Origin of the sequence: Absiella sp. AM29-15 (assembly GCF_003434225.1) — a bacterium.
Taxonomy (GTDB): domain Bacteria; phylum Bacillota_I; class Bacilli_A; order Erysipelotrichales; family Erysipelotrichaceae; genus Hoskinsella; species Hoskinsella hominis.
In genome coordinates, this window is record NZ_QVFL01000006.1 from 115343 (window position 1) to 203219 (window position 87877).

Below are 87877 nucleotides of genomic sequence, written 5' to 3' on the forward strand. Positions count from 1 at the left end.
TCTAATTCTTGAATAACAGTATTTTTTATTGGATTGTTATCATCAAGAATATTCACTATTAACTTAGATTTCGTATTTTGTTTAATTTGATCTTTTGTATTTTCTAAAGAATGAATCATTGCATTTGTTGAAAGCAGCATAACATTAACAACAAGAAATACTAACAAAAGCAAAACGCTTTTACTTTTTTTTCGAGTAATATATTTAATAGTTCGCGATAATATGTTCATGTCACTACCCCACATATCTTATAAGATAAACTTCATTGGCGACAAATATCTTTCCGTTTAATGTTCCATGAATTGCAACTTGAGTATCTTTTAAAATATCCTCTTTGTTTCCATCATCCGATACTGTATAGGTTGAAGAACTCATATTTATTACTATCGTTTTAACAATAACATCAGAAGCATATTGAACATCTAAATTACCCGTACCACTGTTTTCCCCATTACCACTACCTACAATAGCTAAGTCTCCACCATCCTCTGTTTTTTCTGTTCGAACAAGATTCAAAGAAAACCCTTCGTTTGAAAACTTTGTAACATATCCAGTATAATCTGCATCATTCAAAACATCTCTTGTTCCATTATTTTGATTACTAGAACTATTCTCATTATGATAACCAGTATTATTTTGAGATGATTGATTATCTGGTTCTACATCTTTAGAGCAACCTCCTAACATTACAGTTCCAATTACTAAACTTGTTAAAAACAATCTATTCTTTTTCATTTGAAATTCCTCCTAGTTTTTGAATACATATTGAGTTTAACAAACCAAAATATAATCAATGTATGCTTTATGTGTTTTTTATGTGTAGAAATAGATGCACAAAAAAACTCATCAAAATAATGAGTTATTGAAATACATATTTTTTAATTTATTAACCGAAATTTAAAAATATAATTGATAGTCTTTACTTTTATATTGCTATACTTTAATTATCTGTCGGCTTTTTTAGTACATATTTATCTATTAGAATATAAACTACTCCGCATACCAAACATCCAATTCCTCTAGCCACCCAAATATTCAAAGGCATTTTTCCAAAAAAATGCATAAACACATTTCCTACTAAAATGGAAATGATAAGTACAAAAAGAACTTTAAAATCATCTAACAGTTTCGCTTTATTCATAATTACCTCCAATATAACTAATTTGACGAAATGAAGACAAATAGTAAAAGTAAAATAACAAATACTAAAATATAGATTGAAATTTTTAACAGGTTATTTGCTTTTACAACCTCTGTTTCTACATTATTCACTTTTTCTATAAGTAAAGAATCGACAGAGTTTCCGACAAGAGTATCTAAACTTACCTGTAAAGCCTTTGCCAATGCAATCAGTTGATATGCATCAGGCACAGTTGAATTACATTCCCAATTAGATACAGTTTGCCTTGTAACTCCAACTGCTTCACCAAGTTTTTCTTGAGAAAGTCTTAACTTCTTTCTGAATATCTGTATGTTATTTCCTAAATCCATCATTTCACTTCTTTCATCAAATAAATTATATAAATTGAGAGTTAATTTATCTACCAAAAATCTTTTGAACATTGTCAAAGTTATTTAACAATTGAAAATTTTAATAATTAATCCTATTTCATGCAATCTCTTTCCATGCAAATAGAAAATAAAATTCCCCGTTTAGTATTTTTCATTGTAAATGGCATCTTATGCAAATCCAAAATCATTTTCACTAAATATAGTCCTAAACCACTCCCACCTGTATTTCTGTTTCTTGACTTTTCGTGTCTAGTAAAAGGAAGAAACAACTCTGAAATCTCGTGCTCATCAATATGAGCGCCTGTATTTTCTATATCTAATATAATTTTATCTTGAATTTTATGTAATTTAATTTGAACCACATTTTCATCTGGTGAATAGACAATAGCGTTATGAATAATATTATTCAATGCTTTTTTCATAAGTGAACTGTCCACATTCACAAAAATAGAATTATCTATTTGTTCAATAATTTCAATATTGTGCTGAATTGCTAGCTCGTTATTTTCATTGATGCAACTATACAGTAATTGTGCCATATCGGTTTTATTCAAACTTAAATCAAAAGTAGAGTTTTTCATCTTTGAAATTGAAAGTATTTCTTGAACAAGATTTTCCATACGTTCAGTTACTTGATAACTTTTTTGAAGATATTTATCCCTATCTTTATAACCTCCTACATTGTAAATCATACCTTGAAGTTGCCCTTTTAAAATTGTAATCGGGGTTTTTAATTCATGAGATACTGCTGAGAAAAAAGAAAGTTGTTGCTGTTCTAATTGTTTTTCCTTTTCCACATCTTCTTTTAGTTTTTTATTTGCTATTTTTAAATCCTCAAGCGCAGATGATAATTGATTAGATAAATCATCTAGATTATCACTCAACACACCAATTTCATCATTTCTATTATTAGAAAAATTAACCGAAAAATCTAATGAAGCTAGTTTTTTTGACAAATCACTAATTCGCAATATAGGAGTGGTAATAAATTTGGAATAGAAATAAGAAATCAAAATAGATATTAAGAAAACAAGTAATGTTATAAAAGGAAGATTTTTCTTTAATGTATTTGCAAATAAATTCACTCTTTCTTGTGTACCTAAAACTTTTAATGTGAACTCCTCTTGAGAATCTTCCAAACGAAATTTATATTGTTTAATTGTATGTGTTTTTTTTGCTAGCTCTTGAGCCTCTTGATTTGGTGCTGGTTGAATAGAAGTGGCTGAGAAATTTAATAGATTTCCTTTTTTATCGTAAACTTCATACGAAATATTATGCTCTTCTGCAAAGTTTTCTAACAATGTAATGCATTCATCTTTGTCAGCATTAGATAAATATGAAACCAAGTTTTGTGCTGCACGATCAACACTTGTATTTATTTCAGTTAAATAACTTTTAGGAGCTGTAAAGAATATGAATAAATATGTTATTAAACTAATAGACATTAGTAAAGTTGTGGTAATAATAAATACTTTTGCATTTAAATGCTGTCTAATCTTTTTCAACTTTATACCCAATTCCTTTTACTGTTTTTATATAATCCTTACCCAATTTTTTTCTAATATTTTTTATATGATTGTCTACCACACGATCGCTATCATAATATTCATACTGCCAAACTTTATCTAAAAGCATCTCTCTTGTTTGAACATATCCCGGATGTGCTAATAATTCCTTCAAGATTTCAAACTCTTTACGAGTAAAATCGATGAATTCTTTGTTAATTGATACAGTGTATTCATTCATATTTAAAACAATATCCTTGTATTGAATCAGCTCTTGTTTTGTATTCAAATCATTATCTATTCTTCTAAATATTGCTTGTATCTTTCTAAGTAAGATAGGCATAGAAAAAGGCTTAGTAACATAATCATCAATCAAAAGATCAAATCCTTTTAATTGATTAGTCTCATCAGATAGTGCAGTAATCATAATGATAGGAATTTTTGATTCCTTACGAATTAACTCACATACTGCATATCCATCAATCTTGGGAATCATAATATCTAACAAAATCATATCCGGTTGAAAACGATGAAACGTATCAATAGCTTCTATACCATCACTTGCAATCATGGTTTGATAATCATTATCTTCTAGAAAAAATTTTAATAACTCTTGAATATCCTCTTCATCTTCAACAATCAGAATTTTTTTCATTAAGGTCCCTCCTTTTAATTTATATTATATATCACAGAAATTGAAAATGATATAATATTTTAGTCAACACAAAAAGAAAACAGGAATTCTATTAAGAACTCCCATTACTCGATAAATTTTATAACATACTTATTTAATTTTGGATTAGTGTTTTCTATTCATAACCTTATTTGTTAAATATTTAAATTTTTTCTATACATAGCTTTCGATAAGAAATAACAAATGATAAAGAATCCATAAATAATAAGAATACTAACTATATTGACTTGCAACAATGATTTACTTTGCATCAAATTAGCAATTGCTTGAATAGAAAAATAAGATGATATTGTCATAACTATCAGAGGAAGAAGATATGCAACCTTTAATTCATTAGCAATTGCTTTATTTAATACTTTTCTATCAATTCCTATCTTTGATAATACTTGATAGCGTTCTTTTTCCTCAAATGCATCATTATAAATCTTCATAAATAAGATACTACCGCTTGCTAATACAAAGACCATGAACACAAAGAATGATACACTAAACATGATATTTATCCATGCATTCTCATTTCTTTCTGGATCTATTTTCACTAAACCTAAATAATGTGGACTTGTTTGAATATCATCAACAGATAATTCAAAATGTTTTGGTTGTGCTAATTTATAGTTGTATAGATACATAGATTGTCCTAATTCGTGCAATTCATCAAAGACTGTATCATTTACAATCATATATTCCATGTCCTCTTGAAGATAGCCAAGGTACGGAACACTTGATTCTTCTATTTCTGTGTATACTTTATTGTTTATCTCACTCGTATTAACTATACTATCATTCGTTAACGACATAAGATATAAATGTCCTAATTTGATATACTCGTCATCTTTTGGTTCAGACAATTCAAACTCTAGACCTGTATCTTTTGCGATTTGTTTTATTTGTGAATAAGATAATATAGCATAAGGTGTATTTTCATACTCATTATCGGTTACTTCATTTGGAAGAACAGCAACTTCAACTTCTGATGAATATTTAATTTCATTTTCTTTTTTAATCAAAGAAGTAAATTCATCCCGAATTCCTTTTTGACTACCCAGAACCTGATAAGTATAAGTATTTTCAAAATGACTGATATTATCATTTCTATTTTTCATTGCAAATCCAAATCCTAATGCTGTTACTGAACAAAGCATAAGTACACATACAATAGCATACGTTCTATAATTTTTCTTCATACGAAAAATCATATTGTTAATCCATAAGTTTCTTTCTTTTTTGTATAAAAATTTCTTATTCTTTGCTAGTGTTTGAAAAACAAATGGAACAAGTCCACCAAACAGCATATAGATTCCAACAATAACCATAACTGTTGCAATTAGAATATTCCCTACTACTTCTAATCCTGCATCTTTTGTCGCAAGATAAAAACCAACGCCTAATAGTACAATTCCTAATATAGATTTCAATATAAAAACTACATTATTTTGTTTTACATATTCATTTTGTCTATTAGCCGAAACCATTTCTAATACACTGCTTCTTACAATATTAACATATCCTTTAATCACAAAAATCAGATAAATCACAGTGAATATCAAACATGTTATTAAAATAGAACTTAATGTTCTAATAAACTCTATCTGAATGGCAATATCAGATAATCTCATGATAATCATTGTAAATAATTGTGAAGTTAAAACTCCAAATCCAATTCCAATTACCAAAGAAACCAAACCAATCAATGAAGTTTCAATCATGTAAAGTTTTCCAATCTTTTGATTCGATAACCCCATGAATACATAAGTTCCAATTTCTTTTTTACGTTTTGTTAAAAATACATTCGTAGAATACCATACAAAAAACACCATAAAACAAGAAACTACAAAGGATAAAATTTGAATAAATACTTCAATATTAGATGCTTGTGATTCTCCTAATTGATTTAAAATACCTGAAGAAACAAGATTCATAAAATTAGATAAGATTAAAATAGTAAAAGAAAGAGAAATAATCAAAGATAAATAACTTTTAAAACTAGATTTAAAGTTTTGAAAAGCTAATTTTAACATACTCATGAGAAATCACTTCCCATAGATGCCTGCATTTCAATGATGCGATCATAAAACTCTTTTTGGTTTTGCCCTTTTGTAAGTTTACATTTAATTGCACCATCGCTTAAAATATAAACTTCTTTCGCATAGGAAGCACTGAAAGCATCATGCGTAACCATTAAAATAGTTGCTTGATCATTATCATTTACTAACTTTAAACATTCAAGTAAATCATGGCTTGACTTAGAATCCAAAGCTCCCGTTGGTTCATCAGCAAAGATTATTTCTGGATCCGTAATTAAGGCACGACAAGTTGCACCTCTTTGCTTTTGTCCACCGGATAATTGATAAGGATATTTTTTAAATGTTCTCTTAATCCAAACATTTCTGCCAATTCATTTGTCTTTTGAATGCATTCTTTACTTGATACACCATTTAATGAAAGTGGTAAAGCAATGTTATCTTGTAACGTCATCGTATCTAGCAAATTATAATCTTGAAAAACAAAACCAATCTTATCCTTACGAAGATTTGATAATTCTTTGTTTTTTAATTTTGTAATATCCTTGCCATCAATAATGACAGATCCCTGTGTAGGTTTATCAATTGTAGATAGAATATTTAATAACGTTGTTTTTCCAGAACCACTTGGTCCCATGATCGCAATAAAATCATTCTTATTTACTTTTAAATCCAATCCTTTTAAAACACTTGTTTTGAATCCTTTTGTACCATAATTTTTAACAAGGTTCTTAATTTCTAAAACTGTATTTTCGCTCATATATAAATTCCTCCTTACATCTTTCATTATAGAGAATGCACAAAAATAAATCCTTGCATTTATGTTACAAAAACAATCTCTAGTATTACATTGCTGCAACATTAGAGATTGAAGTGCTTTTCTATGTTTTGAAAAGTAATACAGAAACAAGTATATTGTTGATATTGACTATCAACACTTATTTGATGTCCGAGTTTTTTAATCATAAGATTGACCATGTATAATCCCATACCTGTTGATTTATATTTTCCATTATGATGATTGCTCCCCACATAACCTCGATCAAATATTCTTGGCAAATCATAATCTTTTATACCTTCTCCCTCATCTTTAATATATAGCTGAACGCTTCGTTCGTTCTGTTCACTATAAATATGAATTTTGGCATTTTCTCTAGCATATTTTATTGCATTTCCTAGAAGTTGATCAATGATATACACAAGCCATGTTTTATCCGAATAAACGTATTCATTATGTAAATCAATCTTTAGATTCACATTTTCGTTCATTAAGAAAAAACGATTATTTCTTATAGAAGCATTAACCCATTCTTTTAATTTCAGTTTTTGTATCTGCAAATCATCAAATGCTCCTTGTACTTTACAACTTACTAAAGCCAAATTTAGATATAGATTCATTTTTTCTAATTGTTCTTTTAATTGTAGTTTTAATAGTGAATTCTCTATTTTTTCATTCATTAACATTGCTGCAGAAAGTGGTATTTTGACTTCATGACACCATTTCGCAAAAAAATCTTGTAAATCTTGATTAATCGCAACTTGTTCATTCAATTTTACTTGAAAAACTTGAAAATCATGCTCCATAATATCTTTATGTTCTAAATCATCTAGTTCTGTATAAATAAAATCATCCAATTTTAAATACTCTTCAATTTCCTTTTCTCTTCGATAGAATTTCATTCCATCTACAAACGAGAAAATCCCTAGACAAACACTAAGTAATAAATCTAAATAAAGTAAATACTGATTATCTACTTCTGGAAGAAGAAAAATAAAATAAAGGTTAAAGGAAACAAAAATTAATACTAAACAGAATAAATATTTAAAATTTTTTCTTATATATTTCATTCAATGTAGTATCCTTGTCCTTTTTTTGTGCATATTAATTCGTCTCCAATAACATCTTTCAATTTCAATCTCAACCTTGATATTAATACTGTAAGAGTATTATCTGAAATAAATTCATCCGTATTCCACAATTCATCCATAAGTGCATTTCTTGATACCACTTTATCCTTTTCTTCCAACAATACTTTAATGATAATATTTTCTGATTTTGTTAAATCAACTTTTTCATTTTTAAAATAAATGCAGTTATTTGAATAGTCATAAAAGATATTATCTTTAATATATATTTTTTGATTTACTTTATATTGATATGTTCTTCTTGTAATAGCTTCTATTTTTGCCCTCAAAACTGGTAAATTAAATGGCTTTTCAACATAATCATCTCCGCCTTGAGCAATGGCCATAATTTTATCATTATCGGAGTTTCTACTACTGATAAAGATCATCGGCACTTGGGAATATTCTCTAATTTTAGAGCACCAGTAAAAGCCATCATAAAATGGCAAGTTTATATCCATTAAAATTAAATCAGGACAAATATTCATACATTCATTCAATACTTTTGAGAAATTTTCAATAAGATTCACTTGATATCCATATTTATTTAAATATTCTTTAAATTCATTTGCTAATATCTTATCATCCTCAACAATAAGAATAGTAATATCATACATAATATCACTCCTTTTCTATCTATTATAAACTTTATGGACGAGAGTTCAATAAATATGAGATACCTTGCAAAAATGTAATATAAAATAAAATTTATGATTTAATATCCATTTAATTTTATTATAACTTTAGTCTATACATATAAAGCAGTCAATCCCTTGACTGCTTTGTGTCCAGTATAAATTATAATTTACAACTTAAATACCAAAATTGCCTTATTAGTTCCCACCATTGACATCGAAATCAATTTATATCCACCTCTTATCATACTTATATATATTGATTAAGTTTATTTATGCTTCAAATCCATTTTTCTTATAAAGAAAAAGAAAAGCGATTATAGATAATACACATTCTATTAGAAGTACTGTCGATTGCATAGGAGTAACTATAATGGAATTATAAGTAAGACTATTTATGCTTTCAATAACTACTCCTGTAAATAGATAATTAGAAAGAATAGCCATAATAGGCATTAAATCAGCAAACATTGGAATTAACATTAAGATAAGTACAGCAGGAGTGACTACTGAATTAGCATTCATTTGATTCTTTGCATAAATTCCAAAAATCATTCCTATCATAGCACATGAAAGTGTAGCTAGAGTCGTCATTAATATATAAATAATCCATGCTGTTAAACTCATTTGTACCCCTAAAACAATGACTAGAATTAAATTAACAATCTCTAACTCAATCAATATTGGAATCACTGTTCCTAAAAAATATTCAATCCCAGTTACTGATGAAGTCATAAGAACTCGTAGTGTGTTCTTTTCTTTTTCTTCAGCTAGTATAAGTGTGGTAATATATAAAGCCATTCCAACATTACATACGACCGCTAATGCTAGAGCATAAGTAGTTACTTCACCTATAACTGAATTCATTAATATTCCATAACCAATAGAAAATAACATCATTAGAAAGAAATTCTTACTCATTAGTGTTTTAGTTTTTGCATCCATAATCGCAAATACTTTTCTAAAGCTAATCATCTAATTCAACTCCCTTCCAGTAACTTTAATAAATACATGTTCTAAAGTCGGTTCACAAGAGTGTATTGTTTCAATCTTTCCTTCATTGATTAAGTTTATTAAAGTTTTAATATCATTTATAGAACTTGTTAATACATATTCTTCATCATTTACTAAAGTAACTTTATATTTCTTATCTGTATTGTATTTGATACATAAGTCTTTAGGTGTTCCATATTCTACAATTTTTCCATCATTCAACAAAGCTACATGGTCACATAATTTAGTAGCTTCTTCCATGTTATGAGTTGTAAGAAAAATCGACATTCCACTTTCTTTAAGTTCAAGTAATAATTTATGAATTTCTAAAGCTGTTGAAGGATCCAATCCACTCGTTGGTTCATCTAAGAATAAAACTTTTGGATTATGTAAGATAGACCTTGCTAAAACTAATCTTTGTTTTTGCCCCTTTGATAACTGACTTGCAAGTTTGTTTTTATGTTCATATAAACCAACTCTATTTAATAAATAGTCAATTCTTTCTTTTGGTACATTTAATATCCTTGAAAAATATCTTAAATTATCATATACGCTCATTCTTTCATAGACACCACTATTATCCGTAACAATTCCAATTTGTTCATAAATTGTTTCATCTATATTATTAGAATGAATATCTAATACATAGGCATCCCCGCTTGTGGCTTTTAGTTGTCCTGTAAGAATTTTAATCGTTGTTGTCTTACCAGCACCACTTGGGCCTAAAAAACCTAGTATTTCTCCTTTATATAATTTTCCACATATATCTTTCAGTACTTGCGTACTTCCAAAACTCTTAGATATATGCTCTAATCGAATATACACTTTTTGCATAATCACCATTCCTTTCATGATGATTATAAAAGAACTATATTTTTCTATGTCAAAAATTTCTTAAATGGTCATTTTATTTCCTAAACAGCAAAAAACAAGATACATTAGCGTATCCTGTTCATTTCTTCTAATAATTTTGATTTCATCTTTCTAGATACTAAGCAAACATTTCCTTCGATAAAAACTTGGTTATTCTTTAAATCAAGTTGATCTATCTTATCTAATGCAACTAAGTAAGAACGATGAATTTTTAAAAATCTAGGAAACAATTGTTTTTCAATATCCGATAGATTACCTATAAACTCTTTTCTATCATGCTTAGCATGTAGAACCACATAATGAGATCTTGGTGATGTTTCAAAATAATCAATTTCATCAAGTGGTATATGACATAACCTTTCACCTGTTTTAAATGTATAAAATTCACTTGGATCTATTGTTTCTTGTACCATGCTTTCAATTATAGACTTTAAACAATCACAAATTGATTCTCTTAATTTTTTATCTGTATCTTTAATAATGTAATCGAAGGCTTCCAAATGATATTGAAAAGTTTTGTATGCTAGGTCTTTATAACTTGTGATATAAACAATTGTTCCATTCGGATCTATTTTACGAATCTCTTTTCCTAAAGCAAATCCATCATATTGACTATTTTTAAACTCTACATCAAGAAAATATAAATTTCTTTTTGATTGACTCTTTTTTAGGTTATCTATAAGATTTTTTGGATTGATTGTACTTGATATAATTTTCATATCATAATTTTGGATTATGATTTGATTTTCTATTTCTTTACTTATAAAATCTAAAATTTCTTTTTCATCATCACATATAAATACATTTAACACTTCTTTACCTCCTAACCATTAAAATAATTATTTCTTGAACAAATCGATTATTTTTACAAGATATATTATGAGAGATATTTGAATATTTGTTTATTATATTTTCTAAACTATGAAGTCCTATACCCAAATGATTTTCTTTTGTGCTGAACCCATTTCCGTCAATTTCATTTATATTTACATCTCGATTTACATAATTATCTACAACAATTGTAAGCGCGTCTTCATCTTGAATCATAAGTAGTGTTATGTCTCCATGATTCTCTTCTACTTCCTCAATTGCATTATCTAGCAAAATTCCTAACATTCTTACTAAATCAACTGTTTGAATGTTATTCTTTTGAACAGGTTTTACAACTTCTAAATGAAAATCTATATTTCGCTTATGAATCTCAGTAATCTTTTTAAAAAGTAAGCTCTTAACTTCATTAATTTGTATATTTGAAAGTTGAGTTGTCAAGGACATCTTAGAATCAATATTTTCATCAAATTCATCAATCATATCTGAAATTAAATTTTCAATTTCTTTTAAATTCCCTTCTTTTGAATTCAGATAAATACTAGACATCATATTTTTATAATCATGTTTAAATATACGCATATTTTGTTGGATATCTTCTAAATCTTTAATGTATAAATTTTGTTGATTTAAAATCATTTGATTATACTCGTATTCTGTTTTAATACGGATAAGATTATATGAATATCGTACAAGTAGTACTAATAATGAAAGAATAACAACCAGTGTAAATAATTCTTCTATCCTAAACTCTGAATCATATCTAGGTATTACTGCTGGAACCCATACAACAATCATTAAGACAAGTATAGAAACTGAAATTACAAACCAATATGGATAATTTCTATTGTTAAATTCTTCAAACAATTTTTTAAATCGCAAAAATTTTACAGAAGAATATTGGATAATAAATATAACAATAGCCATAATTATTCCAAGCATTGGATATAACAACATTTCAGGAGATGTAAATAAATATAGAAAGTTGTTAAAACAGAAAAATAATAATCCATACATAGACCAAAATATAGATGTTATAAATAAATTCAATTTTAAATTTTTATCCAGAAATAGATGAATTGATAAAACAATCATTGAATAGTTTGAAAGATTTGCATATAACCAAGAAATTAATATATCAGTATAACTATCTGGATTTAGATTTTCTACCAAAGGTTTTAATAAGATGTCAAAAATAAACGTATAGCTTATCATCACAAAAATAAGTGCTATAAAATATATTTTAAGTTTCGGCTTTATATTTCTCGTTTTTAAATAAGTCGACATAATACCTGCAACAGTGATTGTATTAGCCAATAACACTAATAACTCATATATAAAATCAGATGTTAATAGATATTGCATAATAAATACACCTCTTTTCCATCTAGCAAAACAAGTATTTCATACAAAACAAATGATTTAAAATTCCTATACAAAAGCAATTAACAAGATAAACTCAAATATATCCATTAATAATAGGAATGATATATCAATTTCATATTATAAGCAACATTACTTGAACATAGAATTTTATTCGATTAAATTTTTTCTAATATAACCTTCTATAAAACTCTAATCATTTCCGGATAATGCATTATAATATTTCAATTTCTACGCAAAAATGTAATGTAAACTAAATTTTACGATTTGATTTTTATTATTTATGTTAATGATTACCAAAAAAATCTTTGATAATATCTGCTAATATATTTGAATTATCAATATTAACTTCATGACTTGCATTGGAAATAAGTTTAAGTGTCGCATTTGATAACATCTTTTGTAACTGGATACAAGCCTCTTTATTTGCTTTATCCTTTTCACCACATAAAATCAAAGCAGGACAACTTATTCTCTTTAAATCATTTGTAAAATCTAGTTCAATCATAGACTTACAAAGGTGAATGAAATCAGCTTTTTGAAATCCCATTTTAGAAAACATTGAATGAGGCATAAAACGAAATATAACATTTTGTATTTTTAATAATAGTTTTGGAATTTTGTATTGTGTACCGATTAGCACAACTGCATGAACTTTATTAGAATGTTCAATAGCATACTGCATTGCTAATATTCCACCTAATGACAGTCCACAAAGGCATATAGGTTCTCTAATTTCACTACAGTAGTTTTCAAGTTCCGTATATAATGTATGGTAACAAGTTTCTTTATTTTTAGTCCATTTTGATAAATTAGGACATAAAATATCATCTTTAAAATCTAAATTATCTATTACTTTATCCCAACTTGAAGATGTTTGACCTAATCCATGTAGAAAAATGTATTTCACAATTATCACTTCCTTAATTTATTTTCATTATCTCATAATAAATTTATAAAGTACATTATTTTTAACGAATGTCAATTACATATTCACTATGTTATTCGGTTCTAATTGGAAATCCCTATCCAGAAATACCGAAGTATTTATGGCATTCATTTGATTATCTGTTTCTAATCCATAATTTAGTTCATTAATATTTAAAAACTCATAATCATAATATAATGGAAAGATTTGTCCAGCATGAGTATATCCCGACAAATGCAAATCAGCATTGTTATTAGAACATTTTTCAAGTTCTCTTGGTTGATGGTCAAGCACTATATTATATGTACTATTGTTTAACTCATAAGAACCATAAGAACTCATTTCTTTTCTATCATGCAAACTATAATCACTTCTACCAATGAGTGTAATTTCATCATTTGACATATAAATTCCATTCGATTCAATTAATGATGTTATTTCTTCAACTGTACCTTTATTATGAATCGAGTATTTTCCTAAATCATGATTTCCATATAGCATTTTAACTCATTTAGAAAAAGACACTAAGAATAATCTTAATGCCTTGTTATTTATTCAAGTTCTATTATTGATGTCTTGCAACATAATACTGATTATTTATCATTACTGCTATTGCTTCATTTTTATCAATGTTTTTAATCTCATAAATATCCTTATATATCCATTGTTCACGTTGATGATTACTTTCATTTCCAGACCAGTCAATTTCTCCTAATTCTTTATCAGACAATGGAATCTTTGTTATGGCATCGAATACGATATTTTCTGCTAAAACATCAATGTAATTACCTAATTCATTTTTTGAAATAATTTCTGTGGTAATTTGATAAATTCTTTTCCCATAAATAAGTTGTGTTGTATTTTCAGGATTGACTTCAAATTTATCACTTATTGATTGATTTAAAGTTTTAAAATCAAAGATTTTATCCATATCTTTTACATTTTTATTAAATATTGCTTTATGATATTCTCCATTTACCTCTACTATTAAGGAATTATCATCTTTTGTATTCGTATAAATATTTAGAAAAGGAATAACATAAGATTCACTAGCAATGTTGTCCGGCATATCCTTTAATGAATCAATAATATTTGTTTTTGTTTCTTCCTGATAAAGAATTTTTCCAGTTTCATCAACAACAACCAACTGTCTAAAATATCCAACCCAATCACCTAGTTCTCTATCTGAAACAGTATCTTCTAAAATTGTATAATTCTTCTTTTTATATATGAACTGTGTTACATCCTCAGAATTCAAATAACATTGTTCTTTATCACTTGCATATTCATCTATTTTATCTTGTAACGAACATCCTGTTAGAAAGCAGCTAATAATAGTTACAATTAATAATGATGAAATAAATTTAATTCTCTTGCCCATAAATCATACCTTCCTTTTATATTGACCTGTTAATATCTACTAATTTCTTTTTACAATAGAATAATATGACTTCGCTGTAATTGAATAAATGAATATATAAACTAATGTAAATACTCCAATACAACCTAATGTACAATATATAAACAATTCAATATCTGATAACATCAACATAGAAAGTAGTTTGCTTACAATTGGAAATGCAAATGCTAAATGAATAACCGCTGTAACTAATGGTAAAAAGAATACAGTTAATACTTGTGAATTGATAGATTTCTTTACAAGTTTATGGTCCATTCCTACTTTTTGCATAATTTCAAATCTTTCTTTATCTTCATAACCTTCCGTAATTTGTTTGTAGTAAATAATCAAAATTGTAGCCATGATAAATAGAATACTTAAGAAAATACCGATGAATAAGAATCCTCCATACAATGCAATAAATCCTGCATAGCTTATTGTTTTACATTCAACATCATAACCCTCAAGTCCAACATCTCCTAGATTTCTTACCAATGAATGATAGTATTCCTTGATTACAGTATCCGATGCATCTATATCAAATCCATAATAATTATATAAATTAGAGGCATAATCACCATATACTTCTTTTTGTAATCGATAAATATCATTTACAATTGTTTCATCTTTTACAACGATGAAATATCCTGATGCAACATTCGCTGCCGAATTACCATTTCCCATAAATTCATCAACTTGTTCTTTTACTTTAAATTTATAGTCAAATACTTCAAATTGATCGTATTCAAATTCTTTTCTATTGCCATACAGTAATATTTCATTCTCATTGAGTGTATAATTTGTATTCATACTTTGGTTATAATCATCTAAATCTGTAACCATTACTGTACAAATTGCATCTGTCATATTCGCATAAATATTTTTTCTATCTGTAAGTATGGATTGCTCTTTTTGATAACCTGTAAATTCCACATATCTATAATCTAGTATATTCTCTTTTTCAAGATTCTTATCTTTAAGAAGTTGATCTGACACATCACGAATCGTTTGTATATCATCTTCATTCGCATTTGTATAAGCAACAATTTCTCTTGGATATCTTTGTCTAGTTAAATCATCAATACCAATCCATAAACTAAAGGTTGTAGAAATCATTACCAATACCATTGTTGATAGTATACAAATATTGGCAAGTCCTGCTGCATTTTGTTTCATACGATAAATCATACCTGATACACTAATAAAATGATTTGGTTTGTAGAAATATCCTTTATTCTTTTTTAATGCTTTTAATAACGTTACACTTCCTGCAGTAAATAATAGATAAGTACCAATAATAACTAAGATGACCGCAGCAAAAAACAACATCATCGCAGTTATCGGATTTTTCGTTGTTAAGGAAATATAATATCCTATCGATAAACACACGATTCCTAAAATTGTCATGATCCATTTCGACTTTGGTTCTTTTTCTCCATACTCTGTACTATGAAGAAGTTCAATTGGATTTGCGAGCTTAATTTGTCGAATAGAATTCAAGTACATGAATAAGAAAATAAGGCCAAATAAAATCAATGAAGTTTTTATTGCACTTGATGAAATATAGAAGCCTAAAGTTATATTAGAATCAAACATTTTTCCAATTGCCATAAATAAAAGTTTATCTAAAGAAATACCAATCAGAAAGCCTAATGACAAACTAATAACTGCTGTTAATAATGTTTCATAAGCAATAATCAAAGACACATGTCTTTTTTCCATTCCTAATATGTTAAATAAACCAAATTCTTTTTTTCTACGTTTCATTAAGAAACTATTTGTATAAAACAAGAAAATAATTGCAAAGAACCCAACTACATAAGTTCCAAGTATTAACATCATTCTCATTTCACCCGCACCTGGCATAGAATCTAATCCGCTATTACCAGCTAATGAGCATATATCATAAAACAAAGCAATCGTTATGATACACGTTAACAAAAATGGTATGTAAGTTTTACTGTTCTTCTTAATATTTGTAAGTGCTAGTTTAGGATAAAAAAGTTTATTCATTTCTAACACCACCTGTAGCCAATAATGTTAATGTATCAGAGATACTTTGATACATTTCTTCATTTGTTTTAGTTCCTTTATAAATTTGATGGAAAACTTCTCCATCTTTGATAAACAACACACGACTAGCATGACTGGCTGCCAACGTTGAATGGGTCACCATAATAATTGTTTGTCCATTTTCATTTATCTTATTAAACAGTGTCAATAAATCATTTGTAGATTTTGAATCAAGTGCTCCTGTTGGCTCATCTGCTAATATTAGTTCTGGCTTTGTGATTAACGCTCTTGCTATTGCACATCTTTGTTTTTGTCCTCCAGATACTTCATAAGGATATTTTTCTAATAAATCACTAATTCCTAAATCTTTTGCAATAGGAACGATACAATTTTCCATTTCTTTGTAATTTGTTTTCGATAAAACTAATGGTAAGAAGATATTATCTTTCAAAGAAAAGGTATCTAATAAATTGAAATCTTGAAATACAAAACCTAAGTGTTCTCTTCTAAAAGCAGAAATATCTTTATCACTAATATCGACAATGTTTCTTCCATTTAAAATAATTTGGCCATTAGTTGGTTTATCTAAAGCAGCTAACATATTCAACAAGGTCGTCTTCCCACTCCCTGATTCACCCATGATTGCAACATATTCGCCATTTTCTACTTCTAAATTAACATTCTTTAATGCTTCTATCTTTTGTCCTCCAAATCGAGTAGCATATATCTTTTTTAAATTTTTAACTTTTAATAACATCATATTTCAATTCCTCCTTTTTACATCTCCAAGTATAAAAAATACAACGATTGTTAGCCATCGATTTATCTTACACTTTGATATCATTTTGGACATTTTTGTAAGAAAAGGCTATTCTACTCTTAAATCCTTACGCTCAAGATGTAAAATAACCTTTGTTCCTTTATCAACTTGTGATTCTAATTCTAATCTATGAGATAACTTATCAATAATATTCTTACATAAATATAAACCTAATCCAGATGCTTTTTTATCACTACGACCGTTATATCCTGTAAATCCTTTATCAAATACTCTAGGTAAATCTGAAGCATCAATACCTATTCCGGTATCTTCAATATATAAGGTGTTATCATTTCCATAGATATGAACGTACCCTTGATTTGTATATTTAATTGCATTAGATAGTAATTGTTCTAAGACAAAGACAAGCCATTTTTCATCAGTTAATACTTTTATATGTGTTTCATCAAATTGAATTTGAAGCTTTTTTCGAATAAATTCAGTTGAGAATTTACGAATAGCTTGACGAATTAAATCATCTAATTCATAAATTTCAAAGACATAATCGGTATCGATACTTCGCATTCTTAAATAAGCCAATACCATATCTGTATATTGATTAATACGTAAAAGTTCAGATTTTAAAAGTTTTTTATCCGGCACTTTTTCCGTTTCTAACAATAATTTAATAGCGGAGATAGGTAATTTAATTTGATGAACCCACAAAGTAAAATAATCTTCTAAATCTTTAAACTGTTGATTAGTGATTCCATCATTTTCATAATATAATCTTTTTATTTCCTCAACAACATCTAGATACTCTTTATCGAATAATCCTAACTTATAGCTAGGATTATTAAATACCAATACATTTTGCTTCATTAATTTTAATTCTTGATACTTTCGATAATAAGTATAAAAATCTATACAAGCAACAATAACTAATATAAATAAAACTAAATATGTAGCATAAAATACAGCTTGTAATTCAATATCATAAACAAAATAAACACCACAATAAATAACAATAAAAATAGACAATGTGATAATATAAAAACTTCGTTCCCTTAAATAAGGTTTAATCAGTGACCACCACTTCATAGGATATATCCAATCCCTTTCTTTGTTTTAATCAAATCATGAATACCGATCTTTTCTAAGGTTTTTCTTAAACGATTGACATTGACCGATAACGTATTATCATCCACATAACAGTCCGTTTGCCATAGATACTCCATCAAAGTATCTCTTTCCACGATTTCATCTTTGTATTCTAATAATATTTTTAAAATCTTACTTTCATTTTTTGTCAGTTCAACACTTTTACCCTCATAACTTACAACACTATTTCCTAAGTTCAATCGAACCCCTTTATATTCTAAATAATTCATTTGAGAAGTAAAATCATAACTTCTCCTTAATAAAGCTTGTATTTTTGCAAGTAACACATTAAGATCAAACGGTTTAGAAATAAAATCATCAGCCCCAGCATTCATAGCCATGACAATATTCATATTATCAGTAGCCGATGATATAAACATAATCGGTATTTTAGAAATCTTTCGTATTTTATTACACCAATAAAATCCATTTTTGTATGGCAATGTTAAATCTAATAAAATCAAATCTGGATTCATCTGTGAAAAATCATCCATAATATGATTAAAACAACAAGCACACTCTACATCATAATCCCATGTTTGTAAGTATTTTTTAATTTGTTGAGCAATGACTGCATCATCTTCAATAATCATAATCTTGTACACTTCATACCATCTCCATATATTTTTGTAATCTAATTTATTTTATATTATGATAAAATATTATATTCTATATGTTAAAAAATTGGTATAAAAATCATTTAATTTCTATAATAATAAAAAAATGTATAACCTAATAGATTACACATATATTTACTTTTCTATTGAAATAGACACCCTATCCATAGTGCCACTAGATATAATCCTAATAAATGACCGGGATAAAATATATAAAAGAAATACTTTAAATTAACTCCTCTTTTACCATTATACAAACTTATCAGTAATATCGAAAAAACAGCAGTTAAAAAATACCCATCAAACAATCCACAAATTAAAAAATCTAGTCCACAAACAAACATAAAAATAATAGAAATAATATATTTACAATACATTCTATTATAAAACAAGTAAAAAACACTAATTAAGCCAATACCATAATACGAACCATCCATCATACAAATATATGATATAAAAGCTCCACCTAAAATTATTGGAATAGCTACAATCCAATTATTACTGCTATTTTTAATAATTGCAATAACAAGAAGTCCTATTAAAAGTGTAAACAATACATTTTGCTGCCTTACATCAAATATATTTCCTGTTAACGATAGATCGTATATTAGCTCTGAGATACCAGCAAATATTAATAAATTTGCTAAATCTTCTTTAAATTGTGTGTATGCATAAATCCTTCAACAAGTAAAAAACAAAAAATTGGAAATGCTAATCTACCGATCATATGTAAGACATCAATTATATTCAATAAGTTTGAAAATTGAAAGTCCGTAAACATAGAGTAAGGTACTTTTAATGTTATACCATTTTTTAACACAACTTGTCCAAAGTGATCTAACAGCATTGCACTCACTGCTATAACTTTTAATGTACTTCCTGAAAATAATTTTCTCATAATTTAATTAAGCTGATGATAGTTATTTAATTATGAATATTAATATCGTAATTCAACGAAACTACATCCTCCTTATATCCATCAACAACGACTTGAACCATATAAGAGCCTTTTTCTAAAAATAATTTTTGTAAATCTGCAATATCCTGACCATCTAGTTGATAACAAAGCTTATCATTTTCATTTAAAATATAGATATGCATTTTACCATCATCGATACTAGCGTCTATATCTACATTTAATTTTTCAGATTTAGCAAGTGAAAAATAACCAGTTGCTACTTTTAATTCTGATTTACTAGTTTCACTAGCATTATAAGTTTCATCTCTATTCATTGAAAAGGCAACCGCATTACTTTCTTTATAGTAAGAATATATGCCCATAACAATTAAAATACTTATAACTAAAACCATGATCAACATAACAAAATAAACTCTTGATTTCTTTTTTGAAAATCTATTTTTGATACAATTTGATGGTCTTGTTTCAATAAGTTATCGACAGAAATATTAAAATGATTACTAATCTTGATAATCATCTCCAAATCAGGATAACTTTTTCCATTCTTCCAATTTGATACTTGGTACTTTTTCTTGACATAGTACCAATATTCTTTAAATGTTCAAAAGAAAGATCTATAAAATTAATAAAGATAATCTTGAAATTACTCCCAAATAGTTAATCTATTCTTTCATCAAAACAGATTTACCACTTCTTTTAAGAATGTTTTATATCATATATTTTCAAACAAGCAAAATATCCTAAGATATTTAATATAACTGCTAAAATACTACCATATAACAACCAATTATTTAAAGGAATAAGCAATAACTGTTCTATTCCTACTACAAAGTTTAAAGCAATAAATCCAATTACAAAAGCAACAAGTAAAATTACATACATAATCGCTCCTTTTTTATTTCCAAGCGCCATAAATCCAGCATTATTAATTGGTAACATAATTAAAGAAAAAATAATCCCTACTGACAATATAAGTAATCCTTCTTGCAAATCTAAAATATGATACCCATAAACAGACATCAATATAATCGGTAAAGAAAGCACTAATTGACATATAGCAGTAAAAATATATGTCTCTAAAATTTTAGTAATTACAATTTGTTTTTTAGATATTGGATATGTCAGCAAAATTTGATCAAATTTTGAAATTTCATCTCTTTCAATAGAATACTGTAATGGCGAGACACTCATCATTGGAACTGATAATGCTACTAAAAGTATAATAATATATTCACTTGGCATCAAAAAGAAAATAAAACAATACAATAAAATACTAAATACAAATCCTAATAGATTCTTCTTTATACAAAATGTTTCATAAAAATCTTTTAACATAATCCCTAGCATACTTAGCATCCCCCTTTTGCATAAAACAACATAATTTCTTCAACCGTTGGCCTCATAATTTCAAGATCTTTAAAAACGCTTTGTATTGCCAAACGATTTTTAACTAATATAGTATAACTATAGGCTCCTTTAGTATATCCAATGATATCTTCTCGATTTAATGAATCTAATAATTCTTTACCCACATGAAGAACGCCATACTCTTCTCTTAGCTCATCATATGGCTTCATAAATAAAAGCTCGCCTTCATGAATATAAGCAATATAATCCGAAATCTTATCTAAATCACTTGTTATATGTGAAGACATCAATACTGTATGATTTTCATCTTCTGTATACTCACGAATAATTGATAAAATCTCATCACGAATTATTGGATCTAACCCACTAGTTGCTTCATCTAATATCAATAGTTTTGCATCATGGCTAAATGCAATCGCAAATTCTAATTTCATTTTCATACCACGAGAAAACTTTTTGATTTTCTTTTTCATTGGTAAATTAAATTGATGAATATATTTAAGATAAGTTGCTTGATCCCAATTTGAATAAACCTTACTCAATATTTGTCCTATAAACTTTGGAGTAAACTCATCATCATAGTGTGTGGTATCAAATATCACCGCAATATCTTTTTTTATTTGAATTTCATCTGTTTTAAAATCCATTCCAAATATTTTTAATTCCTCATAAGAAGATTTTATAATCCCTAATAGCGAACTAATTAATGTTGATTTACCAGCCCCATTTTCTCCAATCAAACCGACAATGCTTCCTTTGGGAATATTTAATATTATATTATTTAAACAAAAATCCTCATAACTTTTACTTAGATTTTTAATTTCAATTGCATTTTCCATAATTAACTCTCCTCATACATCAAATGAAGTATTTTTTCCAATTCATCCATAGTTACTCCACTTTGTTTTGCCAACAAACATATGTCATCCATTTGCTTTTCAATTCTGCGTAGATTTTCTTCTCGAATTAAATCTTTATTTTGTTTAGATACAAATGCTCCTTTTGCGGGAATAACATGGATAAATCCATCTTTTGATAATTCATCATAAGCTCTTTGCGTTGTAATAATACTAACATGTAAATCCTTGGCCAACTTGCGCATCGAAGGTAAAGGATCATTCGCTTTGAGTTCACCATTCATGATCATTTCTTTAATTTGTATGACGATTTGTTCATAAATTGGTTTAGAACTCGAGCTACTAAGTATAATTTCCATTTTTTCACCTCGTAATTTTATATACTGTATATATCTTACATAGACAGTATATACCTAACTATCAATACTGTCAATATATATTATATACAGTAAAAATAAAAAGTTCAGTTAATAAAACTGAACCCACAGTATCCTAGTTATTAGATTGATTTTAATACGTACTTATGAAGCAGGTAATTGCTCAACCCACATACAAAACATCTAATGCTTCTAGCAATCAGATATTTATCGAAGCATTTTTTAAAAAAATAAAAATATTACCAATTGAAATCATTAAAACAAATTCAATAAGCAATTTGCGTTTTTAATTTCTTCTACAGTATTTACTTTTTCAATATCTAGAGATTCTAATAAATTACCTACAAGCGTATCCAAACTTACCTGTAGTGCCTTAGCCAACGCTAGCAATTAATATGCATCTAGTATTAGCAAACTACACCCCCAATTAGAAATAGTTTGACGAGTTACTCTAATTACATTGCCTAACTTTTCTTAAGAAAGTCTTAACTTTTTTCTAAATGTTAAAATATTCTTCTCTAAATTCACTTTTCGCTTTTTTCATCGTAATCAATTATATAAATCTTAATACGCAACCTCAAAGACCTTTAAAATATTGTCAAAGCTCTTTAACAAATAGAATTTTAATCCACTTCACCAAAATACTTATCTTCTTTTACGCTTTTAGGTGTAGATATCATAAAACTTGATGGCAAATCAATATAGAGATAAGCATGATTATAAATGTAGTTATACCAACCAGTAATACAAATGCAATCGTTTGATATGACCTCTTACCCTTTTCTTGTTCTATCTCATCATGACTTAGTGTATTTCCTTCAATATAAGCAATAATTTCTTTATATGTTTGTAAATCATTTTCTTTTTTTTAATTCTCGGCTTTACTAGATGTATAAAGTGTTACCAAAAATAAAATAAACCATGTAGAGAAACCTAGAACACCCTCCATAAACAATGGATATGCCGTAACCGCCAATAGAACTAATTCGCTAAAAAACAAGATGCTGAGCTTATTAAATCTTTTAACAAATCCTTTATCAACCATTTTCTTCATTTCCTCCAAATCTTCTTTTAATAAGTTATCTAAAGATACATTAAAGATATAGGATATATTAATTAGACTTTTAATATCTGGTAACGTTTTATTCGTCTCCCAATTAGAGATTGTTTGCCTCGATAAAAATAATTTAAGTGCTAGGTCATCCTGTGACAGACCATAATTCTTCCTTGCTTTTTTCAACTTTGTTCTAACATCCATCTTCTTCTCTCTCCTTTCATCTCATATCTTAATGTATCTTAATTCATCAATATACATGTCAACATGAAATTTGTTTGTCAAACACCTTTTACAAACCTCTAATTAAAAAAATATTTAATTCATAATCTTTAAAAAGTATGGAAATGCATCATAGAGAGTAACTATTCCACCTACTAAAAATAGAATTCCAAAAAATGCTACGACAATAGAACTCATTTTGATCTTTTTTTGAAGAATAAATACAGCTGGATGTTTTGAATCAACATAAATTTGATAAGTTTCTCCTTCTCTCATCTTTTTTGTTAATTGTTTGTAGGAAATATTTTGAGTTGTTTGTTCTTTATATACATGACCTTGATATGTATATTCAAACACTGGTGCTTGAGTAGAAACTCCATTACCACCATAGTAAGTATTGTATCCACAATACACACCATTAATTTTTTCATTGCATCTAACAAGTGAATACACATCATTAATGAGCATCAAAATTATGATTAGCCCAAAGATAATGCAACCCAAAGGAAAAACTAATAATTTTCCTGAAGGGACAAAAATAGTGATAACCGAAATCATACCAAATCCCACAAAAGAGAAAATCATGATAGAACTAACAAGTGGAACATCTTTGTATCTTTTATTTTTTATAATAACAAACGTCACGAAACCAAATAGAATTGTTAATATATGAACCAAAATCGCCATAACATAAACACCTCGAACTTAATAATTTTACTCATGAACACTATAGTACTCTAAGCCTAACAAACTTTTACGGATACATACTCTACGACTGTCACCAATATTAGTTTTTAAATATTGACTTTTCGATACATTAAATTCCTTTTCTTCACCACGCCAAGAAGCAATTAATTGATAATCTGTCAAACTATTGCCCGTATCGACATCTTTATCTGTAATAACAATTGTTTCATGTTCTGGCTTTCCAAACGTTAATAAGAAATTGACAGGAAATGTAATTGTAAACGAGAACACCAAAACTGCAAAAATAACCGATAATTTACGACCAAATCTTTGTGGAACTTTTGTACGCAATGTTTTAATGATAAAAAGAATGGAGAAAATAACTGTTAAAAGCAATGTTATTTTTAAATAATCAATAAAATCATACCCAAAAATTTTTGCTGTCGCTAAATTTAAAAGCAAAGCAATTGCAGCACCTAGAAATGGCATTTGTAACATGACTTCTTCACCTTTTTTAGTCTTTGTTTCAATATAAATATATGGATAATACCATAGGTATACTGCATATGATCCAAGTATTACAAAAACATACATAATCATCATAAGTTTTCCACCAATTAAAAACCCAATTACATCGAGTACGATAAAGACTATTCCAAGAATACGTAAAATTTTCCTAGATTTATTTAAATAAAATCCACAGTGATTTGAAGAAATTCTTTCTATTGTTTTAGACTCTTCAACAATTGATTTATAATAATTACGCTCAATCGCATTAAATGTACCAACATATTTGGATACATCTTTTTTCTTTTCTAACAATTCCTCAAAGTCAACAATTTCTACACCATGTTCAGCTAAAGCTTCGTAAAGCAATTCTAAATTAGCAAATGCATAATCTAATGTCACTAAACGATTATAACCTCTATCAATCAGTGCCATTTGTGTTCTATTTCCTAGTGGTATCAATAATAAACATCTAATTTCTGTATAACGTACTTCAATTGATTTTTTTAATACATAATTAAAAGTAAGTGTGTTTTTATCTATGACTATCGTTTGCTTTTTACATGCTAGTAAAAGTGCACCACCTAAAAACACAAAAGGCAGAAAACAAAATGCAGCAATATAATAACCTGATATAAGTGTTACTAAACATATTAGTCCAAATACCACAGTTGTTATCATCCCTAATATTTTTACAAACTTTGAACATCCTATTACCTGTTTTTCCATAATCATCCCAACTTTCTTAATATTTAATTCTATTTTAGTACACTGATTAATGCATAAATTACACTTGCAACCAAAAGAGTACCAATTATTATTGTCATAACCATTTTTATTCTATTTTGGCTATCAGTTTTCACACTCTTGATAATCCATATAGGTCCAATCAAAAACACTAAAACTGCATAAATAACTAAAATTATATCCATAGCTATTACTCCTTAATTTAAATCAATTTATTCTATAATGTCCGACGATATCATTTCGATACTCCAATATATCTTCTTCATAATATCTTTGGTATGGACTAGCATGATGAATAACAAAACTTACACCATTTTTATTCCGATGATCCGATACGATACCAATATGATTTTCAAATATGACAATATCTCCGCCTTGCCATTCTTCAATTCGGTGAATATCGGTTGTTAATGATTGTGCGTTATATTTGAAATAAATCTTCAAGTTTTGCACCCTTCTAAAATCAATATTTTTGTCAATAATATCTATATCATAATCTTCTTTATGATTTTGGACATGTTGATTAACCAACTCCATTAAATCATAGCCAGCATCTTTTAGTCCAAAAGCTACTACATCACTACACACTCCAAAATGATCATTGGGATAACCTGTACCGTAATATTTACTTTTATATTTAGGCTTGCTACTAACATACGCTTTTACATTATTCAAAATATCTGTTTGATCATCGATGCCATCATCATCTTCATCATGTGAACTCTTATAGGTTGTGATATTAAAATCGCTATTTGAATATTTTTGATGTGGGATGTAATTGAAAAAATATAACACATAAACAACAAACAACAGAACAATAGCTGATATAAAAATTAAACCTACTTTATACTTATTTTTCATTGATAATAACACCACCTTTAAATCAATGATTAGTTATATAATAATGTAAAAAACTCATCAAAAGTATTAGCGATAAAATAAACATTGTTCTCATCATCTGATGAACTTAGACTATAAGAATCATCATAATAATAAACTCCGTCATTTGACCCATCACAAACTAAAACAAAGAAACCATGTTGGATACTATCCCCAATAATAACAGTGCTTCCAAATAAATCATCAATATAAGCATTCGTCCAATATTCTATATTTGAAGCATCATTCCCTGTATCTATTCCATAAATAACATCGACATTAACATTTTCATTTATATCCTTTAAGTAGATTTCATTAAATGCGTCATTACTAACTACACCATTGTATTTTAATAGAAATGTAACATAGTCACTAGGCAGACTAATATTAAATAATTTTTCAATATGAGTAATATCTACCTTATTTATTTTTTTTAAAGATTTTAATTCATGATTCTTCTTTTTTAGCTTTTCAAATATTCCCATATTTATCTCCTTTATTAGTTCAGTTCCTATCTTTTTAACCATTTATATTATGCTGTTGAGATTTATCTTTGAAAAAGCCAATTAAAATTAAGGTAATACCAAGAATTGCCAATGGAATATAAATAATATTAGGTATATGGTAGATAAACCTATCAACTGCCGACATAACAATGTAAATAACAATTCCTACACTAATTAAGTAACTTCTCTCTTTCATAATTATCCCCATTTAAAATGTTTTCACTTCAATAATGATTTGATGACATAAAATGATTATTAACTAATATTTTCTTGTTCACTAACGTGACAACCTTTTTAACCTTACAGCCTTATACTATTGATGATCTAGTGTAACTCGTAACATCTGTGTTTAATTTCTCAAGTAATTCTATTACACTATATTCCTTGTTTTGAATGGCTCTTAATTCTTTATCTGTCACTCCAATAAATTCAACAAATATTACCTTTCCATTAGGTGTATTTATTTCAACAAATTTATCATCTGGTATCGTTATAAATCCTGTAATATTGGATGTCCCTTTACTATCTATACCTGTTGTTTGACCTGTGTATAGATATTCGTAAGCATTAAATAATTCACCTTGGGTAAAAGTAATTCTGGCAATAGATTGTAATATACCACATATACAACGTATTTCATCTTCTTCATTTTCGTAGTGATCCTTTTTGAGTTTCAAAGTCAACTCCATACCATAACCACTCCACTCTTTATCTTCGCTTTCTTTTTCATAAAGTTCAGATAGTCCATAAGTTATAAAATGCCAATAATCACCACCATCATATACACTAATACCATCAAGGGGATCATTACCGCCCAATCTCCATTTTATCATCGCTCCATAATGCTTAGGATTCTTTTGGTTAGGATAAACTTTATCACATAACTTATCTATTGCATCCCATCCTAGTGCTTCAATTTCTTCATTTTGCTCATTATCTAATAATTCATTTTTCTTCTTAAATTTATCAAACAATCCCATATAGAGTGCCTCCTTATCCTTACCCATTTAATCTAAATTTCGACACTATATTGTTCAATCAAAGCATCAATTTCATCATCATTTAATAAGGCAATAACATGATTTGCATCATAATATTCTTTTGAAGAGATATGATTGATAAAATCGTCGTATGTAACTGTCATTCCTTTTCTAATCATGACATACCAATAATTAATTCCTTTGATTTGATCAAGAATGATATAAGGTTTATTAGGAACAACACAAGGAATATCAGCAACAATCGAATAAATCCCAAATAATTCATTCGTATCTTTCTTCCTATATACGCTTGGTGTTGCATAATAAACATCTAGAGATTGGATTTCATTTAGATATTCTTCAAGATTATTTAAGTTGCAATCAATTCTTTGTAATTCTCTTTGTCCAATAGCGATTGGATTATAAATACCAAATATTTCAAAACAGCGATACTCATCCTCCGTTTTACTTGTCATCTCTTCTAGTGCAACAATACTTGCTTCTTCATCCCATTTAATAAATTCTTCGTCTTCATATAAATAAGCTTCTTCATCTTCTCTTAAATATTTTTTAGTATTGAACTCGTTGCAAAGTTTCTCTACTAAGCTATAGAATAGTCTAATTTCTGATGGTGCAGTTGGTAAACTTAAAGAAAGTAAAACATCACTCCCTTCAAGCCACAACTCAAATCCTCTAGCTAATTTTGCTTCATCATAAATTAGAGTATGTTCGCCTATCTCATCTCTATCAAGGCGATAGTTTTCATCACAAACACCATAAGATAATCCTGTAAATTTAATAATATCTTCTAGATTCATTTTTTTCTTAAATAATGATTTTTGTTTAATTCTTGCAGTTACTGACATAATTACGCCTCCTTAACTTAAAATTTCATTTCTTTTGAAAACCAATTATTTTCTAACTTCATTTTTTGTCTTCATTAATCGAATAGATTGATAAAAGAGATAAATCCCGACTAAAACATATCTTATTCTATTCAATACATCTTTTAAAAACGGGAAATAGGATGATTGGATAATACTACAGAAGATTAAAACTCAAATTTATAACTTATTTGGAGAATGAAGATTTTATTAATCCATTTTCATAAAAAACATTGAATATTTCTTTATGCCCTACTGCTGAAGGATCAATATAAATCTTTACACCATTGCCTAAAATTAAGATTGCTTTTGATCCTTTGATTTTAATGCTTTTAATTTCTTTGAAACTAACGTATTTTCTTTTTCCTAATAATGGAATCTCTGTAATGCCTTCACTATTAACAATAACCTTATAGCGTTTAAAACCAATGCTAATGATAATCAAAATTGATGTAATAACTAATAATAAGGTTGTCAAAAGTGTTTTTTGTTCAGGTGGTGCTGCAACTATACAAACAATCATGCAGATAAATTCAAATATTGTGCCACCAATTGCTGTACCCACAAATACAGCTGGGTATGTTGCAACAATTTCTCCATTATTTACTACTTCTTCCATATAAAATCCTCCATCGTATTCTTACATATTTTTAAAATCACCAATGCCCGGCAAAGCTAATATAAAAGAAATGACTAGTATTGATAGATCACTTGCAAAAATAGTAGACATACAATAGTCCACAATCATTAATCCAAAACATGTCGCAATAGTATCTAAAATTAGATATAAACCGATTGTACTTTTTTTACTGATTCGCTTCAATTTATAAAGAGCCTTCGGAAATCCACCCGCAATTAGATTAATCGGATATGAAACAATTGTTGCGATAACAAAGAATAAAATAATACTTCCTACAGAATGATATTGAAAACCAAACAATCGCATTATTGCTCCACTAAATAAAGCAATAACGGATAAAACAGCAATAAAAATAGTTCCACAGATTATAAAAGTTATTAATTTTTCTTTATTCTTCTTAAAAAATCCCACTACAAACAACAACTCCTTTTTCAACTCTTTTAAACTTACTTATTTAGCTAAGGCATCTTCTATCAATTCAATTCCTTTATTAAAAAAATTAATCTTTATTGCCTCTTCATTTCCTTTAACCTTTACCATTGCGACACATAATTGATTTTCTTTTGTCGCTTCAGTACTGCCCATAAGCGTTGTCCATTCAACAGTAATATCGTCTTTTGAAAAAGACTTATTGATATAAAATTCATAATCCAAAGGTTCAAAAAACTTACTGTTTGACTTTGCTATAATAGAAATTGTTTCATCATTTTCTTGGTAGACTTCAACGATATAGCGAACGACATCTTCTTTATTATCAACATATTTTTCATTAGGAGATATTGATTCTTGATAGATTAAATTATTATTTTTATCTACTATATCTTTTGATGCACAGCCACTAACACTCATAGATATTAAAAGCAAAAACACTGCTACTAATCGTTTTAATTTCATAATCATCACCCTCTTATTTTTTCATCAAAAGCACTACGTTATAAATAAAATATGGTATAACACCCAAAATTCCAAGAATTGAATAGAATGGGAATGCCAAAATACCAATAATCATTCTCGTTGCTAAAGTAAATTTACAAGTAAAATGATTATAGATTATCAAGCCCGTAGCTACACCAGAAAAAATACAAATACCTAGCAGCATACTGTTTATAACTCCAATAGGTTCATGAATCATCATATTATGGCTCATAAGCTGTTGGATAAAATCCGGATCTTGTAGTTGCTGAATCTGAATTTTTCCTAAGATATAACCGACTATGCTACCCACTACTGACGCAACAATAATCATTATTATGTGTCTTAATTCTTTTTTCATATATCATCCCCCTAAGTTTTAGAAAGCATTAGCTTTTACTTATCATTCACAACAAATTAAATATTTTCTTTGAAATATACTGGTCTGCATTATCAGTATAATATTTAAATAGTTTATATACTTCCTCATACACATACAAGTCACCGCTTATAACATGACTACTTGTCGTAAATAAATCCTTTTTCCCTTTTGATGTAACGAGATCATCATCGCCACATACAATAAAATCTTTTCCAATAACAGATATAAATGAATTATCATTATCAATTGTTACATTATATCCTTGTTCAAGAAATCATTCATATATATCCTTCATAGAAGTTATTTTTAAGTTTGAATCTTTCATATTCTCACCTTCTTATTTTATATAATTTATACTTTTAGAATTGGAACTTCTTTATAGTATCTATAGACTATATCTGATTAAAAATATACTAAAAATCACTAAAATTAAACTTACAATCTCAATTCGATAATCGTGCATTTTAAAAACTTCATTACCATACTGTTCCTTTTTATAAACAGTGATTTCTTTTCCAATTTTTTGCTTTCCAAATTTTTCGAATATACAACCATGTGCTGTATAATATTTACGATTGTTAATTTTAACGATAAATGCTTTTTTTCTAACTTGTACACCACCAACGACATAACCACCATTACGACTAGCAACGTCAACAATTGTGGCTTTACATTTATCTCCGCCAAGCACTACACGATACTTTAAATAAAGTAACAATACAGCACTAGCCAACACAACAATTCCAAAAACAATAAGCATCTCCATCACCTCACTATTACAAAGTTATTCTTATGATTGAAATAATTTAAATAAGAAATACTACTTTACAATAATATTCTTCATCTTTACTATTCCTATACGAATTAAAAGTCCATCAGCTTGCCGAAGCCATATCATCGAAATCAAAAGAATAAGAGCATATAATATAATCAAATTCTTTAATAGCGTTCGTAGTAAATAAATAAGCAAAAACAAAGGAAGCATCAATAAAAATAAGCATAGCAAATAACGAAAAGTAGTTCTTCCACTATCTTTTTGCCATTCGTCAAGATTTACACCACAAACACAGCTATTAGGAACCATCCATAACTTTGTATTAACTTTCTTTCCGCATTTTTTACAATATAGTTCTCTCATAAAACACCAATCCTTTTTAAAAATTTCAATCATTGATTAAATTCTTCTAATTTCAAACCTGTGTCCTTTTCAAAATCATTAGCCCATTCTTTATCGCAATAAAATACAATTCCTTCTTGATATCCATCACTTGTAAAATACAATTGTTTGCCTGTATCTTGACTTATAATAATTCTATTTAAATCATCTGCAACACTTGAATCAAACCAATCTCCTTCAACTTTTGCATCAATGTTAAAATGTTGTCCATTCCAATCAAATGAAACACTTCTAGATCCAGTGCCATCTTCCCAATCAACAAGACTTGTATCTTCTACTATATTTGTAAAATTTAGTTCTTCTCTATCTAAATATGAAACACCAATTAAGAAGTTTTTATACATATTTTCAACATCAAATATTTCTACGTCAAAAGCATAAACTCCATTTTCAGATGGTTTCCATGTCATATTTTCATAATCGATATCCCCTTCTCCAAGTGATGTTAATAAATCCGCTGCTTTATTAAATTCTATTTCAGAAGGTAGTTCCTTATATCTTTGTTCTAGATTATAAACTAACTCATCATTAAGGCCATTAAGCCCATATTGTCTAAAAATAGTTGATAATTCTTTATATGATTTATCCATTTCAACCCCTCCTCTATAAGATTCTTGATAGCTACAACCACAAAGTAATAAAGATATAGTCATAGCGTATGCCAATATTTTCTTCACAATATAAATCGCTCCTATTCAAATAAAAAAACGCATAATAACTAAATTAATTTTATCCGTTATTATGCGTTAAAAATCATCTTAAATTTGAACATGTTAAAAGGTAATATGGGTTTTGCAGTACAATTGAATTGCATTCTAAATAATATTTCATGTGCATAACAATCTCTCCCTTAATTAAATATTACCATTAACTTTTACTCCATTTTATCAAAATAGTTAATTTCTTACAATAATTTCTTACAATAACATACACTTATTTTACAAAAAAAGTTAAACAACTCTTACTCGTACTTTTTTCCTATGTAATATACTGCACCTATTGATATAAGGATAACAATCCATAAAGCATACAATTTGATATTATCAAACAATTGATAGCCGACCATTAATATAGAGATATGATAAAACAAAGGAGTACCTACCGCCATACATAAAGAATCAAAGCGTAATAACTTTAGTATTTCTGGCCAGTTTGAATTATTAAAAGTTAAGCCTGGCATATGAATTCTAAATATACCTTGTGATACATAATTGATTCTATTTTCGTCATAAAAAGATGGTAATTCTCTGGCATAAACACACGCCCATAGTGCAAAAATCATCATTACTCCTGAAACACAAGCAATTCCTCTTATATGTTCTAACGGGTATGTAGATACCAATAAATATAAACATTCTAAAATGACAATAAAACAAGATATCCCCCAAATCATTTTCCATTTTCTTTTATTATAGGAAACCATTGCTTTAACAGACGATTCTAATGAATACGAAACCATATTGTCTACATCATCGTGTTGAATCATATCATGTCTATCTAGATGTTCTCCCATCAATAGTTCTGTCACACTAACTTCTAAACATTCAGCAATTGGAATCAATAATACTACATTTGGGAAACTTGCACCTCTTTCCCACTTACTCACAGTTTTATCAGATACAAATAATTGATCTGCTAATTTCTTTTGTGTTAAATTCTTTTCTTTTCTTAATTCAGTAATAAACTTACCAAATTTTTCATTGTCTATTTGTTTCATAATCTATCCCTCCTCAAGCACATTATTAGTTATTTCCATTCGCAAGTAAACCTACTATTAGTAGAATACTCCATTTTAAACGAATATGAGCAAAAAAACAGAGACATCAACGATATCTCTGCCTTATACAAACTATTTTTTATTCATAAAGTTCTACATACATGTTATTTAATTTAGTGACACAAGGCTTAATTTTAACTATATGTTGTTTATTACTATGTTTATCTGCTTGCACTAAAGACGAAATGATTGAACAGTATAACAACATATTACAAACAATAGGTGATATTAGTCTGAGTAAAGATAAAGAACTTCAAGGTAATCGTAATTTTGGACAAGATAATTATGTAGGAACTTATGATGCCGAATATAGCCATTTTTCTGGACAAGAAATACTATTTGGGGGAACTGCATTAGAAAGAAAAAACAGTAACAACTTACAAATTAAATACAATTCCATTATTAAAGATGGTTCATGTAAATTAATTTTAAAAACTGGTGCAGCTAAACCAAAAACACTATTTGATAGTAATGGTTCATATTTTGAAATGATATCATTACCTTCTGCAAGTAATTATATTATTCTTGAAATGAATAACTTTTCTGGTTCTATCAGCTTAATCATCAAATAAATTGGTAAAAGAACAATAGTAGCGAAAAGTATTTATTCAAAATTTTATATCTAATTTGCGATTATCCGCATAAACACTATACTTTTAAGCATTTTGAAATATAAGAAAACACTCATTTTACCACGATTTTACCACGATTGAATGAGCCTTGATATGACCTATAAAGTAACACCCAAAAGACATCATACATCTAAATGGTGTCTTTTTTAAAAGCAGCTAATCCTAAGACTAACTGCTTTGTAAATATTGATATTTCTTTTTAGTTTACAAACGATTTAAAATGGTCGCTAAGTTCTCTTTATGCCATGAAGCACCAACCATTGTCTTATTTACCTTAAATGCTAATGTACCCTTTGATGTAGTAATTTCTAATTCGTAAGACATCAACTTTTTATTGAATTTAGTGCTTGCTATTTCTTCCTTAGAAACGAAAAGAAATGCTTCATCTTCTAATTTGCCCGTTACATTATTTAAACCGATAATAGCAATACCACTATCACTAAAGTTTATTGCGTAATACTGCATTGAAAGAGCAGTAGCAATCGGTCCAAGAGCATATGTGAATTTACTCGGAAATATAACTCCAATAATAGATGAATTTTCATTAAATGTAATATCCTTCTTCTTTAGATATTCTCTAATATCTTGTTCTTTTAGCATTTTAATATCCTCCTGTAAAATTTAATTTGTCATAAATGGTTATTCTCATTTTATCATTTGAAAAAAACGATTACAATAAAATATCATCCCATTATAAAAATATCATCCCATTATAAAAATATTATACCATTATAAAAATATGTTTAAACGAATAACGCAGATAAACCGACAAAAATACACATTACTCCAAAAATCATACACATTACATTTTTGATACCGACTTTTTTGTTAAGTACGAAAGATGATGGATTTTTAGGGTTTATATATATACGATATTTATTTCCCTTAACCATATCCTTATCTAATTTCTTAAAGCTATATGTGTTAGAACACTGACGGACATATGTTTTTCCGTTGTACTTGTATTTAAAAATAGGAGCATAGCTTGATACTGTTTTACTTGGATACGAATTATAGCCTTGATAGACCCCCATAATTTCTTCATTACAAATAGCAACAGATTTAATATTATGATAAAAAATCATCGTAATCATTCCTCCTATTGTAACGCCTATTAATATAAATGTATATTTAGCTCCGCCTGGGATAAGAAAACATATAAAAGCTAATAAAAGCCCACCGAATATCAACGCAAGAAACTTAAATGATTCAGGATCCATCTTATGCATTTTTTGTTTAAAAGCCATATAAACAATCCAACCAAAAGCTGCTACACAAAATAATAATTTTAATCCTTCAAAGTTCATTGTTTATCTATTCCTTTCCTTCAATCTTACTTACTACTATGTTTCCTATGCGTTAATGTCAAAGCAAGATATTTTTAATTCTTAATCTTTTTCATTATTTTGATTTTGTTTTTTCCATTCCTTATAATCTTTTTTTGCTTCTTGTTGTCTTTTAACATCTTCCATTTTTTCTAAAATCGCTTCTACATCTGGTTGACTGTGCTGTTCTGGTAGAGAATAGAAAATAATGTTATCATCATTTGTATATACTGAAATATTAAAAACCAAAGCACTTTCTACAATTTCTTGCATGATATAGGAAATTTCTTCTGCATATTCTTCGTCTGTTTTTCCCTCGTTAAGATATATACTTGTTTCTATTTCGTATTCTCTTTTTTTCAGATATTCTTCTACACTTTCCTTACCATTCCATTCTGTTGTGGTTGTATGCCCTTGAACTTCAATTTGATAATCTCTTATAAAAGGCTTATCTTGAAATAAAGGAGTTGCAAGTTCTTTTATTTCATCAGAAAAGTAATAAACATGGTAACTATCCTCAAAAAGTCCAGTATTTCGTGTATATACAGTAGCAGTTTGAGAAGAATTTTCTTTACTGGAAACTTCTGCCATAATCCAGTTCAATCCTATTTTTTCTTCTTTATACTTCTTCACTTCTGTAATGATAAATTCTTCATTGTATTTGTCCTTTAATTTGGATAAGATATATTTTTGTGCTTCTTCACTAGAGTTAAAATCATGCGAATAACCACTACAACCATTTAATATTCCCAAACAAAGCACGCCTGCAATAACACCTAATAAAATTTTTTTATATCGCATAATCGCCACCTCTATGTGATTTGATGATTTAATACAGTTCTACAAACTGGAAGTTACAAGTCAGTTAAAAAAATTTTTGAAATACCTTTTTTCTGAAGTTTGTATTTTTGAACTTGAGATAATGGAATTTCAAATGCTGTGCTTGTCTTTGGGAATTTATTGTTCAATATATCATCATAGAGAACGGTAATAAATTTCCCCCATTCTTTTAAGTCAGTTATCTTTGTTGAATCGTCTAAGAAAGCATAACCATCACTTAAATAAAATATCTCTAATGCTAGTGCTAAATCACAACTGGGGGCAGCAAGTATTTGTTTTGGAATTTCAAATCCGTCATCCCAGTTGTATTCATTTAGTTTACTTCTTAAATCATTATATACCATTTTTATATCTCCCAAATTCTAATTTACTGCACTACAAACTGGAAGTTGTCTATTTAAAAGAAAATTACTAAATATCTTTTTAGCGGTCATTTTAATTCTCCCATAGCTACCTTAATCTATTAAAAGCTCTTAATCTATCAATAAAATCATCTAAGGCTTCTTCCTCATCTAAATAAATATCTTGTGAATTTGTAACCTTACTAGCCCTTTCATCTGTTGCATAAACAATCCACTTATCATTCTCACGCATTAACACAACTTCATTTTCTCTATCATCTTTCCTTTCATTCATATTATAACCTTGTAATTTCTCGTCCTGTATCATTTTTATTGCTTCTTTTATGTTCATGTTTCATGTTCCTATTTTTGCATTGCAACTTCAAAGTTGTCTATTCATTTTTCGTAACAGTATCAACGATTTCTTGATATTCTTCATCTGTTAATACTTTCGCCCATAATCCATAGTGAACTTCATCAAATTCTTCATAAAATGTAGGATCATTCGACTGGGTAACAGGAAATAATGCATGTCTATCTTCGCCCATCACACGATAAGGGGCAAGATTGCATAAAAAGCCTTTGTAATATATTTTCACTTCGCATTCCTCCACATACAATTTGGATTGGTCGCTTTCTTCATATCCATATTATAACAGTTACGTATATCCGCTACAATGAAAATCTATTTAGGAATACTATTTTTTCGGCTGTCCCTGCGGTGTAGGGTTCTGTGGATTGACTGCGTTCTGGTTGCCTTTATTCTTCAACACAATATTTTCTGCCTTTACATATAAATTTATGTACAGTATTGGTATTTCAAAAACAAAATAGGTTATCCCTTTCTTCCTCTTGGCTACCAAACACAGAAAAGAAAAAGTGTGATGTCATACTCAATTTTTTTATCTTGCACGCATAAAAAGATTGAAAGAGGTGTTTGTTTCCAGTATAATGTTTTTGTATAGAAGCAAGGATTGAATTTTTTGAAAGAAAGGGTTGACAGTCATGTTCACAAATTGTTACGCTTGCGACAGACAGACAGACAGACAGACAGACAGACAGACAAGTAAATTCTGCCCTTTTTCAATTTTATCAATAAGAAACAGAACGCACAGGTTACCCAGCTATAAGGGGTGCTTTGTGCGTTTTTCTATGCAGAAAATTTATGAAGAACAAGGAGCGAACAAACTATGAAGAAAAAACAAGTCCTTGCAGTAAGTTCCGCATTGATGATCGGGACAACAACTGCACTTACAGGGCTTCCTACTCCTGTCATGGCACAGGAAAACACAGAAGTTGTGCAGGAAGCCATTGTAGAAGAAAACAAGACAGAGCAAGTTCCTGTGGAACAGGAAACAGAAAACGCAGAAGTGCAGGAATATGCAACAAACAAAGAGCAGGAAAAAACAGCTGAAAATGCAGAAACTTTAAAAGAAGATTTAACAGAAGAAAGTACAAAACAGGAAACACCTGCAACACCAAAAAAAGAAGTGGTTACTGAAGATAAGACAGTCGAAGAAAACAAGAATACAGAGGTAAAGGCTGGAAGTATTGCTATTGATGAAGCACATTTTCCTAATCAGGCATTTAGATTATTTGTAGAAACTAATTTTGACAAAGATAAGGACAAAAGTTTATCAAAAGAAGAAATCAATAACGTTACTAGCATGAAAATACAAGAAAGGTATAATCAGGAATTTACATCTATAAAAGGTATAGAATACTTTACAAATTTACAGGATTTATCTCTTGCTGCACCTCTTAAAGAATTAGACTTAAGCAAAAATACAAGTTTGAAAAATCTTGAAATAATAGGTTTAAATATGTGGGGATTTGATGTAAGTAAAAATACAAATTTAAAGTCTTTAACTGCTGATACGCACTATACATGGTATAACATTGGCAACAATCCAAATCTTGAAACTGTAAATGTTGGAAATACTAACCTTTGGACTACAACAGAAAAAAATCACTTCTATTTCAAAGATATATGTAAAGGAATAGATATTTCAAAAATTACTATTTTGCAGAATGGGAAATTAGATAAAGATACAGGAATTGCTTATATTGATGATGTAAACAAAGAATTCATTTATCAATATGATTGTGGCACATATAAAGGGGGTAAAAAAACATTAGAGATTACAATACATATACTTGGAACATCATCTCTACCCGATATTTTTGCAGAAGATGTCACATTAAAAGTGGGGGATACATTTGACCCATTGAAAAATGTAACTGCCAGTGATTTTGAAGATGGTCCAATTACTTTAACACGAGAAAATATAATTGAAAATGATGTAGACACTTCTAGTGCTGGTGTTTATCATGTAACTTATGAAGTAACAGATAGTGAAGGAAAATCTAGTAGAAAAGTTATTACTGTTACTGTAGAAGGTTCAACTGATATTCCGAATACTGCTCCAACTATTTCTGCAAATGATGTTACATTGAATGTAGGCGATACTTTCAACCCATTGGCAAATGTTACAGCAACGGATAAAGAGGACGGAACTATCACTTTGACAAAAGATAATATCATTGCAAATGATGTTGATACTTCTAAGGCTGGTACTTACCATGTAACCTATAAGGTAACAGATAAAAACGGAGCTTCTTCCGAAAAGACGATTACTGTAATTGTGAAACAAAATACAGGCGACCTTAACTCTGTTCCAACCATTTCCGCAAATGATGTTACATTGAATGTAGGCGATATGTTCGACCCATTGGCAAATGTTACAGCAACGGATAAAGAGGACGGAACGATTACTTTAACAAAAGATAATATCATTGCAAATGATGTTGATACTTCTAAGGCTGGTACTTACCATGTAACCTATAAGGTAACAGATAAAAACGGAGCTTCTTCCGAAAAAACAATTACAGTTACAGTAAAAGAAAAAACAACAAATAAACCTGTAAGTCCACAACAGCCACAGAAACCGAACAAACCAACTACTCCAACAAAGCCTAGCGGACAAAAGAACCCTGTAAAAACAGGCGATGTAACAAACGTAGGATTGTTCGCTTCTATGTTTGCTGGTTCAACTGGTGCATTAGCTGTTTTATTCCGTAAAAAACGTAAAAGAAATAGGAACGATTAACAAAATGTATAATAACAATCAATAGCGACTAATGATTGTTCATGTAAAAGGACACCAAACTATAAGGTGTCCTTTTCAAATTCCTATCGTCATATCAAGGCTCGTTCAATCGTGGTAAATTCGTGGTAAAATGAGTGTTTTCTTATATTTCAAAATGTTTAAAAGTATAGTGTTTATGCGGATGAGACTGTAAAATAATTTGTGTAAACAATCCTTCATTGGTAGAATGATATCATCTACCAAAGGAGGATTTTTATTATGAGTAAAAAAGATATTGTTAAATATATTATTGATGAATATGGTGTTACTTCACCAAATGATATTACTAATGCTTTAAAAGATTTATTAGGTGAAACTCTTCAGGAAATGCTTGATACTGAATTTGATGAACATATGGGATATGATAAATATGACCAAACTGCTAAAAAAGATAATTATCGTAATGGCAGTTCTAAAAAGACTGTAAAAACTTCACAAGGCCATATTGATATTAATATCCCACGAGATAGAAATGCATCTTTTGATCCTGTGATTATTGAAAAATATAATAGAGATATATCAGATATTGATAATAAAATAATTAATCTGTATGCCAGAGGGATGTCTACAAGAGATATTAGTGAATCTATTAAAGATATCTATGGTGTAGATGTTAGTGCACCAATGATTAGTAAAATAACTGATAAAATCATCCCTGCAGCTTTAGAGTGGCAAAACAGGCCATTACACACTATATATCCTATAGTTTTTATTGACTGCGTTCACTTTAATGTAAAAACAGAAAACATGGTTGTAAAAAAAGCAGCCTATATTGTTTTGGGAGTAACTGAAGACGGCTATAAAGAAGTACTGGGTATATGGGTTGGAGAAAATGAGACAGCTAAATTCTGGTTGTCAGTACTTACAGATTTAAAGAATCGAGGTGTAAAAGATATTTTAATTATATGTTCCGATGGATTAACGGGTATTAAACAGGCGATTGAATCAGCTTATCCCGGTACGATACAGCAACGCTGTATTGTTCATTTAATTAGAAATTCATGTAAGTATTTAAGTTATAAAGATCGAAAAGAATACTGTCATGATTTAAAGAGAGTATACAGTGCTAATACAGAACAGAGTGCATTAGAAAACCTGGACAGGTGTCAAGAAAAATGGGGTAATAAATACCCGTATGCATTTAAAGTCTGGAGAGATAACTGGAACGAGGTATGCAGTATGTTTAATTATGTTCCAGAGTTAAGAAAGATCATGTACACAACGAATGCAATAGAAAGCTTGAACAGTGCTTTTAGAAAGTTTACCAAAGTACGAACAGTATACCCGACAGATGAAAGTTTATTTAAATCATTATATTTGGCACAGGATAAAATAACCTCAAAATGGAATGTACCTTACGCCAATTGGGGAGTGATATATTCAAGTCTTCAAATTATTTTTGAAGGAAGAGTATAGAGTTCATTGACAACGAATATTTCTATGATAACATTATAAAAAATAGTAATTACATGATTACTCAATGTAATTACTACCCATTCTACTAATGAAATTTGACTTTACACAAAATTATTTACAGGCTCATGCGGATAATTGAAAATTAGATATAAAATTTTGAATAAATTATTTATATGTAATTAGGTACTGAAATAATCAGTACCTTTTATTTTGGATTGGCAAATATAACTCCTTGCATGGCAGCTCTTAATTGAGATAACGTGTATTCTTTAGTATGCCAATCTTTTCGTGCATCTTTAAAAGTGTTAGTTTTCCCATCTAAATTTCCTTCTTGAATGATAAGAACATCTCCTTTAACATCAATGACTATGCCGACATGATTTCTTCCAATACCCGAAAATACAGCACCTGCTTTTGGCGTTGTTGAGCGCTCAAATTTATCTCCATGTGTTTTTAATAATTGATCTACGCACTTCCAACCATCTCCGATAAATCCCGGTGAATATCCATATAATTCATAGAAACGTCCCCATGCAAACCAAGTACATTGTCCATACAACTTTGCTTGAGCATATGGATTTTTGTTTACCCAAGCATCATAATTATCAAAATTTGGTTTTGTTCCTCCACGAAATGAAAAACTGACATATCGCATAACATGACTGACATAAAAAGGATCTCCATATACATCAGTTCCTAACTCGGCTCTTTTGTTATCTGAAAACAATTTTGCATTTGCTTTAGTATATCCACCAAAGTTTGTTACTGCCCATTCGATATATCCGCTACCGTAATTATATCCTTGTAAGGCTAAATATAATTTTTCTGTATCAGCTGGACTTTCAACTTTCGCTCTTGTTAGACAATTCGAAAATGTTTGAACTCCTACTTCTATTGAATAATCTGCATCAGTGATACCATTTGGCTTTCTAGGGTATTTTGTATTAAATCCACTTTCACTAGATTGCATTGGGTCATTTCCTTTTCCTCCAGATTCTTGCATCATGATGGCTTCTAAAATAGGAACATACTCTTCTATTTTATATTGTTCGGCATATTTTGTTATGGTTTCTTCATAAGCTAATACTTCCGCACTTAATGGTTCAATCTCACTATTAATACCTCCATCATCGGATAAACAAGCAAACACACCGATAAACAAAGTAATCACAACTAATATGATTAATCCCATTCCATAGGTCCAAAGGTGTGATATTCCATGTACTGCTTTTGTTAAAACATAAGCACCACTTTTCCATGTTCTTACTAGAATATTTCCTGCTTGAATAGGCTTTTTGACAATCTCTTTCGATGCTTTTACTTTGTTTTTATGCTTAACCATCATGAAAGACTTCATTCTCTTTTGATAAGTATCACTTGTTTGAAATGAATTGGAATAAGGAAGTGTTTGTTTAACTTTCTGTTTCTTTGTAAGAATCTTATTTTTGGAATCTATAGATAACCTTTTTTTATGATTGGAAATCAATTTTTCCTTTTGTTTTGGCTGTATTAAAGATAAGCTATCTTTATTTTCAATAATATCTTTTCCATTCAATGATTTATTTCTTTTTCTTTTCTTGTCTATAAATTGCTTTGTTCTTCGATAAGATTGTTTAGCAGTTGCTTTTTGTACTTCATCCACTCGATTTGGAGCATAATCTTGTGTCGTGTCATTTTTGGTTTTCCCATTATCATTTGCTTTGATTTTTTCTTTTTCATGGATGGCTACATCCTTAACAAAGTATTTAATGTTTTGTTTACTATCTTTTGTTTTAATGTCATGTACAGTTTCTTTTATCTTAATTTTATTTGGATTGTTTTTCATAAACTTTGACCTTTCATAAAAAAGAAGAACAGCCTTTAATTAGACTGTTCAATCTGTACAAGCATTTCTTTTCGATCCGTAGGTTTCGTTGTATTCAAACGATAAAGTTCCATATCTTTTGGCATGCGATTAATAAATGGGACTAAAGATGCTCCATATTTAATCAAACCACAACCACTTTGAGCATTGGTGATATAACTCATTTGTTCTTCACTGATCTTTAATAAATCAGCTAAATCCTCTCTATCATTAGGCGACTGATTTAACATAACAATAAACTCACTGTTCGATAACATAGATGTGCCTTGTTGACTAGATAAAAGATACTTCACATTTTGGGTAATACCCGTAGGAAAAGCATCACGCTTTCTAAACTGTCTCCAAGCAGAAGCAAAGAACGTAGCACTTTCTTCATTCTCAAAAATAACATGAATTTCATCAATAAATACATGAGTTCGTTTTCCTTTTTTCCAGTTCGAAATAACACGATTCAACATGGCATCCGTAATAATCAATAATCCAATTGTTTTAAGTTGTGTTCCTAGATTAAAGATATTATAAGAAATAATACGATTAGATACATCAACATTCGTTTCATGAGCAAAAATATCAGATGTACCTTCAGCAATATATTCCAAACGTAAAGCAAGCGTTCTTGCTTCACTTTCTGGTTGCTTTAATAATATATTTCTTAAAGTTTTAAGTGTTGGCATTATTTTTGTTTTTCTATACTCTGCATAAACAATAGATACACAACGGTCAATCAAACTTCTTTCGATCGGTGTAATTGATTTATTTTCTCTGTCTAACTGTTCAAATAAAGACATGATAAATTGGGATTTATCTCCAACTGGATTTCCAGAATCACCATATCCTTCTTCCATATCCATAGGGTTAATATGATCTTTACTTCCTACGGATATTTCAATCACTTCGCCACCAAATTCTTTAATGATTGGATCATATTCACCTTCGGGATCGCAGATAAGGACGTCATCATTGGTGGACATAATAATAAATTCAATTTCTTCTTTTGTTAAGAATGATTTACCAGCACCCGGAACCCCTAAGATAAAAGCATTGGGATTTTGTAGCAATTCCTTATTACATAAAATAGGGTTATTAGTAATAGCATTTTGACCATACCAAATACCACCTTTATCCATAATTTCCTGTGCTCTAAATGGAATAAATACCGATGCACTTTCAGTAAGCAATGTACGAGTTATATCTAAACGATTCACTCCAATAGGAAGTGTTGTTAATACTCCGTCTAATTGTCTTTTAGAAAAGAACAATGTCGATAACTCACACATATACTTTCTAGCAATAGACTTGAGTATTTCCGTATCATTATCTAATTCATTTTTTGAATCTGCAAGATGAGTAATCGTAATATTACATAACATCATTCGTTGATCACGAATAGTCAAATCATCTAAGAACTCTTTACATTCTTCTCTTTGTAGTTCCATATCATAGGGAATAACCGCTGAAAAGTTATTATTTGCATTTTGACGTCTTTGCCAATTTGTGATATTGGTATTGACACCTAATAACTTATTTTCCATTTCTTTGACTGCTTCATCCGTAGGAACGCTAATAATATCCATTGAATACATAAGATTACGATTTAAATCGCATAGTTCTGAAATAAAACTATCTTTAATAAATCTTGAATAATTGCTTAAATATAAAACACGTCCATATCTATCTCCAAACATGAAGCCTTTATGATTAAATTTTGGAGCATAAGGACAAATAACATCTTTAAAAGAATGACCTTTATTAGCGGAATCCTTTAAATCAAAAACGAATTCTTCCTCTTCTCCTCGATAAAAATCATGTAATATTTTTAAGCGATCATAGACATCTAACTCAATACAGCCACTTCCTAATTTAGAAAAATGAGAAGTTAGCTCAGTTGTAAGTCTAGAAAAGAAAGAACGTGCTTCCGCTATATTGTTTCTAAAAATGGTAATTGTAATATATTTTTCCTGAACAATATCATCACTTTCTGCCAGCTTATCTAATAACATATGATTATATTCTTTGCGATAAAAATCTAATTTGTCATTTTGCAAAGGTATCAGAATATCTTCTTTAAACTGCTTTAAATCAATTTTACGATTATTAATCGTAATCTTTACCATCATAGAAGAATCAAACGAATTCAATAATTCTCCATAATTTAAGAATAAATCCATTTTTTCTTCTTTTGATGCAATCGAATAGTTGATATCTAAAAAGCGATAACTCTTAGAATATCTATTTCCCATACGAAAAATACCATCTTTGTAGATGGTATCAATGGGAACAGTATCTTGTGCAGATTTCGGTATTTTAAATTTTTCCTTATTTTGTTTCTTTAATTTTGCGTAACTTTTTATCATTTTTACCTAACGCCTCCTTCTTTTGTTTCTCAAAGACATCTTTAAATAATTCTTGATATAAATTAAATGGTTTATATATTAAATCCGTCTTTGACAATAAAAAAGAATGCCAAGCAGTTAATACAATCTGTTCAGCATTCATGTTTTGATATGTGATAAAGCCAAGTGATGCAAAAGGTGCAGCACCTAGCATACATAACCAACTGGTCATTTCCATTCCTAAAGAATCAATACATAGAAAGTACATCAATACAGCTACTATACAAGCAATGACTGAAAAAAAACATTGTCGAATAGATAAGCCAAGAAATATACTCTCTGTATAATTCCTTACTTCTTTATTTACTTTGATTTCCATAAACTCCTCCAAATAAAAAAAACAGCACAATGCTAGTTCATCAATACCCTTTAGAAAGAAAATTCATTTCTTCGGTAATTTCGTCGTTATAACTTGCTACTAATTCCGTTACTCTTCCTTTTGCCCAATTATTAGTTTGTTTTTTAGTAAGCCAAAAAGGATTTTCCCAATATTTTTCGTGAATGATAGCCATAACATATTGGCAATTATTGTTGATTCGTTTTATATAGTTATAAATTTTATCAGCATCTGCAACAATTGTATTAAATTCGTATTTATCTTTAAATTTAAATTCGAATGCTACAACAACTTCTTCAATGTGATTTATCAAGTATTTTTCATCACAATCCTTTTTCATTTTTACAACAACCATATCTGGTCGATAACCTAATTCTTTAAATTCTGAACCCAAATATTCAGTATATATGCAAAGATTGTTTTCATTTAATAATTTACCAAGTTTTGTTCTTAGATGATGATAAAAAGCGCATTTCAATGTGTTCTTCTAACAATAATCCTTCAAGATAATCTTTATTAATATTATTCTTCCAAGTTTCACAAACTACATTAATGATTTCATCGACTATACTTTTCTTCATTTGCATCTCTCCTTATTGCATTAGATTTTGTTACATATTTTTATGTTTTCATTTTACCATCTTTAAAATTAAAATGATATAACATTTATAATCCCATCATTTCTTTCACAATTCTATCACTCATTTTAACTGTTCCAACAAGCACTAACATGTTAAAAATCAATTCTCCAGTATAACTCCATACCATACTAATTGCACTCGCATTTGGATCTATCACTGGTGGTGCAGCTGCAAATGCTGAAAAGATAATACAAGCAAGAACTATGATTGCACCCTCTAAACATACACCTGCATAAGATTTCATAAATGTAACTGAAATATTTTGTGTTGTTTCCCCAGCAGAACAAGATAATGGGACAGGAGAAATTGCTGTGTACATATAGAGTTTAAAGAAACGACCATATACAGTTAAAATCATAATAAAAGAAAGTATGGTGATAAAAATACCACCCAGTAATGTTACTGCCCATAAGGGAATACTTTCTAAAAATCCGCAATCACTTACGGCATCAATGATTTCTTGGGGCAATACTGTCTGACTTGCACTACCCAGTCCAACAGTAGTCATGATGGTAGAAGTAATACCTTGTATTATTTCAAATACTGTTACCATCAATTCCATTCCATATACGACAAGCCCTCTAGCAATCGCAAAGCGTAAGAATAATTTTAATGCATGTTCTGGTCGTTTTATTTCTGTTAGATTTGTGCAGGACTTAGCAACTCCATAAACAAAAAATAATACGAGAAGCGCAAGTCCTATCGCAAGCAATGCTCCATGAATTTGAGTTATAATATTCCAAATACCACCACCTTTAAATTCTTGAGGTGATTGTGTGAGCAAGGTCCATATTTCAGCTAGTTTTTGATTCCATGTCTGTATTGCATTTTCTAAGTTATCAATAATTCCATCCAACAAAATCACTTCCTTTCAAAGAGATTGTTAGTGTTAGCCACCAACAATCAAATTTAAGATTTCTTTAGCGAAAGTAATAATGATTCCACCGGCAACAGTTAAAAATCCATTGGCTCTTTGGCTCGGATCATGGCTTTTCAAAGACAAACCAACTTGAACGACACCAAAACCAAGTAAAATCATACCTACTGCACGAATCAATCCAAAGATAAAATTACTTAAATTATTAACCACAGTTAATGGATCACCTTCTGCATGAACTGGTAATACGCCCATGCTTAATGTCATAATCATAACTGCATAAAAGATAAAATATTTCGTTGTTTTCTTATTCCATTTTTTCATTTAATGTTCCTCCGTATTCTTTTCAATTTCAGCAAAGTATTCTTCCATATCTTCTTCAGAATATAATTCATATTCATTATCGGATAGAACAATATCTTGCCAGTTTTCAAAGTTGTGTTTTATAACACCATGATGATAAAGCAATGCCTTGCCATCTTTTGTATATTTAATATTAGGGTGCTTCAATATATCATATTTTTTATCAAAGATAGGTCGTTCGCCTCGAATAAAAAGTAAAGCATAATCATTATCAAGTAGTCTTACTTCATCAGCTGTTAATAGTTCACGTCCTGCTTGTTGATAGTTTGTAGAATAGTTTCCACTACGTCCAGTTGACTTACCATAGGTATTTGTATCTAAAGTTTCTTTTCCTAAATACTCGCTCATAAATTTATGTGTGGATTGTTCATTACCACCGAGATAATAAAGTTCATCACAGTTACCAACAATAGATTCCCATGAATCTTTATACAGTGCTTTGATTTGAGCTAGATTTTGAATGATGATTGATACAAATATTTGTCTTGAACGCATCGTACTTAGTAATTTATCAAACTCATCAGGTAATGCAACATTAGCGAATTCGTCCATCAAAAAATGAACAGGGATAGGCAATTCTCCTCCATGAACAATATCTGCTTGATAATAAAGCGTTTGAAATAATTGTGTATATAACATACCAATAAGAAAGTTAAATGTAGAATCATTATCTGGAATTACGGCAAACAACACAGTTTTTCTTTCTCCCATTTGTTCAAGTTCCAATTCGTCTACGGCAGTAATACTGGCAATACTATCTAAATTAAAAGCTGCTAGTCGTACACCAACAGAAATCAAAATTGATTTAGCGGTTTTTCCAGCAGCTTGTTTGTAAATCTTATATTGTTTTACGGCTAGACTTTGGGGTTTTCTCATTTCCAGTCTTTCAAATAGTTCATCTAATGGACTTTGGTACTGATCATCATCTTCTCTAACTTCAGCCGATGCAATCATTTCCATGACCATTGTAAAGTTTTGTTCATCTTCTGGCGCTTCATGAATAAGGTATAAACATAATGCTTCTAATAAGGCAGTTTCTGATTTTTCCCAAAATGGATCATTCGTTTGACTTCCTTTAGGTGTAGTGTTACGAATTAGGTTTGTTATCAATTTCAGTACATCTTTATCATCTTGAATATAATGAAATGGATTATAACAATGACTTTTTGACATATTGATTAAATCAACAACTTTAATGACATAACCTTCTTTTTCAAGTAGATATCCTGTATCTCTTAAAATTTCGCCTTTAGGATCTAGCACGACAAAACTCGTATTGCATTGCATAATATTGGGCTTTCCATAAAATCGTGTCTTTCCTGCACCACTTCCACCAATGATTAAAGAATTTAAGTTTCGCCGATGTTTTTTACCATCCAACCCTAATCGAAAATGCTGGGTAAAAAGTTTGTTCTCAAATACATTTCGATTTGCATATTTTTTATTCACTTTAGAACTATTTGCCCATTTTGCAGAACCATATTCCTCTTTCCTACGATAGTTTTTAATTGAAGATAAATAAATTCCAATACCCATCAAATACATAAGTACAAAAATAAATATTGTTTTTAAAGTATCTCTGCACCAAGTAATAGCAAAAGGATGATTCATAGCTTCAATGAATTGAGGTAAAGCATTCAATAATCCATCATGCATATAGGGAGCAAATAACAATGCTCCCCATATCACTGGTACAACAAGGATACCTAAAAGAATATACTCATCTGTTCTATCTTTCTTCATAAAATCGATTCTTTTTATTGATTAATGGTGCATCACAAGAACGCACAATAAGATCATCAATAAAATCAAATTTCTTATTGTCATGGATTTGCTTATCCTTTAATAAAGTTAATGCTTTGATAATGATTCGTCTTTCCATATCGGTAACGACAATTGAATAATGATTTTCTTTCATCATTTATTAGCGAGAATAAGAATCTCGTCTTGTTTGCTTTTCTTGGCGATTTTGTTGTTGCACATAAATACCATGTTCCATACGTTCAACAACACTATCTTTTAATATTTTGATATTTTCTAATTCACCCTTAATATCTTTTTGTTCCTTACCTTCAAAATGATGATAAATGTTATTGACAAAGTCTTTATCATAATGCACCAATCCATATTTTTGAGCAATCATATAAGCAGCACTTTCTGCCATAAATCTTGCTTCACTTCTTGAATTGAATTGATCTGCACAATCAATAAAACAATACTCACGAATTAAACCAGTAAGCATTGCTTCAGGTTGCAATCCATTTTTAACAAATAAAGAATTTCTATCTCTATCAAAATAAACATCTTTTGGCATATCTGAATCTTCTGAAACGATTTCTGGTTTAATATCAACTCGATGAACAATAGCTCCAACAAGTTCTTTGATATTAAATCTTGCAGGTAGGGGAGGATTATTATCTTTTCCATTTAATTGACTAATATCAAATACAGTTTTTGGGTTGTAATTGATTCCAATAGAACCATCTTGTCTTTGATATTCTTTTCCAGGTTCTAAAATAGTAATTCCTTTAGCACCTTTTTGAACATATTTATTCATCTCTCTCCAATGCGTGTAATCTTTCAAGATGGTAGCATTTGGGTTTTGTGCCATAACTAATAAAGTATTGGTGACAGTGTAATCCAAAATACTTTGTAATTTTAGATATTGCAAATATTGATCTGGATTTTCAACTGCTTTAAAAGTTTGCTCATTTGCCATATTGAATAATGCTTGTCTTTTTTCTTTCATCATCTGAGCATATTCTTCTTTTGACAATCTTGGTTTTCTTTCTTGTTGTTGTGGTTTAGTATGTTCATCATTAAAAACATCATATATATTGTTCATGATTTAACGCTCCTTTTTCTTTCTTTTATGTTTTGTTTTCTTTTGAGGATATTTTGATTGAGATTGTTGTTTGTTTTTCTTCATCTCTTTTTGTTGTTTTTCTTTAATATCCTTGAGTTCTTTACGAACGGATGGTCTAACTTCTTTAGTAGTATCCTCTGCGACGTTTACTTTCTCTGATGTAGGCTCGAACAGATTGTCGCTCGTCTTGTTGCGAGCCAGAGTGGGGTTTTCGTTTTGTGGAGTTTCAACCTTTCTCTCCTGTACCGTAGAATTCATTAAAGCATTGACTAATTCATCATGTTCTTTATCAGTAAGTGTAGGAACATCTTGCAGTGGATTTTCTTTCGCATTCATAATAGATTCTCGAATAGCCTTTGTATCAATGGTAGCAAGTTCAAATTTATCTACGATTCGACTAATCTTTGAAGCATCTTCAGCACGTACCATAATGTCACAGATACCATCGGTATTGTTTTTTTCTTTTAGTACAGAATATAAAACTCCATAACGTTTTGCTTCTTCACAGAATTTCTTTAAATCTTCATGACGAATTGCAAATACTTTCAGTTCTTTTCCAGACTTCAATAAAGAATCTAGTCTTGCTTTTCCTTTCACTTTTTTCTTGTCAGTAAGTATTGCATATAAAGTAGCAGCCAATGATCTTGTCATCTCACCACCAGCTTTTAATGCGACATTGGCAGCAACTTCAATTCCTTGCAAAGTCATTCTAACGATTTGATCGGATGTTTCTCCCGTGTTCATGTTCGTTATTCTCCTTTCTTTCTTGTTCAATCATTTTCATCTTGTTCTTCATTGTTAAAGAACGCTGACGAATACCCTCATAAAGCACCACCTCCTTTCGTAGTTCCTTAATCTCATTTGATAATGAAGATATATCTTGTTGAAGCTGTTCCTTTAATTCTGGCTTTCGACAACGTTTCACTTTGTTGTAGATACATCTTCTTTCCTTGATGAGATTATCTAATCTACTTTTTGCAAAATATTCATTGGCATCTAAATCAGCGATATTATCAATTTTCTTTTTTGAAATAAGAGTTACTTCTTGGGTTATCTTATCCATATAGATAAGATCTTCTTTCAATAAAAAATGCACCTTTTTTTTATTAGGTGCATTCTTGGGTAAAATCCCCATCATATACATATATTTAAAATATAATGCCTTAAATCCGGTAATCTTTCTTGCTTTCGATAAATTACCTTTATAATAAAGTGTCTGTTTTTTAGGTTCGGATATAGACTCCCATTTAATAACCGATTGAGCTAAAATCATATCCTTAATGTTATCTTCAGTATAGGTATTCTTTTTATCTAAACTTCTTAATCGAACAAAACGCTCTTTTCCTTTAGGTCGGATTGCAATGTGTTTTCCAAATTTAATTTCATAGCCTTGTTTTTCTAAATTTGAATAGAATTGTTTCATGGTCATTGAATGACTGATAGCATAATCAACATCATCACGAATTACAGAACGCCATGTTGGTTTATGATTTTGTTCAGCCATCCATTCAGCATAGTGCATCTTTCTATTTTGAGGATTTTCAATCACCGATAACCTATACTTTCTACATAAATCATCGGAACATTTTCTCATTTTTTTATAATTCTCTTTATTATCTTTATATTTCTTACCATCAATAAAAGATACTGAATTGATAATAAAATGATTATGGAAATGTTTTTTATCTAAATGAGTGGATACCAAAACTTCAAAATGATCTCCCCACATTTCTTGTGCTAATTCAATTCCAATTTGATGTGCTGTTTCTGCATCTACTTCACCGGGAACAAAAGATTGATAAGCGTGATAGGCAAGAATACCATCTGTCTTATTGAATCCTTTTTTGGTAATCATCATTTCTTTATGAGCCGTCGCAAGATTGCAATTCAAACCAGTAACATATAATTGCTTTTCTGTCTTTAAATCATTGGTCGTATAACTGATGGCTTGTTCTAAACCATTATAGTGATAACTGTTTTCGTGAACTTCTGTTTTATTAGGATTAGAAGCATAATTCAATACACGTTGAAGATTATCTTTCACATCCCATATTGCTGTTGTTGCCATTATGATACTTCCTTTGGTAAATAGACTTGCTCACGAATTTCTACAATCGAATTGTTTAAAGTTTTCATATCTTCCTTATATTTCATAATATCAATACTTCCTGTTTTATGAGCAATAACTGTTAACTGATTTAAGTTATTTCCAATCTTTCGTAACTGTTTGATGACTTCTTGAAAATCATCACTTGGTAATGGTTGTGGAATTCTATTCTTGATTAACAATAATAAATAGGCTTGTTGCGATAAACCACAACCATGAACGTATGTTAGAAACTGTTCGTATTCTTTATCGTTCATGGCTACTTCAACACGATGCGTTCTTTTTCTTTTCTTCTTCATAAAATCTTCCTTTCATGGTGGGTATTAGGGTTCAACCCTAACAAGCGATTTTGTGTACGGACAAAATCAGTGCTTGCTACAATACAGGACATTCTATAAATGTCCCATTTCACCCGTTGGGTTAAAGAAGTTTTTCACTCCTTCTTCTAATTTTTCATACTGATTTTTTAATGAATTTAATTCTTTCAATTTACCGGAAATTTCATTTATTTCTAATTCAAGTTTTGATTTTTGAGATGATTTCAACTCCTTTTGTTGTTCCAATCGATGAATCTCTTTGTTTATTTTTTTAATCAATGTGCATCATCCTTTCGTATTTTTTACTTGCCGATGAAAAAAGGAAAGACAATATTTAAATCATCTTCCCTCAATATCTTTCATTCTTTTTTCTTTTAATACAGTAAAAACTGTATCAACATAATCATTTTCATCTAATACAATTTCTTCATTTCTATATTTTTCTTTTACTTTTTGTTCAGCCTCTTCACGAGAACTAGCTGTAATCGTGATTTGTTTTTGAAGTGTTTCTGTAATTTCCACTAAATATTTTTTCATGTTGTACCTCCATTTTTAAAATAAAAAAAGAGCAATTCATAATGAATTACTCTTTATTAAATAACTAAAGCATACCAATAAATCAAAATTTATACTTATTTTATACAGTTTCCAAAACAGAATAAATAAATGCTAATTTATAGTCCTTTCTTTTTAAAGTGTTCGCTATCTTCGTTAAGATGTTGAGCCCTTTATCCACTACAATCACTCCTGTTTCTACGTCACTGTTAACATATTTTAATCGAAACAATACATATTGAATTTCTTCTTTTTCATATTCTTTAGCTATTTTTATAGCTTCTTTATAATTATCCAAAGTTATCTTTCCATTATTTTTATCAAATAAATCAGATATTTCCTTATATAATTTACTTTCTTCAGCTAATGGTTTCATTTTAAATTCTCCTTTTCAAATTCTAATTTATCGTTATCTAATATTTATTGGATTTCACTTTCAACTGATAACTACAAGATAGATTCATCCATTTTAGATAAAAAATCAAATTGAATTACTCTATTTTATACAATGGATCTACTATTTTTTTCTTCTAATTTTTTTATAAGATAAGGTTTAATTGAAAATCCGATAATACCATTAATTTTACTTTTTTGCCTCTGACTAATACTATTCTTATCTCGTTTTCTAAACATATCAAGCATAAATTGATAATCATTATAACCATCAAAACCATTAGATTGTGAATCTAATGCACCTTCATCATAAAGGTATTTTATTAGTTTTTTTGTAAAATATTTAGAATTTAATTCAATTCGTTCTCTATTTTTAATTGCATTTAAAAGTTTAAACATTTGTTCGATGATAATTGTGGTTTGATCTAAATCATCACGTTCAAACTTCTTTATGCACGATGAACCTATTGGATATAGAATTCGCTTTGTATATATATTTTGAATTGTATAAAGATAACGGATATTTTCTTTTCCACAAACACAAAAAGAATTACATTGTTTATCCTCTTCCCAATCAATAATTTCCCATTCTTCAACTGCTTCTTCCCAAGTATCTCCGTAAGAATTGTAGAGAACTTGTTTAATAAGATTTCTATAATAAGAACTAACCAATTGCTTATCCTCCTTGATACTGTACTACTCTTTCTTTTGCTTCATCTTTCAAGAATTCAAAATTATTATCAAAAAATATTTTAAGATTAGTAAATCTTAGTAAAGAGTTTCTATCTTCTTGTATTATTGTCCATGTATCTGCATAATTATTCGCTAAACATAGTGAAGAATCATTCACAAAATCGATAAACTGTTCTTCCTTGTTCTCATATTTATCAGCAAAATCAAACGCATAATTTTCTTTGAGATATTGTTCTAAATTTCTTTTATTATGCAATACATGATCTAAATTGCAAGAGAAATAATATGTTTCAATTGGGAGTGCGTACACTTTTGCAGTAGAATGAATCATATTTAAATTTCTAGATTTTCTTTGATTTCTATCAATTGCATCATTAGGACGATTTGTATATATTCCATCATCTTCATAGCGGAATGAAATATCATTTTCGGAAAAATAAATATAGGAATCATCAATATAACATCCATCACTATCTGATAGGAATATGATTTTTTCAATATGCTTTTTCTTAATACCATGGTTATTTTCTAGGAAACTCTTAATTACTCTAGTAATACGTTGTTTCATATTTAAATTACGCACTTCAGGATCTAAACTCGCAGTTAAATCGCATCTTAGAACTTCAAAGTGTATTTTAGTACTATCAACTAATTCAGATAGAATTGGCTCTAATGCATCTTTATCACTTAATCCTTCTACAAGAAATAATAGAATTTTTTTATTCATTAAAAGAACCTGCCTTTCTAAATGCACGTTTAATTTTAAAATTCTTAGTTTCTTCGTAGATAGGTTCACATTGTCCGCCTAAAAGAATGTTTGTATAATAATAATCTCGAACATTATTATTTGATTTGATTCCAGTTAATTGAATATAACGATTATTTGTATTAGCAGTAGTAACGATAATAGATTTATATGATAATTTTTCTAGTGCCCTTAAATTGTGAGAAGTAAAAACAAATTGACCTTTTGCAGATTCATCAATAATTTCAACTAACTCTCCTAACAAATATTCAAAAATACCAGAATCAAATTCATCAATCATTAAACAAATAGAATAGTTATTGAATGCAGCTATCATTGAACTGATAACAGAAATTAAGCGTTTAATACCTTCAGATTCGTATTTTAGGGGAATGAGTTTATTATTTCTGATGCTAACTATTTCAAAGTTAATACCATCTTCCCCGTTTTTTAAAAATTGCTTTTTCTGATTTGTGATTTCCAATCGTATTGAAGGGATAATTGCATTTAAAACAATATCAATTTGCTTGATAACTATTTCTAAATCTTTAAATACTTCCATAGGCATTTCATTAGGTTTCAATAAATTGACAGCTATTTCTCCCATCTTTAACGAATCATTCTTAGAAAGGTATAAGTTAATTGGAACATAAGTATTCAAATTAATACTACCCATCACATCATTTTCGATAATGATTAAGCTAGTTTCAGCATAGAGTGGTAATAAACGTAATACATCAATTAGTCTTTGATCATCATTTCGAATTGTATTTGTTAATTGTTCCAATAATATTTTATTATTTCTTTTGTGAAAGATAAAAGAGGTCCCTTTTTCAATATCTTGTGCAACTCGTAATTCAATTAAACTATCCTTAGAAATCTTATTCGCAAGTTTCTTTAAAACAATTTCTTGATTAGTACATTCAATTAAAGTTACTTGTGGTTTCCATTTATTTTCAGTTTCAGAATATTCCTTTGATACGATTTTTTCTGAATAAATTTGATATTTTTCATCAATCAAGCCAATCAAAAAAGTATAAGTTACCAACTGCTTTGAAGCCATAGAATTTATAAAAAAAGTATAACTAATTTCCGCATTTTCACATTCATTGTTAATAAATTTATCAAAGTAATCTGGTAATTTATTTCCAATTAAAATATTCTTTAATAGTTTTGTTACCTCTAAAACTGTTGTTTTACCTGAACCATTTTGACCATAAATACCCAAGACAGATTTTAAATCATGAAAGTTTCCTTTCAAAATATTACTATATTCATTAAAACTAATTTTACCATGGCATACATTCTTAATACCGTTTATTTTAATCTCTTCAATCCTAACTAGTTCTTTCATATAAATATACCTCCATATCTATTCTATCAAACTTATATAAGTTGTCAATATTTAAATAATGATACAAAATGTATCTTTTTGTAAAAATATAATATTAATATATCAAATTATATTTTTCTATTATTTAATATACTTATATTCTTAATTATTAACAGTCTTTAGTATCGTATTCTTACAGGATTTGTCGTTGTGTAAATTAAGATATAAATCAGTGTTATTAGAATGATTATTTAGAGATGTTTCTAAGGTAATTAGGGCAGTAGATTCTTGTATAGACTTATCAATTACATAAAATAGATAATATTCTTTACAACAATTAACTATTTCTTTATCAATACATCTGCCATTTAATAAATAATCAATAACTTTTTCATCATTTTCAGCATGAATAAGAAGTCAAATACGGAGGTAATTATCTTTTCTAAATATCATTCTTTTTTTCTTTTAATACTTCAAATTCTGTATCAACATAATCACTCTCATCTAAAACAATTTCTTCATTTTTATATTTTCTTTTGCTTTTTGTGTAGCTTCTTCACGAGAATTGGCTGTGATTGTGATTTGTTTTTGAAGTGTTTCTGTAATTTTTACTAAATATGTTTTCATGTTATACCTCCTTTTGAGCATAAGAAAAGAGCAACCTATTTATAAAATTACTCTTTAATAATTAATCAATTTTGTTGTAAATATAATAAGCCTATTACTTTTAATTATTATTTTCAAAATGATTAATAATATAATCTATCATATCATTTAAGTCTTTATTTGATAAAGGAAGTTCCCAATCTGTTGTTTTCATTTTTATAAAAGCATTAGATACCTCAACATTTTCTTTTGTCTTCGTTATATTATCTTCTTCAAACATTATTCCTATACGATCATATAATATATGAATATTTTTAGTGCATGGATCAATATCAAAGCTTTGCAATGAAATAAAAACATACTGTCCTTTATATTTAGTTTCTATATATTTGTGATTTGATAAATCATATTTTTTCTCTAACTTTCTATTAGAAGTATAATTATGTTTCCCACTACCTCCGCAATAAAGATTTTTTTTACAATACTTTGTTCCGTCTTTTTTAGTGAATAAGTGATTTCCATCTTTATCAATTTTGCTTGCCAAAGAATCTATTATTTTTTTTCTTTCATTTTCCCTTAATGTATTGTATTTCTTCTTAATATTTAAAAAATCGTCCATACATTCAAATCCTCCTTTTTGAATTTTAATACTAATATTTCACATTCTAATATGAAATACAAAATGTTTTATCTATATATAACCTTAAGGTTTTATTTTCAACCAATCAAAGAAATGCTGGCATTTTGTTCTATATTAAGCTACAAAGATAGTAGAAATTTTAATTTGGTTAAATATTTCAAAAAGATATTATTTTGAATTTACTATTCTCCTCTTTTTGCTTTTCGCCATTCTATCTTCAGATAAAGTCTCATAATATCTCTAAAATATTTGATGCTTTGTTGTAATTCTCTAATTTCTTTGTTAGTGACTATAAGGTTATCCTCTATTTTCTTCATTTGTATCTCTAATTTTGGATCAAGCAAAGGAATACTATATATTGGCTTTTCATTACCATATTCATCATATTCGTAATCTATCACATGCTGTGGTTCTAAAAGGTTACTATATAATTCTTTTTCTGCATTCTTTAATTGTTTTCTAAGATATTTTTGCTTAGGTTTAATTCCATTTTTATAATATTTTAAAAAATCATAAAATAATCTTTCAAGAAAATTAATAATATATACATTCTTTCCTTTATTATTAAATTCATTCATTAATATATCTTTATCATTTTCTTTAATATACTGATTTTCACCTTTTTCTGGACCAAAGTATAAAATTAATAATTCATTCTTTTCTCTTGCTAATGAAATCAGTTTATATATCTCGTTTTGATTATCTTCATTTAAAATTTTATAATATAAGGAAATTAAATCAGCAGTATGCTTTCTTGCCTCTTGTATCCATTGTATTCTTGATTTTGCTACTAAATCAGCATCAATTTGTTTTTGTTTCCATTTTTCTTCGAATTTCTTGTTCTTATATCCTAAATAAAATGCACTACCTGCAGATATTATTGCTGATACCATAACAACCCAATCATTTGGCTCGAAGGATTTAATAAATTGTATAAAATTCTCTAATTCCATATGTTTGTATCACCTCAAATTTTATATAGAATTATTATCTCATTTTCAAATATTAACTACAATATATATTACTTAATTAAACAATATTTCTTTAATCTAACTTTCATTTTTAACAAATCATTAAAATCCTTACACTTTGTAGGATGTTCATCAATGATGTTATATTTATCCTCATAATGATACATAATCTTTAATGTTGTATCTTTTCCAGCTCTATCATTGTCTAAATGAAGATATAAATTTGTAATACTTGGATGGTTATTTAAGAATGTTTCTAGTGCAATCGGAACAGTTGAATCTTGAATAGATTTACCAATTATAGTTGCTCCTGCAATGGAAAGGTAATTATCTTTTAAATAGTCTCGACCACTTCTTTTCAATAAAGTCATATAAGAAAGTAAATCAATTACGGATTCAAAAACATGAAGGGAATGACTATCACTATTCGTAATTGAAAAACTGTATTGTTTATCACTGCCTAATACATCTTTTTTCCAGTTATCATCAGTTGCTCTTTTACATGCATATTTTGGTATTCGCTGTTCATCGTATCCAATAAAGACAATAGAATGATCATTCTCAGCTTCATAAAAAAGATACTGTTCTTTACAATACTGAACAATATCTTTATCTATACAGCGTTCATTAACTAAATAACTGATGGCTTTATCATCATTTTCAGCACGATATGGTAATCGAAAACGATAATTTGATTTTACTTTTTGTTCTATTTTTAATGGTGGTTGATTATCAAGCAAGTCATTAATATGCAATGCCGCATCTAAAAAATCCCATCCTTCAACTTCAATAAAATACTTTAAAGCCGTTTTACCTCCAATCCCTTGAGCCCACCAGCACCATAATCCATTCGATAAATGTAAAGAAGAATGTGTTCTTGTTGTGTAATCCCCACGACTATTTTTAACTAATTCATCTGGCTCATAGTTTTTAAAATAAGTGAGTAAGTCCAATTCTTTTACTCGTTTTAAATCTTGTTTACTAATACCTTTACGTTTGCTCATTATGATAGTCCTAATTCATTTAAACATTTTGATAATAAATAAGCAGCATCTATAAACGGCATTTGTTCTACGAAAACAAGATATTGAATAGCACTCTTACCACTTAAATGAAGTTCTTTCCATTGCCATTTTTTATTTGTAATAATCAATCCATGATGGATACACGATTCATAATGTCTTCCAACTTTGACAATACTATTGGGTTCAAATAGTTTTAAATATGTGAGAAGATCAATTTGTTTAATGATGGTTATTTGTTCTTGAGGAACAAATTTTAATAATTTTTTATTCATACATTACATTCCTTTCCATGATAAAAGGGAGTCAAACAAACTCCCTTATCTTGATATTTCATTTTTTCTAGATTCGATTTCTTCAGTTTCATCATCTAACGATACTTCAGCGTGATTATCTTTATTGCCAATATCCAATTCCTTATTTAATTCAGACAATCGAGAAGATTTTTCTTGAAGTTCTTGTTCCTTTTCAAAAGGACGATTGACTTCTTCTTTTGCATTTTCAAACTGATGTTCAATATCAACTAATAATGTTTTTTCAGTTTCTAATTTTTTAGAAATAGAATTGATTTGATTATCCAAACGAGTGATATTTCCATAGACATCATCACCTAAGTCGACAACATATTGAGCATTCTTTTTCAAAGTGATCTTGTGATAATTATAAAAACTGTCATAGGATAATAGCATTTCAAAATCACGATATTGACCAATTGATTTAGAATCTGTTGTTTTATGATTCTTACATGCAAGCAACAATGCATTACCTGCCAATTCTTTTTCGTCATAGAACTTTCCATGAACTTTCATACCAGTAAACTGTTCAACATCTTTTGTAGTTTCAAAATCTTTTTGATAATTTGAAATTCGTTCTTTAATAGAAGCAATCTTCATTGGATAATATTTGATAATCTTATCTTCCAAGTCATATCGTTCACTTAAATAATTCGCTTTTGCCAGTTTTAATTTACTGACTTGAATATCCAAGTCCATCTTTTCTTTAATCTTTGGATTTCCACTTGCTAATGCCTTGATTTCTGCATAATTTAACGAAGCTTCATCAATATCTTCAGCACTTCGAACAGGCGATTTACTTGTCATGATTTGAGAAATGAACTTTTGTTTATTTTCTACTAACTGATACAAATACGCATCAAAGGTTTGTTCCGTAACATAACGATAAATATAAACATCACTATTTTGATTACCTTGTCTGACAATTCTTCCTGCTCGTTGTTCTAAGTCACTAGGACGCCATGGACAATCTAAATCATGAATCGCAATCAAGCGGTCCTGAACATTTGTTCCTGCACCCATCTTTTGTGTCGAACCTAATAAAATTCGTACTGTACCGGCACGAACTTTTGAGAATAATTCTTTCTTCTTTACATCGGTAGCAGCATCATGAATATAAGCAATTTCACTAGGCGGAATACCATAATCAATCAGTTTATGTGCTATATCATCATAGACATTAGTATAGGGAATATTTTCTGATGAATCTAAACTTTCAATAAAAGTCGATGATGTTTTTGATGGTGTAGACATATCACAAAAGATAAGCTGCGTTGATTTTTTATCTTTGTTTTCTTCATAAATACGAAAGACATTTTCTAAACAAGCATTCACTTTACTATGTTCATTTTCGGGAAGTAAAGGATTAATTAATCTTTGTTCCAATGCAAGTTTACGCCCATCATTTGTGATTTTAAGCATATTATCCTGTGTTGGATCAACATTACCATCTCGAACTTCTTGCGCTCGATCAGCAAGTGACTCTACAATTTCTTTTTGCATTTCACTTGGTTTTACTGAAATATTTTCATAATGAGCCGTTGGCACTGGTAGATTTAACATATCTGCTGTTTTAATATCAGCTACTTCTTTAAACATATTGATAAGTTCAGGCAAGTTGTAAAATTTAGCGAATCGTGTTTTCATTCGATAACCAGTGCCCTCTGGAGCAAGTTCTATTGCACTAATTGTTTCTCCAAAAGTAGAAGCCCATGCATCAAAATGTTCTAATCCTTGTTTCTTTAAAGCATCAAATTGAAGATAACGTTGAATCGTATACATCTCTGTCATAGAGTTAGAAATTGGCGTTCCTGTCGCAAAAACAATTCCTTTTCCATTTGTTAATTCATCTAAATATTGACACTTCATAAATAAATCTGATGATTTTTGGGCTTCAGTTTGGGATAATCCAGCTACATTTCTCATCTTGGTATATAGGAATAGATTTTTATAGTTATGACTTTCATCTACAAAGATTCGATCGACTCCTAATTCTTCAAAAGTTACAACATCATCTTTTCTTTCATCACTATTTAATTTTTCTAATCGCTTTTTTAGTGTTTTCTTTGTCTTTTCTAATTGTTTAATGGAATATCTTTCACCATTGTTTTGTCTTAAATCTTGAATACCTTGGGTAATACCTTCGATTTGTTCTTCAATCATTCGTTTTTGTCGTTCAATGGATACGGGTATTTTTTCAAACATAGAATGTCCAATGATAATCGCATCATAATCTCCAGTGGCAATTCTTGAACAAAACTTTTTACGATTACTTTTTTCAAAGTCTTGTTTTCTAGCAACCAAAATATTAGCACTAGGATACAATTGAAGAAATTCTGAACCCCATTGTTCAATTAAATGATTGGGAACTACAAACATTGCTTTTTGGCTAATACCCAAACGTTTCAATTCCATACAGGCAGCAGTCATTTCGTAGGTCTTTCCAGCACCAACGACGTGTGCAAGTAAAACATTATTTCCATAAAGAATATGAGCAATCGCATCTTTTTGATGTTTTCTTAAAGTGATCTCCGTATTCATATTTGGAAACTCTAAATGATCTCCATTGTATTCTCTTGGTCTTGTTGAATTGAATAATTCATTATATTTTTGTGTTAAATGCTCTCGGCGATCAAAATCTTTCCATATCCAGTTTTTAAAAGCATCTTTAATGGAATCCTGTTTTTGTTGCGCAATCATGGTTTCTTTTTTATTTAATATTGCGACTTTTTTACCATCATCATCGTATTCATAATCGAAGATTTTTGTCCCTTTAAGATTTAAACAATCTTCAATCAAACGATAAGCATTGGCTCGGTGTGTTCCATAAGTTTTTTCAGCTTTTGCATTGCCACGATCCCAATTCTTATTAGATACATTCCAAGTATCTGTAAATTTAGAATAGGTAATATGGATATGCTGTTTTGCAAAACCGGATGTAGATAAGATTTCAAACATAAACTGTTCATAAATATCGGAATCTATCCATGTAGCACCAAGTCGTACTTCAATTTCAGAAGCACTTAGATCTTGTGGCATTGCCTTTGTAAGAGCATCTACATGGTCTTGATATTGAAGATCAATTAAAGTTGATATCTTTGCGATTTTAAGTTTCTCACGAATATTTCCACTCAAATATTCATCAGCTGTTACATATTCTTCTAAACTAGGTTCATTCACATTTGGGATTTTATAAATCACTCCATGTAAATCGTTAATCATCTTTTCCTTATCGAATCCAGTTAAGGATGACATATAGTCAAAGTCGATTGTAGCCTTTTCAGCTAATGACAACATCAAAGCTTCTTGTGATGTTTCGACACTTTGAACAACTTCTTTTTTTCGTATTGTTCGTTTTGTAAACATATCTGCTTTTGATTTTAATGTGCCATCTTCATTTATATTTTCTAATGAACAAAGAAGATAATAGAAACTATCTTCTCGAAAAGCAAGAGCATTTCCACGACTATTGATCAGTCCATATTGGGCTGTAAAAGTATCATAGAGTTCATTTAAGTGTTTCTGTTCGCTTTCAATCATGGATTCTGGATAATCTTCTTTTTGATAATCAATCAATTTTCTAACACACTCACGAATATCAATTAAACCAGTAATACGATTTTGAGCTGTTTTCGATAACTCCATTTTGACCATCTGACTGTTTTCACGAAAATAAATATCGCCATCGACCATTGTATAACTATAATTACGTACATCAGGATTGGCTGGAATAGATACAATATCCGGTTCATTGGAATCTAATTCTAATTCATTGATAATACTATTTTCAATATGTCCATGAATAGATTGTATTGCACTATCTAATGCTTCTTTAAGGGTAACATCTTCATAAGGTGTTACTGTTAGATCTTCTCGACCATACATATTTTTTGACTTTTCAACATTTCCTAGAATCATATTTGGATGCGAAACAAAGTAACTGTTCATGACATTTCCTTGAGAATCCTTTTCGGTATATAACCATGCTTCATCAACAACCATAGGACGATCTCGTTTTTGAAGAACTAAAATATCGCTGACCGCTTTCGTATTTGCACTTTCGCTAAAGGTATTGTTTGGTAAACGAATTGCTCCTAATAATTCAGCACGTTCACTGATATATTTTCGAACTGAACTATTTGCTTTATCCATCGTGAATCGAGAAGTAACAAATGCAATAATACCTCCCGGTCGTACTTTGTCTAATGTTTTCGCAAAGAAATAATCATGAATATTGAAATGGTACTTATCATAGCGTTTATCGACTACACCAAATTGTCCAAAGGGAACGTTACCGACTGCGACATCAAAGAAAGAATCTGGAAGTTTAGTATCTTCATATCCTTCGATACTGATGTTTGCATTTTGATATAGTTGTTTGGCAATACGACCAGTAATAGAATCAAGTTCAATTCCGTACATTTTAGAATCTTTCATTGATTCAGGAACAAGTCCCATAAAATTACCGGTACCACATGCTGGTTCTAATATATTTCCATATCGAAAACCTAAATTAGAAAGAATCTGATAGATACTCTCAATAACTACAGATGGCGTATAAAATGCAGTTAAAGTGGATTCTCTTGCATTTCTATATTCATCTTCGTTCAGTAAATCTTTCAGTTCATGATATTCATTTGTCCAGTTGGATTTGGATTCATCAAAGACATCGGCAAGTCCACCCCAGCCAACATATTTTGCCAAGATTTCTTGTTCTTCTTTTGTAGCACTATGATGTTGTTTTTCCAAAGAAAAAAGCAGCTTGATGGCTGCAATGTTATTTCTATATCGTTCTTTTGGAGTACCTGCACCTAAATGTTCATCAGCAATATGATAATCAATTTTAGGACTTTCTTTAATTTCCGGTATTTTTTGAATAGAAGCAAAATCTTTTAATCGTTCATATACAGAAGTTGGTATTCCATTTGGAGCATCTTTATCATCATAAACAATGGCTTCGTTGAGTAAGAAATCATAAAACTCTTTTCCATTCCATGTATTATCTTCATCTGCAGCAATAATCTGTTCAAATTCATCATCCCACTGTACTTCGATATCTTCTATATTTAGATAAGATAAAATATCTTCAATCGTTTCTATTTCTTGATACATTCGATAGTCATTTGGGATATCATAATGATATTCTTTTGCAAACTCAGCTAACTGAGTATAAAGCATATCCGAAACTTTGATAGTTTCATCCTCATTATAATAAATACGATAGATACCCTTATGATCTGAAGTTTTATACAATTGCTCACTTTCAATATAATAGTTTTTTTGAATCATATTGTTGAGCCAACTTGATGCATAGTTTTCCATATCCTTAGATACAAATTCTTTTTGTTCTTCAGGAGTATTGTTTAAATCAAACTGAACATTCATCAAAGGATTTTCATAATAGATAGGCGTTAATACTTGCTTTTCTGCATCAATTTTAAAAGTCATAAACGGTTCATTGACTTCTATACCATCTATTTCATAAAAATGAAACATATCTATTGTATGTGTTTTATCATCATATGACAGCATAAGCGGATATTCACGATCGTTTCTTGGATATAAAACAATTAATGCTGATTTTGTTTCAGCTATTCGACTATTTAATTGGGTTAACTGTTGATATAACATATGTGGCATAGTTGTTTCTTGTATAGAAGAAAAACTGTAATCCTGATATGTTTTATCAATTAAATCATTGATGATTATCTTACGCATAACCTCATCACTCGTATATAACTCATATATTTCACGATGTTCAGCGTTTATCGAACCAATAATACTTATCATTTCTGAAGCAATTAAATCTTGAGCTTCATCAATGGTTGTATCACGATCACGAAGAGACGGATAAATAGAAGAACGTTTAATCTTATCAAGAAATAAAGGAATATACTCTTGAATCAGTTCATCTTTTGTTGTTTCTTTTTCTTGGATAGGAACAAGTAAACCATCATTTAGAGGATTTTCCTCTAACACTTTGCGTAACTCATCAGGAGTATAAGTTTCATTAAATAATGGGAATTCTTTATCTTGAAGCACAATCGTATCATTATTTTGAATAATCTCGTATTCTGAAATACCGATATATACCGTATCTCCCATATGCCATTGATATTCTTTGGGAACATCAGCAGGTATTATTTCCTCTGTTTGATTTGATGTTTGTGTGCTTTCTAGTTGCTTACGTTCTTTATCTAATTCATTGTTGATTTGTTCTTGCAGATAAGTAGGATAGTATTCTAATTCTTTTTGACTTAGATAACGATTTGACGCAATCAATTCACTTATCCTTTTTACAACTTTATCCCATTTTAAAGTAACCTTGATTTCATCTTTACGATTTTCGATACTTCGTGTGATCGTGATTCCTTTACCATCATGATCCTCACTAATATATCCAACAGCAGGAGAAGAACCACCAATACCATATTCATGTTTTAAAAAGGCCTCTTTTTCTTTTGATGATCTATGTTTTTGCAACTGTTGATAGATTCGATATTTTCCTTGAGAAAAGCCACTGCCACGAGTTAAAACTCTATCAATTTCTTCTTGTGAAAAGAAAATTCCATTTCTTAAAGATTCTTCATTTTCAAATACAGCATTTTGTTGTTCTTCTAAAGTAGGTATCTGAACATTTGGATCGTAATATCGTGATAATATCAGTCCATCAATTTCATAAGCTACTCGACTCCATGTGTAATCAACACTTTCTAATTGATTATCATAAGTACCATAATAAAGGTGAAGATGCTCATGATTTTTTACATATCCCAAAGGCACACCATCGACTTGCCATTCAACAACATGATTTGGATAACAGTCCTGAATAAAGTGAGCTTGTTCGTCTTTATCGGTATGTTCTTTAAAATATGCGATAATCTCACTTGATGGTTTTAATAACTCTGCTCTATAAATCATGAATTGAAATAATGCATATTTATTGAATACTTTATTTTGATAAGCAAGTTGAACACCTGACATGCCATCCCAATTTGGTAATGTGTATTCATAGTTATCAATTAGCTTGGATATTTCAGATTGAATTTCCATAAAAGATAGAAACGATGAAGATTTCTTATTTAAATAGTTTCCTTCCCAAATGTCTAACCCATGTCTATTTTTCTTATATCCAATATAGTTAAAATCATACCATTGCGGATTTCGATAGGTTTGAATCAATGTATCATCATAACATTCAGAGATAAAAGCAGTGCGTTCTTCATCATCGGTATGTTCTTTAAAGTATTGAACAATGTCTTCTTTCTTTTTTGTTAATCCTATATCTGTACAAAGTAAAGTAGATAAATAATCCATATTAAAAGGTGGTAAACTTTGTTCGTCACCACCTGTATCGTTTAATCCAAATCCTAAATCTAATTGTTGATAATCTCCTTGAGAATTATTTCGTTGGCTATTGATTTCAAGTTGTTCATATAAGCTACCCATTCCATTTGATTGTTTTCTTTGTTCGGTGCTGGATACTTCACTAATAATTGTTGCATCATTGTTTCCATTCTCTCTTGGGCTTGTACTTCGATTTCTTTGAGATGTTGGTTGAGTTGATTCTTCGCTTTCAGTGCGAATAAATGTCCCGGATGATTGTTCTTTAGGTATTGGTATCTTAATCGTGCGTAATGGCTGTTGAGAATTGGTTCGTTCGCCATTAGATTGGGAATCTGGTAATCTCCCACTTGACTGTATGTGATTGTTTTCATGTAAATCGCTCCTTTCATCTTTGACACTATCATTTTCTATTGTTTGCGTTTCTTTTGCAAATGTACGAATCATAATTTCTCGTGCTTTTACAGAAATATCCTGCATTCCCATTTCACATAAATCATGACAAGTCATTCCTAACTGCCCGATTGTATCAAGGGAGTTAAAATTTGTAATAGGATAAAAATCCTGTTCATCAAAATATAAACTTGTATCTAAACCACAGCGATTGATAAATTCAAAGGCAATAGTATTCGATACTAAACTTTCAAATAGTGTTTGTATTTCATGTTCTTCTAAGTACTCTAGATTACTATCTCGATTATATTTAACAAGAGAAGATAAATAATCTTGGCAGTTATCTTGTGCAATAACTTCTGCCATTTTCATTAATATCTCACCTAAATCATTACTTGAATGTTGAAATGGACCATATTTATTATCAATCATTTCAATAAATTCAGGATAGTATTCTTCTTGGATATTCCAAAGGTGTAATGGTTTATTTGTTGGACTTCGTGTATCACTAATATCAAATACATAACGAAGACCATGTCCTTTTTCGTTCAGTAAAGCAATTCCTTTGGTATTTTTCTTAATCCAACGATTCATCTTTTGATTCCATGTATCAAAATCAGCACAGGCTCTTGCGTTAGGTTTTTGAGAATAAATCAAAATTTGATCTTCAAATCGGTATTTATATGTCCATGAAGCAGTTTTTAGAAATGTCATCCAACTTTCTGGTGAAGAAGTTATATGTTGAGATTGTTCTAGCCATAGTTCGTGAACATATTGATATTTGCTTGGCATTTTCGCACCTCCTTTAATTTTGTATGAAAAAAGGAACTCCAACATTTGAAATTCCTAATAATTTAGTATATTTAGTTTTATGAAGGAAAATTAAGCAAATAGTTTATCAAAACTATTTGAAATTTACAGTTCCATTATAGTTTCACTTATAATTGTCCTATAAATATTATTTCTTAAATCAATATCTGCACTAGTTTACTGTGCCATTTACTGTGCCGGTTGGCGAAATAAATTAAATGTCTTTTTATATAAATGGAACCATATAAATAGGAATATCTACTACTGAACTTAGTACTAAATAAATCTAAGGATTTATGAGATCTATAATTTCCAGATTTAACTTCTATTGGACATATTTTATTGCCTATTGAAAGTAAGAAATCAATTTCGTATAGACAATTAGAACTATCGCTATCCATTGTATAATAAAATAAATTATTACCATTTGCTAATAACATTTGAGCTACGATATTTTCGTACACATAACCTAAATTTGTATCAAGTTTATTTGACAAGAGTTTACTATAAATCATATTATCGGTAAAGTCCTTATCTTTAAATGCAAGTGTTATGAACAATCCCACATCAGAAAAAAATAGTTTATAACGACTAATATCCTTTTCTACAGCCATACCCACATTAGGATTGTTTGCATGATACGCAATATTTATAGTAAATGAACTAAGCATATCAGGAATTAATTCACGTACTCTATTCGCTCTTATGCCTTCTCTAGCAGTTGATAAGACATATCTTGATGCATTACCGCTTAAATTTGCTAGTATTGCATCGTAAATATCTCCTGCAAGCCCTGTACCATCAATTTTAACAAAATCCTCCTCATATAAATCAATGATTTCTTTACTTGTATGTGCGAAATTGATTAAAATATATGACTTAAATTCATTTTTTAGTGAACTCTTCAGCAATTGTACTTTTCTCGATACGTCTTGCTCCTTTGATTAATAATGCATATTTATTACTTCGATTTTCTTTCCATTCAAGTAAACACTAAAAATACGTAAATCCCCGTTCGAATAGCGTTCAAAAATACGTAAATCACCATTCACATATTTAGGAAATTTAATTACCTATAATTTTATTGAATATGGATATGAGTCTATTATTACCATTCTTAATGTATAAATACATATATTTATCTTTCAAAACCTTTTTCTTTTGGTTTGATTTTATTCTTTTCAAAAGAAAGATGATTTTCTAATATATCATTACAACGTCCTTCATAATTTTTGAAAGCATCTTTATAGTTGGTATAGTAAAATCCTACATCATAACCACCATTACGATTTGGGGAAGTACGCCAAGTTACATATTCATCTTTTCTTTTGTTATATCCTAATACAATCGTATGACTCCCTATAGAAGTTGATGCGATAATATCATATCCAGCATTATTTTCCTTATACATATCCATGATATTTAAATGGTTATTAGAATATATGCTCATAATATTGGAATTAATATCGTTTCTTTGACAATAGGATAGATATGTTTGAAGTCCATCAAAATGTTCTAATTCATCACGCCACTCATCAATGTTACACCATGTATTATCGTGGCATTCTAATGACATATAATCAATTGTATATCCTTATTCAAGTTCAGATAATAGATAACCATCTACATTAAAGTCCCAGTCTGGAATCGGATATACTTCTGACATACTCTTGTCTTTGAATTTAATATATACCATATCATCATTATTTTCTTTTGAAGTTGCATATCCAATGAAATGATGATTATCAGATTTACTCATTTGAAGAATATAATCAATTTTATAATGTTTGTAATGATGATTCTTCAAGATTTTTAAACATTCATTATATGATTCATTCGTCTTCATTGTACTTCCTCATTTCTTTCTTTAAGAAATTCAATATGATCGTGAATAGAATCACTTATATATTTTTCACACGCTCTATGTTCTTTAATTTTTAAATCATAGAAGCGATTGTTATAGTCAATGATAGAAGATTCTAGTTGGTAATAATCTTTTTTATCAATAACTTCATGATGATCATTTAATAGCATAACTGAATAATATCGTTTATCATTTTCATCAAAGCTAGAACCTAATAATAAATATTGATCTCCAATACAATTATCTAAAATAACACCATGATTTCTAAATTCAACATGATAAAAATGAAATAACGCATCAGTACAAATAATTTGAGAAGTATGCTGAATTAATGTTTTATAACAGATTCCAGTTTTTTCACAAAAACTTAGATATTTGTATAATCCGTTTTCATATAAATTTACTTCATAAATGAATTCGTCAATAAAATCCCAAAGACGAGCATGAAAATCTAAGTCCATAAATTTTAAATTATAACCATCATCTAATAATTGCAGTACATAGGACTCCATTTGTGAATCAAATACTTCTTTTTGAAGTTTTGAAAAGTTAATCTCATTTCTTTCTAATATAGTATAAGTATCTCCTAAATTTAATACGACATACTCTACATCCATACATTCATCATAAATTCCAATAATATTTTTAATATCATTACTCAATAGAAATAATAACGATGGTTGAGCAAACTTATCCATAAGATCCTCCTCGAATTTTGCAATTTGCTTTATTAATTTGTTTTTTGTATTTAATAATTCCATAAATAAGCTCCTTTCAATTATTTATATTTATATATAGGAAAAGGGAGAAAATTATTTCTTCTCCCTTAATCTTTGTTGATGTTTTTTTATTGAACGTACTTGGAAATAAATCTTTATAGTAACTAGGAATAATAAGATTCCAACTACACTCCAAGTCATTAAATCAGCGTTATTCATTCGTACCTTCTTTTTTTCTTCTTGATAAGTAGATAGAACCTAATACACCGATTGATGAAATACCAGCTAGCGCTAACCATAAATTAAGATTTGTTTGATCGCCAGTTTCTGGAGTTTTTGGTTTTAATGCATCTTTCATGATAATCTTTTCTCCATGTTCGGCAGTAAAGGTAATACTTTCGGCAATGTCATATCCTTTAGGTGCGATTTTTTCAGTCATGATATATTCTTTACCTTCTACTAGATATTTAATGATGTGTGGTTTATCGGTAGATACCCATTCATCAATTACTTTTCCAGTTTCTTTATCGGTAACTGTAATGGTTGCACCAGGTAATTCTTTACCAGTTGTAATATCTTGTTTACTAAATTGCATTTCTGTTGGAGTGTTCACGCAATTGATTTCTAAAGCATCACCATTTTTCGTAACTTCAACTTTATAGATATGATCATTTAATACATAACCATCAATTTGTTTCGCTTCTTGAATATAGTACGTTCCAAGTTCTAATTCTTCAAAGATAGCAAACCCTTTATCATTTGTTTTAACTGTTTTGATGATTTCACTCATATCTTCTTTTGCAGAAATATTGAATGGCACATCAGATAATACTTTAGATTCATTATCTTTATCCGTCTTTTTCACTTGAATCATACCACGAGCAAGTTCATTATTGATAATTCCATCATTGCCAATCTTTACAGTATACTTAGATACATCTTCACCATGATAAGCAATTTCAAAATCATATTCATTATCATTTAATACATATTGACCATTTGTAGAAAGTTCTTTTAAATAATAAACACCATTTGGTAAATCGAAAGTATCAGCTAATGTTAAATGTCCATCTTCATTTATACCAGAAGTATAAATCATTGTTCCATTTTCAATGGCTACATCACCCATATAGTTATAAATATCTTCACGAGCAAAGATTCCAAATACAATGTCTTTATAAGCATTTGGATTTTTAAAGATTTCTTGTTCTTCTAACATCTTAGTCATATCAATATCTACAGTAGGACGATCATTAACCAATGTTGTTTCAATCGTTTGCAATTCATTGATTTGATTATCTTCTACTTCAAAATAATGTTTTTCAGTATTGTTGATATATCCATGTGGAGTTTTTGTTTCTACATAGTAATAACGACCAACAGGTAATTTCTTACTTAATACTGCATTCCAATCACTTTCTAATGTTTGAATTGCTTCATTTTCTTTATAGTAAGTGTGGTTTCCAATGGTAATATCCTGTGCTGCATAAATAGTAATTTCAGCATTTAAGATATTTGATTCTTCCCATACAGGACTAACAGTTTTACCAAATTCAGTTTGTCCAGTAACTGTTTGCATGAAGATTTCACCAGTCTTATTCCATTTCACTTGACCAAAGACCATTTCATCTTTCATTTCAACCGATTGTACTTCACCAGTATCTTTTACAGTAAATTCAATTTCATTAGCAATCGCATATCCATAAGGAGAACTGATTTCTTCTAAGATATAAGTTGTACCAACTTCTAATCCTTTGATCATATGAGGCTTAACTGTACCATCTTCATTTTTACCATCTTGGCCAGAAATCCATGCATCAAAGATTGCTCCTTTATCGTCTTTAGGATATACGCTCATGAATGCACCTTCGATTTCTTCATCATTCGTAATATCCTTTTTCGATACTTCAATTTTTGTGATTTCATTTTTGAATACTTCCTCAAATGTAATCACTTCTTTATCTTGTCCTTGATATGTTGTATCAATGGAAATGATTTCATCTGTACTTGCATAACCAATAGGAGCTTTGATTTCTTTAATTTCAAGTTTTGCATTGATTGGCAAGTCGGCATTGAAGATAGCTTTACCATTTTCATCCGTTTCTACTCTTTCAATCAATTTTCCTTTTTCAATTAATAATCGTTTAGCACGAGGAGTATTATCAATTCCATAAATATCTTCGCTTGCATATAAACCAAAAGTTGCACCTTTTAATAAAGTATCATCTTCTTTATCTTTCTTAATGACACTTAAATCTACTTTTTGTCTTTGATTTTCATATTCAACATTTTCAAAAACAACAGGTACATTTTCATTCTCGTATGTTAATTCTACTTTCTTGATTTCTTTGTTTAACACAAATCCATCACCAGCATTTTTTTCATAAACTTTGTATTTACCTAAAGGCAATTTTTTAGATTGAGCATAACCATTTTCAGTTGTGATTTCTGCAACCTTTTGCCCTTTTAAATAAATTAAGTCTTTTTGATTATCGGCAGAGTAAATATCTTCATCTGCTTCAATAATGAATGTTGCTCCATCAACAGGTAATTTTTCATAGATAAATTGGATATTTCCATTTTCATCTTCTTTTGTATCAACCAATTGTTCACCAATCTTAGTAATATTGATTTGTCCTTTGACAGATTTATCTTCTTTTGTGACCATGATGATTGATGTTTTTCCATCATCAGCAATTTGATAAGGAGTCGATGTTGATACTTTGAATTTAATCGGTTCCGTATTTAAGACATATCCATAAGGAGCATGAATTTCTTCTAACTGATATTCACCAACTTCTAATGTGCTAGGAGTCGTTACTGTACCAGTTTCATCTGTTTTAAATTCAGTTACATAATGAGGAATAGGGAACCATACCCATTGACCAACATATTCATTTGTATCTAAATTTTTAATTTTAAATGTTGTATCTGGAAGTAAAACAGTTTTTTCAGTTTCTTGATCTATTTTGACTGCTTTAATCAATGCTTTAAATGGAGCATCATTAAATACTCGCCACACTTGTGGCTCTCTTGAATCTTCCGTAATGACAACTTGGAAATCTTCCACTGGCATCATTTCATCAGGTACTTTTGTTTCTTTCACTGTATACGTTCCATAAGGTAATTCGATTGATTTAGCATAACCTTTTTTATCAGTCGTTAAGATATTGTAAGTTCTTGCTTTATCCCACCCAACTTGATTGACTTCACTTGTTAATTTCACAGTAAACTCAGCACCAGCAACTAGATCAGATTCTTCACTTCCTTCAGTAGATACTTTGATGATTTGAAATGCTTGTTTCTTTACTTGTTCTTTTGATGATTGGTTTCTAATAACCACTTCTACATTTTGTCCTTCATAATCACAATGAATGTCATAAACAGTTGGATCAATTAGATATCCTTCACTTGCTTTTGTTTCTTTGAATTGGTAGAAGCCTAAAGGCAATCCTTTCACATCTTCCATGCTTCCTTTTTCATCCGTAATACGAGTAGCAACGACTTCACCTTTAGAATAGAATTTTTTGGTATGTGCTTTATTGTAAATATCTTCAGCAGCAATCAACTGATATTCTGCACCTTTTAAAGTAGCATCACCTTGAGCAGTTCCACCGGTTTCTTTATCTTCTTTTGTTAAAGAGATACTTGCGGTTGGTTCTTTATTAGTTTGTTCAGCATTACCAGTAATAATGGCAGTATGTTGGTCTTTATAAGATAGAGTTACTGTGATAGGTTCTCCATTGAGTAAATATCCATCAGCTGCATGCGTTTCAACAAATGTATATGTTCCAAGTTTTAATCCTGTTAAATGAATTTTTCCACTGTCATCGGTAGTCACATCATTCACATAACCAGTATCACTTGTAACATGATATGTTGTACCTGCAACTCCTGCACTTTTATCATCATTGTATTTTGTTAATGTGATTTCTCCAGTAGGAGCTTTATTTGTAACGACTAAAACATTTTCGCTTGCCTTTTGACCAGCTTTGACTTCAACAGTTCTCACTGAACTATCAAGCAAATATCCTTCAATCGTTGAAATTTCTTTGACTTTATAAGTTCCAACTTCTAAATCAAGTTTTTCTCGCTCACTATCCCAAATACCATCTGAACCAGTTGTAACATTGGATTTACTTCCATCTGGTTTTGTGATTTCAAAGACAACTCCGGGAAGAGCTTGTCCATTTTCATTGACTTTCTTGATTCGCATTCCACCAGATTGTGGGAAGATACGATAAACTTTATAAGTTACCATTCTTGATCCGTGTTTAGTTGATAAATCATCCACATTACTTATCATAACCTGTTTTTGTGGTCCACTAGGCATGTTTTCAGCACAGTGAATAATTTTTCCTTCACCCATATAAAATGCCATATGAAGAGCATCTCCATTTTTATCATAATAGAAAACTAAATCTCCTTTTCTAGCATTCTTAGGATTACTTTCATTAGTTGGATACTGATAAGCAGTAACACCTTTTCCATTCAAAAATTTAATTGCAGTATCTGTTGTGATACGATCAGCACCTAAAGATAATCCTGTTTGTTTTAAAACATAGCTCACATATCCAGAACAGTCAAAACTGTTAGGTCCTGCAGCACCCCAAACATAAGGCTTACCTAAATGTTTCTTTGCTTCATTGATGACATCGTCTGCTTTATTTATCTCAAAGAATGTCGTTTCATTACCTGCTGCATAAACAGGAACAGCAATATTTGAAAATACGGATGAGAATATCATTGCAAATGATGCAGTTAATAACATGATTTTTTTCCATATACCTTTCATTTTAATTTTTCTCCTTTCATGAAAAAAGACACGAGGTATAGTCGTGTCTGTATCAATAGATTCAATTGTTTGTCTACCAAGATGTTTTGAATACGGAGTAATAATATCCATCTACATAGTAAATTGACACCACTCCTTGTGTATTATTTTCTCTTAGTAATATTTCGTTGTGTTCAGGTGAAGTAACCCAAGCACTAAATGGATCTGGAGAATTTGTAATGCATTCTCCATTATCCTGATGCCATAAGGCTCTCGCTTTTGCCATTTCATAAGCATGACTATCTGCTTTTTGTTGATGATAACTAGATTGTGCTAAAGGTTGTAAACCATGTTGTTGTCGATAAGCATTGATTTGGTTCATAACGGCTTGAGCCATTGCTTCTTGTTTGACTGGTTCTTCAACAATTGGAGTTTCAGGAACTTCAACTACTGAGTTATCTTGAGAAGGGGGAGTTGTTGTTTCAACAGGTGGTTTCTCAATAGGTTTAGATTCTTCTTTTGGTTGTTCCTTAACTTCCTCTTTTACAGTCTTATTTGATTCATTTTTCATGTGGATAATCTCTTTTTCATTTACCACTTTACTTTTCTTAATTTCTTGTTTCTGTGTTGTTTTAACATCTTTTTTTGATTTTTCATCTGTCTTCACTTTTTGTGTTTCAATCGTATTCTGGTTTACAGCACTTTCTGTTTTTAAATCTTTTTTAGATTGAGAACTATCATTTTGACTACATCCCGTTATCAAAAGCAATGTCACTAACATCATCAACCATTTTCGTGTTTTCATCTACATTCCTCCATTCATGTAATTTCATTTTAGATTGTTATCTATAAAAGAACTAATGTATAAATCACTCTATTTCTTATTTATACTTATCTAGATATAAGATCTATTTATCTTTTAAGAATGAATTATCTTTCTTTACATACGGAATTTTTCTTCGGTATGTTGAAAGGGGGTTGTAGGGGGAAAACACAGTCACGCTTTTGGGCAGAATGAGGCTGTCATTTTGCAAAAGTCCGGACTTATCCCTTGTTTCAGCCTTTTTTACAAATTTTTAAGTCATAGGTATGAATTTCAAATTTTCATCTTTCTTGACTCCTTTCTTTTTTTCTAGCCCAATCACCCAGTAATTTAATAATTAACTCTTTCTTTTGATTAGGTGTATATGATTTTGGAAAATATTTATTAATTTCCTCCATTTTCAGACTAATCTTTTCTTTTTGATTTGGCTTATCACTCATAAGCATATCCATCATCATGGTTTCATCTAATTCATTCGATTGACTTTTTCGCTTTAATTCTTGTGCTTGTGCAAGACTTGGTGTTGCTAAACAGGTAGTAATACAATCAACTAATTCATTTTGTTCTTTTGTGGTCAAAAAAGATAGTTCATAAGCAGGGTTTAAAGCTATCTTAAAACCATCTTCATGAATACCATCAACCATATCTCTTAATGGCTTAACAAGATAAGTTAATCGAATATATCTTTGTATTTGTGAACGAGTAGCATTCATTTCATCGGCTAATAATTCTACTGAATATTTTCCATTCAACTTCTGCCCAACTTGGGTAGAAGTTATATTTGGGCGTTTTCCTTGATGTTTCATTGCCTCTAATTTCATTCGATAAGCATAACCACGCTCAGTAGGTAAGATGTTTTCACGCTGAATATTGCTATCTACCATGATAATTGTTGCTTGGTCATCATCTAATTCACGAACAATAGCATCAATCTCATTCGCACCTGTTTTTTCTAAGGCAAACATTCTACGATGTCCGGACACCATTTCATATCCTTTGCCATCTTTGTCTGGACGAACAAGTACTGGAACTAATACACCATTATCATGAATACTTTCAATAAGTTTTGTCATATCTTCATCTAATCGAACACCAAAAGGATGATTGTTAAACTCGTGAATTTCACTTATTGGTATTTTCATTACTTTTTCTAATTGAGCATCTTGTCTTTGTTCTTCAGTAGTAAATAGATCATCGAGTGAACTCATGTCTAGTTTTGGTAATGTTTTTGCCAATTTGCTCCACCTCCTTTGCTAATCTACGATAGGCTAAAGAAGATTCTGCATTAGGGGCATATTGAATAGGACTTTGACCAGATAATGCTGCTTCACTTGTCTTAATCGCTCTAGGAATCTCCGTTTTAAATACTCGAATAAACTTACCATAATTTTCTCTTACTTCATTTGCAATATGTTTTGATAAGTTTGTTCTTGCATCTGTCATTGTGATTAAGATTCCATCAATTTTTAAATTAGGATTAATTTGTTTCTTTGCAGTAGCAATCGTATGCAGTAAATCATTCAATCCGTCAGTAGCATATGGTTCGGCTTGAACTGGAATGATTATGCTATCTGCTGCTACTAAGCCATTAATCGTAAATAAATTTAATGCTGGATTACTATCTATTAGAATGTAATCATAATCATCTTTGATTTTATCTAATACTCTTTTAAATACAGTTTCACGACTCATGACACTTGATAATTGAATGTCTGCTCCGGATAGAGAAATGTTTGATGGTAATAAATCAAATTTCTCATTTGTGTGAATGATAGAATCACGATAATCAACATCAACTTCATTAATCTCATTAAACAGTAAATCTTTAATACTTTGTTGATAAGAGTCAGGACTTCTATAACCTAGTCCTTTAGTAAGGCTTCCTTGCGGATCGAAGTCAACTATGAGGACTTTTTTATTGTCTTGAGCAAGACAAACACCTAAGCATACAGATGTTACTGTTTTTCCCACACCTCCTTTTTGATTGGCAATCGCAATCACTTTACATTTGTTTTCCATAAAAAAACTCCTTTCTACATAACCAAACGCTTGAAATGGATATGTAAGAAGGAAAATTAGAAAAAATTTTTTTAATTTTTTTCATTAAAATAAATACACTTCACTAAAAATGCGACAACTGCACTCCAAATAATTTAAAGAGAAGCATTGAAGTACCTACAAATCAAAAATTCGTACCGTTGTTTATAATTTTCTTTCCAATAAAATAGAGCCTGTAAGTATATATAGGGTGTTTCCCAACTACTTACATTTCATGAAAGGAGAATTAAAATGACTATTTATTACAAAGATAAAACCTTACCCAATAGGTTTAAAGAATGTCGATTAAAAGCTGGTCTATCACAACCAGAACTCAGTACTGCCTTAGGATTTAAGGGCGGAAAAGCAACTATTGGATGCTATGAACGAAATTTACGTCTGCCCAATGTTACAACTTTAATCAAAATGAAAAACATTTTTGATGTATCTCTTGATTATCTCTTATGTTTAGATGATTACTCATCTCATATAGAATATGCAAAATCTAAATTAAGATTAAATGATGAACTTCTAGAATTACTATTTGAAATATCTAGTAATAAAGAATTAACTCAAAAAGTTAATTGGTTTGTTCAACATGAACTTAGAAAGGAAATTCTAAATTATGAAAATCAATCAAATAAACAATCGATTTAAAGTAGCGAGAATAAATGCTGGCTATTCCCAACGTGATGTTTCTAGAATTTTAAAATTTGTTAGTTTCCAAGCTTTATCTCACTACGAACATGGGCTTTGTATTCCCAGCAATAAAATCCTATATGCTCTACCAAAACTCTATTATGTTTCTTTAGATTATCTTTTAAACGAAGATAATTTTCGAAACCATGATGAATTTATCCAAATAAAATTAGGATTAGATGAAAAATCAATTTCTATTTTAACTATTGACTCTGATTACACTATTAGAAATCATATTTTAAAAAACTACATTTTAACTATACAAACAAGGAGCGTGAAATAATATGTCAATACAAGAAAGAAAAACTAAAACTGGAATTAGTTTTAGAATTACTGCATATGACGGATATAAAATAGATAATAATGGTAACTATAGACAAGTAAGAAAAACTAAAACCTTTAAACCTCCAAAAGATATGCCACTACGACAAGCTAGAAAGATAGCTCAACAAATGGAGCTTGATTTTACAGATCAATATAAAAAAAATCAAGCAAGTGGTGTTAGCATGAAACTATCTGAAGTATGGGATTGGTTTAGTAAATATTACGCTCCAAACTATCTAAGAGAATCCACGCAAGAAACGATGCGAAATATCGTTGAAGCAAAGATTCTACCAGAAATAGGACATATAAAGTTAGGTGACTTTTCACCTAATAGAATTACCGCCTTTTTATATGATGTTGCTATATATAAAGATAAAGATGGTAAACCTATTAAACCAACAAAATACTATAAAGATTCTTACACCCAACTGATTTTTTCTAAATTACACACACTCTTTGACATTGCAGTTAAGCAAGGTTGGATCAAAGATAATCCTTGTACAAATGCGATAAAGCCAAAAAGAAACAAAACTCAAAAACTTCCCCCGTTCGAAATTAATCAAATTAAAGATTTATTGAAACGTAGTGAAAATTTTGATACCTATAATGCTGTGATTCACTTTCAACTATACACAGGTATGAGAATTGGAGAAACACTAGCACTTACGTGGGATGATATTGATTTTGAAAAACGTACCATCAATATTAACAAAACAATCAACTATGTTAAAGGTGAGTTTAAAATTGGTCCTCCAAAAACAGATAACAGTTACCGAATACTAGGAATGAACAACACAGTGTATAGTCTTCTTCAACAAATCAAAGAAGAACAAGATAAAATGAAAAAAGCATTAAAAGATGTCTGGCAAGATTTAAATTTAGTATTTACTCAAGATACTGGTGGCTATATCCAAAAAGCAAATATAAATAATAGATTAAGTTCATTAAAAAAAGGAACAAACTATGAATATATCACTGTTCATTCCTTACGTCATGCAAATGCAACTTTACTATTAATGAATGGAGTTGATTTAAAAATTGTATCTGCCCATTTAGGTCATAACGATATTCAAACAACTGCGAACGTTTACATTGATGTCTTAAAATCGCAACAACAAGTCGTTGCACAATTAATTGAATTTAATCTTGAATCATAAGTATTTTTATTCAAATTAATCAACCATAAACAACTTTAAACACCAAATAAACACCAAAAATATTTATATATACAAAAAGCGCCCTATTTATCGGCACTTTTTGACTGATTTTATTATTCTACACCAATGATGAAGCTGTAAACTGGTTGTTCCCCATTATTTACTTCTACTTCAACATCATATTTATCTTCGATATAAGATACAATTTCATTTGCTTCTTCTTCTTTTACATCTTCACCATAGATCAATGTCACGATTTCACTGTCATCATCTATCATGGTATCAATTAATTGACGCGTTGTTTCCATTTTATCAGGAAGAGATACAACAATATCTTTTTCCTTAATACCCATAAACTCTCCAGCTTTGATTTCCATTCCTTCAAATGTTGTATCTTTGATTGCATATGTTACCTGACCAGTTTTCACAAGTTCGATAGCATCGCTCATTTCAGATAAGTTCATATCGAAATCAACATCTGGATTAAACATAATACAAGCACTTAATCCCTGAGGAATCGTCTTTGTTGGAATCACATGAATATTTTGATCTTCACAAACAGTTGCGGCTTGCTGAGCAGCAAGTACAATATTAGAATTGTTTGGTAGAATGAAGATATTATCTGCATTTACCTTATGAACAGCTTCTACAAAATCTTCTGTAGAAGGATTCATCGTCTGACCACCACTAATGACATAATCAGCACGCAATTCTGTAAACATCTCTTTTAAGCCTTCTCCTGCAGCAACCGTAATGATTGCATATTTAGATCTAGGTTTTTCTTCTTCTTCAACCTTTTCTACAGTCGCATTCATCATGATATTCTCATGCTGCTCCTGCATATTTTCAACTTTTAATTTTGCAAATTCACCATAACGCTGTCCAAGATTTAAAGCATCTCCTGGTGTTAAAGTATGAACATGTACTTTTACGATATCATCATCACGAACACATACGATAGAATTACCAATACGAGCAAGTGAGTCACGTAATGCTTCTTCTTTGAAAGTCATTTGTGCATGTTCACTTAAACGGATAATGAATTCTGTACAATAACCATATTCTTCACTTTCCATTCCAGCGCCGGCAACTTCACTGGTACCTGTACTTTCTTCTTTCTGAATAACTGTTCCTTTTAATGCGGAAACAAATCCTTCAAAAATTGTGACTAAACCAGCACCACCACTATCCACAACACCAACTTCTGCCAAAACAGGCAATAATTCTGGTGTACGTTTCAAACTTTCTTTTGCTTCTTCTAACATTTTTTCCATAACCTGTAAACAAGTTACATTTTCTGTAGAAGTCGCATAAGCATATGTGTAATCCGCTGCTTCACGTACAACTGTTAAAATAGTTCCCTCTACTGGACGCATAACGGCTTTATAAGCAACACGACTTCCTGTCACAAGCGCATTGGCAAGCTGGAAACCATTGATCTCACGCATACCATCAACACCCTGATACAAACCACGGAAAATCTGTGATGTGATAACACCTGAGTTACCACGTGCCCCCATCAATAATCCTTTTGATAATACTTTTGCGATTTCACATACATCATCACTTGTACATGCAAGTGCTTCTTTTACACCAGCATTAAATGTCAATGACATGTTTGTTCCGGTATCCCCATCTGGAACAGGGAATACGTTTAATGCGTCGATTTCACTGAATTTGTTGGTTAACAGATTTGCTCCGCTTGCCAGCATATCCTTAAATATTTGTCCATTAATTATTTCCATAGTGCTCTACCTACTTCATTACTTTCACATCTTGTACATAAACATTGATTTTTTCAAAGTCCAGTTCCAATGATTTTTCCAATGTATATTTAACACGTTCCTGTACTTCATGAACGACCTCGCTGATCTTCACTCCATGTGAAACGATAATGTATAAATCTAGTTCCAATGCGTTATCTTTCTGATTGACAACGACACCTTTTGCGTAATTTTCTTTTCCCAGCAATTCAGCAATTCCATCTTTTACAAACTTCTGGCTTGCCATTCCAACAACACCATAACATTCGCTTACGACACCACCAGCCAAAGATGCGATTGCATCGATAGAAATATTGATATTTCCATACTGTGTACTTTTAGAGATTGACATAATATTCCTCCTTACATCTTAGTTATTATATCAAATAACCTTAGAAATTCCAACTAATCTATATGAAATCCATGATTTTTAGGTTAAAATGACGAACAATCTTCTGTATGAATGTTTGCTGTAGCATCATCCATCACTACACAAAGACGTTTCTTTTTCCCTTCTTTGATATTTTTCAATACCACTTCCTTATAATCCTTTAACAATGGCATGGAAGCATAATCCGTATATATAAAGTTTCCATCCTGCATAACAAGTTTTACCATGTTTGCATCATAGCTTGCTTTATACGGGTGTATTTCAGATATCATGGATATCATTTCTTGTGATACTTCACGGTCTTTCACGGCAAAGCTTTTTGCCAGATTTACTAACTGCTTGTCGTCAAAACCATCAATCAAAGGAAAGTTTGCGATAACAGAAAGATTATCCTGTGTGATTTCTTTAGTAGATCCATCCTCCAGCAATACATAGTTTTTTTCATCTTTCACGAAATATCCTATACTTGTTTTTTCTTTGATATGGATATGAATGGATCCGTTAGCTTTTGTTACCTCTGCATCCTTTATCATGTCATCCTGTTTCAGTTTATATTCAATATACAGCTTTGGCATGACTATGTATCTGGTATTATAAGAAAGATTTGCTTTCTTCAATACCATATTTTTCGTGTAAAACAAATTGCCATTTACATCCAGACTTTTTACCTTACTGGAATCACTTGTAAAATACAAAGCTCCACTCAGCAATAAGACGGATAAAACAATCAGACGAATCTTTCTGCGTCTTTTTTTACGTTTCTTTTTTTTATTCTGCAAGGCAAGAAACTTGGCTTCGACATCGTTATATAATAAATCGTTTATATCTTCCAATTAAAGCGCTCAACTTCCGTTATCAAATCAATGCCGAATCGTTCCTTGACTTCTTTTTGAATCATTTCTACCAGTTCTTTGATATCCTTAGCACTTGCCCCATCATCGTTAACGATGAAATTGGCGTGTTTATCACTCACCATTGCACCACCGATTTTCTTACCACGAAAACCGATTTTTTCAATCAATTCCCAAGCCTGTGCACTTTCAGGATTACGAAACATACTGCCAGCACTTGGCTTATCCAGTGGTTGTGAATCCATTCTACGCTTTCTGCGGGAATCCATTAAATCACGAATTTCTTTTTGATCACCAGGCTGTAATTTCATACGTGCTCCTAAAATAATCCAGTCACGGTGTACCTGGAAATCACTGTGGCGATAGTGAAAATCAAGTTCTTCTTTTGGGATTTTCACAATTGTGCCATCTTTTAAAGCATATACTTCTTCAATAATCTGTGAAAAATCACTCTTATATGCACCAGCATTCATAAAGATTGCTCCACCAATGGTTCCTGGTATCCCACTTGCAAATTCAAGTCCGCTAAAGGAATTTTTCATTGCTTCATGAGCCAGCAATACAGTACTACATCCAGCCTGAGCAACAACGGTGCCATCTTCTTCAAAATAGCTATCCGTAAAATAACGGTCTAAATTGATGATTGCACCCTCATAATCATCATCACTACACAGGATATTGCTTCCCTTGCCAAATATTTTTACAGGAATCTGTTCTTCTTTCAGGATATCCAATATTCTAAGTAAGCCCAACTCACTTTTTGGATAAATATAATATTTACAGTTCCCGCCAATACGAAAAGTCGTTTTCTTGCTTAACGAGATATTACTTTCTACATCTCCATAAGCCTGTAAGCGTTTCTCTAATATCATTTATCTTTCACCTTTACCATTTCTTCACACCATGCCAATATATCCGAACTTGCGTTTGGTTTCCCTAAAGACAAAGCGTTTTCTCTCATCGTTTTTTGTAATTCACGATTACCCATAATCTGATTGATTTTTTCTTTCAGCGTATTCGCATTCAAATCTTTTTCTTCAATCATAAATGCAGCATGCTGATCAACCAGTACTGAAGCGTTATAAAACTGATGGTTATGTGCAACATATGGACTTGGAATTAAAATACTTGGCGTCCCTAATGCCGTAATTTCTGCGGCTGTTGTCGCCCCAGCACGACATACGATCAAATCAACATGTTCCATAATTTCCAGCTGTTTCACATAATCAACAACAATAATATTTTTCTGATGAACACTTGCCTTGATTTCTTTGTAATTGTTCTTTCCTGTCACAAAAAGAATCTGATATTTTTCATCAACCTGTGGAAGTGCATCCTTCATAATTTCGTTTACACTGGTACTACCCAAAGATCCCATAACCACCAAAATAGTCGGTTTTTCCATTGATAAGCCCAATGATGTAAAATATTGTGCATCAAATTTTACATTGATTGCACTTGTTGCACGAGGATTTCCAAGCAGACGAGTATGTTCTCTGCCAAATTCCTCATAGCATTTTTCATAACAAATAACGATTCCATCCATCTTTTTTGCGACCATTTTATTTGAAACACCAACAATAGAATTTTGTTCATGTATCATCGTTTTTACATGGCGTTTATGTGCAGCAAGCATGACTGGTGCACTGACATAACCTCCAAATCCAATCGCAATATCTGGTTGAAACTCGTCTATGATGCGAAGTGCCTTTCGATAAGCCTTCATCATTAACAGAATGGCTTTTGCCTTCTGCATTGGATTGCCTACTAATCCACTGGCATGCAGTGCACGAAATGCATATCCTTGTGCAGGTACCACTTCACTTTCCATTCGATCATCGTTCCCTACGAATAGAATTTCTATATCTTTATATTGACTTTTGGCAGCATCCGCTAACGCCAGGGCAGGATAAATATGTCCCCCTGTGCCACCTGTGGCAATCAGCATTCTCATCTCATCACTCCTTGTTTTTTATTATACCATGTATCTTGTATTTCCGTTAGTATTTTTTGTGTTTTTCTATTACTCTTCATTCGCAATACTGGCGAGTAACCCCATACTTCCCATCATAACCACAAGCGAGCTTCCACCATAGGAAATAAATGGAAGTGTGATGCCCGTTACTGGAAATAAGCCGACAACAACGCCTAAATTGATCATTACCTGAATGGCGAACAATGAAATCAATCCTATCGCTACATAACATAAATAGGGATCCACACAGTTTTTCGCAATCTTTACACCTTCATAAATAACTAGCAGGAATAGCAGAATCAAAAACACACATCCGATAAAGCCAAATTCTTCCGCAAATATCGCAAATATAAAATCAGTCTGTGGCTCTGGAAGATAAAAATGCTTCTGCATACTGTTATCAAAACCAACACCTAAGATGCCGCCAGGACTTATCGCAAATAAAGATTGTATGATTTGAAATCCTGCACCTAATGGATCTTTCCATGGGTCCAGAAAAGATGTGATACGGGCAAGTCGATAAGGTGCAGATAATATTAAACCACCCAATCCCGCAACACCCAGCATTCCTACTCTCACAAAATAAGAGATTGGTGAATCTGCGGCCAGCACCATAACAACAATAGAACATACCATAACGATTCCACTGCCAAAATCCGGCTGAAGAAGAATTAATCCAAAGCCTAATGCTACCAAAAAACATGGAAAGATTAAATCTTTTTTAAACGTTTTGATACGATAGCGTTTTGCCAGATGATCTGCGACATATAAGATGATGGCGATTTTGAAAAATTCTGATGGCTGTATCAAAAATGACCCAACCCCAAACCAGCTTCGTGATCCGTTTCGCTGTACACCTAAGCCCGGTATTAAAACCAACAATAATGCAACTGTACAAATGATAAAGAAGATTTTCGCATGTCCTCTTAATTTTGTTAAAGATATTTTACTGCTCATCCACATCACAAAGAATCCAATCAACGCAAACACTGCCTGACGGCTCATAAAATACATGGAATCATTGAATTTTGCCTGTGCCCATACACGAGAACTACTGCCAACCATGATGACACCAATCACAACCAGTATTAATATCTCAATTGTTAGTCGTCTGCTTTTTTTATTGAACATG

The 87877-nt window shown here is 29.8% G+C and carries 94 protein-coding genes and 3 pseudogenes (1 of these 97 only partly in view); 6 read left to right on the forward strand and 91 right to left on the reverse strand.

Annotated elements, in window-relative coordinates; translation table 11 throughout:
* The 45 genes and pseudogenes from DW761_RS07965 to DW761_RS08175 form a co-directional block, all read right to left on the reverse strand.
* On the reverse strand, positions 1 to 140 hold the start of the coding sequence (locus DW761_RS07965; protein ID WP_233513057.1) for an ABC transporter permease. The gene continues 955 nt to the left of window position 1, outside the view; only the first 140 of its 1095 coding nucleotides appear in the window; its start codon is at positions 138 to 140; its stop codon lies beyond the left edge, outside the window.
* A gap of 94 nt (positions 141 to 234) precedes the next feature.
* Positions 235 to 735: a hypothetical protein gene (locus DW761_RS07970; protein WP_117517375.1), complete on the reverse strand. Its 501-nt coding sequence runs from the start codon at positions 733 to 735 to the stop codon at positions 235 to 237.
* Between the two features lie 205 nt (positions 736 to 940).
* Positions 941 to 1141: a hypothetical protein gene (locus DW761_RS07975; RefSeq protein ID WP_117517377.1), complete on the reverse strand. Its 201-nt coding sequence runs from the start codon at positions 1139 to 1141 to the stop codon at positions 941 to 943.
* Between the two features lie 17 nt (positions 1142 to 1158).
* Positions 1159 to 1548, reverse strand: coding sequence for a helix-turn-helix domain-containing protein (locus DW761_RS07980; protein ID WP_158550345.1), 390 nt, complete (start codon positions 1546 to 1548; stop codon positions 1159 to 1161).
* A 56-nt stretch (positions 1549 to 1604) separates the two neighbouring features.
* Entirely contained in the window at positions 1605 to 3017 is a 1413-nt protein-coding gene (locus DW761_RS07985) for a sensor histidine kinase (RefSeq protein WP_117517381.1), read from the reverse strand.
* A complete protein-coding gene (locus DW761_RS07990) occupies positions 3004 to 3672 on the reverse strand; it encodes a response regulator transcription factor (RefSeq protein WP_117517383.1) in 669 nt (222 codons plus the stop codon). The genes DW761_RS07985 and DW761_RS07990 overlap by 14 nt, the downstream gene beginning before the upstream one ends.
* Before the next feature lie 173 nt (positions 3673 to 3845).
* Positions 3846 to 5735 carry an FtsX-like permease family protein gene (locus tag DW761_RS07995; RefSeq protein ID WP_117517385.1) on the reverse strand — a complete coding sequence of 630 codons (1890 nt, stop codon included), beginning with the start codon at positions 5733 to 5735 and terminating at the stop codon, positions 3846 to 3848.
* Positions 5732 to 6492 (reverse strand): annotated as a pseudogene (locus DW761_RS08000) (ABC transporter ATP-binding protein). The gene DW761_RS07995 and the pseudogene DW761_RS08000 overlap by 4 nt, the downstream one beginning before the upstream one ends.
* Before the next feature lie 101 nt (positions 6493 to 6593).
* Positions 6594 to 7580, reverse strand: a complete 987-nt coding sequence (locus DW761_RS08005) for a sensor histidine kinase (protein WP_117517387.1) — start codon at positions 7578 to 7580, stop codon at positions 6594 to 6596.
* Positions 7577 to 8254 (reverse strand): response regulator transcription factor, encoded by a 678-nt coding sequence (locus DW761_RS08010; protein ID WP_187011488.1) that lies wholly within the window; start codon positions 8252 to 8254, stop codon positions 7577 to 7579. The genes DW761_RS08005 and DW761_RS08010 overlap by 4 nt, the downstream gene beginning before the upstream one ends.
* Before the next feature lie 291 nt (positions 8255 to 8545).
* On the reverse strand, positions 8546 to 9247 hold the full coding sequence (locus DW761_RS08015) for a hypothetical protein (RefSeq protein WP_117517389.1): 702 nt from the start codon (positions 9245 to 9247) through the stop codon (positions 8546 to 8548).
* Entirely contained in the window at positions 9248 to 10117 is an 870-nt protein-coding gene (locus DW761_RS08020; RefSeq protein ID WP_233513058.1) for an ABC transporter ATP-binding protein, read from the reverse strand.
* Positions 10118 to 10203: 86 nt separating this feature from the next.
* Complete coding sequence (locus tag DW761_RS08025) at positions 10204 to 10950, reverse strand: LytR/AlgR family response regulator transcription factor (RefSeq protein ID WP_117517393.1); 747 nt, start codon at positions 10948 to 10950, stop codon at positions 10204 to 10206.
* A 4-nt stretch (positions 10951 to 10954) separates the two neighbouring features.
* Positions 10955 to 12331, reverse strand: coding sequence for a sensor histidine kinase (locus DW761_RS08030; protein ID WP_117517394.1), 1377 nt, complete (start codon positions 12329 to 12331; stop codon positions 10955 to 10957).
* A gap of 304 nt (positions 12332 to 12635) precedes the next feature.
* Positions 12636 to 13259 (reverse strand): alpha/beta fold hydrolase, encoded by a 624-nt coding sequence (locus tag DW761_RS08035; RefSeq protein WP_117517396.1) that lies wholly within the window; start codon positions 13257 to 13259, stop codon positions 12636 to 12638.
* 75 nt (positions 13260 to 13334) lie between these two features.
* Positions 13335 to 13778: a hypothetical protein gene (locus tag DW761_RS08040; protein WP_117517398.1), complete on the reverse strand. Its 444-nt coding sequence runs from the start codon at positions 13776 to 13778 to the stop codon at positions 13335 to 13337.
* A 64-nt stretch (positions 13779 to 13842) separates the two neighbouring features.
* The gene (locus DW761_RS08045; RefSeq protein ID WP_117517400.1) at positions 13843 to 14658 is read right to left on the reverse strand and encodes a NisI/SpaI family lantibiotic immunity lipoprotein; all 816 of its coding nucleotides are present in this window, start codon (positions 14656 to 14658) and stop codon (positions 13843 to 13845) included.
* A 39-nt stretch (positions 14659 to 14697) separates the two neighbouring features.
* Entirely contained in the window at positions 14698 to 16689 is a 1992-nt protein-coding gene (locus DW761_RS08050; RefSeq protein ID WP_117517402.1) for an ABC transporter permease, read from the reverse strand.
* Positions 16682 to 17449 carry an ABC transporter ATP-binding protein gene (locus DW761_RS08055; RefSeq protein WP_117517404.1) on the reverse strand — a complete coding sequence of 256 codons (768 nt, stop codon included), beginning with the start codon at positions 17447 to 17449 and terminating at the stop codon, positions 16682 to 16684. Before DW761_RS08055 ends, DW761_RS08050 begins: the two co-directional genes overlap by 8 nt.
* 108 nt (positions 17450 to 17557) lie before the next feature.
* Positions 17558 to 18550 carry a sensor histidine kinase gene (locus tag DW761_RS08060; protein WP_117517406.1) on the reverse strand — a complete coding sequence of 331 codons (993 nt, stop codon included), beginning with the start codon at positions 18548 to 18550 and terminating at the stop codon, positions 17558 to 17560.
* The gene (locus tag DW761_RS08065) at positions 18547 to 19215 is read right to left on the reverse strand and encodes a response regulator transcription factor (RefSeq protein ID WP_117517408.1); all 669 of its coding nucleotides are present in this window, start codon (positions 19213 to 19215) and stop codon (positions 18547 to 18549) included. Before DW761_RS08065 ends, DW761_RS08060 begins: the two co-directional genes overlap by 4 nt.
* 155 nt (positions 19216 to 19370) lie before the next feature.
* A pseudogene (locus DW761_RS21825) lies at positions 19371 to 20125 on the reverse strand (TraX family protein).
* Positions 20126 to 20151: 26 nt separating this feature from the next.
* Positions 20152 to 20547 carry a hypothetical protein gene (locus tag DW761_RS08075; protein ID WP_117517410.1) on the reverse strand — a complete coding sequence of 132 codons (396 nt, stop codon included), beginning with the start codon at positions 20545 to 20547 and terminating at the stop codon, positions 20152 to 20154.
* Positions 20541 to 20696, reverse strand: a pseudogene (locus DW761_RS21830) (hypothetical protein); the annotation flags it as partial. The pseudogene DW761_RS21830 and the gene DW761_RS08075, both read right to left, overlap by 7 nt.
* A gap of 146 nt (positions 20697 to 20842) precedes the next feature.
* Positions 20843 to 21493: an ABC-2 transporter permease gene (locus DW761_RS08085; protein WP_158550347.1), complete on the reverse strand. Its 651-nt coding sequence runs from the start codon at positions 21491 to 21493 to the stop codon at positions 20843 to 20845.
* Positions 21494 to 21495: 2 nt separating this feature from the next.
* Positions 21496 to 22353 carry an ABC transporter ATP-binding protein gene (locus DW761_RS08090; protein WP_117517417.1) on the reverse strand — a complete coding sequence of 286 codons (858 nt, stop codon included), beginning with the start codon at positions 22351 to 22353 and terminating at the stop codon, positions 21496 to 21498.
* Between the two features lie 2 nt (positions 22354 to 22355).
* A complete protein-coding gene (locus tag DW761_RS08095) occupies positions 22356 to 22730 on the reverse strand; it encodes a GntR family transcriptional regulator (protein WP_117517419.1) in 375 nt (124 codons plus the stop codon).
* 273 nt (positions 22731 to 23003) lie between these two features.
* Entirely contained in the window at positions 23004 to 23129 is a 126-nt protein-coding gene (locus tag DW761_RS21640; protein ID WP_255412381.1) for a hypothetical protein, read from the reverse strand.
* 487 nt (positions 23130 to 23616) lie between these two features.
* Positions 23617 to 24006, reverse strand: a complete 390-nt coding sequence (locus DW761_RS08100; protein ID WP_233513059.1) for a helix-turn-helix transcriptional regulator — start codon at positions 24004 to 24006, stop codon at positions 23617 to 23619.
* Between the two features lie 114 nt (positions 24007 to 24120).
* Complete coding sequence (locus tag DW761_RS08105) at positions 24121 to 24711, reverse strand: DUF3592 domain-containing protein (protein ID WP_117517421.1); 591 nt, start codon at positions 24709 to 24711, stop codon at positions 24121 to 24123.
* Between the two features lie 27 nt (positions 24712 to 24738).
* Complete coding sequence (locus DW761_RS08110; protein ID WP_117517529.1) at positions 24739 to 25947, reverse strand: hypothetical protein; 1209 nt, start codon at positions 25945 to 25947, stop codon at positions 24739 to 24741.
* Positions 25948 to 25976: 29 nt separating this feature from the next.
* A complete protein-coding gene (locus DW761_RS20995; RefSeq protein WP_154410900.1) occupies positions 25977 to 26150 on the reverse strand; it encodes a hypothetical protein in 174 nt (57 codons plus the stop codon).
* 22 nt (positions 26151 to 26172) lie between these two features.
* A complete protein-coding gene (locus DW761_RS08115; protein ID WP_117517423.1) occupies positions 26173 to 26826 on the reverse strand; it encodes a DUF1287 domain-containing protein in 654 nt (217 codons plus the stop codon).
* Positions 26827 to 26855: 29 nt separating this feature from the next.
* The gene (locus tag DW761_RS08120; protein WP_158550349.1) at positions 26856 to 27329 is read right to left on the reverse strand and encodes an SMI1/KNR4 family protein; all 474 of its coding nucleotides are present in this window, start codon (positions 27327 to 27329) and stop codon (positions 26856 to 26858) included.
* Positions 27330 to 27363: 34 nt separating this feature from the next.
* A complete protein-coding gene (locus DW761_RS08125) occupies positions 27364 to 27546 on the reverse strand; it encodes a hypothetical protein (protein WP_117517427.1) in 183 nt (60 codons plus the stop codon).
* 112 nt (positions 27547 to 27658) lie between these two features.
* Complete coding sequence (locus tag DW761_RS08130) at positions 27659 to 28330, reverse strand: suppressor of fused domain protein (protein WP_117517429.1); 672 nt, start codon at positions 28328 to 28330, stop codon at positions 27659 to 27661.
* Between the two features lie 32 nt (positions 28331 to 28362).
* Positions 28363 to 29196 carry a DUF4299 family protein gene (locus tag DW761_RS08135; protein ID WP_117517431.1) on the reverse strand — a complete coding sequence of 278 codons (834 nt, stop codon included), beginning with the start codon at positions 29194 to 29196 and terminating at the stop codon, positions 28363 to 28365.
* Positions 29197 to 29401: 205 nt separating this feature from the next.
* Entirely contained in the window at positions 29402 to 29833 is a 432-nt protein-coding gene (locus tag DW761_RS08140; protein ID WP_117517433.1) for a hypothetical protein, read from the reverse strand.
* 21 nt (positions 29834 to 29854) lie between these two features.
* Positions 29855 to 30265 carry a regulatory YrvL family protein gene (locus DW761_RS08145; protein ID WP_117517436.1) on the reverse strand — a complete coding sequence of 137 codons (411 nt, stop codon included), beginning with the start codon at positions 30263 to 30265 and terminating at the stop codon, positions 29855 to 29857.
* Positions 30266 to 30304: 39 nt separating this feature from the next.
* On the reverse strand, positions 30305 to 30748 hold the full coding sequence (locus DW761_RS08150) for a hypothetical protein (RefSeq protein WP_117517438.1): 444 nt from the start codon (positions 30746 to 30748) through the stop codon (positions 30305 to 30307).
* A gap of 13 nt (positions 30749 to 30761) precedes the next feature.
* Positions 30762 to 31127, reverse strand: a complete 366-nt coding sequence (locus DW761_RS08155) for a hypothetical protein (protein WP_117517440.1) — start codon at positions 31125 to 31127, stop codon at positions 30762 to 30764.
* A gap of 406 nt (positions 31128 to 31533) precedes the next feature.
* Positions 31534 to 31908 (reverse strand): hypothetical protein, encoded by a 375-nt coding sequence (locus DW761_RS08160; protein ID WP_117517441.1) that lies wholly within the window; start codon positions 31906 to 31908, stop codon positions 31534 to 31536.
* 60 nt (positions 31909 to 31968) lie between these two features.
* A complete protein-coding gene (locus tag DW761_RS08165; protein WP_117517443.1) occupies positions 31969 to 32319 on the reverse strand; it encodes a hypothetical protein in 351 nt (116 codons plus the stop codon).
* Entirely contained in the window at positions 32316 to 33002 is a 687-nt protein-coding gene (locus DW761_RS08170) for a hypothetical protein (protein ID WP_199485614.1), read from the reverse strand. Before DW761_RS08170 ends, DW761_RS08165 begins: the two co-directional genes overlap by 4 nt.
* Positions 33003 to 33286: 284 nt before the next feature.
* A complete protein-coding gene (locus DW761_RS08175; RefSeq protein WP_117517445.1) occupies positions 33287 to 34042 on the reverse strand; it encodes a helix-turn-helix domain-containing protein in 756 nt (251 codons plus the stop codon).
* 161 nt (positions 34043 to 34203) lie between these two features.
* Here DW761_RS08175 and DW761_RS08180 point away from each other — a divergent pair, with 161 nt between their 5' ends.
* On the forward strand, positions 34204 to 34674 hold the full coding sequence (locus DW761_RS08180) for a hypothetical protein (RefSeq protein ID WP_117517447.1): 471 nt from the start codon (positions 34204 to 34206) through the stop codon (positions 34672 to 34674).
* Positions 34675 to 34938: 264 nt separating this feature from the next.
* Here DW761_RS08180 and DW761_RS08185 read toward each other — a convergent pair whose 3' ends face one another.
* From DW761_RS08185 to DW761_RS08210, 6 genes are all read right to left on the reverse strand, one after another.
* On the reverse strand, positions 34939 to 35334 hold the full coding sequence (locus DW761_RS08185; protein WP_117517449.1) for a hypothetical protein: 396 nt from the start codon (positions 35332 to 35334) through the stop codon (positions 34939 to 34941).
* 143 nt (positions 35335 to 35477) lie between these two features.
* A complete protein-coding gene (locus DW761_RS08190) occupies positions 35478 to 36041 on the reverse strand; it encodes a DUF3592 domain-containing protein (RefSeq protein WP_117517451.1) in 564 nt (187 codons plus the stop codon).
* A gap of 81 nt (positions 36042 to 36122) precedes the next feature.
* Positions 36123 to 36821 (reverse strand): hypothetical protein, encoded by a 699-nt coding sequence (locus DW761_RS08195; RefSeq protein WP_233513064.1) that lies wholly within the window; start codon positions 36819 to 36821, stop codon positions 36123 to 36125.
* Positions 36822 to 36913: 92 nt separating this feature from the next.
* Positions 36914 to 37243: a DUF4274 domain-containing protein gene (locus DW761_RS08200; RefSeq protein ID WP_055169970.1), complete on the reverse strand. Its 330-nt coding sequence runs from the start codon at positions 37241 to 37243 to the stop codon at positions 36914 to 36916.
* Positions 37244 to 37349: 106 nt separating this feature from the next.
* Complete coding sequence (locus DW761_RS08205; protein WP_016728906.1) at positions 37350 to 37592, reverse strand: Imm59 family immunity protein; 243 nt, start codon at positions 37590 to 37592, stop codon at positions 37350 to 37352.
* Between the two features lie 40 nt (positions 37593 to 37632).
* Complete coding sequence (locus tag DW761_RS08210) at positions 37633 to 37839, reverse strand: hypothetical protein (RefSeq protein WP_182456274.1); 207 nt, start codon at positions 37837 to 37839, stop codon at positions 37633 to 37635.
* A 591-nt stretch (positions 37840 to 38430) separates the two neighbouring features.
* Between DW761_RS08210 and DW761_RS08215 the strand changes: the two genes are divergently transcribed.
* Positions 38431 to 40350 (forward strand): immunoglobulin-like domain-containing protein, encoded by a 1920-nt coding sequence (locus DW761_RS08215; protein ID WP_117517453.1) that lies wholly within the window; start codon positions 38431 to 38433, stop codon positions 40348 to 40350.
* Between the two features lie 258 nt (positions 40351 to 40608).
* Positions 40609 to 41805 (forward strand): IS256 family transposase, encoded by a 1197-nt coding sequence (locus DW761_RS08220; RefSeq protein WP_193600595.1) that lies wholly within the window; start codon positions 40609 to 40611, stop codon positions 41803 to 41805.
* Between the two features lie 205 nt (positions 41806 to 42010).
* Here DW761_RS08220 and DW761_RS08225 read toward each other — a convergent pair whose 3' ends face one another.
* From DW761_RS08225 to DW761_RS08385, 34 genes are all read right to left on the reverse strand, one after another.
* Positions 42011 to 43630: a lysozyme family protein gene (locus DW761_RS08225; protein ID WP_117517457.1), complete on the reverse strand. Its 1620-nt coding sequence runs from the start codon at positions 43628 to 43630 to the stop codon at positions 42011 to 42013.
* A 35-nt stretch (positions 43631 to 43665) separates the two neighbouring features.
* Positions 43666 to 46023 (reverse strand): VirB4-like conjugal transfer ATPase, CD1110 family, encoded by a 2358-nt coding sequence (locus tag DW761_RS08230; protein ID WP_117517459.1) that lies wholly within the window; start codon positions 46021 to 46023, stop codon positions 43666 to 43668.
* Entirely contained in the window at positions 45986 to 46381 is a 396-nt protein-coding gene (locus DW761_RS08235; RefSeq protein ID WP_117517461.1) for a PrgI family protein, read from the reverse strand. The genes DW761_RS08230 and DW761_RS08235 overlap by 38 nt, the downstream gene beginning before the upstream one ends.
* A 40-nt stretch (positions 46382 to 46421) precedes the next feature.
* Positions 46422 to 46793 (reverse strand): hypothetical protein, encoded by a 372-nt coding sequence (locus DW761_RS08240; RefSeq protein WP_147322389.1) that lies wholly within the window; start codon positions 46791 to 46793, stop codon positions 46422 to 46424.
* Between the two features lie 40 nt (positions 46794 to 46833).
* Positions 46834 to 46980, reverse strand: coding sequence for a hypothetical protein (locus DW761_RS21005; RefSeq protein WP_154410888.1), 147 nt, complete (start codon positions 46978 to 46980; stop codon positions 46834 to 46836).
* Between the two features lie 85 nt (positions 46981 to 47065).
* The gene (locus DW761_RS08245) at positions 47066 to 47896 is read right to left on the reverse strand and encodes a hypothetical protein (RefSeq protein ID WP_117517465.1); all 831 of its coding nucleotides are present in this window, start codon (positions 47894 to 47896) and stop codon (positions 47066 to 47068) included.
* A 33-nt stretch (positions 47897 to 47929) separates the two neighbouring features.
* Positions 47930 to 48190 (reverse strand): glutamyl-tRNA amidotransferase, encoded by a 261-nt coding sequence (locus DW761_RS08250; protein WP_233105199.1) that lies wholly within the window; start codon positions 48188 to 48190, stop codon positions 47930 to 47932.
* A gap of 51 nt (positions 48191 to 48241) precedes the next feature.
* Positions 48242 to 50023 (reverse strand): VirD4-like conjugal transfer protein, CD1115 family, encoded by a 1782-nt coding sequence (locus DW761_RS08255; RefSeq protein WP_117517469.1) that lies wholly within the window; start codon positions 50021 to 50023, stop codon positions 48242 to 48244.
* On the reverse strand, positions 50010 to 50201 hold the full coding sequence (locus DW761_RS21010) for a hypothetical protein (RefSeq protein WP_117517471.1): 192 nt from the start codon (positions 50199 to 50201) through the stop codon (positions 50010 to 50012). The genes DW761_RS08255 and DW761_RS21010 overlap by 14 nt, the downstream gene beginning before the upstream one ends.
* A 3-nt stretch (positions 50202 to 50204) precedes the next feature.
* Entirely contained in the window at positions 50205 to 51125 is a 921-nt protein-coding gene (locus tag DW761_RS08265) for a hypothetical protein (RefSeq protein WP_117517473.1), read from the reverse strand.
* Between the two features lie 3 nt (positions 51126 to 51128).
* A complete protein-coding gene (locus DW761_RS08270) occupies positions 51129 to 51890 on the reverse strand; it encodes a PcfB family protein (protein ID WP_117517475.1) in 762 nt (253 codons plus the stop codon).
* Complete coding sequence (locus tag DW761_RS08275) at positions 51856 to 53214, reverse strand: relaxase/mobilization nuclease domain-containing protein (RefSeq protein ID WP_117517477.1); 1359 nt, start codon at positions 53212 to 53214, stop codon at positions 51856 to 51858. The genes DW761_RS08270 and DW761_RS08275 overlap by 35 nt, the downstream gene beginning before the upstream one ends.
* Positions 53214 to 53552 (reverse strand): plasmid mobilization protein, encoded by a 339-nt coding sequence (locus tag DW761_RS08280; RefSeq protein ID WP_117517479.1) that lies wholly within the window; start codon positions 53550 to 53552, stop codon positions 53214 to 53216. The genes DW761_RS08275 and DW761_RS08280 overlap by 1 nt, the downstream gene beginning before the upstream one ends.
* A gap of 93 nt (positions 53553 to 53645) precedes the next feature.
* Entirely contained in the window at positions 53646 to 53849 is a 204-nt protein-coding gene (locus DW761_RS08285) for a hypothetical protein (RefSeq protein WP_117517481.1), read from the reverse strand.
* 60 nt (positions 53850 to 53909) lie between these two features.
* Complete coding sequence (locus DW761_RS08290) at positions 53910 to 54107, reverse strand: DpnD/PcfM family protein (protein ID WP_117517483.1); 198 nt, start codon at positions 54105 to 54107, stop codon at positions 53910 to 53912.
* A gap of 100 nt (positions 54108 to 54207) precedes the next feature.
* The gene (locus DW761_RS08295) at positions 54208 to 54501 is read right to left on the reverse strand and encodes a hypothetical protein (RefSeq protein ID WP_117517485.1); all 294 of its coding nucleotides are present in this window, start codon (positions 54499 to 54501) and stop codon (positions 54208 to 54210) included.
* Positions 54502 to 54626: 125 nt separating this feature from the next.
* Positions 54627 to 55190, reverse strand: a complete 564-nt coding sequence (locus tag DW761_RS08300; RefSeq protein ID WP_117517487.1) for a hypothetical protein — start codon at positions 55188 to 55190, stop codon at positions 54627 to 54629.
* A 4-nt stretch (positions 55191 to 55194) separates the two neighbouring features.
* Positions 55195 to 55938: a hypothetical protein gene (locus DW761_RS08305; RefSeq protein ID WP_117517489.1), complete on the reverse strand. Its 744-nt coding sequence runs from the start codon at positions 55936 to 55938 to the stop codon at positions 55195 to 55197.
* Positions 55931 to 57310 (reverse strand): AAA family ATPase, encoded by a 1380-nt coding sequence (locus DW761_RS08310; RefSeq protein WP_117517491.1) that lies wholly within the window; start codon positions 57308 to 57310, stop codon positions 55931 to 55933. Before DW761_RS08310 ends, DW761_RS08305 begins: the two co-directional genes overlap by 8 nt.
* Before the next feature lie 483 nt (positions 57311 to 57793).
* A complete protein-coding gene (locus DW761_RS08315; protein WP_199413573.1) occupies positions 57794 to 57916 on the reverse strand; it encodes a DpnD/PcfM family protein in 123 nt (40 codons plus the stop codon).
* Positions 57917 to 58016: 100 nt separating this feature from the next.
* On the reverse strand, positions 58017 to 58514 hold the full coding sequence (locus DW761_RS08320) for a hypothetical protein (RefSeq protein WP_117517493.1): 498 nt from the start codon (positions 58512 to 58514) through the stop codon (positions 58017 to 58019).
* 203 nt (positions 58515 to 58717) lie between these two features.
* On the reverse strand, positions 58718 to 59488 hold the full coding sequence (locus DW761_RS08325) for a hypothetical protein (protein ID WP_117517495.1): 771 nt from the start codon (positions 59486 to 59488) through the stop codon (positions 58718 to 58720).
* Between the two features lie 68 nt (positions 59489 to 59556).
* Positions 59557 to 60510: a DUF3991 domain-containing protein gene (locus DW761_RS08330; RefSeq protein ID WP_117517497.1), complete on the reverse strand. Its 954-nt coding sequence runs from the start codon at positions 60508 to 60510 to the stop codon at positions 59557 to 59559.
* Positions 60510 to 60803 carry a hypothetical protein gene (locus DW761_RS08335; RefSeq protein ID WP_117517499.1) on the reverse strand — a complete coding sequence of 98 codons (294 nt, stop codon included), beginning with the start codon at positions 60801 to 60803 and terminating at the stop codon, positions 60510 to 60512. The genes DW761_RS08330 and DW761_RS08335 overlap by 1 nt, the downstream gene beginning before the upstream one ends.
* Positions 60804 to 60848: 45 nt before the next feature.
* A complete protein-coding gene (locus tag DW761_RS08340; protein WP_394336552.1) occupies positions 60849 to 68270 on the reverse strand; it encodes a DEAD/DEAH box helicase family protein in 7422 nt (2473 codons plus the stop codon).
* Positions 68198 to 68572: a TnpV protein gene (locus tag DW761_RS21835; RefSeq protein WP_117517501.1), complete on the reverse strand. Its 375-nt coding sequence runs from the start codon at positions 68570 to 68572 to the stop codon at positions 68198 to 68200. Before DW761_RS21835 ends, DW761_RS08340 begins: the two co-directional genes overlap by 73 nt.
* A 951-nt stretch (positions 68573 to 69523) precedes the next feature.
* A complete protein-coding gene (locus DW761_RS08350; RefSeq protein WP_233513061.1) occupies positions 69524 to 70279 on the reverse strand; it encodes a DUF4143 domain-containing protein in 756 nt (251 codons plus the stop codon).
* 227 nt (positions 70280 to 70506) lie between these two features.
* The gene (locus DW761_RS08355; RefSeq protein WP_117517503.1) at positions 70507 to 70944 is read right to left on the reverse strand and encodes a hypothetical protein; all 438 of its coding nucleotides are present in this window, start codon (positions 70942 to 70944) and stop codon (positions 70507 to 70509) included.
* A gap of 18 nt (positions 70945 to 70962) precedes the next feature.
* Positions 70963 to 71214, reverse strand: coding sequence for a hypothetical protein (locus tag DW761_RS08360; protein WP_117517505.1), 252 nt, complete (start codon positions 71212 to 71214; stop codon positions 70963 to 70965).
* Positions 71211 to 71993 carry a hypothetical protein gene (locus DW761_RS08365; RefSeq protein ID WP_117517507.1) on the reverse strand — a complete coding sequence of 261 codons (783 nt, stop codon included), beginning with the start codon at positions 71991 to 71993 and terminating at the stop codon, positions 71211 to 71213. Before DW761_RS08365 ends, DW761_RS08360 begins: the two co-directional genes overlap by 4 nt.
* A gap of 169 nt (positions 71994 to 72162) precedes the next feature.
* On the reverse strand, positions 72163 to 76746 hold the full coding sequence (locus DW761_RS08370; protein WP_158553776.1) for a SpaA isopeptide-forming pilin-related protein: 4584 nt from the start codon (positions 76744 to 76746) through the stop codon (positions 72163 to 72165).
* A 73-nt stretch (positions 76747 to 76819) separates the two neighbouring features.
* Positions 76820 to 77530 (reverse strand): CAP domain-containing protein, encoded by a 711-nt coding sequence (locus tag DW761_RS08375; RefSeq protein WP_117517511.1) that lies wholly within the window; start codon positions 77528 to 77530, stop codon positions 76820 to 76822.
* Between the two features lie 299 nt (positions 77531 to 77829).
* Positions 77830 to 78783: a ParB/RepB/Spo0J family partition protein gene (locus DW761_RS08380; RefSeq protein WP_374011428.1), complete on the reverse strand. Its 954-nt coding sequence runs from the start codon at positions 78781 to 78783 to the stop codon at positions 77830 to 77832.
* On the reverse strand, positions 78740 to 79567 hold the full coding sequence (locus DW761_RS08385; protein WP_117517513.1) for a ParA family protein: 828 nt from the start codon (positions 79565 to 79567) through the stop codon (positions 78740 to 78742). Before DW761_RS08385 ends, DW761_RS08380 begins: the two co-directional genes overlap by 44 nt.
* A 270-nt stretch (positions 79568 to 79837) precedes the next feature.
* Here DW761_RS08385 and DW761_RS08390 point away from each other — a divergent pair, with 270 nt between their 5' ends.
* From DW761_RS08390 to DW761_RS08400, 3 genes are read left to right on the forward strand one after another with little or no spacing between them, the layout of a single operon-like run.
* Positions 79838 to 80242: a helix-turn-helix domain-containing protein gene (locus DW761_RS08390; protein ID WP_117517515.1), complete on the forward strand. Its 405-nt coding sequence runs from the start codon at positions 79838 to 79840 to the stop codon at positions 80240 to 80242.
* The gene (locus DW761_RS08395; RefSeq protein ID WP_117517517.1) at positions 80211 to 80567 is read left to right on the forward strand and encodes a helix-turn-helix domain-containing protein; all 357 of its coding nucleotides are present in this window, start codon (positions 80211 to 80213) and stop codon (positions 80565 to 80567) included. Before DW761_RS08390 ends, DW761_RS08395 begins: the two co-directional genes overlap by 32 nt.
* A gap of 1 nt (position 80568) precedes the next feature.
* Complete coding sequence (locus DW761_RS08400; RefSeq protein ID WP_117517519.1) at positions 80569 to 81765, forward strand: site-specific integrase; 1197 nt, start codon at positions 80569 to 80571, stop codon at positions 81763 to 81765.
* Positions 81766 to 81878: 113 nt separating this feature from the next.
* Here the strand turns inward: DW761_RS08400 and DW761_RS08405 are convergent, their stop codons facing one another.
* The 6 genes from DW761_RS08405 to ftsW all read right to left on the reverse strand — a co-directional run bounded on the left by DW761_RS08405 (position 81879) and on the right by ftsW (position 87876).
* Positions 81879 to 83510: a DAK2 domain-containing protein gene (locus tag DW761_RS08405; RefSeq protein ID WP_117453527.1), complete on the reverse strand. Its 1632-nt coding sequence runs from the start codon at positions 83508 to 83510 to the stop codon at positions 81879 to 81881.
* A 10-nt stretch (positions 83511 to 83520) separates the two neighbouring features.
* Positions 83521 to 83880, reverse strand: coding sequence for an Asp23/Gls24 family envelope stress response protein (locus DW761_RS08410; RefSeq protein WP_117453526.1), 360 nt, complete (start codon positions 83878 to 83880; stop codon positions 83521 to 83523).
* 83 nt (positions 83881 to 83963) lie between these two features.
* Entirely contained in the window at positions 83964 to 84752 is a 789-nt protein-coding gene (locus DW761_RS08415; protein ID WP_117453525.1) for a cell division protein FtsQ/DivIB, read from the reverse strand.
* Positions 84740 to 85642, reverse strand: a complete 903-nt coding sequence (gene murB, locus DW761_RS08420) for a UDP-N-acetylmuramate dehydrogenase (protein WP_117453524.1) — start codon at positions 85640 to 85642, stop codon at positions 84740 to 84742. Before murB ends, DW761_RS08415 begins: the two co-directional genes overlap by 13 nt.
* Complete coding sequence (gene murG / locus DW761_RS08425; RefSeq protein ID WP_117453523.1) at positions 85639 to 86724, reverse strand: undecaprenyldiphospho-muramoylpentapeptide beta-N-acetylglucosaminyltransferase; 1086 nt, start codon at positions 86722 to 86724, stop codon at positions 85639 to 85641. Before murG ends, murB begins: the two co-directional genes overlap by 4 nt.
* Positions 86725 to 86793: 69 nt before the next feature.
* On the reverse strand, positions 86794 to 87876 hold the full coding sequence (ftsW, locus tag DW761_RS08430) for a putative lipid II flippase FtsW (RefSeq protein WP_117517521.1): 1083 nt from the start codon (positions 87874 to 87876) through the stop codon (positions 86794 to 86796).
* Between the last annotated feature and the right edge of the window lies 1 nt (position 87877).

Coding starts and splice junctions, on each gene's coding strand:
- DW761_RS08060 (WP_117517406.1), bottom strand. CDS start 18,550: ATGAAGTGGTGGTCACTGATTAAACCTTATTTAAGGGAACGAAGTTTT.
- DW761_RS08365 (WP_117517507.1), bottom strand. CDS start 71,993: ATGGAATTATTAAATACAAAAAACAAATTAATAAAGCAAATTGCAAAA.
- DW761_RS08095 (WP_117517419.1), bottom strand. CDS start 22,730: ATGGAAATTATACTTAGTAGCTCGAGTTCTAAACCAATTTATGAACAA.
- DW761_RS08100 (WP_233513059.1), bottom strand. CDS start 24,006: ATGGATGTTAGAACAAAGTTGAAAAAAGCAAGGAAGAATTATGGTCTG.
- DW761_RS08405 (WP_117453527.1), bottom strand. CDS start 83,510: ATGGAAATAATTAATGGACAAATATTTAAGGATATGCTGGCAAGCGGA.
- DW761_RS08305 (WP_117517489.1), bottom strand. CDS start 55,938: ATGAATAAAAAAATTCTATTATTTCTTGTAGAAGGATTAAGTGATAAA.
- DW761_RS08090 (WP_117517417.1), bottom strand. CDS start 22,353: ATGGAAAATGCAATTGAAATTAAAAATCTAAGTAAAAGTTATGAGGAT.
- DW761_RS08135 (WP_117517431.1), bottom strand. CDS start 29,196: ATGTCAGTAACTGCAAGAATTAAACAAAAATCATTATTTAAGAAAAAA.
- DW761_RS08235 (WP_117517461.1), bottom strand. CDS start 46,381: ATGGAAATCAAAGTAAATAAAGAAGTAAGGAATTATACAGAGAGTATA.
- ftsW (WP_117517521.1), bottom strand. CDS start 87,876: ATGTTCAATAAAAAAAGCAGACGACTAACAATTGAGATATTAATACTG.
- DW761_RS08250 (WP_233105199.1), bottom strand. CDS start 48,190: ATGATTATGACATTAAGCATGGGCGTATTACCAGTTCATGCAGAAGGT.
- DW761_RS08180 (WP_117517447.1), top strand. CDS start 34,204: ATGTTATTTAATTTAGTGACACAAGGCTTAATTTTAACTATATGTTGT.
- DW761_RS08205 (WP_016728906.1), bottom strand. CDS start 37,592: ATGAACATAAAAGAAGCAATAAAAATGATACAGGACGAGAAATTACAA.
- murB (WP_117453524.1), bottom strand. CDS start 85,642: ATGATATTAGAGAAACGCTTACAGGCTTATGGAGATGTAGAAAGTAAT.
- DW761_RS21010 (WP_117517471.1), bottom strand. CDS start 50,201: ATGATGAAAGAAAATCATTATTCAATTGTCGTTACCGATATGGAAAGA.
- DW761_RS08040 (WP_117517398.1), bottom strand. CDS start 13,778: ATGCTATATGGAAATCATGATTTAGGAAAATACTCGATTCATAATAAA.
- DW761_RS08020 (WP_233513058.1), bottom strand. CDS start 10,117: ATGAAAGGAATGGTGATTATGCAAAAAGTGTATATTCGATTAGAGCAT.
- DW761_RS08410 (WP_117453526.1), bottom strand. CDS start 83,880: ATGTCAATCTCTAAAAGTACACAGTATGGAAATATCAATATTTCTATC.
- DW761_RS08215 (WP_117517453.1), top strand. CDS start 38,431: ATGAAGAAAAAACAAGTCCTTGCAGTAAGTTCCGCATTGATGATCGGG.
- DW761_RS07990 (WP_117517383.1), bottom strand. CDS start 3,672: ATGAAAAAAATTCTGATTGTTGAAGATGAAGAGGATATTCAAGAGTTA.
- DW761_RS08120 (WP_158550349.1), bottom strand. CDS start 27,329: ATGGGAATATTTGAAAAGCTAAAAAAGAAGAATCATGAATTAAAATCT.
- murG (WP_117453523.1), bottom strand. CDS start 86,724: ATGAGAATGCTGATTGCCACAGGTGGCACAGGGGGACATATTTATCCT.
- DW761_RS08110 (WP_117517529.1), bottom strand. CDS start 25,947: ATGGAAAAACAGGTAATAGGATGTTCAAAGTTTGTAAAAATATTAGGG.
- DW761_RS08115 (WP_117517423.1), bottom strand. CDS start 26,826: ATGAAAAATAAGTATAAAGTAGGTTTAATTTTTATATCAGCTATTGTT.
- DW761_RS08325 (WP_117517495.1), bottom strand. CDS start 59,488: ATGGAATTAGAGAATTTTATACAATTTATTAAATCCTTCGAGCCAAAT.
- DW761_RS08185 (WP_117517449.1), bottom strand. CDS start 35,334: ATGCTAAAAGAACAAGATATTAGAGAATATCTAAAGAAGAAGGATATT.
- DW761_RS08085 (WP_158550347.1), bottom strand. CDS start 21,493: ATGCTAGGGATTATGTTAAAAGATTTTTATGAAACATTTTGTATAAAG.
- DW761_RS08360 (WP_117517505.1), bottom strand. CDS start 71,214: ATGAAGACGAATGAATCATATAATGAATGTTTAAAAATCTTGAAGAAT.
- DW761_RS08150 (WP_117517438.1), bottom strand. CDS start 30,748: ATGAAATTAAAACGATTAGTAGCAGTGTTTTTGCTTTTAATATCTATG.
- DW761_RS08230 (WP_117517459.1), bottom strand. CDS start 46,023: ATGATAAAAAGTTACGCAAAATTAAAGAAACAAAATAAGGAAAAATTT.
- DW761_RS08275 (WP_117517477.1), bottom strand. CDS start 53,214: ATGGCAACAACAGCAATATGGGATGTGAAAGATAATCTTCAACGTGTA.
- DW761_RS08400 (WP_117517519.1), top strand. CDS start 80,569: ATGTCAATACAAGAAAGAAAAACTAAAACTGGAATTAGTTTTAGAATT.
- DW761_RS08255 (WP_117517469.1), bottom strand. CDS start 50,023: ATGAAGAAAGATAGAACAGATGAGTATATTCTTTTAGGTATCCTTGTT.
- DW761_RS21835 (WP_117517501.1), bottom strand. CDS start 68,572: ATGATAGTGTCAAAGATGAAAGGAGCGATTTACATGAAAACAATCACA.
- DW761_RS08320 (WP_117517493.1), bottom strand. CDS start 58,514: ATGGACGATTTTTTAAATATTAAGAAGAAATACAATACATTAAGGGAA.
- DW761_RS08340 (WP_394336552.1), bottom strand. CDS start 68,270: ATGGGTAGCTTATATGAACAACTTGAAATCAATAGCCAACGAAATAAT.
- DW761_RS08200 (WP_055169970.1), bottom strand. CDS start 37,243: ATGGTATATAATGATTTAAGAAGTAAACTAAATGAATACAACTGGGAT.
- DW761_RS08330 (WP_117517497.1), bottom strand. CDS start 60,510: ATGAGCAAACGTAAAGGTATTAGTAAACAAGATTTAAAACGAGTAAAA.
- DW761_RS08385 (WP_117517513.1), bottom strand. CDS start 79,567: ATGGAAAACAAATGTAAAGTGATTGCGATTGCCAATCAAAAAGGAGGT.
- DW761_RS08310 (WP_117517491.1), bottom strand. CDS start 57,310: ATGAAAGAACTAGTTAGGATTGAAGAGATTAAAATAAACGGTATTAAG.
- DW761_RS08265 (WP_117517473.1), bottom strand. CDS start 51,125: ATGAACAATATATATGATGTTTTTAATGATGAACATACTAAACCACAA.
- DW761_RS08375 (WP_117517511.1), bottom strand. CDS start 77,530: ATGAAAACACGAAAATGGTTGATGATGTTAGTGACATTGCTTTTGATA.
- DW761_RS08055 (WP_117517404.1), bottom strand. CDS start 17,449: ATGATGTTATTAAAAGTTAAAAATTTAAAAAAGATATATGCTACTCGA.
- DW761_RS08105 (WP_117517421.1), bottom strand. CDS start 24,711: ATGGCGATTTTGGTTCATATATTAACAATTCTATTTGGTTTCGTGACG.
- DW761_RS08075 (WP_117517410.1), bottom strand. CDS start 20,547: ATGTTGATCATGGTTTTAGTTATAAGTATTTTAATTGTTATGGGCATA.
- DW761_RS08030 (WP_117517394.1), bottom strand. CDS start 12,331: ATGCAATATCTATTAACATCTGATTTTATATATGAGTTATTAGTGTTA.
- DW761_RS08295 (WP_117517485.1), bottom strand. CDS start 54,501: ATGAAACCATTAGCTGAAGAAAGTAAATTATATAAGGAAATATCTGAT.
- DW761_RS07995 (WP_117517385.1), bottom strand. CDS start 5,735: ATGAGTATGTTAAAATTAGCTTTTCAAAACTTTAAATCTAGTTTTAAA.
- DW761_RS08045 (WP_117517400.1), bottom strand. CDS start 14,658: ATGGGCAAGAGAATTAAATTTATTTCATCATTATTAATTGTAACTATT.
- DW761_RS08175 (WP_117517445.1), bottom strand. CDS start 34,042: ATGAAACAAATAGACAATGAAAAATTTGGTAAGTTTATTACTGAATTA.
- DW761_RS08160 (WP_117517441.1), bottom strand. CDS start 31,908: ATGCTTATTGTTTTTGGAATTGTTGTGTTGGCTAGTGCTGTATTGTTA.
- DW761_RS08050 (WP_117517402.1), bottom strand. CDS start 16,689: ATGAATAAACTTTTTTATCCTAAACTAGCACTTACAAATATTAAGAAG.
- DW761_RS07975 (WP_117517377.1), bottom strand. CDS start 1,141: ATGAATAAAGCGAAACTGTTAGATGATTTTAAAGTTCTTTTTGTACTT.
- DW761_RS21005 (WP_154410888.1), bottom strand. CDS start 46,980: ATGAAGAAAAGTATAGTCGATGAAATCATTAATGTAGTTTGTGAAACT.
- DW761_RS08140 (WP_117517433.1), bottom strand. CDS start 29,833: ATGGAAGAAGTAGTAAATAATGGAGAAATTGTTGCAACATACCCAGCT.
- DW761_RS08290 (WP_117517483.1), bottom strand. CDS start 54,107: ATGAAAAAATATTTAGTGGAAATTACAGAAACACTTCAAAAACAAATC.
- DW761_RS08270 (WP_117517475.1), bottom strand. CDS start 51,890: ATGAACACGGGAGAAACATCCGATCAAATCGTTAGAATGACTTTGCAA.
- DW761_RS08015 (WP_117517389.1), bottom strand. CDS start 9,247: ATGATTAGCTTTAGAAAAGTATTTGCGATTATGGATGCAAAAACTAAA.
- DW761_RS08335 (WP_117517499.1), bottom strand. CDS start 60,803: ATGAATAAAAAATTATTAAAATTTGTTCCTCAAGAACAAATAACCATC.
- DW761_RS20995 (WP_154410900.1), bottom strand. CDS start 26,150: ATGGATATAATTTTAGTTATTTATGCAGTTTTAGTGTTTTTGATTGGA.
- DW761_RS08125 (WP_117517427.1), bottom strand. CDS start 27,546: ATGAAAGAGAGAAGTTACTTAATTAGTGTAGGAATTGTTATTTACATT.
- DW761_RS08190 (WP_117517451.1), bottom strand. CDS start 36,041: ATGAACTTTGAAGGATTAAAATTATTATTTTGTGTAGCAGCTTTTGGT.
- DW761_RS08370 (WP_158553776.1), bottom strand. CDS start 76,746: ATGAAAGGTATATGGAAAAAAATCATGTTATTAACTGCATCATTTGCA.
- DW761_RS08130 (WP_117517429.1), bottom strand. CDS start 28,330: ATGGGATTGTTTGATAAATTTAAGAAGAAAAATGAATTATTAGATAAT.
- DW761_RS08220 (WP_193600595.1), top strand. CDS start 40,609: ATGAGTAAAAAAGATATTGTTAAATATATTATTGATGAATATGGTGTT.
- DW761_RS08165 (WP_117517443.1), bottom strand. CDS start 32,319: ATGATTGAAATTTTTAAAAAGGATTGGTGTTTTATGAGAGAACTATAT.
- DW761_RS07970 (WP_117517375.1), bottom strand. CDS start 735: ATGAAAAAGAATAGATTGTTTTTAACAAGTTTAGTAATTGGAACTGTA.
- DW761_RS08355 (WP_117517503.1), bottom strand. CDS start 70,944: ATGTCATTAGAATGCCACGATAATACATGGTGTAACATTGATGAGTGG.
- DW761_RS08005 (WP_117517387.1), bottom strand. CDS start 7,580: ATGAAATATATAAGAAAAAATTTTAAATATTTATTCTGTTTAGTATTA.
- DW761_RS08395 (WP_117517517.1), top strand. CDS start 80,211: ATGAAAATCAATCAAATAAACAATCGATTTAAAGTAGCGAGAATAAAT.
- DW761_RS08280 (WP_117517479.1), bottom strand. CDS start 53,552: ATGAAGAAGAAAAGAAAAAGAACGCATCGTGTTGAAGTAGCCATGAAC.
- DW761_RS08390 (WP_117517515.1), top strand. CDS start 79,838: ATGACTATTTATTACAAAGATAAAACCTTACCCAATAGGTTTAAAGAA.
- DW761_RS08010 (WP_187011488.1), bottom strand. CDS start 8,254: ATGTATGATATTACTATTCTTATTGTTGAGGATGATAAGATATTAGCA.
- DW761_RS08225 (WP_117517457.1), bottom strand. CDS start 43,630: ATGAAAAACAATCCAAATAAAATTAAGATAAAAGAAACTGTACATGAC.
- DW761_RS08155 (WP_117517440.1), bottom strand. CDS start 31,127: ATGAAAAAAGAATTAAGACACATAATAATGATTATTGTTGCGTCAGTA.
- DW761_RS08315 (WP_199413573.1), bottom strand. CDS start 57,916: ATGAAAACATATTTAGTAAAAATTACAGAAACACTTCAAAAACAAATC.